This window comes from Pseudoroseicyclus sp. CXY001 (genome assembly GCF_041714655.1).
In the GTDB taxonomy this organism is placed as follows: Bacteria; Pseudomonadota; Alphaproteobacteria; order Rhodobacterales; family Rhodobacteraceae; genus Pseudoroseicyclus_A.
The window spans coordinates 2,581,620-2,692,012 of record NZ_CP168219.1; the positions used below are offsets into that span (position 1 = coordinate 2,581,620).

The following is a 110,393-nucleotide window of genomic DNA, read 5'->3' on the forward strand; positions in this document are numbered from 1 at the left end:
TGCCACCGGACCGCCAAATAGCATCCCGATATCGGAGCCCTGCACCGCCAGGGCCCGGAGCGGGTCGCCAGTGGCAATCGCCATGTCCCCGACCTGGCTAAGCTGCATCATCCCCATGCGGAAATCGAAGCCACGCCCGAGGCCCCTGGCAGCAGCGGCGGCGCGAGAAGACCCTGCCGTCACATCATCGAGCCTCAGCTTGGCGAGCGCGAGCGTCGCGTTGGCCTCCGCCTGAGAGACTTCGCCCAGCTCGACGGCCGCGCGAGTCGTCCGAACTGCATCGGCATACCGCTGCTGGGCGGCGAAGGTGGGATCAAGCGAAGCACGCAAGGAGGCGTACTCTCGCGCCTGGTTCTCGATGTTCTGAGTGAATACGGCCGCACTGTCCGCCGCCGATTTCGAAGCCTGCTCGACCTGGCCGTACTTCACGGCCGCGGTCGAGATCAGCTCATTGGCCTCGGCCTGCGACAGCCTCCCACGCGCGACCGCCTGCTCGAGCGACGTAACGGCGGCCTCATAACGCTTCGTCGAGGCGTAGGTCGGGTCGAGCGCCATCCGGAGCGCCTCGATTTCCGCTTCCTCCCGGTCCAGCGCCGCAGCAAGGACAGAAGCACTATCGGCCGCCGACTTCGAAGCCTGCTCGACCTGGCCGTACTTCACGGCCGCCGCGGAGATCAGTTCGTTCGCTTCTGCCTGCGAGACCCGGCCGCGTTGGACGGCAACGTCGATCTGGCCCAGTGCGTCCTCGTACCGTTTGAGGTTCGCGTTGGCTGGGATCAGAGACGCCTTAAGGGTATCGAAACTTGCCGACTCCTTGTTGAGCATGTCGACGAAGACAGACGCGCTCGAGGCGGCCGATTTTGAGCCGGCCTGGACCTCTTCGCTCAGGCGCCGCGCAGCGCCGGTGTTCTGGTCGAATTGGCGGAGAACGAGATCCCCACCCTCCGACACCCACCGAACCGCAAAGCGCTTCTCAGTCATTCGACAGAATCCTTCATGCGACGGAAGCCAGCGAGCGCGCCGTCTTCGATACGGGGGAGGAAGTGGCTGAGGGCGGCAAGGTCGATACCTCGGCCCTCGGCGAGCTTGAAGATGGCCGAGAAGTCGAGCCCATAGGCGCCCGCCATTGATGTGCGGACTTGCCCGCCGATGACGGGCAGCAGTCCTTCGATCATGCGCCCTTCGACGCTTTGCGCTGCCTGGGCGCGGAACGGGCACTCTTCGCACCGCGACGGGCAGCTCCGGCAGTATTCTTTCCCGCCCCCGAAGTGCCATTCCGCGAGGCGGTAGAGACGTTTCCCTCTTCGATGACCTGCAGATAGGGGCTGACATACTGCGTCACGAAGGACTGCCAGACGACGGCATCCTTCATGAGCTGGGGGATCAGGGCGGCATCGAACGGCTGCTCTTCCTCGCCGGCAAGATCGCCGATGCCCGACCAGCCACAGATCGTGCGTTCGGCCAGGAGGACGACCCAGGCAGCAGGACGGGTGCTCGGGCGCACAGAGTTGTCCGGGGCTTCCTTGGTCGAGGCCGCGTCGTCCATGGCCTGGATGACCATCTCGCGATCGAGCGGGATGCAGTGAAGGGCGGCGCCATGAAGCAACTCGACCCGCGCCTCGGTGTTGGTGAGGTTCAGCCGGAACATCAGTAGGACGCCTTCTCGTTGACGAGCGTGACCACCATCATCGGCTCGCCGTTGGTCTGCAGGGCGGAGGTGAAGTCGAAGGTGACGTCGACACCGTTCGGGCCCTGCACCTCGCGCTTCGGCACCGTCAGGTGGGAATTGGGGGCGGCGATCGTCAGCTTCTTGCCGGCGCTGATCTCCCAGTCGAAGGTGAGCGCCATGGCGGTGCCCGCGACGGCGAGATCGTACATCGCCGTGTCCGCGAACCGGGCGCGGACCTGACCCGTCAGGGCAGTCTTCCCCGGCGAGAAGTGATCCACCAGACCGTCGGCGCGGATCGCCTCCACCGCCTCGAGGTTCTTGGTGTACTTCACCGAGGCCGACAGAAGCTTCGCCGCGGACCCGTCACGGAGGATCGAGCCATTGGCATGCGAGAAGCGCTCGGTGGAAAGGGTTGCGAGCGTCCCGGCGTCGCTCGTCGCCTCGCTTGCGAACCCCTGCCCCATGAGGTCGAAGCTGCAGGTGAGCTTCTGACCGCGCCCGAAGGCCATGTCGATGTTCATGCCATTGGCGACGACGCCGGAATACATCGTGTAGAGCGGCACCTCGGGGTGCCCTTTCTCGATCGACGCGGAGAGAATGTCGCTGCTGCCGCTCTCGAAGACGTGCGTATAGGGGGCGCTGCCGGTCGTACCCGGATCGCCGAGAAGGAGCTTCAGCCAGAGGCCGAAGGACTCGACGCCGACCGGCACCACCATCCCGCCCTTGACTTCGATGACGTCGGCGGTGCTCTCGAGCGGGTCATTGCCCACGCCGAGCAGGTCATCGGGCACCCTGCCCTGCATCTCCCCGAGGGTGTTCTGCACGAAGGGGATGGTGAAAAACCCACTGGCCGGCGGAGTGCCGTAGGTGGATTCGAAGGCGAGCGCCGTTTCGGTCGTCGCTCCGCGAGCATCGGGCATCGTTTGTCTCCTTCAGGATCTCTGGTTGTGGTCGTGGGAGGGCAAGGGTCTGCCTCTCGTCATTCGGGCCAGTTGGCCGCGATATCCGCCGCGAGCTGTGACGCGACGACCTGGGCATCCTCGGCGAGGTTCAGGCGCTTCCTCAGCTGGACGCTCGGAACGAGGATAAAGATCGGAACGGTTTGGGCGCCGGTCAGGATGCCGTCCGTCTTGCGACGACGGCCCAGCTTGCGCTTCGCAATGCCGCTCTTCTTGAGGCGAGCATCATTCGCCACGAGCAAAGAGGCCCGGCCCGGGCGATAGACGAAGCGGAGGGGGACACGGTGCATGCGTTCCCACATCGCGGGCGTCATCCGCTTGCCACGCGACCCGAGGCCGGCGGCGTCGGTCGGAATGGCGAGCCAGGCGCCGCCGCTGGAAACGATCGTGCCCCCCTGCTCGTGGGCGGCGATGACCTTCGGTGATTTCACCCAGACCATCGCGGCGGCGTTCACGGAGATGTCGCCCCGGGGGTATGTCGCGCCCTGCACCGAGTTGGGCAGGCGTTCGCCCTTGAGGTTTTGGCGAATCTGGCCGCGCCAACGTTGGGTCAACCGCGCCTGAGCGGTCGCCATCGCATTGGTCACCGCCCGCTTGGCCCTGACCTTCTCGAGAGCGAAGCTGGCCACATACTCCCGCTCGTCGACCTCGAGCTTGAAGCCGATCACTTCGTGGCCGGTCCTTCGTCCTGAGCCTGGTGCTCGGCCTCGGCCACGCGCTCGGGAACCGGGCCGGAGCCGCTGGCACTGGCCGGCTGTGCCTCCGGCCGGGGCGCATGTTCGGCCCGCTGCTGGAACGCCTTGCCGGGCGCAACACCCACCGTCTGCGCCGGGGCGAGGTGCACCTCCTGCCCGGCAGGCAGATCGAAGACCCCACCGACTCGCCAGCGCGCGCCGGCCAGCTGACCCGCGAGGGCCCGGAACTGCACCATGTTGAGCTTGATCTTGGCCGGGCCCGAGACGAGGGCCCCTTTCTGGCCGGAGGTGAACTTCTTCATGGGGGGATCTCTCCTTATCCCAGCGGGTTGCTGGTCTTGTAGGTCACGAAAAGCACGATCACGGCCGCCTTGACCGGCTCATGCATCGCGAGATCATCGAGGTCGGCCGGAGGCGTCGCCTCTAGCCAGATACAGAGCCCGCCGAGCGTGCGGTTGGCGAGAACGGCGGCGCCGATGGCAACCTTCAGGGCATCGAATGTCGCATCCCGATCGGTGCCTGAGACGAGCACCTCGATGTCGATCTGGTGCTCGTATTCGTACTCGAGCGGCGACATGGTGACGTAAGGTTCGCCCGGGTCGGCCTCGCGGAGCGTTACATGACCCTGCGGGCCGATGCGGTCGGGCATCGAGGTATTGCGCTCGACGGTAGCCCCGAGCGGCGTCAGCGCCGCTGAGATGACCCCCTGAAGTGCCGCGAAAATCGTCTCAGCCGTGCTGGACATCAGACGGCCTCGATCCGGACCGGAGCCCGCCAGACCAGCCCCTCGGCATCCGAAAGCGGTGCACCAGCTATCACCAGCCGTTCATCACCAACCTCGAAGACGTCGTTGGTCCCGAGGGCGGGGACCGCCGCCTTCATCACTTCGATCTCGAAATCCCCGGTCACGATCTGCGTGCCAGCGAAGCCCCGCTCGATGTCCGGGCTGGAGCGGATGATGCGCACGGCGATACCCTCGCTCGAACCGCCGGCGTAGAAGGTGGCGTCGACCGCCATGTTCGGATCGGCGAACATGACGGCCGCAGCCCTTGCGAAAGCCGTCACGCCGATCAGGCCTCGTCGGTCACGGCGACAGCCGCGCCGAGGCCGCCGATGCCATTCAGCCGGACCAGCCCGAGGACCTCCTCGGCGCCGGAACCGCGGGCTTCCATGGCCACGCCGATCAGGCGGTTGTCCTCGGCCACCGTCGTGGCTTCCGCCGCGCTTTCGTCCCAGAAAATGGCGGCGCCGACGGTCCAGGCCTGCGACGCGGCCTTCGGCAGCTCGTAGACGCCAAGGAGGTTCAGCACACCCTCTTCGCCCGAGGCCACGTCATTGACCGCGACGCCGAAGATCGTGCCGACCACCACGCCATCGCCGGACGCGTAGGCAGCACCGGCCGTGAACGTCAGGGTCTCGCCCTGCGCCTTGAAGTTCTTCATGTCTGTCTCCAGGAAATCTGAGGGCTCTTCCGGCTCACGGGCACCTTGCCGGCCGGCAGAGGGTCGCCCGGCCCGCGAGGGGCCGGGCTTCGCGCGTCAGCCGGCTCAGGCGCCGGGGTTCTTGTAGAAGGTGCGGTAGTCGAGCGGCGCCACGCCGGCGTCGATCCGCACCTTCATTTCGACCCCATCGACGGTCCAACCCTGTTTCTCTTCGAGGTAGGGCTCGTCGGCGCCGTCGAGATAGGCCACCTCGATGGTGTCGAAGGCGTTGGGGTCGGCGGAGAGATACCAGGCCGTGGTCGAATTGGCGTCGAGCCGCCCGTCGACGACGATCTCCGCCATATTCGCGACCGGGTTGGTCGCCTGGCCCTTGCCGGAGGTGGGATCGACCGTCGAGGTCATCAGCTGGCGGGCGAGAGTTTCTTGCGCCGCCGGCACGATCAGGAAGCGCGGCGCGATGTTGAGCGTGGCGGCATCCTCCTTGGCGCTTTCCTTCTGCACCCGCATCGCCCCCCGGGCAGCGCCGAGGCTTGCCACCGACAGGGCGGCGGCGCTGTCGGCGAGGTTGTTGTGGTCCCCATGGAAGAGCGACTTGCCGTCGGCCATCGCCGGGTTGCCGGTCAGCACCGCATAGACGAGGTTGCCGATCGTGCGACGGGAGGCGCGACCCATCTTGCGGGGAGTATCCCCGATGACCATCAGGTCGTCGTTGATGATCGCCTGCCGCGTGATGGCGAAGATCTTGCCATAGGTCGCGAGCGCGATGCTCTCCGCCCGGTCGTCGGCGGTCCCGTACGTGTACTCGGCGCCATCGGGGATCTCCGGCAGCGAGCCGAAAAGGCCGAGGCCGACACGCTTCGACGGCTTGAAATCGGTGAGCGTGCCGGCCCGGGTCCAGAGCGGATAGGTCTCGGCGGCCTCTTCCCAGCCGACGAGGGCAGCCTTGTGAGCGACATCGGCCAGAACGTGGGCGAAGTCGGAAGTGGAGTGCATCCCCGACATGGTCAGAGCCCGGCCCACCATCTCGCGGCGGTCGCGGATGTTGCCGCGGAAGCCGGACATCTCGAGCGACTGGCGGGCCAGCTCCGCCATCGTCATCGACGTGAACTCGTTGCGCTCGCCGCCGGTCAGCCGCGCCTTGTGCATCAGCGCCAGGCGCGCGCCTTCGACGAAGCGCTCGCGGCCGTCGGCGGTGATGCGCGTGGTCGGGCGGCCATGCATCGGCGTGTCGGAATCGCCGGCGCCGGCCCAGGCGGCGGAGATCTGGTCGAGGGCCGACCCGAGCTCGGTGCCGTCGTCGATCAGCTTTTGGGCGACGCTCATGTCGATGCCCGCATGCTGGGCTGCGGCGTTGATGCGGCGGGCGCGCTCGCGCTCCTCGCGCAGGATCTCGGCGCGATCCATGGACGGCGCCGAGGCGGCACCGGGCTCGGCGGCGGCGGGCGGCGAGGTCATGGGCGACACGGCGGCGGCGGTCGTCGGCGTGGGCGCCCCGGCACCCGGGCCACCATTGGTGGGTTTCGGCATGGTCTTCTCCATCGTCATGCGGGGGGCTCCCGCGATCATGGCCATCACGGCCTTGCGGTCCCGGCTCTCGCCGAGATCTTCGGACGCCTCGCGGAGGGCGCGCGGCGCATTCTTGTAGAACCGGTAGTCGAAGCGGGCGGCGGTCGCGGCGCTCGTGTCGCCGTCGTAATCGTCGGCGAACCCCTGCTGCACCGCGTCGGGCCCATCGAGGACTGTTTCCACGCGCATGATCTCGCGCGCTTCATCGCGACCGATCTGCGCCTTCTTGGCGTAGATATCGGCGTAGGCGCGCGAGATGACGGCGAGCATGTCGGCGGTGTTCCGGTGCTCGTCTTCGGTGCCCCGGCCCTCAATGTACCACTGCGCCGGGTCGTGGATCAGCATCCAGGCACCGAGCCGCATCGTCACCCGGTCGCCGGCCATGGCGATCAGGCTGGCGGCCGACATGGCAACGCCATCGACGATGACGTGCACCTGATCCGGGTAGTCGACCAGCATCGTGTAGATGGCCTGCCCTTCATGGGCGAGCCCGCCGGCGGAGTTGATCCGCACCGTGAGCGGGCCGCTCCGGCCCTCCAGGTCGGCGCGGACGCTCGCTGCGGTAAAGTACTCCTCCTCCCAGAAGGAGAACCCCACCGTGCCGTAGAGGTGGATTTCATTCTCGGACATTGCTCGCTCCATCGCTGTTGTCGGCGGGTCTCTGCAGCACGCCGGAAATGGCGACCTTTCGCGGGTCGCTGTCGAAGATCAGGCCTTTGCCATCGGCAAGCTCGTTGTCGGCAATGACTTCTTCCATCACCCGCTCGGGATCGAAGCCGAGCTCACGGATCGCCGCTTGCCGACTGCCAAGGCCGGCGCGCAGCTTGTAGAGCTGGCCGCGAACCTCCTTCTCGGGGTCGATCAGAGCCGGGCGCGGCGGCACCCACGACAAGCTGACCGGCGGTTTGGATCCAATGCGCCGGGTCTGCAGCTGCCAGGCCTCGACGAACCACGCGCCGATCTGCTGCATCGCCGGCACCATCATGTGCCATTGCCACCCCGAGACGGCACGATTCATCTCGATCCGGCCCGCCTTGTACGATGTCCAGTTCGTGCGGTTGAGATCGCCGGAAAGCGCCTCGTAGGTAATGCCGAGCCCCGCCGCGACCATCTGGATCACGGCCGTCGTGAACTGGTCATACCCCCCGACGCCAGGCGGCTCGGCAAACTTGATGTCTTCGCCGGCGCCGAGGAGATCGATCCGGCCGGGCGAAAGCGTCTTCAAGCCCCCCGGGTTCTCCGTCGCCACCGGCTCATCGTCGGCCCTCGTGCGGAAAGCGACGAAGCACGCCGCGATCTTCTGCCGCATCAGCTGGGCATCCTGATGGTCGTCGAGATCCTGAAGGGTCAGCGCCACCGGCGCAAACCAGCTGACGCCCCGCATCTGCCCCGGCCTGTCTTGCCGGTAGATGTGGATGATCTCGCTCGCAGGCACCCGTCGCGAAACTTGCCGGAGCCCCCGCCATCCCCGCGCCCCGGGATGCTCGTCATAGAGCCAATAGGCGATGCGCCGCCCGATGGCGTCGAATTCGATGCCCTCGCGAATGGTCGTGCCAGCCTTCGTCGGCCCGTCGCGCGTCACGTCTAGAAAGTCGGGCTCGAGTACCTGAATCTGGAACGGCAGCGGCAGGCCATCCGTCGGCAGGCGACGGCGCCGGCGGAGAAGGACCTCGCCCGCGGCGACCACCGTATTGATTGCGAGCCGCTGCATGCCGTAGAGCGTCGTGCGCCCGTCGGCGTCGATGGCGTTCGTGTCGAGATGCGCTTCGATGAAGCTGAGCACCTCCCCGCGCAGCTTGTCATCCGCCGTCAGGATCTTCGGGATGATCCCGTCGGCGATGACGTTGTTGGCGATGACCTGCTGTCCGCGCGTCCCGAGAGGAGTATTGCGGATCATGTCGTAGGAGATCGCCGCAAGCCGGGTGCGCGCACCGCGCGCGGCCGCATCGGCATCGCCCCGCACAGGGCGCCAGGAACCGTTGCGGCTCTGCGTCTCGGCCGCCTCATAGCGCATGACCACATCCATCGCCCGCCGCGCACGAGCGCGGCGCAGCCCTTTCTCCGGCGCGACGCTGGCGATCACCCTGTCGAAGATGTTCATGCTGTCAGGCCCGGCGCTGGAAGTCCGGGTGCACATGCGTCGGTCGCGGGCGAACTGCGAGAGCAGCCTCGACAGTCCGCATCGCCGACTGGATCTCTGCCACGGTGCGATAGGTAACTTGCCGCCCATCCGAGAAGGTCACCGACTTCGTGGGGTCGACCAGCGCCCTGCGAAGCGTGGCCAGATCGTCGCTCGTGTAGCTCATAGCCAGTCGCTTCCCTTGTTTCCGAGCCAGTCATCGCCTGGTTCCCGTCTGTCGGCCTTCACCTTCCGGTCCTCGCCCGGCGCGCCTTTCGCAGGCGTCGAAGGTTGCCGGATAGGCGCGGCATGGTCAGACGCTGGATTGAGCGCCTGTTCGAAGAGATCGCCCTGCGATTCCGCCACCTGGCCGCCTCGCTCGTCCTCGAGCTTCGCCCATTGCGCCTCGGTCATGGACGCCCACCCCAGTCTCCGGGCGGCGGCCTCCGAGTAGAGCATCGTGTCGAGACCCTCATTGCGGCGCGAGGGCTCAGCCAACTCCCAGGCGCTGGTCACCACCCCTGAGCGCGCCCGCTTCAGCACGCGGACCTCCGCCGTGAGCTGCCGGAAGTACTCGTCGCCGAGACCGCGGGCGATGTGCACGAAGCCGCGGTCGAGCGGGTCTTCCTTGGCGAGCCAGGCGTAGAAATCCGCCTTCATCTGGCTGACGTTGACCATGAACGCCCGCTTCTGCCGGCGGCGGGCCGAGCCATCCTTGCGCCGCTCGAATTTCATGGGCATCAAGAGCGGCCCTGTCTGGGTCGAAGCACCCTTGACGATTATGACCTTGGTCCAAGGATGCCGCTTGGCGAAGCGCCACACCGCATCGTTGTATGTGCCGCCGTCGATCGCGAGCATGTCGAGCCCTTGGCGCCGACCGCCAGCGGTGCGCCAGCTCGCCTTCAGAAGCGCGTCGAGGGCATCCCAGCCCTCCTGATCGCCGATGAAATGCGGGATGACCCGATAGTCTACCACCCACCGCTGGGCATTCGGGCCATAGGCCACCACCTGGACCTCAAGACGGTCATCCTGGCAATCGACCCCGGCGACGAGGAGGACACCCCGAGCCGGCACAATGGCTTGCGGTAGCACATCCTCGGCGGAAAGGAGTGCCTCGGGTTTGCCCGCCTCCTCCACCCGGTCGCGCAGCTTCTCCCAGTCCGGACCCTTCGAGGCCTGCTCATAGGCGAGGCCGAGCACGTCATTGTGGAAGGTCTGCTCGGTCTCGGCCTCGACGGTCTGCCGGATGAGCCCTTCGCCGCTCTCGCTCACCTTCAGCCGCGTCCAACCCATGACCTGGGCATATTCAACCGCGATCGAAGCCCAGTCCCGCTGAGGCGCGTAGGCGCGCCAGATGTGGAAACCCGGGTGATCGCCGGAAGCGTGGGTCGATCGCCAGAAGCCGCCCGCCAGCATCGCCACCTTGTGCTCGTGCCCGATGACGCAGCCGCATGCGTCGCAGGTAAAATGGGCCGCCGCCAGCCGCTCCGGATCGAGGTTCTTGCGGAAATTGTCCCACGTCAGAGGCGCCGCGTTCCCGCAATGGGGGCACGGCACGTTGTAGAGCCTACGGTCAGACCTGAGCCAAGCCCGGGTGATCCTGCAGGTGCCGGCGACCTGCGGGGTCGAGTTCCGGAGGATCTTGGCGTCCTCGTAGGCACTCGCCCGGCTGACCGCCATCGCTTCCGGGTCACCCTTGCTCGTCATCTCGAACTTCGCGAGGTCGTCCAGCAAAACCAGCGGGCGCGAAGTGCCGGCGAGATCATCTGGAGAGCCGGCAGACGCAACCTTCAGCGACCCGTTGCGGTTCGCCGTCTCCTGGTTGAATTTGGCGTCCTTGTTGTCGCCGCCGCGACCGGTGCCGAAGGTCGCGAGCAGGCTCGGCGCCTGGCGCCGCATCGGCAGCCACTTGTTGTCCACCCATTCGGTCGCCGACGACATCGTCGGGTGCACCACCAAGCTGTCCACGGGACGATACTCGTGCCAGGCGCCAAGGGTCGGGTTGATGACGGACACCGTGCCGCCGATCTGCGCCGACTTTATGAACGTCACCTCGCGCGCCGGATGTTCGGGCGAGAGCACCTCGTGGATCTCCCGCAGGAACGGAAAGCGGTTGATCCGGAACGGGCCGGGCATCGGCGACCGCTCATCGAAGACGATGTTCTCCTCGCACCACCGCGTGATGTCTGGCGGCGGAGGCGGAGCCATGCCGGCGGCTAGGGCGGAAGCGACTGCAGCCTCCGCCGAGCTGAGAAAGCCCATCTAGCTGTCGGCCTGCCGCTCGTCGACGGTCATGCTGGCGGCATCCGCGGCGGCGGAGAGAATGCCCGCTCTGGCACCGCGATGCTCCCGCCAGGCTCCGAGCAAGATCGCCCTGGCCGCCTTGAAATCGACGCCGAGCTGGTCGGCGATGGCGCGCGCGGCCTCCCGAAGCATCGCTTCGAACTCGGCAACTTCCTTGCCGAGCTGGCGGGCTACCTGGCGCTCCACCTCTCGCTTGAGGAGGTAGGTACCCTCCTCAGCCAGATTTTCGCGGCGAAGCTTGCGCGCGCGCTCTTCGGTTTCCTGCGTCCGCGCGAGCTGATAGCGATCGCTGTCGGTCGGGCTCAGGGGGCCGTCCCGCGACGGCCCTGGAGGGACTTCCTTGCCTGGATTCCCGCGCCCTTCGGATGTGATCCGATCGAGCGCCACCTTCGTGCCCCGGCCATTGCCGAGCATCTGGCCCGCATCGAGCTTCTTCCCCAGCACCTTGGCGACCTTCCCCAGGTCATAGCGCCGAGACTGGCCCTCGCCGGTGTGGCAGCCGTCGAGAGTGCCAGCGCTGGTTAGCTGGCTGATGCGAGCCTTGCTCACTCCCAGCTCCTGCGCCACCTCCACCGCTCGCATGCTCGCCTGCATTGCCACCTCGTTTAGGCGACGCCCCCGTTCGCGCCACCGGGTTTAGACCATGGGTTTAGGCTTCGCTGGCCGTTAAGCCCTGCGAAACCACTGCGCCTAGCGCGCCCGTATGCATTTTCACCAAGGAAGGACCCGTTGGGACCCAGCTGAGGGCAAGCTCAAGGGGGTCGGCGGCGGCGCCAAACAGTTGCGCCCGGTCGGGACATCCCCCGCCGGGCGCAACTTTAGATCATGGCACAAGTGCTAGTCCCGAATGACAGCCCCTGTCAATAGGGGTTGTGCTAGAGGCCGTGGAGATCATCGAGGAGCGAGCCGAGCGCGGCACGCAGGCGGGCCGAGTTTGTAGCCCGGGCGGCCCATCCGTGGGCGGCGAGAATATCGCCCAAGCTCCGCCCGGCGATGAGAGCTTGCCATGCCAAGACGCGGCGCCGGATCGTCCGCCGACCAGGCATGGCCAGCGCGCCCTCGGCGAGGAGAGCCGGCCCATCCCCAATGGCACTCTCCATCCGGCGGAGCCGTCGGGCCGTCTCGATCATCGCGTCCGTTACACTGTCGCCGCTGCCCCCCGGCATCCCATCGAAGTTGGAGAGCTTGCCGCCCGATGCCGCCATCAGGTGGACAACATCCGCATAGGCCTCGGCCGCCAAGTGCTGGCCGACGGTGAAGGGCTTACCCTTCCCTCGCCCCCGACACGACAACGCTTCGATGGCGGAGAGCGGCGAGGTCACCCGTGCCGGCAGGCCGTCTGGCATCGGTTCATCGCGCACCCGAACGTTGCCATCTTGCGTGATGACGGCCTCTTCCGGTCGGAATGCCCGCAGCGGAGCGCGGGCCGGGGCGATATGCTCCCAGATTGCCGGCGAGCAGTCTGCCGGGGGGCGTGCCTCGCGGTGCATCCTCGCCAGCCGCGTCGTCTCCTCCGCGCGGCGCGCGTCAGCCGCCTGTCGCGCAGGTGGCCTTTCCATTGTGCCAGTGCGGGTGGCGCCTTCATCGGTGCTCTTGCTCATCATCTGCCTCAATATCTTGTTCTATTTTTGAGATCGGGCCCAACAGGTTGTTTTGCCGGGAGGAGAGACGGGAGGTCAGGGAGGACGCAGGGAGGACCGTTGAAGGATTTTTCCCCAACTCACCGCCCTTTAACCCTCTGTTGTTTCGTTGTTTTTCTACTTCGAAAGGGAAGACAGGGAGGTCAGGGAGGATAGGATGGGGGTAACGCATAAGACGGTATTCTCCCATTGCCCCCTTACCCCTCGTGCGCGCGCATGTAGCGAAACCCCGGCGCCGTCTTCCCTGTCCTCCCTGTCTTCCCGGCCTGCCAGCCAACCACCTGTAACCATTCGCCTTCCCCCGAACCCCCGATGCCGTGCCGACCTCCCGCCATGGGCGGTTGTCCTCCCTGACCTCCCGCTAGAAATCAGGATCGGGGTCCGGGGGCGGCGAGGCGGCACCGCCGCGAAGGCGGGCGAGCTGGTCACGCATGTCAGTCGTCAGCCGGATGCCGCGATAGCCGCTCACCGACACCTTTGAGTATTCGAAACTGGAGCCCCCACCGGGCGGGCGCCATCGGCCGGCCCTGTCCTTCAGCCCGTTCTCGATAGTGCGGGGCTTCCACTGTGTCGTGCCGTTGGCCTCGGCCCAGATATTGAAGGCGGCGACCAGGTCTTTCGTGGCCGTCCAATGGCCCACATCGCCGGTCACCTCGCAGCCGTCGGCGAGGAAGTTGCCGAGCGGGTCGCTCTCTTCCCGGTAGCTCTGCGTGGCATCTGAGACGGTGTCCGGCACTTGGAGCCCGCGCTCCAGAAAGTCGATCAGCCCGTCGATCAGCCAGTTGAGCATGCCTGATCGCTCGGCCTTCAGCTTGCGACCGAGATCCTGATCGCGCTCTGCTTCGGGGATCTGCACGTCGAAGGGCACAAGCAGCACCCGCCGCCAGATGCCGTCATCCGTTCCGCGGATCTCCGGCTTGTGGTTGCCGGAGAGGATCAGCTTGAAGACAGGGCGCACCTCGACGAAGTCGGAATGCAGAGCCCGCACGAGGATAGGCTCGCCGCCCGTCAGCTCCTTGATCGTGCCTTCTTTCAGCCGCTCGCCCTGCTCGGGCTCCGAAGCCCGCACCATGCGCGCGCCCATCAACGGGATGAGGTCTGGCGTGGCATCTGAGCCGCCGCGCTTCGACTGGCCGGTCAGACTCTCGATCTTCGCCGACGAGGCGTAGTCTCCCATCAGGTCAGCCATGGCGTCGACGAGCACCGATTTGCCGTTGGCCCCGTGGCCGTAGAAAAACCATATCCGCTGCATGGGCAAAGCGGTCATGGCAAGGCCGAAGGTGCGCTGCAGGAACCGGCGGATCACGCTGTCGGGCTGCACCCGCGTCAGGAATCTACCGAAGAGCGAGGAGCTGGCCTGAGGGTCGTACTCGACCTGCATCAGCTTGGTGAAGCGGTCGGCCTTGTCGTGCGGGGTCAGGGTGACGGATGCGACTGGAGACATACCCTCGTCCTCAACACCGCGCTCGACGGTAAAGCGCAGGGTGCCATTGAGGCAGTTCACCGCGAGAGGGTCGGCGTCCATTGTCTCGAGCGGACAGGAGAGCAGCACCTCGGCTTCCTTCAAAAGCTTGGTGATGCGGTCCGAATTGCCGGTTGTCTTCGCGAAGCCGCGCATTTCGCTCTTCAGCTTCGAGAGCCGCGTCTTGGCGCGGATCCCCGTTTCCAGGGTGGCCTCGGCCTTACGCAGCGCCTCAGCGCGATCTTCGCTCTCTTCCTCGGCGCGCAGGCGCTTGATCTCCTGCTCAGCCGAGGGGATCGCCGCGATAGCCTCATCCTCCCACCGCTCCAGGGCGATGTGCGGTATCTCTTCAGTGATCCGCGCAGATATGCCTTGCGCAAGCCGGCGGACAACGAGCCCATCGGGATCTTTCGCCCACCGTCGACCGTCCCAGGCGTGCCAGCCGACCCGCGGCACGTGCAGCACGTCCTCGCCATGATAGATGCGGAAGCGCCGGGCATTTCCCAGGTCGTTCAAAGGCTCGCGCGCCGCCCTCTCCGAAGGCGTCAGTCTTTCCTCTGCATCAGCCGAGGGTGGCTCGCCGTTCGGCGGACCATCGTCACCACAGGGGTGCGGGGTCTCGACGCCATCCATGTCGATATCTTCCGGATCGCCCAGGGCGGCGCGCACTTCGTCCCAGCGGTCGTCGCTCATGCTGCCGACCTTGTTCCAGCGCGCGCCAATCGGCGAGCAATGCGTGCAAGATCCATGGCGACGGTCGCGTACACCCCTCGGGGGTGCTTCGCGGCCAGGCTCTCGAAATGGGCACGCGCGAGGTCGAGCCGTTCGACGGGGTGCTCTTCGGTCCAGAGACCAAAGTTGAGGAGCAGCGTTGTCCTGTCGCCGCTCAGTGAGGCGCCGTAGGCATTCTTCGTTCGGGTCTTTTTCATGCTGCCCCCTCCATCACGATGTCATTGAGGTCCCTGCCCTCGCCGGCGTGCACGATCGAAATGCGCTCGAGCATCGGGTTGCGTGCCCGAGCTCGCCGGAGGCCGGCCATGAGCTGGGCGCGCGTCAGGCGGGGCTCGGAATCGCCATCCTGGATGAAGACCAGCCAGCGCACCCACGGCGGCGGCAGGAAGCCATCGACATCCTCGCCGTCGAGATCGGGGATCCCGCGATAGAGCATGCCCTTGCGGCGTGTGATGCGCCGGCCAGCCATATTGGTCAGGTCAACGCCGGCCCAGTGGGCTGCAGCCTGAAAGGTGCCTGCCTCGAGGGCGGTGGCGGTCGTCTCGATCCCTTCCCCCATCACCAGCGTGTCGAAGCCGCGGGCGTTGGGATGCGTCAGTCGGATCGCGCCGGCCTTCTTGTGGCCCCAGCTCTTCTTGGCAGACAGCACCTGTCGGTCAGGATCTCTGATCGTGGGATCGACGATCCGCGCCTTGCCCTTCGGGCGCGAGAGATCGAGCCACGTCCGATGGATGGCGCCGAGTGAGCCGTCGGGCTGCGCGATGGCGGCGAGCATCACCGGGCCCTCATGGATCGTCCGGGCATCCCGCCCCTGCCCGACCAGATAGGGCAACGAGGGGGCGAAGCGCAGGCAGGGCGGGGGTGCGGCAGCCATCGAGGCCAGACCACGGCAAGCCAGATAGTCGGCGACCGCCGACCCCTTCGCCGGCTTGCCGGCCGCCCACATCTCGCGGGCCATGGCAACGGCTTCGGCGCGGCGCCGGGCGGCCTCCTCTTCGCGCTCGCGCTTCGCCTGGGCGCGCTCACGAGCACGACGCTCTGCGACTTCGGGCGAGAGCTCGACCTCGGCCGAGCCCACGAGCCATGCGATGGCGGCCGGCAGATCGCAGCTCAGCACCAGCCGCACGAGCGCGATCCCGTCGCCGCCATCAGGGGTGCAGTGCCGGCAGAGCCAGACGTCTTTCGCGACGTTGAGCGCGAAGCGATCCGTGCCGCCACATGCCGGGCATGGCCCGACCCGCTCAGCGCCGGACTTGTGAAGCCCTTCCAGCGCCAGGCGCTCGGCGATCTCCGCGATCGAGAGCCCTCGGGCGGCTTCGAGCTGTGCATCGGTGACACGCGACATCAGCCCCCCTCGCCCGGCCAGCCGAGCGCGCGAAGCTGGTCCTCTGACCGCTCGGAGAAGAACTTCGCCAAAGCGCCGGCCGTATGCAGCGCCCGGAGCCCAGCCTTGCCTTCGCGGGCGAGCCGCAGAGCGGCGGCGACGTGGTAGGGCGGCGCGCCATTGCGCACGGCCTCGTTGTCGGCGAGCCAGACGAGGCGATCCATGACCAGACCGGCGGCATCGGAGTGCATCCGCTCGAGCATCAGCCACGCGAGCACGGTGGAGACCACGGCCCGGTCAAACGCCGCGGCGTCTTCGATGACGAAGGGGCGGACGCGCTCAGTCAAGGCCGCAGTCCTTTCTGGACTGCCAGCTATCCGGCAGGCGCTCGAGGACATCCTCTGCGCGCCGACCGGAGGCTGCGGCCTCCGGGGTCAGCGCATCCAGCAACGCCTCGCCGGAGGCCGACAGGGCGGAGAGGATCGCATCACGGAAGGCCTCTGCGGCGAGGATGTCGGCATGGCCTTCCGGATGAAGGGCGCGCGCGAAGAGGACCAATTCCGATGCCTCTGCCGGGCGCAGAAGACCCGCCTTCGCCTTGAGGGCGAGCGAGGTCGCCTTGAGCCCGAAGGCGATCGAGGGATTGAAGCCCGGATGGCCATCGTTGCGACGATGGTCGGCGCCACCGATGATCCGCTCCGGTGCCGGGCGCGGTGGTTCGGGCGGGGGCTCTCCCGGCCAACCTTTCGCCTTGGGGGCGACGCGTTGGGTCATCAGGCCTCCCCCTCTGCCTGGAGGTCGCCGATCGCCGCGGCGACAGCGTCCCGCAGGTCGATCAGCTCCTTGAGCTGGAGCGCCGCGTCACCGCCCTCGAGAAGGGCGACACTCGCCTCGCCGTGCTCCTTGATCAGTCGGGTCGCATGCTGGATCCCGGAAAGTCCGGGCGCCGAGGAGGTGACCTGGCCGAGCTCGCACACAAGGTCGGTCACCGCCGTCGATCCGGTGAGCGCCTGCAGAGCGAGCATGTCGTCGATCGTCCAGCGGCGGGTGCCGTGCATCTTCCGCGACAGGTCGCCGGCATCCCAGACAGCGGCGCTGCCGGTCTCGCTCCAGTAATCCGCCATCATCTTGGCAGCGGCATCCTGTTTGCCGAGGCGAAGCACGAGGCCGCGCAAGAGGGCGTGGATGGACTGGCGCGGGTCAGGCACGAGCAACCTCATTGGTTTGGTCATTGACCGGGGATGGGCGATGAAGGGGCCATGAGAGGAGCGCCCGAGAAATGGGGCCCGCCGGGGCCGAGCCTCCGGCGGGCGTTGCCGCGGTCAGGGTCTTGGTGCCTGTCGGCCAGCTGCCGCGGTTCTTGGGGCCCGCTGCGGGAGGAGGTGCAGCGGGCCCGCCTGCCCTCGCCGGGAGGAGGATGGCGGAGCAGGATCGGGAAAGGGGGGGTGAGAGACGGGAGGCAGCCCGTCGGGGGCGAGCGCCGAGCGAGGAGGTTCGCAAATCCGTGGGCCCGGGGCATGCTGCGGGCGCGCGCAAGGCGCCAGACATGAGGGAGACAGACATGCAGGATGACCGGTTTCTGGTCGGCCCCGACGGCCTCCTGCGGCGAGAGAGCGGCGCCGTTGCGACCGAATTTGCTGACGGCGTAGTCTGCGGCATTCTCGAATATGAGGAAGGCTCATTCATTGTGCTGCGCCTCTTTGAAAGAGGGACCGCAGCCAGCGGCGAATACGTGAACGCGGCCGACGCTCATCAGCTGGTTCTGAGTGAAGACAGCGCACGCCAGTTGGCGCGCCTGCTGATAGATCGCGCAGACGAGCTTCACGGTGTCGGCCATCCTCGTCATTAGGCCCGCTGATGGTGATGCTGCGAACACTGGGCATGACCGATTGCCCATCATCAGATCCGGGTTTCATGACGCGACCTCGTTGGCCGGCATGTAGTCGCGCGGGCGGCCGCTGGAGGGCGCGGCTCCCCCGGCGGAAGCATCGTTGCGCCAGGAATTGGCGGGGACGGCGCCGGCTGTCGCGTCTTCGATCCGAATAGCCAGATCCAGGCTCGGCAGCGAAGTCCCGGCGGAGAGTCTGGAAATAGTCGCTTGCGTCGTACCGCAGCGCTCCGCGAATGGAGTCTGACGGATGCAGTTCGCGGCCAGGTACTGAGCAAGTGCGTTCATGGGCGCTATGTATGCGCTACAGGTATATACGTGTCAAGTATCTACATGCGCACAGCGAATTTGATGGAGACGCAGCATCCTGCGATTGTCTGACCATGAGCAATATCGCCAACATCAGAAAGCTGAGAGGCCTAAAGCAGGCCGATCTCGCCGATCTTGTTGGCGTCACGCAGCCGCATATCTCCCGGATAGAAGGAGGAGACGACGGCATTCCGCTGCGGCTCTACCGGGATATCGCGACAGCGCTTGGCGTTGAGCTAGCGGACCTCTTCACAGAGGAACGCTCGACCACCGAGCGCCTCTTGCTCGATGCATTCAGGCGTCTCCCGAAGGATATGCAGGCTTCTTGGGGCGCGATGGCGCAAGCGGTTGTAGACCAGAATTCTCCAAAAACTTGAGAAACTGCGCCATTTGCGAAGGGGTAAACGCCGCAATCGTCTCCTCAAATTGCCTCTCGGTCATCAAGCGATTCTCAACCTCCATTGAGAGAACATAACGGGAACACTTTTCCACGTCACCCGGCTCTGAGCTAGCCGAGCGCCTGGCGGATTCCGGTTTGAACCTGAACACAGACTTCAGAACCAGCGCACTATATACCTGTAGCGCATATGCATACTTGACACGTATATACCTGAAGCGCATAAGTGGCTTCCATCGCTCACCCGATGGAGGCCCCGATGCAGCTCCCTCTCACCGAACCACGCGCGCTCTCCGACGCCGCGCAGATCCTCGATAATCTCGAGGTTTATGCCGAACGGCCGTCCCTGATCGAGCTGGCCCGGCTCGTCGCCAGGTCGCGCGAGGGTCTCGCCCTGCGCCAGGCTCACCGCGAACCTCAGGCCGGAAGTGGCACGCCGTGAAGGGCCGCCCGCTCCACGACCCGCGCCCCGTGATCGTCGTGTACGTCCCGGTGAGCACCACCGACCTCGTGGGCATACGCTGGATGCCTGTCACCCTTCCCGCGCCGCCGTGGCCGTTCGAGCCGCCGAAGGTGCCCGCATGACCGCCCTTCCTGTCGAACCGTCGCACCTCGCCCACAACCGGGCCTTCGCGGTCGACTGCCTGACGGGGGCAGAGGATCGGGCGAGCACCATGGTGCGCCTGACCATCTGCAACGGCGGCGCGATCACCCCTGCCTGCGATGGCTGGGGGCCGCACCAATGGGAGATTTCCCTTTTCGGCGTGATGGGCATCGGTCCGGACCAAGACGCCGCCGTCGCCAACTGGATCAAATGCGCCGCCCGCGCCATCCCCCCGACTTCGGAGCCGCCGCCCATGCCTGACGACAGTACCCTGCGCACGATCTGCGACCGCTTGGACGCGGCGAGACCGCTGGCGATGATCGATATCCTCCGGCAGGAGATCGAAGCCCGCGAGAGCACCTTTCAGGATCCGGCTGGCGATGCCATGCCCGCGGGGGTTCGGGCCTTCGTCGAGGTCCACCTCCTGGGCATCACCGGCCATGGCTGCACCCCGCGCGAAGCTGCGGAGCACTGGCGCTGCCGGGCCCGGACGGAGCTCGGCGGCTATGCCGCCCCCGCCGCCCCGGGCGACCTGGCGCGCCTGCGTGCGCAGTTGAGGTGGCTCGCTCGCACCCCCATCGTTTCGCTGAGGCAGGACGACGCCCGGCTGGCCTGGGCGCGGTTGGTGCTCGCGATCAGCTCCGACGCCGCCCTGCATGACCGGGCGCGGCGCGTCTTCCAGCAGCTCGGGGAGGCGGCATGATGCCCCGCAACCACCTCCAACCTCCCCCGCAGAAGCGAACCGGCGGCGCGACCGATGACGAAATGGGAATCTGCCAGTGCTCTACGCCGGAGATCTGCGGTCGCTTGGGCTGCCGTTTCGAAGCTGAGAAATCGCGCGGCCGCTTGGCGGCGGGCTATTGGATCGCATGGGCGGTTCCAGTCGGCCTCGTGACGCTGGCCGGCATTTTGCCGTTCCTTCGGGCCGTCCTTCGGGCCGTCCTCGGAGGCGAGGGATGACCCCCGACGGCACCGCCCTCCGCATCCTCATTGGCTGCGAGACGAGCGGCATCGCTCGCCGGGCTTTCTCCGCGCTCGGGCACGACGTTTGGTCGTGCGACCTCGAGTCGGCCGAGGACGGCAGCAACCGGCACATCCGCTGCGACATCCGCGACGGTATCCTCGGCTGGGGCTGGGACCTGCTCGCGGTCATGCATCCGCCGTGCACGCGCCTTTGCCGCTCCGGGCGCCGTTGGATGAGCGGACCGGGCAAATGGACGCCGCCCCGCCAGCTCCCCGCGGGTCGCAGCTGGGACGACATGCGCGCCGAATTCGAGGAGGGCATCAGCGTCTTCACTGCGTGCTGGGAATCGCCCATCAACCGCGTGGCCATCGAGAACCCCGAGATGAACGACCTCGCCCGCGACCGTATGCCGGCCGACCTGCCGCGTGCCCAGATGGTCCAGCCGTTCTGGTTTGGCGAACCCGCCTACAAGGCGACGGGCTGGTATCTCCGAGGGCTTCCCGAACTCGTCGAGACGGATCGCCTGCCCGAGCCGGCGCGCGACAGCGACGAATGGCGGCGATGGAGCGCCGTGCACCGGATGCCGCCCGGCCCGGATCGGACGCGCCTGCGCAGCCGGTCATACCCGGGGATGATGTGCGCGGCGGCGGAGCAATGGGGAGGTTGGGTCGTGCCGGAGATGGAGGCGGCGCGTGCCCTTTCCAGAATTCAGCCTTGCTCAGGCACACATATGAGGAGCGGAACCAATGCCCTCAGCAACCCCGTCTAAGGCCAGGTTGACCAATGCCCTCGCAGCTTGGGCGGAGGCCGGCCTCGAGGTCGGCGCGCTGCGGGTACTTGCAGACGGTTCCTTTCAAATCGAGACGCCCGCAGCAGACCAGCAATCTGCGAAACCAGTTCCCGAATCGGAAGAGGTCGCGCACCCTCGTCCGAAGAAGTGGAAAACCAGGTGAACGAGATGCGTGTCGACTTCCCCGGCCTGCTTATCGAACGGCACCGTAATGGCAGCCTCCGCTACCGGGTGCGGGTTGAGGGTCGGAAGGCCGAGCGCATCCGGATCCCGGTCTCACCGGATCACCCCGATTTCGCTAACTACTACTACGCCGGGCGCACAGGCGAAGTGTGGAAGCCGCCACGCCCGGAAGCTGTCGATCGATCTCTCGATTGGCTCTGCCAGAAGTATCTTGGACACCTCGAGGCAATGGTTGACGCCGGCCAGATGTCGGCTGCGACGCTCCGGCAGCGTCGGAGCGTCCTAACACGGCTCTGTGACCACACGGATGAAGATGGCGAACGCTATGGCGACTTCGACATGGATGCCCCCGCCGGCGCCTTTGTGCGGGTCCGCGACGCCTGGGCGCGAAGGCCCGGCGCGGCAGACAACCTGATCAAATCGGTGCGGGCGGTCTACAAGTGGGCAATGGAGCGCGACGAGATCGGCCACAACCCGGCCGCAGGCATCGGCCCGATTAACACCAGCCCGAAGGGTGGGGCCAAGCCTTGGACTGCCGCAGATCTCCGCAAGTTCAAGGAGCACCACCTGCCAGGCACGACTGCGCACCTCTGGCTCACGCTGCAAGCCTTCACCGCCTGCAGGATTGGCGATGCCATATGGCTTGGTCGAGAGCAGGAGGCTATGCGGAATGGCGAGGTCTGGCTGGAATGGCAGCCGCGAAAGAAGGGGAGCGCGTTTGTTTCGATACCAATGCTGCCGCCGCTCCTAGCAGCGACCCGGGCATCAAAGGTCGTGGGGCCAGCCTACTTACTCCGAAGCACCGGTGCGCCATTTACGTCGAGCGAGGCACTGAGAGTGCAAGTGCAGCGTTGGTGCACCTCGGCAGGAATCCCAGGACGTTCCTCGCACGGCGTAAGAAAAGCGGTCGCCGAGCTGATGGCTGAAGCTGGATGTTCGCAGCACCAGATCATGGCGGTGATGGCGCACACGCAAGCTAAGACGAGTGAAGTCTATACTAGAGGCGTGGCTCGGCGGCTACTGGCTGCAGATGGAGTGAAGGCGCTGGCAGGATTGGAGTGGTAAGACATCGACCTTCGGCCTCTCTTGCCCTTCAGACTGCTGCCTGGTGAATGAAGGTTGCAGCACGATGCTACCGCGCAAGGGGGGTGTTTGCCTCGATGGTTCGCAACCCTTCCCCAACGTTCGATCAGCAGCGTCGGCGCGCCCCTCACGACCCTGAGCGGACGTTCAATTCCTCTCTCTGACTCAGGCGTTCCCGGCCCGAAACCGCCGTTCGGCCCCCTGCTTGGTCGCAGTCGCTCCCGGCCCATCGCGGACCTTCGCCAAGTCGCAGAAGATTCATCGCAAGTCACCATAGCCGCCGTTCATTCGTCCCGCGGCGACGGTTTCTTTGAGCTTAAGGACCGACCCGCAGACGCGCGGCGACCACGATCGATGACCTTGATCCGAAGCGCTATTGCTCCCAGCTTCAAGCCGGCATTCGATGGCAGGCGAAGAGGGCCGGTAAGTCAAACTTGCACGACCGTCTGAGCCGCTACCAAGGCATCGATCGCGACCTGAACCTCCGCATATAGCTCAGTGTCCAGGTCTTCAGCATCTATTTCCACGATCAACGAATAGCGAACGGAGGGTAGACCCCCAGCCAATATTTTTTTCGACTTCCACCATCCGGTAACCGGGTGAACGGCCAAGAGATTACGTCGCGCGAGATCTGACGCCTTGCACTTCAGTTGATCAATATGAAGCGATCCGACATGGCGTCGATTGCTGCCGTAGTCCCAAAGATCTTCCTCGTCGCTTGCGGGACCATCCGGTTTCTCTGCCGCCTTGCTGATCCGAGCCAAGAATTGGGCTTCACCCTCGTCAGCACGATTGAGTTGGAACCGCAGATTATGTGAAGCGTAACGATACCGTACGCCGCGCGACGCTTCTGACGGGTTCGGGGCAATAAAGCTGCTGAGAGCCACACGTAATGTCACATCGGCACTCCCGAGCGCGCGCAAAGCCTCGACGGGCCATGGCAGGGCGAAGAGCTTCAGCTCATTGTGTACGTCGCCGCCTGTCTTTTCTGAGATCCCATATGGGGTAATCGTGTCTTCCACGATGAGGGTCAGCGCGTTTGACGCACTGCGGCGAGCGCGAGCCATGTCGGGAACACCAAACCCATATCTCTGGAAGAGCGGCGTGTAATGCCCCTTGTTCGCCTGCGCCGGCAGATGTGCTCGCATCTGCTGCGTCCATCGTGCCGAGGACACATAGAGACCGCGAACCGTCTCGGGCCAAAGCGTCGGATAATCCGACCAGAGCTCGGTCACATCTTTGGCCGCAAGCGCCGTCGCGGCGCTGGTGTCGGAGGTGAACGTGAAGGATCGAACCGGAAAATTATGATGTGTCGAAAGGAGAGACAGCCATCCGTGCCGCATCGGTGGCGGCATGGCACTTAGCGCCCAGTTCCCGCCCTCGAGGACAACATCCGGCTTGTTGGGCCAATGGGAGGACCACGACGCGGTTCGCGACGCCGGCGAAAGATCTCCGAACGGTGCGAGAGCTTCCGCCGGTTCGCCGTCTGGCAGAACGGTCTTCTCGGTATAGGCGCCGACAGACAGCGCGTTCCAAGCCTGGGCCGGCGACTCGATCTCGTTGTCCTCGTGATCGCATCGATCAAGATAGCTTCCTGCGCCAAAGGTGAAGTTGTCAGTATTCCCCGCCGAAACTAGCACCAGACGCCGCTGTCGGATCTCTCCTGACACGCCAGCCGCCAGCTGATCGACCTCCGTCGACCAGGAGGTCGGCGCGCCGTCATGCGGCGTGTCCTCACCGGTCGTCGTCGTCATTGTGAAAGTACGGCGGCGGGGGCCGACCAGCTCGACCGCATTTATCGCATGTCTTGTCACCGCGCCGAGGAGATGATGCGGGTTCACTCCTGCATCAGGCAGCAGCTTCACGGATTCCAGACGGTTCACGACTGAAACCGGGTTCGCCTGGTGCAGTTTAGGCGTCAGATCGCCAAAGAGCGCCAGGCCCCCCATCTCCGTGCCATGGCCCTTCACGTCCTCCAATCCCCAGGCCGGGTTGGCGGTATGTCTATCGCCCGGACTGAGCGCGGGCTGAAGGAGAGGATGCGCCCGACTGACGCCGGTATCCATAAGCGTAACGTAGCCAGGATCGGGATTGTCGGTATAGGTCGTCCGGCCCGCGAGCTCGTCGACCCACTGCGCCTGTTCGGCCACCGGCAAGCCGTCGAAGAAATCTGCGGTGATGGTCGGAGCGGCAAGGGCGCGCACGCCACCGAGTCGGCGGACGGCTTGGGCGAGCTGATTGCGATCGGCCTGCACGACCACGACGGTATCTTCGGGAAACTCCAGCCGATCCGCTCCCACCGTGACGCCATAGTTGGGCGCGGCCGCGACGAAGACTTCGGTCATTTGAGGCTCGAGCCAAACCTCCCAGACGGTCGCAATATCCGCCGCAGGAAATTTGCCTGCCGGGCTGCGCCAGAGGGCACGCAAGCCCGCTTCCGTGATGGCTGCGACGCTCTGCACCAGATCCGCATTCTTCGGACGGCCCGGGATGATTTCACCATCCTTTTCCCGTTCGGCTGTGTCCTCCGTCCGAAACTGCTCGACCTTCTTACGCAGGTTCTCGACACCCTTGGCTGTCGCAAAGACCGTCGCAAGCTCCTGGCCACCTCCGGGATCAGGGACCTCGGCGACACGAAGGAGCGTCAGGCCACTAGCGTCGAGGCTGTCCTTTTTCAGGCGCTCGTCGACACGCGAGCGTACTTCCAGATAGACGCCGGGAAGCTCAGCAGCTGGAATATCCGGCAGCGCATCGATGGACTGGAGCAGCGCTTGCGCGTGTGCGGCCCGATTGGGGACATCACTTGGTCCTTTGGGCCCGCCCCCGCCCTTTGCCCTGAACGGGCGCGGCTGTCCGAGATTGCGAAGGTGGAAGTGTCGAAGGTCTCGTGCCATTTTCATCGGTCCCTAGTTCTTGGAGCGACCGTCGGCGTTCGAGGGCATCAAGCAGATCCTGTGTCGCAATCTTGTCGATGTCGTTCAGCACAGCACGTCGGGCGGCATCTTCCGCCGCCGCCACTACATCGGCCGTCGATAGGCCCGTGGCCGCATCCGTCACCCGCTTCCATCCCATCCGAGCCAGCGAGAATCCGATCAGGCGGCGTTCGAGCGCCTGCCGGATGGCCGGGCCATCGGGCATTACATAAGGCAACACGAGGTCGAAGCGGCGCAGCACCGCGCGGTCAAGGATTCCCGGCAGGTTTGTGGTGGCGATAACGATGGAAGGCCCGGTATCCTCATCCAAGAACTGCAGGAATGAGTTTAGAACCCGCCGGGCCTCGCCGACATCGTTATCACCGCCCCGGGCAGCGGCCAAAGCGTCGATTTCGTCGAAGAGATAGATACCGCGCGTCGTCTTGACGGCATCGAAGATCATCTTCAGCTTCTGCGCGGTTTCGCCCATGAACTTCGTGATCAGCCCATGCAGCATGACCGAGAACAGGGGGTACTGCAGCTCGCCGGCGAGTGCTGACGCACTCAGGGTCTTGCCGGTTCCGGGAGGGCCGGAGAGGAGAACGCGCCGTCGTGGCTTGAGTCCTTTTGCCTCGAGCTTTTCGCGCATGCGCGTCTCAACGACGAGATGCGCGAGCTCGCTCTCGATCCTGTCCGGCAAGATGACATCGACCAGACGCTCGGTCGGATAGGACGCGGCAAGGAACCCTGCCAGATCGCCGCGCGGTTTTGCGATAGGGGTGATTGCAGGGGTCCGCTTCGCCGGTGGTCTTTGCCCCGCTTCGGCCCATTGTCGCAACTGTTCCGCCAGCCGGGTGTGCCCCTTCTGCTCTTCGGCCGCAGAAAGTTGCATCGCCAGATCGTAAAAACGATCGGCGTCTCCTTCCGCGTGGCTCTTGATGAGGCCGATGAGTTGTTGGGCGGATGCCAAGGTCTAACTACTCACAATGAAAATTTTTCGCCCTGATGACTTCATTCCTTAAGACCAAAACGTCTCCCCCTCCAGAAAATTCCCGAAGGCCGCGCCTCAAGTGCGTCGGAAGGAACACACGCTTCAGCCACTCCTGCTTGATAGTTAGGTTTCCAACTGAGTTGCGACCAGGTGGGCTGTACATGCCTGCTTCCCAGTACTGTGGCCAACGACCATTTGCCACTCTGCCGCGACGTTTGCAGCCAGTGCAGGGAACGTCCGCTCTCCGCCGTTTCTAGACGCTCGTAGGTGCCGCAGCGAAGGACCGCTCTCCTCCTTTCACGTTCCTTCGACTGAGCAAGGTTCCAGAGCTGAGAGGCCGTTCGTCATAGTCGCCTCCATGCCGGCGGCGAACAGCCGCAACGATCACAGAGCGAGCCGCCGCCGCACCAAAGTGTCCCGCACTACAGCTCTGCGGGACACTTTGGCCAAGGAATGAACGCGATTTGCGCGACGTCCTATTCCAGGGTCGCCCACCACTCCCCCCCTTTTGTCGGCAGACTTCAGTGAGCTGGTGTCCCGCAGCCGCGGAACGCGGGCGCCGGGAAAGCCGCGCAAACCACTTGCGCACAGGCCGTTCCCGCACAAGCGGTCCGCTCGGCGCCCCGGCTGCAACGGATCAAGACCCGCCCCTAGGCCGCCCCGCAGGTCACCGAGTTGCCCGCGTGGCCACGATCACCCGCCCTGGCCCGTTCTCGGCGACACCCCATCGGCGCCGAATTCCCTCAGCAGGCAGGGAACATAAGACACCTCGCCGGCCGGAGCCTCCTCGCCGACCATGCCGAGGACGCGGGAGAGCATGGCTTCGACGTCCTGTTCCACCATGCCGACATTGCCGGGCAGGTAGCCGCCGAACGGGTCCCAGTCGAAGCAGCCGTAGCGGACGAGGTCCATCGCGGGGCCGAGCTCGCCGAGCCAGCGGACGACGCCTTCGAGGGCGATCGTGGAATTCACGAAGAGACCCGTGGGTCCGGTCGGCCGGAAACCCGACAAGGCGGCGGCGGCCTTGTCGGCCGAATAGCCGGTGGCGAGGACATGGGCCTCCGGCACCTCGATCCCCCGCGCCCGGTGCTCCTCCAGGAAGCCCTCGAGCCGGCGGGCAGAGTTGTGGTCCGACAGGCGGCCGCCCACGAACCGCAGGGCGCCCGACGTGCCGAATTCGGCGGCGCAGCGGTCGAGGATCAGGGCCGTCAGCACGCGCGCGCCGGCCCGGTTGTCCGATACGACCGACGGCGCGGCCGTGCCGGGCAGATCGAGGTTGAGCGACTGCACCCCCGCCGCCGAGCAGAAGGCGCTGATGCGATCGGGGTCGGTCGCCCCGGTGGAGATCACGCAATCGGCCTGCCAGGAGACGAGCTCCTTGGCCGCCTCGAATTCGAGCTCCGGGTCACGCTGGGTGCAGGTGACGACGGGAAACAGGCCGCGGGCGCGCGCCATCTCCTCGAAGCGCTCGGCGATCTGGCCGAAGTAGCGGTTGTCGTATTTGGGGACGATCATGCCAATGACGTTGGATTTCTCGCGGCGCAGCAGACTGGCCTGCGCATTGACCGCATAGCCCTGCGCCTCGGCCACCTGCGTCACCCGCTCGGCCAGCTTCACGCTGATTCGCCGCTTCTTCCAGGTGCCGTTGAGGACGGAACTCACCGCACTGGGAGACGCATCGGCGAGCTGCGCGATGTCGTAGATCGTCGTGCGCCGCGGCGTTTTTTTCATGTCCCGTCCGTTCCTTGAGCGGTGCTTCCTCGCCCGGCACCGCAAACCATCTTGACCACGTTCCATCGATGGAGCAAAGATGCGCAATCGATTGTGCAAAAAAGCGCATCGATTGCGCACGAGGAGGTGCGCAGGGAGGACACGCTCTGGCGGCATCCAGGCTGGCCTATCGGCCGGGGCCTGCCGCGCCCCCTCCCTGTGGTCTGCCCCGGCGCCCAACAGTGGAGGAGAGACACCTTATGACTTCCCGATCCCTCGCAGCCGCCACGCTGCTGGCGACCCTGCTCGGCTCTGCCGCGACCGCGCAGACGGTCGCCTTCCTGATGCCCGACCAGGCCTCTACCCGTTACGAAGAGCACGACTGGCCCGGCTTCGAGGCCGCCATGGGCGAGCTCTGCCCGGACTGCACGCTGATCTACCAGAACGGCAATGCGGACGTCGCGCTCCAGCAGCAGCAGTTCAACTCTGTCATCGCCCAGGGCGCCGAGGTGGTCGTGCTCGACCCCGTCGACAGCGCCGCCGCCGCCGCGCTGGTCGAGATCGCGCACAGCCAGGGCGTGAAGGTCATCGCCTACGACCGGCCGATCCCCGACAGCCCGGCCGACTTCTACGTCTCCTTCGACAACGAAGGCATCGGCTATGCCATTGCGCAGAGCCTCGTCGAGCACCTGCAGGCCGAGGGCGTGCCCGAAGGTGCCGGCGTGCTGCAGATCAACGGCTCGCCCACCGACGCGGCCGCGGGCCTGATCCGCGACGGCATCGACCGGGCGCTCGACGCCTCCCCCTACGAGACGCTGAGCGAATTCGACACGCCCGACTGGGCCCCGCCGCGGGCGCAGGAATGGACGGCCGGCCAGATCACCCGCTTCGGCAGCGACATCATGGGCATCGTCGCGGCCAATGACGGCACCGGCGGCGGCGCCATCGCGGCGCTGAAGGCAGCGGGCACCGATCCGCTGCCGCCCGTCACCGGCAACGACGCCACGATCGCGGCGCTGCAGCTCATCATCGCGGGCGACCAGTACAACACGATCTCCAAGCCGTCCGAGATCGTGGCCGCCGCGGCTGCCGAGGTCGCCGTGCAACTCCTCAACGGCGAGACCCCCGAGGCCTCGACGACGCTCTACGACACGCCCAGCCAGCTCTTCGTGCCGGCGGTCGTGACGCAGGAGAACATCAAGGCCGAGATCTTCGACGCGGGCATCCAGACCGCCGCCGAGGTCTGCACCGCCGAATATGCGGAGGCCTGCGCCGAGCTCGGAATCGAGTAAGGTCAGGTCAGGCGGGCGCGGCGCACCTCCCGGCGCCGCGCCCGGAATTCAAAGGGGGCCGCAGGAGGACACCCATGACCACATCGCAACGGCCGGGCGAGCTGCTGCTCCGCCTGCGCGGCGTGACCAAGCAGTTCGGCGCCGTGACCGCGCTCGAGAACATCGAGCTCGACATCCACGCGGGCGAGGTCGTCGCCCTTGTCGGCGACAACGGCGCGGGCAAGTCCACGCTGGTGAAGGTGCTGGCCGGCGTGCATCAGCCGACGGCGGGTCAGATCGAGTTCCTCGGCAAGCCGGTCACGCTCGACAGCCCCGGCAAGGCCCTGGAGATGGGCATCGCGACCGTGTTCCAGGATCTCGCGCTCTGCGAGAATCTCGACGTGGTCGCCAATCTCTTCCTCGGGCACGAGATGAACCCCTGGGCGCTCGACGAGGTGCAGATGGAGGTCCGCGCCTGGACGCTCCTGCGCGAGCTCGCCGCCCGCATCCCGTCCGTCCGCGAGCCCATTGCCTCGCTCTCCGGCGGGCAGCGGCAGACCGTCGCCATCGCGCGGTCGCTGCTGCTGGATCCCAAGATCATCATGCTGGACGAGCCGACTGCCGCGCTCGGCGTCGCGCAGACCGCGGAGGTGCTGAACCTCATCGAGCGCGTCCGCGACCGGGGGCACGGCGTGATCCTCATCTCCCACAACATGGAGGACGTGCGCGCCGTGGCCGACAGGATCGTCGTGCTGCGCCTCGGACAGAACAACGGCGTCTTCACGGCCGAGACCTCCCATGAGGAGCTGGTCGCCGCCATCACCGGGGCGAACGAGAATTCCGTCTCGCGCCGCGCCGCCCGCAAATCCGAACCGACCGAGGTGGTCCAATGAGCCCGTCCGACGCCAACCAGCCCCGCCTCGACCGCGCCGATACGCGCGTCCGCCATGATGCCGGCCTGGCAGGTGCGGTGCGGGCCTTCATCGACCGGGTGCGCTCCGGCGACCTGGGGATGCTCCCGGTCTTCGTCGGGCTCCTGCTGATCTCCATCGTGTTCAGCACGCTGAACCCGGTCTTTCTCGCCCCCAACAACCTCGTGAACCTGCTGTTCGATGCCGCGGCGGTGGGCTTCATCGCCCTCGGCGTGGTCTGCGTGCTGCTTCTGGGCGAGATCGACCTCTCGATCGGCTCCATGTCCGGCCTCGCCTCCGCCATCACCGGGGTGCTCTGGGTCGGCGTGGGCCTGCCGCTGCCGCTGGTGATCCTCGCCGTCATCGCAACCGGCGCCATCGTCGGCCTCATTTACGGCGTCCTGCGCAACCAGTTCGAGATGCCGAGTTTCGTCGCCACGCTGGCGGGGCTGCTCGCGCTCCTCGGCCTGCAGCTCTACCTTCTGGGACCGACCGGCTCGATCAACATGCCGTTCACCTCCTCGCTAGTGCGGTTCGGGCAGATCCTCATCATGCCGATGTGGCTGTCCTATCTCGTGGCTCTCCTGCCGGGCGCGCTGATCCTGTGGAGCGCGCGCCGCACCAATGCACAGCGCGAGGCCGCGAACCTCTCTTCCGGCGGCATGAGCGTGCCGCTGGCAAAGGCGCTGATCCTGACGGCGGCGCTGCTCTTCGCGGTCTATTACCTCGAGCTCGGCCGGGGCGTGCCGTGGATGTTCGGCGTCTTCGTCGCCTTCGTGGCCGGGCTGGACTACGCCCTGACCCGCACGAAATGGGGCCGGTCGATCTTCGCCGTCGGCGGCAATGCCGAGGCGGCGCGCCGCTCGGGCATCAACGTCCGCCGGATCCGCCTGTCCGCCTTCGTGGTCTGCTCCTCCTTCGCGGCCCTGGGCGGCATCTTCGCTGCCGCCCGGCTCGCCTCTGCCAGCCAGCAGGCCGGCACGGGGGACGTGAACCTGAATGCCATCGCCGCGGCGGTGATCGGGGGGACCTCTCTCTTCGGCGGGCGCGGCTCGGCCTGGTCGGCGCTTCTGGGGGTGCTCGTCATCATGGCGATCTCCAACGGCCTGACCCTGCTCAACCTGTCGTCGTCGCTGCGCTACATGATCACCGGCGCAGTTCTGGCCATCGCGGTGATCGTCGACAGCCTCGCCCGGCGCTCCCGCGCCAGCCACGGCCGCGCCTGAGGAGGGCAATCATGACCGGACGACTGGACGGAAAGACCGCGGCGATCACCGGCGCGGCGTCGGGGATCGGGCTCGAATGCGCCCGCATCCTGATCGAGGAAGGGGCAAGCGTCGTGCTGATCGACCGGGCGGAAGACCGGCTCGGGACGCTCTGCGCAGAACTCGGGGAAAGAGCGCATCCGCTGGTCGTGGACCTGCTCGACGGCCCGCAGGTGGACCGCATCGCAGAGCGCTGCGAGGCGCTGGTCGGCCCGCTCGACATCTTCCACGCCAATGCCGGCGCCTATGTCGGCGGCGCGGCGGCCGAGGGCGACCCGGACCAGTGGGACCGGATGCTGAACCTCAACGTCAACGCCGCGTTCCGGTCGGTCCGGGCGGTGCTGCCGGGGATGGTCCAGCGCAAGTCGGGTGATGTGATCTTCACCTCCTCAGTTGCCGGCGTCGTCCCTGTGGTCTGGGAGCCGATCTACACCGCGTCGAAATTCGCGGTGCAGGCCTTCCTTCATGCGACCCGCCGCCAGGTCGCCCCCGCCGGGGTGCGCATGGGCGCCGTCCTGCCCGGGCCGGTGGTCACGGCGCTGCTTGACGACTGGCCGAAGGAGAAGATGGAAGAAGCACTCGCCAACGGCTCGCTCATGCAGCCGCGAGAGGTGGCCGAGGCCGTGCTCTTCATGCTCACCCGCCCCAAGGGCGTGGTGATCCGCGACATGGTGATCCTGCCCAACAGCGTGGACCTCTGAGGATGGCGCTGATCGGCATCGACGTCGGCTCGGGCAGTGCCCGCGCGGGGGTCTTCGACGAGGGCGGGACGCTCCTCGGCACCGCCAGCCACCCCATCGCCCTGTACCGCGACGGGCTGCGGGTGGAGCAGTCGAGCGACCATATCTGGGCGGCCGTCTGCACCAGCGTGAAGGGCGCGATGGCCGAGGCCGGCCTCACGGCGGGCAAGATTGCCGGCATCGGTTTCGACGCCACCTGCTCGCTCGTGGTGCTGGGGCCGGACGGCACCCCCCTGCCCGTCGGCGACGCGCCCGAGCGCAACATCATGGTCTGGATGGACCACCGCGCGCTGGAGCAGGCGGAGCGGATCAACGCCATGGGCCACCGGGTGCTCGACTATGTCGGCGGCCGCATCTCGCCCGAGATGGAAACCCCCAAGCTCCTCTGGCTCAAGGAGAACGCGCCGCAGGTCTATGCCGACGCCTGGCAGTTCATGGACCTGACGGACTTCCTGACCTGGCGCGCGACGGGCGACCTCGCCCGGTCGATCTGCACCGTGACCTGCAAATGGACCTATCTCGGCCATGACGGCGGCTGGGACGACAGCTACTTCCGCCAGATCGGCCTCGGGGACCTTGCGGACGACGGGTTCCGGCGGATCGGGGCGCACGTGGTCGATGCCGGCGCGGCGCTCGGCTCCGGCCTCACGGCCGAGGCGGCGGCGGAGCTCGGCCTCTCGCCCGGCACGCCGGTCGGGGCGGGCCTGATCGATGCCCATGCGGGCGGCGTGGGCACCGTCGGCGCCACCGAGGGCGGCGGGGCGGAAGCGAATCTCGCCTATGTCTTCGGCACATCCTCCTGCACCATGACCTCCACCAGCGAGCCGGTTTTCGTGCCCGGCGTCTGGGGGCCCTATTACTCGGCGATGGTCCCGCGGCTCTGGCTCAACGAAGGCGGCCAGTCCGCCGCCGGGGCGGCGGTGGACCAGCTCATCGATTTCCACCCCGCCGCTCCCGCCGCGCTGGATGCGGCACGGGCCGCGCAACTGTCCCTGCCCGCCTGGCTTGCCCGGCGCGCCGAGGCGATGGCCCCGGACGGAGACGTGACCGAGCTCTTGCGCGGCCTTCACGTCGTGCCCGAGGTGCTCGGCAACCGCGCCCCCCATGCCGACCCCCATACCCGGGCGGTGATCGCCGGCCTCGGGATGGAGCGCGACGAGGATCACCTCGTCCGCCTCTACCTCGCCTGCATCAGCAGCATCGGCTACGGGCTGCGCCAGATCGTCGAGGCGCAGACTGAGGCGGGAGCGGGCGCGGAGAGGATCGTCCTGAGCGGCGGCGCCGGCCGGAGCCCGCTGATCCGGCGGCTGCTCGCCGACGCCGTGGGATTGCCTCTGGCCATCCCCGAGACGGCGGAACCCGTGCTTCTCGGCAGCGCCATCCTCGGCGCCGTCGCCGGGGGCGTTCACGGCGACATCCCGGCCGGCATGGCCGCAATGAGTCGCCTCTTGGCCATCATCGAGCCCGACCCGAAGGCCCGTGACCAGCATCTCGAGCGTTACCGCGTCTTCGAGGCCCTGCAGACCACCGCCCGGGCCTCGCGGGCCGTCTAGCCGGCAGAGGCTCGGGGCCTCGCAGCGGGCGCGCCGCCTGGAGCGCCCGCGACGCGCCCCACCCCGTCAGGCCCGGGACGTCACATTGGTCAGATAGCCCCGGACGGCCCTCTCCACCCGCTCCGCCAGCCCGTCCTGCGGCAGCAGCCCGTCGCCCGCGGCGTTGACGATCGTCCGGGCGATGAGGACCGCAGTCAGCAGGTCCGTCCTCTCGACCGGCGCGAAGCGGCGCCCGAGAAGGTCGGATGACAGCGCGGCGATCTCCTCGGCCATGGCGGCGGCCTCGGGGCCGAGAGGGAAGGCCTGCTCGATATGCTCGAGCGCCGAGGCCAGCTTCGGCCGGTCGAATTGATGGCGGATGGAGGCGGCGATCATCTCTCCGAGCGCCGCGTCGCCCTCCGCCTCGATGCCGCGCAGCTCCGACAGGAGCGCGCCGCGTTCGCGCCGGATGAGGCTCACCAGGATCGCGTGCTTGTCGGGGAAGTACTGGTAGAGCGTCCCGATGCCTACCCCGGCGCGCTCGGCGATCCGGTTGGTGGTGAGCGCCTCCGGCCCCTGCTCTTCCAGAATGCGAGCCGCGGCCTCGACAATGGCGGCGCAGGTCGCGATGGCGCGCGCCTGTTTCGGTATTTTCTTGGGCTCCGGCGCGGCGGGCGTCATGGCCTCTCCATGCGAGTAGCGAAGTCGAGCAATTGCTCGGATATTGCGGGCATTCCCCTCCGCTTCAAGCTGAAAGTGCCCAGACATGACCGAGACCATCCTCCGCCCCCAGCCCCTCACCCTGTTTCTCCTCGTGCGCGCGCTGCCGTCCTGGCTGGCCCTGCCGAGGGCCCGGCGCCGCGAGATCGCCGCTGCCGCCGCGCCGTCGGGCGGCGAGACGATCCGCCAGTTCGATTGCGAGGCCTTCACCGCCATGTGCTCCGACATCTGGATGGTCACGGCCGCCTCGGCCGAGGCGCTCAACACGGGGATGGAGCGGCTGCGCGACACGCCGCTCTTCACCCATCCGCATTTCGAATTCGTCGCGATCCTGCCCGCCATCGAGGACGGCTGGCAGGCCTTCGAGGCCGGGGAGGCGGCGCATGTCTGAGCCGCGCCCTATCGTCGTCACCGGCGCCAGCCGGGGCATCGGGCTGGAACTGGCGCGACAGCTCGTGGCCCGCGGCCAGCCCGTCATCGGCATCGCGCGGCAGGTGCCCGGGCCGGACGCGCCGGGCCTCCGCTTCCTCCGCTGCGACCTGTCCGACCGTCAGGCGACGGCCGCGCTGGCCGAAACGCTCGCCGGGCTGTCGCCGCGCGGGTTGATCAACAATGCGGCGGTGCAGACGGAATGCGATCCGCTGCGCCTGTCGCCCGAGCGGCGGGCCGCCCATATCGGCGCGGAGCTGGAGGTGAACCTCGCCGCCCCGCTGATCCTGGCCACGACGCTCCTGCCGGTCATCGGCGATGCGCCGGATGGCTTCGTCTGCAACGTCAATTCCTGCCTTTCCCTCGCCCCCAAGACGCGCGCGCTGGCCTATTGCGCGGCCAAGGCCGGGCTTGGCAACGCCACCCATGCGCTGCGCGCGCGTGCGCGGGAATGGCCGGATCTTCTCGTCAGCGAGGCCCTCTTGCCGCTGGTCGCGACCGACATGACGGCGGGCCGCGGCCGCGGCAAGATCAGTGCCGAGGCGGCGGCAGAGGGCATCCTGCGCGGCATCGACCGGCGGCGGGAGACGATCCGCATCGGCGGCGCGAGGGCGCTGCATGGCATCTGGCGCCTGTCGCCGGGCGTGGCGCGCCGGATGCTAAGCGGCCCCGGGCCGGGGCCGGCACAAGGGCGGAGGGGCGGCGCATGAGAACCCCGGCCATCATCCTGGCGCTGCTCGTCCTGCCCTGGCTGGCGGCTCTGCTGCTCTGGCCGAGCGATGCGGCCCGCGCCGAGCTCTTCGGCCTCGCCGGGCTGGTCCTCGCCTTCGCCTTCTTCTCGCTCGGCCATTTCGCCATGACGGGGCAAATGGTCGAGATGCTGCCCCGCTGGGTGCCGCTGCGGCGGCCCATCGTCCTCGCAACAGGCGTGATGGAGGCCGGCATCGCCCTCGCGCTGATGCTGCCCGCCTCGCGGGTCGCGGCGGGCTGGGCCTCGATCGCGGTGCTGATCGGGTTCTTTCCCGTGAATGTCTACGCGAGCCTGACCCGCCGCGGCGGCGGCGGCCACGAATGGGGGCCGGTCTACCTGCTCCTGCGGCTTCCGCTGCAACTGCTGCTCGTCGCGTGGTGCATCCTCTTCGCGCTCTGACGCGGGACGGCCTCCCTCGCCGGAATCGCTCGAGCCTGCCCGGCGGGTCGCCGCCCGCCGGGCGCTCCGGTCGAAACCGGCGCCTTCCGCTAGGCGGAGGCGCCGTCCTCCGTGCCCGCCCCGGCCCAGTCCATCGTCTTGAAGTTCTCCCGGAAGGCGAAGCGCTCAAGATGGCTGTCGACGATGCTGCGGGCCGTGACGAGCCCCGCGGCATCCTGCGCGTTGACGGTCACGACCAGCTCGTCCTCCGTCGCCGCAAGAACGACGGGCCCCGGCGGCAGCGACACTTCGCCCCGGGTCGCATCGAAGCGCACCTCTCTCTTGTGGCCGAAGTGCTTGCAAAGCTGCTGCAGGTAGCTGCTGGCCCGCGACGTTCTGAACCGGCCCTCATCCGAAACAGTCTCTTGCATCCCGATAACTCCTGAGTATTTCTGTCAGTTGTTGATTCTGACTAAAACAGTCGGATAAGTAAAGCGCCACCGGCGCACCAACTGGAAGTGAGACCCATGAGATCAATTGCCCTCGTCGCCGCCCTCAGCTTCGCCGGAGCCGCACAGGCCCAGACGGTCACGGTCGAGACCTACTCCGGCCCCGTGGAGGTTCCCGCGGCGCCCGAGACCGTCGTCGTCCTCGATCTCGCCGGCGTCGATGCGCTGCAGGCCCTCGGGGTGCCGATCGCCGGCGTGCCGGACATCCAGCCGCCCGCCTATCTCGCCGATGTCATGGCCGAGGCCGAGATCGTGGGCACGCTCTTCGAGCCCGATTTCGAGGCCCTGGCCGTGATGGCGCCGGACCTCATCATCGCCGGCGGTCGCTCGCAGACCCAGGTTGAGCCGCTCTCGGCCATCGCGCCCACCATCGACATGACCATCTGGGAAGACGTGATCGGCCAGGGCCGCGCGCGCGTCGAAGCCTATGGCGACATCTTCGGGAAAGAGGCCGAGGCCGACGCCCTGCTCGCCGATCTCGACGCCGCCATCGAGGGCGCCCAGTCCGCCGCCGAGGGCATGGGGGACGCGCTGATCCTGCTCACCAACGGCGGCAAGGTCTCGGCCTATGGCGATGACAGCCGCTTCGGCTGGATCCACACCGATCTCGGCCTGCCGGAGGCCTTCGCCGAACTCGACGCCGAGACCCATGGCGAAAGCGTCTCGTTCGAATTCATCGCCGAGGTCGATCCCGACATCATCCTCGTCATCGACCGGGGCGCCGCCATCGGCCAGGACGGCGAAGCCGCCGCGGTGACGCTGGACAACCCGCTCGTGGCCGGAACGACCGCGGCCGAGACGGGCCGGATCATCTATCTCGACAGCGCGGCGCTCTACCTCGTCGGCGGCGGCATCCAGTCGCTGATGCTGACCATCGAAGAGATCACGGACGCGCTGCAGAACGCCCGCTCCTGATCCATGCGCCGCATGACGTTCCTTGCGGCCCTGACGCTCGCGCTGTTGATCGGCGCGAGCGTTCTGGTTGGCGCCGCGAGCCTCACCTCCGGCGACATCGACGCCGGGCTCCTCCTCGCCGTCAGCCGCCTGCCCCGCACCTTCGCGTCTTTGCTTGCCGGGGCCGGCCTGGCACTGGCGGGGATCGTCGTGCAGATGGCGGTGCAGAACCGTCTGGTCGAGCCGGGCCTCGTCGGCACGCCGGAATCGGCGATGCTGGGCCTTTTGGCGGTGACGCTGATCGCCCCCGGTGCGGCGCTGATCGTCAAGATGTCCGTCGCCGCCCTGGCCGCGCTTCTGGGGACGCTGCTCTTCCTCGTGCTCGCGCGACACGTGCCGCGGCGCGACCCCGTGCTCCTGCCGCTCGTCGGGCTGATCTATGGCGGGATCATCGGCTCCGTCGTCCTTGGCATCGCCTGGGTCACCGATCTCGTGCAATATGTGGGCGTCTGGCAATCGGGCGAGTTTTCGGGCGTCCTTCGGGGGCGCTACGAGCTCCTTTGGATCGTCGCCGTCATCGCAATCCTTCTGTATCTCGTCGCCGACCGGATCACGCTTCTCGGCCTCGGCGAGGATGCGGCGCGGAGCCTCGGGCTCAACTACCGGCAGACGCTGCTCGCCGGGCTCTTGCTCGTCGCCATCACCACCGCCGTGGTGGTGGTGAGCGTCGGCACGATCCCCTTCGTCGGGCTCGTGGTGCCGAACATCGTCTCGCGCCTCCGGGGCGACAATCTGCGGCGGAACCTGCCCGTCGTGGCCTGGGCCGGGGCGGCCATGGTGCTGGCCTGTGACATCCTCGGCCGCGTGGTGCGCTGGCCCTACGAGATCCCCGCCGGCACGATCTTCGCTATCCTCGGCGCGGGGCTGTTCCTCTGGCTCCTGCATGCGCCGCCGCGCCGGGCCCGGGCCGATGCCTGAACGCCGGCTTCTCCTTCTCGCCCTCGGGCTCGTCCTCCTCTGCGCCGTCTATCTCGGCTGGGGCCTCCGCGCGCCCTATGGCTTCATCCTGTCGCTGAGGGTGACGAAGCTCGCCGCGCTGGTCGTCACCGGGCTGGCCGTCGGCGCCGCCACGATCCTCTTCCAGACCGTCGCGGCCAACCGCCTGCTGACGCCGGGGATCGTCGGCTTCGATTCGCTCTTCGTCTTTATCCAGACGACCCTGGTCCTGACGCTCGGGGCGGCCGGCTTTGCCAGTCTTCCGGGGCTCGCGCAATTCGCGGCGGAGACGGCCTGCCTGATGATCGCAGGGCTCGTCATCTTCGGCACGCTCTTCCTGCGGGGCAGCGGCGACCTGCTGCGCATGATCCTGACCGGGGTCATCCTCGGGGTGTTCCTGCGCGGCCTGTCGAGCTTCGCTGGGCGGCTCCTCGAGCCCTCGGAATTCGCCATCGTCCAGCAGGCGAGCGTCGCCTCGTTCGGGGCCGTCGACCGGACGGAGCTCGCCGTGGCGGCCTGCGTGCTCGTGCTGGCGCTCGCGGCGGCGCTTCGCCTCGCGCCGGCGCTCGACGCCGCGGCGCTCGGTCGGATGACGGCGCGGGGGATCGGCCTCGATCATGACAGGGTGGCGATGGCCGCCCTGGCGCTGGTGACGCTTTGCGTGGCGCTCACCACGGCGCTGGTCGGGCCCGTGGCCTTCCTCGGGCTCCTCGCCGCGAGCCTCGCCCATGCCGCGCTCGGCACCTGGCGGCACCGGCTCCTGATCCCCGCCTCCGGGCTGATCGGCGCGATGATCCTCGTCGCCGGGCAGACGGTGTTCGAGCGGGTCCTCGGCCTGCAATCCGCGCTGGCCATCGTCGTGGAATTCGCCGGCGGCCTCCTGTTTCTCACCCTCGTCCTCAGAAGGCCCGCACGATGATCGAGACGGAAACCCTCGGCGTCGCCCTCGGCGGCAGAACCATCCTCGACGGGCTGAACCTCCGCTTCGGGCAGGGCGGCATCACCGCGCTCGTCGGCCCGAACGGCGCGGGCAAGTCGACGCTGCTCCATGCGCTCGCCGGGCTCCTGCGCCCCGCCCGTGGCCGGGTGACCGTGGAGGGGCTCGACATGGCGCGCGCCGCGCCGATCGACCGGGCCAAGGCCGTGGCGCTCCTCACCCAGTCCGAACGGGTGACCGCGCGGCTGACGGTGGCCGATCTCGTGGGCTTCGGCCGCTGGCCGCATCACAAGGGCCGGCCCGGCGCCGAGGACCACCGCCAGGTGGCGGAGGCGATGGAGCTCTTCGATCTGACGGCGCTCTCCGGCCAGCTCCTCGATTCGCTCTCCGGCGGGCAGCGCCAGCGCGCCTTCACGGCGATGGCCTATGCGCAGGAGACGCCCTGGATGCTCCTCGACGAGCCGCTCTCGGCGCTCGACCCCCGCTACAGCCGCGACCTGATGGAGCGGCTGCAGGGGCTGACCCGGCCCGGCCCCGGCGCGCGGAGCGTCATCATCGTGCTGCACGATCTCAGCGCCGCCGCGCGCTATGCCGACCGGGTGGTGGCGCTGAAGGGGGGCCGGCTCGTCACCTCCGGCCCGGCCTCGCTCAAGCTGACCGGCGAGATGCTGAGCGGTCTCTTCGGCACCGGTCTGGCGGTGGAGACGGTGCGCGGGCGGCGGCTGGTCGCCCCGGTGTGACCGGGGCCGGCCAGCCGGCCGGCGCGCGAAGGAGATCGCCGACCCCGCTTTGAGGGTTGCAATCCGGCTGTGGTCTGACCCAAATTCCATCAGGGTAAACTGAAGCGGAGGGGCCGCACATGGCGGGCAAGTTCGAACTCTACAAGGACAAGGCGGGCGAATACCGCTTTCGGCTGAAGGCCGGCAATGGCGAGACCATCCTCGTCGGCGAGGGCTATACCGCAAAGGCGAGCGCCGAGAACGGCATCGAGTCCGTCCGCAAGAATGCCCCGAACGATGACCGCTACGAGCGCAAGGACAGCGGCTCCGGCAAACCGATGTTCAATCTCAAGGCCTCCAACGGCCAGGTGATCGGCACGAGCGAGACCTATTCGAGCGCCTCGGCGCGCGACAACGGTATCGAGTCGGTCAAGAAAAACGCCCCGGACGCGGCGCTGGACGACCAGACCTGACAGGCCGCCCCGGGCGCCCCGCTGATGGGAGCCGGAAACCACGTGGTTTCCGGCCACGGTGCCCGCACGGGCATCGCCAGTGCCGCGCGGCGCCGCGCCTGATCGCCCGCCTCTGCCTGCCATGCGGCGGGAAAAAACCATAAGCTCGCCCGAAAGACCGGGCATGGGCAGAGAATGACGCGCGAAACCCGAGGCCAGCCGTTCAACATCCTGATCGTCGCCCAGGCCGGCCGGCTGGAGGCGGAGGCGCTGCTGTTCGCCGCCTCGCTCCGCGCCAATTCTCCCGCCTTCGAGGGGCGCCTGATCGTCGCCGAGCCGGAGCGCGGCGGGCTCTGGCGGAGCGAGACGGCGCTCTCTGCGGAAGGCGGCGCCGAACTCGAGCGGCTCGGCGCCGAGATCCGCCCCTTCACGGCGCGGCTTTTCGGCGAGGCCTATCCGCAAGGCAACAAGATCGAGGCGCTCCAGCTCCTGCCCGAGGGCGAGCCCTTCTTCTTCTTCGACAGCGACACGCTGGTTATGGGCGAGCTCGCGGGCCTCTCCGCCCACCGCCCCGCCGCCTCGATGCGGCGGACGGGCACCTGGCCGGTGGAGGAGCTCTACTGGCCCGGCTACACCGCCATCTGGCGCTCGCTCTACGACCGGTTCGGGCTCGATTTCGAGAGCTCGCTCGACCTCTCCCAGCCCGACGAGCATTGGGAGCGCTACCTCTATTTCAACGCCGGCTGGTTCTGCGGGCCCGATCCGGCGCCCTTCCACAAGCGCTTCTCTGAGTGGGCCGTCAGCGTCCGAGACGCGCCCCCGAAGGAGCTGGAGATCCAGCCGCTGACGCCCTGGCTCGACCAGATCGTCCTGCCGCTGGTGATCCATTCGCTCGGCGGCGGCCGCCCGGGGGCCGAGCTCTCGGGCCTCGACGGCGCCCTCACCTGCCACTACCGGCTCTTCCCGCTCCTTTATGCGCGCGAGAGCGACGAGGTCGTGCGGGTGCTGGAGGAGGTGGCCGCGCCGAACCGGCTGAAAAAGCTCCTCAAACGCCATCCCCCGGTCCACCGCATGGTGTACCGGGGTCAGGGCGCCGAGGTGCGGGCGATGTTCGACCGCGCCGCGCTGCCGCGCGACGAGGCCGATCTGCGCAAGGCGATCCGCGAGGCGGGGTTCTGGCTGCGCTGAGGCCTCAGTCGGCCGCGTCGTCCGCAATCTCCCACGAGATGCTGACGCTGGCCGAGACGGTGAGCTCGCCCGCGGCGATCGGCATCGAGCCGCCGGCATCCATCATCCGCATCTCCTGCGCCGCCATCGGCGGCAGCGAGGCACCGCCCTCGGTGAGGGCCGCGATGGGGCCCAATGTCAGCCCGGCGGCATCGGCATAGACCTGCGCCTTCTCCAGCGCATCGGCGACCGCCGCGCGGCGGGCCTCCTCCAGCGCCGCGGCACTGTCGGAGAGGCCGAAGCTGATGCCCTGGAGCTGGTTGGCCCCGGCGCTGACCACCGCGTCGATCAGCGCCCCGGCGCCATCCAGATCGGTGATCTTCACCGTCAGCGTCGAGCCGGCGACGAAGCCTGTCTGCTCCGGCGGGCTGACATCGTAGTTAAGCTCGGCATCGAGGCGGAGGCCGGAGGTCTGGATATCCGCCGGCGGCACGCCGAGGGCGCCGAGCTCCTGGATGACCGGCTGCAGCGCGTCCGAGACGGCCGCAAGCGCCGCCGCAGCCGTATCCGCGCGGCGCTCGACGCCCATCGTGATCGTGGCCATGTCAGGCTTGGCGGCAGCCTCGCCGAGGCCCGAGATGGTGATGAGACCGCCCTCGGCAAGGGCGGGCGCGGCCGCCAGAGGGGCGACGGCAAGGGTGGCGGCGAGAAGGGCGGGGGTGAAACGCATCGTTAACTCCGTTGGTTGATGCTTCATCTGTGATCTATGACGCAGCCGGCAAGCCCGGCCTTGGCGGCAGGGCGCAAGTTTTCGTGTAAGCCCTTCGGCGGGGCGAATCTTTGCCCCGGGCGGAAAGTTGCTCTATGGTCGGCGAGCGCCCGCGGCGCCCTTTCCGCCCCGCGCCCCTGGATGATAATGACCCACCGATGAAGCCCGCATTCGCACTCTCGCTTTCGGTGGAGGGAATCCGCCTGCTGCACCGCCCCGATGGGGCGGACGGCGCCTGGCAGCTCGTCGGCGAGGTGAAGCTCGACACCAGCGATCTCGCCGCCGACCTCGCGGCGCTGCGCGACACCGCGCTCAAGCTCGCGCCAGAAGAGGGGCTGGCGACGAAGATACTCATCCCCAACGAGCAGATCCGCTACATCGCGCTCGATACGCCGCGCGCCAGTGCGGAGGATGTCGAAGCGGCGCTCGACGGGGCGACGCCCTATGCCGTCGAGGATCTCGCCTATGCCTATTCGCGCGGCGGCGGGCGCACCTATATCGCCGCCGTGGCCCGCGAGACGCTGGACGAGGCGGAGGGCTTCGCGGTGGAGCATCGCTTCGCCCCGGTCGCCTTCGTCGCGGCGCCCGAGCCCTTCACCTTCAACGGCGAGCCTTTTTTCGGGGCCACCGCCTCGGCGGCCATGGCCCTGCCGGCCGGCGAGATGCCGGAGGCGGACGACACGGCGATCGACCCGCGCGACCTCCGCCGCCCCCGCGCCCGCCTGCCCTGGGAGAAGGGCTCGATCGGCCGGGCCGCGCCGGTCATCACCGCAACGCCCGAGGCGGCGTCGGAGGCCGTGAGCCCGCTGCTCACGCCGCCCGAGCCGCCGCCCGCCGACCTCGGCGAGGTGGAGGCCCCCGCGGTTGAGCCGGCCCCCGCCCCGGCGGAGGAGGCCGCGCCCGCAGAGCCGCCGGCCGACATCAGCCCGGAACCTGCCCCCGCACCTACGTCGGCCGGCGAGGTCGGCTTCGCCAGTCGCCGGCGGCGCCCCGCTGCGCCGGAGCCGGCTCCCGAGCCCTCCCCCGAGCCCGAAGGCCTCGCGCCGCAGCCGCCGGAGCCGGAAGCCCCTACCGAAGCGCGTGAGCCTTCCCCGGTGGAGGAGCCCTCGCCGGAACCCGACGCTCTGCCCGAGCCGGCCGCGAAGGAGATCCCGGCGCCGCCGCCGAAGTCCGAGCCGGTCTTCGCCTCGCGGGGCCGCAGCCCCATTGAGGCGCCCGTTCCTGCCGGGCCCGCCTCTGCCGGGATCGATCCGGCGCCGCCCGCGGCGCTCGGCCCGGCGAAGGCGCCCGCCATGGCGGGCCGCCCCGGCCCGCCGCCCATGGCCGCGACCAAGCCGGGCCCCAAGCTCGCGGCAGACCCGACGCGGGCCCCCGCCGGCGTCAAGCCCGCCGCGCGCAAGCTGCCGCCGCCGCGCCCCAACGGCGGCCCGGTGTCGCCCGTCGCACCCGCTGCCGCGTCGCCTGCCGCGCCCGTTGCAGCGGCGCCCGCCCCTGCCCCGGCCGCCCCCGCCCCGGTGCTCGCGCCGCTGTCGGCCGAGGGGCTCGCCCCCGTCATCACCGGCGTCTCGCCCGAGGCCCGCGCGCCGGAGGAGATCCGCGCCGATGTCTCGCCGACGGAGGCCGAGGCGCTCCGCCCCGGCGCCGCCGCGGCCGAGCCCGGGCTCTTCGCCGCGCGCACCGTTGCCGCGCCCCGGAATGCGCCCGCGCTGACGCCGCCCGGCGCCGCGCCTGCCCGGCCCCGGGCTCCCGCCCCGGCCCCGCTCGCGGGCGCCCCGGCGGAATCGGGCGCCGCCGCGCCCCTCGCCTTCGAGAGCCCGGCGCCCGCCCCGCGCGGCGCCCGGGCCCTCGCCGCCCGCCTCCTCCCGGCCCGCGCCAAGCAGGCGCCCGCAGCAGCGGCCAGCGCCGCACCGGCGCCCGCCATGCCGAGCCGCGCCGCACCGACCCGTACCGCCGCCAAGCCGGAGGACCCGGAGGAGCGCGCCCGGATGACCGTCTTCGGCGCCCGCGACACGGCAGCGCGCGGCAAGCCCCGTTACCTCGGGCTGATCCTGACGGTGCTCCTCATCCTCGTCATGCTGGCCGTCGCCGCCTTCGCCGCGCCCCGCGTCGTGGCCGCGCTCTTCGGCCCGTCAGAGGAGCCGGAGACCGAGTTCGCCGCCCTGCCGGAGGACGAGGCCGGGACCGAGCTCGACAGCGCCATTGCCGCCACCTCGTCGCTCATCTCCGGCGCCGCCGCGCCCGAGGAGGCGCCGACCTTCGCCGAGACCGGAGAAGCGCTCCTGCCGCCCGAGGCGGACGAGGCAGACGAGATGGACGAGGCCGGCACGGCGCCCCCCGTCGCCGCCCGGGGCGCCGTGCCGAGCCCGGCGGAGGCGGAGCGCTTCTATGCCGCGACGGGCGTCTGGCTCCGCGCTCCGCGCCTGCCGCTTCAGCCCCGCACCGCCGATCTCGACGCGCTGACCGTCAGCCTTGCGGAGCCGGCGCCGGCCGAGCTTTCGGCGCCCCGCCTCGCGGCGATGGGCCCGGATGCCGGGCTCGGGATCCAGCCCCTGCCGCCGCCGCCCGGCGCCGAATTCCCCCGCGATGCCCGCGGCTTCTTCCTCGCGACGGAGGAGGGCACGGTCACGCCGCAGGGGCTCGTCATCTACGCAGGCCGGCCGGATATCCTGCCCCCGACCCGCCCGGGAACGGAGGCGCCGGACGAGCCGGTCTTCCCGACCTCCTATGCGCCGCTCTCGCCGCCCGAGAAACGCCTGCAGGCGCGGCCGGAAAGCGTCGCGGCCGCCGCGGCAGCGGCAGCAGCCGCCCAAGTGGAGGCCGAGGAGCCGGAGGCCGACCCTGCCGCCTTGCCCGCAGATGAAACGCCGGGCGAGACCCCCGACGAGATCGCCCCCGACGAGCCTGTGGTCACCGCGCTCGGTAGCGACGCCTCCCCCGGCGGCGTCGGCCTCGATGCGCTCACGGCGCCGGGCGAGCCTGAGGCGGGCTCCGAAGAGACCGCCCCCGAAGAGACCGCCGCCGATATCCTCGCGCCCTGGACGGGCCCCGGCCCCACGCTCCGCCCGGAAGACGCCGCCGGCGCCCTCGCGTTGCTCGCCCCCGATGCCGCAGAAGCAACCGGCGACGTGACGGGCGAGGCCACGGGCGACGAGACGGCCGACGAGACGGGCGAGGCAGAGGCCGCCGCCCCGGGCGACGACGAGCAGGGCGCCGCGCCCGCCACGCCCGAGGCCCGGCCCGGCGAGCCGCCCCCTGCGATTCTCGCCGCCTGGGAGGGCCCCGCGCCGGCCACCCGCCCCGCCAGCCTCGCCCCCGCCGATTTCCCCCAGATCCTCGCGGCCTGGGAAGGCCCCCGGCCCGGCAACCGCCCCGAGGGGCTCGCGCCCGCGAGCGAAGAGGAGCTGGCGGAGGAAGAGGGCTCCGGCCCGCCCGAAGGCGCCAGCCTCGCCACGGCGCTGCTTGAGATCACCGCCGGCTCGACCGATCCGCTGGCGACCGCCACCGCCTCCGCCGTCGCGCAGGCCCGCCGCCCCGGCGCGCGGCCGCGCAACTTCGCCCAGGTCGTTGCCCAGCAGCGCGCCCGCGGCCTCTCGCCCACCCCGGCCCCGGCGGCTGCGCCGGCCTCCGCCCCGGCCGTTGCCGCTGCCGCCCAGCCCACCGGCCCCGTGCCGCAATCGGTGGCCAGCGCCGCGACGGTTTCCGACGCGATCAACCTGCGGCAGATCAACCTGATCGGCATCTACGGCCGGCCCGGGGACCGCCGCGCGCTCGTCCGCCTCGCCAACGGCCGCTATCTGCGCGTCGGCGTCGGTGACCAGCTCGACGGCGGCCAGGTGACGGTGATCGGCGACAGTGCGCTCAACTACGTGAAGCGCGGCCGCACGCTGTCGCTCCAGGTCGCCGAGGGCTGACCCCCCCCGGCCGGAGCCACCCCGCCCCCGCCGGGTCGCTTGCTTCTGAGGCAGAGCCCCCCGAAAGCCGCCGCTTCCATCCCGTCCGGCCCCTCTCCCCTGTTGCCGACGCCCCGAAGCGCGGGCAACATCACCGGCATGGATTCCCTCCTCCTTCAGGCCGTCATCTATCTCGCCGCCGCGGTCATCGCGGTGCCGCTCTCGGCGCGGCTCGGGCTTGGCTCCGTCCTCGGCTATCTGGCCGCCGGCATCCTGATCGGCCCGGTCTTCGGCCTCGTCGGATCGGAGAGCGAAGACCTCCGCCACGTCGCCGAATTCGGCGTCGTCATGATGCTCTTCCTCATCGGGCTCGAGCTGGAGCCCAAGGCGCTCTGGGACATGCGGCACAAGCTGATCGGCTTCGGCGGTCTGCAGGTCGGGCTCACCGCCGGCGCCGTGGCCCTGGCGATGATCTGGGGCGGCGGCCTGCCCTGGCAGCAGGGGCTCGCCATCGGCTTCATCCTCGCGCTTTCCTCCACCGCCATCGTCCTGCAGACGCTCGACGAGAAACGGCTGATGCAGACCGCGGGGGGCCGAAACGTCTTCTCCGTCCTCCTCACGCAGGACATCGCGGTCATCCCGCTCCTCGCGCTCCTGCCGCTCCTTGCCTTCGGCTCCGGCGGGCGGGTGGCGCTGGCGCCGGACGGATCGCTCCAGCATGTCGAGGCCGAGGAGGCGCATGCCACCGCGCATTTCCTAGAGAACATGCCCGGCTGGGGAGTGACGCTCGTCACGCTCGGCATCATCGGCGCCATCCTGCTCGCCGGCATCTACGGGGCCCGCCCCGTCTTCCGCTACATCCACCAGGCCCGCCTGCCGGAGATGTATACCGCCCTCGCGCTCCTCATCGTCGTCGGCATCGCCGTGCTCATGGGGGCCGTCGGGCTCTCCCCCGCGCTCGGCACATTCATGGCCGGGGTCGTCCTCGCCTCTTCGGAATTCCGCCACGAGCTCGAGAGCGACATCGAGCCCTTCAAGGGGCTGCTCCTCGGGCTCTTCTTCATCACCGTGGGCGCCGGTTTCTCGGTCAATGCCTTCCTGAACGAGCCGCTCCTGCTCCTGGGCCTGACCTTCGGGCTGATGGCGCTCAAGGGCGCCGTTCTCTACATCCTCGCCCGGATCTTCCGGCTGGAGAGCCGCGACCGCTGGCTCTTCACCCTGTCGCTGGCACAGGCGGGGGAGTTCGGCTTCGTCCTCGCCTCGTTCAGCCTGGCGCAGAACGTGCTGCCGCCGATCTACGAGCAGCGGCTCAACATGGTCATCGCGCTGTCGATGCTGATGACGCCGCTCCTCTTCATCCTCTACGAGCGCCTCGCGAGGCGCGGCCCCGGCGAGGCGGCGGGCGAGCCCGACGAGGTGGAGGATCAGGGCCCCGTCATCATCGCCGGCATCGGCCGCTTCGGGCAGGTGGTGAACCGCCTCGTGCGTTCCGCCGGCTTCGAGACCGTGGTGCTCGACAACAACATGGCGGCCATCGAGACGATGCGCACCTTCGGGATGCGCACCTGGTTCGGCGACCCGACGCAGCCCTCGGTGCTGAATGCCGCCGGGCTCATGCATGCCAAGGTGCTGGTGGTGGCGCTGGACGACCGCGCCTCGGCGCTCCGCCTCGTGCGCCACGCGCGGCGCCAGCGGCCGGACCTGCACATCGTCGTGCGCGCCTATGACCGGGTGCATGCCTACCAGCTCTACCACGCCGGCGCGAACGACATCGTGCGCGAGCTCTTCGATTCCTCGCTCCGGGCCGGGCGCTATGTGCTCGAGCAGATGGGCCTGTCGGACTGGGAGGCCTCGGAGGCCGAGATGACTTTTTACCACCACGACCGGCACAACCTCCGCGAACTGGCGGAGCTGTGGAAGCCCGGCGTGCCGGTGGCCAACAATCCCGACTACGTCACCCGCGCCCGCGAGCTGGATACCGAGATGGAGACATCGCTCATGTCGGGCATCGCCGCCAACAAGCAGGCCGAGGCGCCGCCGATGGGCTACCGATCGAAGGTCGGCGAGCGCGACCGGCGGGGCTAGAGCCCCACCCGCTAGAGTTCGACGGGTCGGCCCACCTGCACCGCCCGGCCCTGAAGCACGAGCGTCGCGGAGGCGATGCGGCCGGCGGCCAGAAGCGCCTCGGCCCGCGCCCGGCCTGATGCCAGCGCCGTGGTCCGCGCCGCCTCCGTCAGCTCGGGCACGGCGCGGGTCACGAGACGCCCCTGCAAGGGGGCGGTGAGGATCCCCTCGGCCTCCACGATCACCGCATCGGCGATCTCTACCGCCGCCGCCTCGGCCGCCGCCGCGCTTGCGGCCAGCACCGTCACCGCATCGGCGATGCCCGCCGAGCCCGCCCGCCCGCGCCAGCCGGCGGAGGCCATGCCCCCGACCCCGGCCCGCGCCGAGATCATCGCATCCTCGGCGATGCCGGGCACCTTGATGACCAGCCGCGGCCCCGGCGTCAGATAGAGCGCCTTCACCGCGCCCACGATCACCACCGCTTTGGTGAGCCCCGCCCCGGGGAGCCTTGCGGCGAGCGCGTCTGCCAGCGGCCCGTCACCGGCCTCCCCAGCCTCCGCGAAGGTCGCCTCGACCCGCGCGAAGGCCTCCGCCAGCGCCGCCTCCGGCCCGGAGGCCTCCACCACCGCCTCGCGCGGCCCGTCCTTCAGGAAGAGCCGCCGGCCCTCGCGTGCGCTCTGCAGCACCGCCGGTCAGCCCGGCAGGCGCGCCGCCACATGTGCGGCCGCCGCTTCCACCGCCTCGGCGATGCTCATGAGCGAGGTGTCGAGTTCCAGCGCGTCGGGCGCCGCCACCAGCGGCGAGGTGGCGCGCTCCATGTCGCGCCGGTCGCGGGCATGGACGTCGTCCAGCACATCCGCGAGGCTCTGCCCCGCGCCATCGCCGCCCAGCTCCCGCCAGCGGCGCTCGGCCCGGACCTCGGCGCTGGCGGTGACGAAGAGCTTCACCTCCGCCTCCGGGCAGATCACCGTGCCGATGTCGCGCCCGTCGATCACCGCGCCGCCGTCCCGCCGCGCGAAGCCGCGCTGGAAGTCGATGAGCGCCTCCCGCACCGCCGGGATCGCCGCCACCCGGCTCGCCTCGGCGGAGACCGCCGCCGTCCGCAGCCCGGCCTCCGAAAGGTCGGAGGGGTCGAGCCCCTTCGCCGCCGCCTCCGCCGCCTCGCCCGACAGCGCGCGGCGCGCCACGGCGCGGTAGAGGAGGCCGGAATCGAGATGGGCGAGGCCGAAACGCCGGGCGATGTCGCGCGCGATCGTGCCCTTGCCGGCGGCTGCCGGCCCGTCGATGGCCACCGTGAAGATCATGCCGCCCTGCTGCACCGCGAGGGGCGGCTTGTCAATTCGCCCGCGCCCGCGCCCGGCCCCGCCGCCCGCTCACCGCGAGGAGCAGCACCGCCACCGCCAGAAGTGCGAATTTCGCCATCGTCACCTGCGCCGTGAAGCGCACGGCCGGCTCCGTCACCGGCGCGCCCGCGGCGAAGGCGCGGATCAGCCAGTTCTCGCCGAGGTCGGCCCCCATATAGGCGAGCGCCGCCAGCGCCGCGGCCCACGCGAGCGCCCCGCGGTTCCACCGGAAGGCGAGGAGCGCGAGGAAGAGCCCGAGGCAGATGGGGAAGATCGTGTCGAGCAGGGCGACGGCCAGGGGCCAGATGTCGGTCACGCCCGCCAACCCGGCGAGGTAACCCTCGATCTCGGCCACGCCATAGCCCGTGACCATCAGGTCGGGCGGCGCGGCCCCGGCCGGGCCGAGCACCAGCGCGCCGATGGCGATGAGCCCCAGGTAGTTGATGAGCGCCACAAAGCCGAGCGCCCGCGTGAGCCTCCGTGCCATGGACCTGTCCCCCTCGGGGGTAATCCTGCCCCGGCGTCAATCGCCCTGTCCAGCCGGAAGGGCGCCGGGGGCGGCGGCGGCAGACCCGCTGCCTCCCTTTTCCGCAGGGGCGGGCTCAGGCGTCGGCCGGCTCCGCCTCGCGGGCGATATCGGCGCCAAGCCCCGCCATCAGCGGCTCGAAGATGGGGAAGGAGGTGGCGATCGGCCCTCCGTCATCGAGCCGCATGGGCTTTTCGGTCGCGAGGCCCATCACCATGAAGGCCATGGCGATCCGGTGATCGAGCCGGCTCTGCACGGTCACGCCGCCCGTGACGCCGCCCATGCCGCGGCCATGGACGATCCACCAGTCCTCGCCCTCCTCGACCTCGACGCCGGCGGCGCGGAGGCCCACGGCCATCGCGTCGATCCGGTCGCTTTCCTTCACCCGCAGCTCCTTGACGCCCCGCATCACCGTTTTCCCCTCGGCGAAGGCGGCGACGACGGAGAGCACCGGATATTCGTCGATCATCGAGGCGGCCCGCTCCGGCGGCACCTCGATGCCGCGCATGGCGGGCGAGAAGCGGGCACGGAGGTCGGCGACGGGCTCGCCGCCCTCCTCCCGTTCGTTCTCGAAGGCGAGGTCGGCCCCCATCTCGCGGAGCGTCGTGTAGAGCCCGGCCCGCGTCGGGTTGAGCCCGATGCCGGGGATGAGCACGTCCGATCCCTCGGCGAGGAGCCCAGCGCAGACCGGGAAGGCGGCGGAGGACGGGTCGCGCGGCACGGCGATGGTCTGGGGGCGAAGCTCCGGCTGGCCGGTCAGCGTGATGATCCGGCCCTCGGCGCTCTCCTCGACCGAGAGTTCCGCGCCGAAGCCGCGCAGCATCCGCTCGGTATGGTCGCGCGTCGCCTCGGGCTCCACCACAACCGTCTCGCCCGGGGCGTTCAGCCCGGCGAGGAGCACGGCGGATTTCACCTGCGCGGAGGCGACCGGCAGCGTGTAGCGCACCGGCCCGGGGCTCCGCGCGCCCTTCAGCACCAGCGGCAGCCGGCCACCGGCGCGGCCATGCGCCTCGGCCCCGAAGAGCGCCAGCGGCTCGGTGATCCTCCCCATCGGGCGGGAGCGGAGCGAGGCATCGCCGGTGAAGGTCGCGGCAATCGGCGTCGTCGCCATGGCGCCCATGACGAGGCGGACGCCCGTGCCGGAATTGCCGTAGTCGATGACATCCGCCGGCTCGCCGAAGCCGCCGACGCCCACGCCATGGACGGACCAGGCGCCCGGCCCGTGCCGCGTCACCTCGGCACCGAAGGCGCGCATCGCGGCGGCAGTGTCGAGCACGTCCTGCCCTTCGAGAAGGCCGGTGACCTTCGTCTCGCCGACGGAGAGCGCGCCGAGGATCAGCGAGCGATGCGAGATCGACTTGTCGCCGGGCACCTCGGCCGTGCCGGAGAGCGGCTTGCCCTTCCGGGAGATCATCGGGATCGGGTCACCATGGGCGGACATCGGGGGCCTCCTTTGCCCGGCGGTTCTAGACCGGCCGGCGGGGGAGGTCCAAAAATTTTTCCTCGAAAAATTTTGGCCGAAAATTCTTCTAAAGAAGAATTCTGGTCTCCGCCCCCCCGGGGGCCGTCAGTCCAGCCCAGTGACCTCGAACTCCCCGCCGACACCCTTGGCGGCTTCCGCCCAGGGCGTCGCCTCGCTCCGCGCCTGATGGGCGGAGAAGGCGGCGGCGTCGGTGAAGACCTCCTTCACCTGCCAGACCAGAGGGTCGTCGGTCGGCGTCACCTCGAAATGGAGACAGCCCGGCTCGGCGCGGGAGAGGCGGATATGCTCCGGCAGCGCGGCTCGCACCAGGGCAGCCTCCGCCTCGCCCGCACAGATCAGCCGGCCTTGCAGCCGCACCGGCGCCGCGCCCCTGAGGAACGTCATGTAATGCGGCGGCCGGCCCTCGCGGAGCGCCTTCTGCTCGTAGCGGGTCGAGAGCCAGTCGTCCCAGGGGCTGCCGATCGGGTGATCCACCCGGGTGAAGCCGACCTTCGGCACCTCCGCCAGCGTCTGGGTCACATAGCTCGGGATATCCGTCGCCACACGGAACTCGGCCCCCGGCGCCATCGCCCGGTGGAGGAGCGCCAGATAGCCCTCCGTCACGAAGCGGCGCCGGTGGTGGCGGCGCTTCGGCCAGGGGTCGGGATAGTTGAGGAAGGCCTTCGAGACGCTCCCCTCCGGCAGCACGTCGAGGAGGTCGCGCACGTCGCCGGGATGGATGGTGAGGTTCTCCACCCCCGCCGCCCGGATCTTGCCGAGGAGCATGGCAATGCCGTTGACGAAGGGCTCGGCGCCGAGGATCTGCACCTCGGGATAGCGTGCCGCCATGTGCACCAGATGCTCGCCGCCGCCGAAGCCGATCTCGAGCCAGACAGGTCTGTCTGCGAAGAGCCCGGCGAGGTCGAGCGGCGTGCGGGAAGGGTTCTCCTCACGGGTCACGCCTCGGAGGGTCAGCTCATCGAGGTCGCGGGACAGCGCCTCCTTCTGCGAGGCGCGGAGCGTCTTGCCGTGGATGCGGCCGTAGAAGTTGCGCCAGGGCTCCCCGTCGGGGCCTTTCTCGCGCGCGTCGGAACTGTCATCTTTGTCGGCCATGGCCCGGCCCTCTAGCAAGGGCCGGGCGGCCGGGCAATGAGGGGCCCGCCCTGGCGGGCCCTTTCCCGTCAGGCGCGCCCGTAGGCCTCGGCGATGGCGACCTGCAGGGAATCGGCGGGCGTCCGGTCTGTCCAGCTCACGAGCTGGAAGGCCGGATAGAACCGCTCGCAGCTCATGACGGCGGCGCCGATCATCGTGTCGATCTGCTCGGCGCTGGCCACTTGATCGCCGGCGAGGACCAGCCCGTAGCGCCAGACCATCAGGTTCTGCTCGGCCCACCAGGCGAATCCGCCGGCCCAGCACATGTCGTTGACGCGGTTGAGAAGATCGTACATCGCCGGAAGCCGCGCCTCGGGCGGCTCCATCTCGAAGGTGCAGATCAGCCTGAGCGTCTGGTCATAGGCCGACCAGGCGAGGGTGATCGAATAGGTGCGCCACTGGCCCTCGACGGCCATGGCGATCTGATCGTCGGCGATCCTGTCGAACTCCCAGTCATGGTGCTCGGCAAGGTGTTCGACGACGTCGATCGGGTCGATCTCGTCTGCCTCGAAATACTGCTCGGAAAGCGTCATGGCGGCCTCATCTGGTTTTCTAGCGCAGGGGCGGCCAGCCGCCTCTAGCGCTATGTGCCTGCTCTACGGGAGGTGAGAGAGCTCCCCTCCCATACGAGATATGGTTGCAGGGGGCTCCGGCGGCTGTCCAGCAATTTCGTGGGGATATCTCGGATATTTTGGGGAGGATGCGAAATGAGGCACCGGATGCTGTGGGTAACCACAAGCATCCCGGCGGCACGCTTGACCCTGCGCGGCCCCGATGCAGGATCGCGGCCGAATCCCGACCTTGAGGAGACCCCCATGACTGCCCCCCTGAACCTCGATCTTCTGAAAGAGCTCTGCGAGACCCCGGGCGTCCCCGGCCATGAAGAACGGGTGCGCGACCTCATCGCCCGCGAGGCGGAGGGGCTCTTCGACAAGATCACCACCGATCCGATGGGCTCGCTCCATTGCGTCCGCAAGGCGGCGGCCGAGGGCGCGCCGAAGGTCATGCTCCTCTGCCACATGGACGAGATCGGGTTCCTGGTGAACCACGTCTCCGACAAGGGCTTCCTCTATGTGCAGCCCGTCGGCGGCTTCGATCCGCGCAACCTCTTCTCCCGCCGCGTGCTCGTCTGCACGGCGGAGGGCGATCTCAAGGCGGTGATGAACCCCGGCGGCAAGCCGGTGCACATCGCCTCCGCCGAAGACCGCAAGAAAATCCCCGAAATCAGCGAGTTCTTCATCGACACCGGCCTCGGCGCGGCGGCGAAGGACAAGGTGCAGGTCGGCGATTACGTGGTGATGGACGAGCCCTTCCTCGAGCTCGGCGACAAGGTCGTCTCGAAGGCGCTCGACAACCGCATCGCCTGCTGGCTGGGGCTGGAGGCGATCCGGGCGCTCGGCGACGCGGGCCGCGGGGCGGAGGTGCATGTCGTCTTCACGGTGCAGGAGGAGGTCGGACTCCGCGGTGCGCGGACGGCGGCGTTCCGCGTGCAGCCCGACATCGGGCTCGGCATCGACACGACGCTCGCCTGCGACACGCCCGGCGTGCCGGACCAGGACCGGACGACCGAGCAGGGCCGCGGCTTCGGCCTGCATCTGCGCGATTCGAGCTTCATCGCCGACAAGGCGCTGGTGGGCGAGATCGAAGCGGTGGCCAAGGCGAAGGACATCCCCTTCCAGCGCACCATGCTTCGCGCCGGCGGCCAGGACGGCGCCGCCGCCCAGCAGTCCGCGGCGGGCGCCCGGGCGGTGGGGATCGTGGTGGGGACGCGCTACATCCACACGGTGACCGAGATGGCCGACAAGGCCGACCTCGCAGCGGCCCGCGACGTGCTCGCGGCGTATCTCGAGTCGCTCTGACGACAGCGCCGCCCCGGGGCGGCCACTAGAGCCGCGTCAGCACCACGCCGCCGGCGATTAGGCCGGCGGCCACCCAGCGCCACGGGCCGACCGGCTCGCGCAGGACGAAGGCGGCGATCAGCGTCGCGAAGAGGATCGACGATTCGCGCAAGGCCGCGACGAGCGCCAGCGGCGCCTGGGTGAAGGCCCAGACGGCGATCCAGTAGGCGCCGAGCGACATGGCCCCCGCCGGCACCCCGGTGCGCCAGGCTCGCACCAGTCCCCGAAAGGCGGCGCGGCCGCAGGTGAGCCCGGCGGCGGCGGCCATCAACACCGTGTCGACAAGCACCATCCAGAGCACGAAGCCCGAGGCGGTGCCGGCCAGCCGTGCCCCCACCCCGTCGGCCAGCGTGTAGCTGGCGGTGAAGCCGGCGGTGGCCAGCGCGTAGAAAAGCGCCCGCCCCCTGAGCGGCGCGCTCGCCCCCCGGAGCGCCATCAGCAGCACCCCGGCGGATATCGCGGTGATGGCGGCAAGTTCGGTGATCCCGAAGCTGGCGCCGAGCCAGAGGGCAGAGACGACCATCACGATGAGCGGCGCCGTGCCGCGCGCCATCGGGTAGGCCATGCTCAGATCGGCATGGGCATAGGCCTGCGCCAGCATCAGCTTGTAGCCGGCGTGGAGCGCACCGCCCGCCAGCACCCAGGGCCACGCCTGGGCGGCCGGGAGGGGGACAATGAAGAGCAGCGGCAGCGCGATGGCCCCCTGCACCAGCGCCAGAAGCAGCATCGGAGCCGGGCCGCCGGCCGCGCGCTTGATGACGGCGTTCCAGCCGGCATGGAGGAGCGCCGCGGCCAGCACGGCGAAGAAGACATGCGGCGCCATGTCAGCGGGTGGTCCGGGGGAGGTCATGTGCCATGCCGCTCTCCTCCCCCATTGCGGGGCCGAGGAAAAACGAGGATATCTTCAGGCATCTGTGAGGAAATCGCACATGAAGCGCGGCGCCCTGCCCCTCAATGCCCTCCGCGCCTTCGAGGCGACCATGCGCCACGGGCAAATGGGGCTTGCGGCGGCGGAGCTGGGCGTGACGCACAGCGCCGTCTCCCGGCAGGTGCGCGGGCTGGAGGGGGTGCTGGGGGTCCGCCTCTTCGACGGGCCGCGCAACCGGCTGGTGCCGTCAGAGGCGGCGCGGGCGCTCCACCCGGCCCTCAAGGAGAGCTTCGACCGGATCGAGGCGGCGGTGGCGCGCATGATGCGGGCAGAGCGGCAAGCGCTGGATGTCTCCTGTACCTCGACGCTGGCGATGCGCTGGCTGATCCCCCGGCTCTTCGGCTTCCAGGTGGCGCATCCCGAGATCGAGATCCGGCTGACGGCGGCGGACGGTCCGGTGGATTTTGCCACGGCCCCCTTCGACCTCGCCATCCGCGTCGGCCCCGGCCCCTGGCACGGCGCCGAGGTGACGGAGCTCTTCGCCGATTGCTCCGGCCCCGTGGCCCGGCCCGACCTCGTGGAGGGGGCGAACACGCCAGCGCAGCTTCTCGCCCTGCCCCGCCTGCACACCAGGACCCGGCCCAGCGCCTGGAGCGAGTGGTGCCGGGCGCGCGCCTGGCCGAAGCCGGGCCCCGAGGGGCGGCACTTCGAGCATTTCTATTTCATGCTGGAAGGGGCGCGCGCCGGCCTTGGCGTGGCCATCGCGCCGGAGGTGCTGGTCTGCGAGGATCTGGCGTCAGGCCAGCTCGCCGCCCCGTTCGGCTTTGCCGACACCGGGCGCCGCTACGTGGTGCTGAGCCGGCCCGGCGCGCCGCGGGCGGCGGCCATCTTCACCGGCTGGCTGGCGGCGGGCGCGGGCGCGCCCTGAGCCGCCTTATTCGCCGGCGTGCTTGCCCTCGAGCGCCGCGACGCGGGCCTTGAGCGCCTCGTTCTCCTCGCGGGCCTTCTGCGCCATGGCGCGGACGGCCTCGAACTCCTCGCGGGTCACGAAGTCGCGGTCGGCCAGCCAGCGGTCGACGAGGCCATTGAAGGCCGTCTCCGCCTCCGTCCGCGCGCCCTGCGCGACGCCCATGGCGTTCGACATCAGCTCCGAGAGGTCGTCGAAAATCTTGTTGCGGGTCTGCATCTTTGCCCTCCATCTGTCCCCCCTCATATGGTCCGGCCCCAGCGCTGCCGCAAGGGCGGGCGATTGACAGAGGCCCGGCGGCGTTGGAGGAAGGCCGCATGAACGGCATCCCCTTCCCCGACATCTCGCCCGATGTCTTCTCGATCGAGCTCTTCGGGATGACCCTGGCGCTCCGCTGGTACGCGCTCGCCTATATCGTCGGCATCCTGATCGGCTGGCGGATCCTCGTCGCCGCGCTTCGCCGCCCCCGGCTCTGGTCCGGCCCGCCGCCCATGCAGCCGGCAGAGACCGAATCGCTCCTCACCGCCGTCGTCCTCGGCGTCATCGCGGGCGGGCGGCTCGGCTTCGTGCTCTTCTACCAGCCCGCCTATTACCTCTCCAACCCGCTGGAGATCATCCGCATCTGGGATGGCGGCATGTCCTTCCACGGCGGTTTCCTCGGCGTGGTCATCGCCGTCTCGATCTTCGCGCGGCAGCACAGGGTGCCGCTCTCGGCGCTGGCGGACCTCGTGGCGATGACGGCGCCGGTGGCGATCTTCCTCGTCCGCTGCGCCAATTTCGTGAACAACGAGCTCTGGGGCCGGCCGACGGATCTGCCCTGGGGCGTGGTCTTCCCCGGCGAGGCGGCGCAGGATTGCGGCTCGACGCTGCTTCTCTGCGCCCGCCACCCCTCGCAGCTCTACGAGGCGGGGCTCGAGGGGCTCGTGATGGGCACGATCCTCATGCTCGCCGGCTTCCGCTGGGGCGCCTTGAAGCGCCCCTGGACGATTTTCGCGATGTTCCTCGTCATCTACGGCACCTCGCGGTTCCTCCTCGAATTCGTCCGCCAGCCGGATGCGCAATTCGTCTCGGAGGGCAATCCGCTCGGCCTCGCGCTCCATTGGGGCGGCTACGGGCTGACGATGGGCCAGCTCCTGTCGCTGCCAATGGTGCTCTTCGGGATCTGGCTCTTCGGCTTCGCGCGGGCCCGGGCGCGGCGCCGGGCCGCCCCGTGACGCCGCTCGCCGAGCGCCTGGTCGCCCGGATCGCCCAGACCGGCCCCATGACCATCTCCGACTACATGGCGGAGTCGCTCTTTCACCCCGAGCATGGCTATTACGCCACCCGCCCCGGCATCGGCCGGGGCGATTTCACCACCGCGCCCGAGGTCAGCCAGATGTTCGGCGAGCTCCTCGGCCTGACGCTCGCCGCCACCTGGGCCGCGCAGGGGCGGCCGGGGCGCATCGTCCTCGCCGAGCTCGGCCCGGGGCGGGGGGTGCTGATGGAGGATGCGCTGCGTGCCACCCGCGCCGTGCCGGGCTTCCATGCGGCGGCGGAGGTGCATCTGGTCGAGGCCTCGCCGGTCCTGCGAGAGGAGCAGGCGCGGCGCCTGCCCGGCGTCACGCATCATGCGCAGGTCGCCTCGCTCCCCGAGGGGCCGCTCTTCGTGATCGCCAACGAGTTCTTCGACGTGCTGCCGATACGCCAGTTCCTCCGCCGGGGGGAGGGCTGGGCGGAGCGGGTGGTGGGCGTCCGCGACGACGCGCTGACCTTCGGGCTGACGGAGCCGGGGCCCGTCGGCGCCCTCGCCCACCGGCTCGGCGACACGGAAGAGAACCAGATGGTCGAGCTCTGCCCCGCCGCTCCCGGCATCGCCGCCGAACTGGGCCGGCGGATCGCGGAGCATGGCGGCGCCGCGCTGATCCTCGATTACGGCGATTGGCATTCCCGGGGCGACACCTTCCAGGCGATCGAGGCCGGCGCCAGGGCCGACCCGCTCGCCAATCCCGGCCAGGCCGACCTGACGGCGCATGTGGATTTCGAACCCATCGCCGCGGCCGCCGCCCCGGCCCGGGCCACGCGGCTCGAGACGCAAGGGGCGTTCCTCGAGCGGCTCGGCATCACCGAGCGCGCCCGGGCACTCGTTGCCGCCGGCGGCGATGCGGCGGAGATCGCCGCCGCCCATCGCCGGCTCGTCCACCCGGACGAGATGGGCGGGCTCTTCAAGGTGCTCGGCCTCTACCCGGACGGCGCCGCGCCGCCGCCCGGGCTGGAGGCCTGAGGTCAGAGCTTCACTGACCGCAGCCGCAACGCATTGCCGATCACCGAGACGGAGGAGAGGCTCATCGCCGCCGCCGCGATCACGGGCGAGAGCACGATCCCGAAGAACGGATAGAGCAGCCCGGCCGCCAGCGGCACGCCCGCGGCATTGTAGACGAAGGCGAAGGCGAGGTTCTGGCGGATGTTGCGCATCGCCGCCTCCGCCAGCCGCCGGGCGCGCAGGATGCCGGCGAGGTCGCCCTTCACCAGCGTGATCCCGGCGCTTTCGACGGCGACATCGGCGCCGGTGCCCATGGCGATGCCGACATCGGCCGCCGCCAGCGCCGGCGCATCGTTCACCCCGTCACCGGCCATGGCGACCGAGAGCCCCTCGCCTTGCAGCCGCGCGATCAGCGCCGCCTTGTCCTCCGGGCTCGCCTCGGCGGCGATCTCGTCGATGCCGAGCCGCTTGGCCACCGCCTCTGCCGTGGCGCGGGCGTCGCCCGTCGCCATGACGAGGCGCAGGCCCTCGGCCCGGAGCGCCGCCAGCGCCTCGGCGGCGCCCTCCTTCACCCGGTCGGCGACGGCGATGAGGCCGAGCGCCCGGCCGTCGGCGGCGATGTAGATTGCCGTCTTGCCCTCGGCCTGCAGCCGGGCTGCGGTCTCGGTGAGCCCGCCCGGCTCGACCCCCTCGCCCTTGAGGAGCGCCGCATTGCCGAGGGCCACCCGGCGGCCGGCGATGGTCGCGGTGACGCCCTGGCCGGTGACGGCGGCGAAATCCTCCGCCGGCGGCAGGGAGAGGCCCTGAGCTTCCGCCCCGGCGAGGATCGCCGCGGCCAGCGGATGCTCCGAGCCGCGCTCCAGCGCCGCGGCGAGAGTGAGGAGGTCGGCCTCCGCCTCGCCCTCCACCGGCACCACGTCGGTGAGGCTCGGGCGGCCCTCGGTGAGCGTGCCGGTCTTGTCGAAGACGAGCGCGCCGGTGGCGGCGAAGCGCTCCAGCGCCTCGGCATCGCGGATCAGCACCCCGGCATGGGCACCCCGCCCTGTTGCCACCATGATCGACATCGGCGTCGCGAGGCCGAGCGCGCAGGGGCAGGCGATGATGAGCACGCTGACCGCGGCGACCACGGCGTGGGAGAGCCCCGGTTCCGGCCCGAAGACCATCCAGAGGAGGAAGGCGAGCAGCGCGATGCCCACCACGGCGGGCACGAAGTAGCCGGCCACCCGGTCGGCCAGCGCCTGGATGGGGGCGCGGCTCCGCTGCGCCTTGGCCACCATCTCGACGATCCGCTGCAGCGTGCTGTCGGCACCGACGGCGCCCACGCGCATCAGGAAGCTGCCGGAGCCGTTGCTCGTGCCGCCGGTGACGGCGGTGCCGGGGGCCTTCTCCACCGGAATCGGCTCGCCGGTCAGCATGCTCTCATCGACGCTGGAGCTGCCTTCCGTCACCTCGCCATCCGCCGGCACCGTCTCGCCGGGGCGGACGCGGAGGATGTCTCCGGTCTTGAGCGAATCGAGCGGCACGTCGCGCTCGCCCTCCTCCGTCACCCGCCGTGCGGTCTTGGGGGCGAGCGACATCAGCGCACGGATCGCGTCGCCCGTCCGCTCGCGGGCCGAGAGCTCCATGATCTGGCCGACGAGGACGAGAACGAGGATCACCGCCGCCGCCTCGAAATAGACGGGCACCATGCCGCCCGGCCCCCGCATCGCCTCGGGGAAGGCGCCGGGCGCGAGAAGCGCGACGATGGAGAAGATCCAGGCCGCCGCGGTGCCGAGGCCGATCAGCGTCCACATGTTGGGGCTGCGGTTGGTCACCGAATTCCAGGCGCGGCGGAAGAACGGCCGGCAGATCCAGAGCACCGGCGTCGCCAAAGCTGCCTGCACCCAGCCGAAGGCGCGATGGCCGATCCAGTCGGCGAAGGGAAGGCCGAGATGGCTGCCCATTTCGAGCACGAAGACCGCTGCCGCGAGCGGCGCCGCGATCCAGAGCCGGCGGCGGAAATCGGCGAGTTCGGGATTCGGGCCCGCATCGGCCGAGGGCATCATCGGCTCCAGCGCCATGCCGCAGATCGGGCAGTCGCCGGGATGGTCCTGCACGATCTCGGGGTCCATCGGGCAGGTGTAGAGCGCGCCTTCGGGCGCGGGGGCCGGCGCCGGGCGGCCCGAGGCGAAGGCCTCCGGCTCGGCCGTGAAGCGCTCTTCGCAGCGCGCCGAGCAGAAATAGTGCTTCTGGCCCTCGTGCTTGACCATGTGCCGGGCGGTGGCGCGGTCGACGCTCATGCCGCAGACCGGGTCCTCGGCGGAGAGATACTCCTCCGGCGCCGCGACGAACTTGTCCCGGCAGCCCGCGCAGCAGAAGTGGAAGACGCGGCCCCCGTGTTCGGCCTGGGGTTTTCCGGCGTCGGGATCGACGGTCATCCCGCAAACGGGGTCGCGGGTGACGGGCGGCAGCGAATCGGGGCTCATGCGGCACCTTCTGGTCAGATCGGGCAGGACCCGTTAGATAGGGCTTCCAGTCACTGGAAGGTCAAGGAGGCACGGCCATGAATATCGGCGAAGTGGCGGAGGCGAGCGGCCTCCCGGCCAAGACGATCCGTTATTACGAGGATATCGGCCTGATCCGCCCGGCGCGGGGCGGCAACGGCTACCGCGTTTTCTCCGACGCGGATCGGCACAAACTGATCTTCCTGACCCGGGCGCGCGGGCTGGGCTTTTCGGTCGCCGAATGCCGGACGCTCCTGTCGCTCTACGAGGACAAGTCGCGGGCCAGCTCCGATGTGCGCGAGCTGGCCGAGGGCGCGCTGACCCGGATCGAGGCGAAGATGGCCGAGCTTCAGCAGATGCGCGGCGCGCTGAGTGAGCTCGTCCACCGTTGCCACGGCGACACGCGGCCCGACTGCCCGATTCTCGAGGGTCTCGCCAGCGCCTAGACCCGATTGCGCAGCCAGGCCGCGGCCGTGATGGCGAGGCCCAGCGCCGCCACCTTGTAGACGGGCGTCACGCCGAGGAGGAAGCTGACGTTCAACGACAGCGTGAATGCCGGATCGGCATCGAGAAGCCACCAGGGCATCAGGGCTTCGGCCGCCAGCGTCACCGCCGCCGCGACGGCGGTGAGGGCGAGCAGCGCCCCCGGTGCGGTGCCGCGCCGCCGCGCCTCCAGCCAGCGCCAGCCCATGAGCCAGGCGAAGCAGCCCAGCACGAGGAAGGGCATCCCGGCGAAGGAGCCGGGCGAGAGCAGGAAGTGGATCACCGCCAGCGTGGTGACCGGATAGGTCCACCAATGCAGCCGCCGCCAGCCCGCCCCCATGGCGCGCACGGCGGCATCGAAGCTGGTGGCGCCGAGCGCGATCAGGCCGATGAGCGCCAGCGTGGCGAGGATCAGCGACAGGCGGGTCACCACCTCGGTGCCGATCTCCGCCCAGTTCCAGAAGCGCAGCCAGAAATAGATGACCAGATGGGCGATGGTGTAGAGCAGCGCCGCGACACCGATCATCCGCCGAACCTGCAGGAGCCGGCCCCAGCGCAGGATTCGCCGGGCGGGCGTGACGGCGAGGCTCGCGAGCAGCACCCAGATCGCCCAGACGCCGGACCAGTAGGTCAGGTCGGCCTGCGGCACCATCCAGATGCCCTTGTTCCATTCCAGCAGCATCCAGCCCGCCGGGTAGAGCAGCGCCAGGAAGACTGCGAGCTTCAGCGGCGACAGGCGCCCGTCGGCGCCGGTCCAGGGCATCCACCGCAAGGCGGTGGCTCGGCTCGGATTGCTGTGCATGGGCCTCCCCCCGCGACACATCTGTCGAGCGGCAAGGATGCAGGTTCCAGCGGCGGGAAGGTCAAGCCTGTCCTTGAGGAAGGCGGCAGCCCCCCGAGGGGGAGCCGGCAAAGACTGGTGCGGTCGAGAAGACTCGAACTTCCACGGGAGTTACCCCACAGCGACCTCAACGCTGCGCGTCTACCAATTCCGCCACGACCGCACTGTCTTGGCTGGTGCGCGGCTCTCTATCTAAGGGCGCGGGGGATGTGAAGAGGGAAAGCGGCGGCGCGGGGAGATTTCGCCATGGCGCCCGGCACAGCCCTGCCGGTGCCCTGCCCGGGCACGGCGCCAACCCCGGCCCAGCGCCCCTGTTGCGCCCTCACCACTCCGTGACCTGACGTTGCGGAATGCATCGAACGTTGCTTGCGGCGCGGGCCAATGTCTATGTCTGTGAACATCTCGATCCCAGACAGGTCTCGCCCATTGACGGTTCCCACCCCCCGCGCCCTTCCGTTGCGCCTTGCGCTTCGTGAAACGAAGGATGCGGTCTTTTCAATGCGGTCGCTGAGCGTCGTGACGGCGCTGGCGGTGATCTTCACGATCGTCGCGCCCTTCGAGACGGATGTCCTGCTCCAGCCGCCGGCGCGGTTCGGATACTGGCTCGTCGTCGTCATGCTCTCGGCCGTCGCGGGCAAGCTGGCGCATGCCTATGTCCATTGCCGCGCCCCCGATCTGCCGCCGGCCCGGCTCGCGCTGGCAACGGCGATCCTGACGACCCTGATGGTCTTCGGCGGCGTGGTCTTTCTCAACGGAATCTATTTCGACATCTGGCCCGGCGCGCCGGATTACGAGCGCGTGCTGCTCGTCAATGTCGGCGGGGTGACCTTCCTCCTCAGCCTCGCGCTCAGCTATGTGGAGGAGACGCGCCACCAGCCCCCGCCAGCTGAAGCCCCGCCGGCGCCGCCCCGGCTTCTCGACCGGCTTACGCCCGAGGCGCAGGGCGAGCTCGTTTCCATCTCGGTGAAGGATCACTATGTGGTGGTCACCACGACCCGCGGCTGCGAGCAGATACTCATGCGCCTTCGCGATGCCATCAGCGAGACCGGCGACACGCCGGGCCTCCAGATCCACCGCTCCCACTGGGTGGCCCTGCCCCAGGTGCAGGCCGTCCGCCGCGAGGGCGCGCGCGGCGTCGTCATCCTGCGCGACGGCCGCGAGCTGCCGGTGAGCCGCACCTATCTGCCCGATCTGCGCAAATCCGGCCTCCTGTCGTCGCCCCATGGTTGAGTGGCGCACGAGCGAGGGCCTCGTGCCCTACGAGATGGCGCTGGCCGAGATGGAGGCGCGAGCGACCGCCATCGCCGAGGGCCGCGCGGAAGAGCTCGTCTGGCTCCTCGAGCATCCGCCCCTTTACACCGCCGGCACCTCGGCGCGGGCGGAGGACCTGCTCGACGCGCGTTTCCCCGTCTTCGAGGCGCGGCGCGGCGGGCAATACACCTATCACGGGCCAGGCCAGCGGGTCGCCTATGTGATGCTCGACGTCGGCCGCCGCGGCCGTGACGTCCGCGCCTTCGTCGAGGCGCTGGAGGCCTGGATCATCGGGGCGCTCGCCGCCTTCAACGTCACGGGCGAGGTCCGCCCGGGCCGCGTCGGCGTCTGGGTCCCCCGGCCGGACAAGCCGCCCCTGCCGGACGGCTCCCCGAGGGAGGACAAGATCGCCGCCATCGGCATCCGTCTGCGCAAATGGGTATCGTTCCACGGGATCTCGATCAACGTGGAGCCCGACCTCGGCCATTTCAGCGGCATCGTGCCCTGCGGCATCTCGGGCCATGGCGTCACCAGCCTCGTCGATCTCGGCCTGCCGGTGACGATGGCCGACCTCGACCTGGCACTCCGCACAAGTTTCGCCGCGGTGTTCGAGGAGGGGCCGGCGGCCCTGCGGGAGGCCGAGGGAAAGGCGGCGGACTAGCGGCCGGACGGCCCCGCGAGGGTCGCTCAAGCCCGCCCGCGAGGGCCGCTCGAGCCGCCGTTTCCCGCTGCGCGCCGCCGCCCGGGGTCCGCCCGTTTCCCCGCGGCCGAACGGACCGGCGAAATCTTGCCCTTCCGCGCCCCACGGACTAGAAGCCCCAAAAGAGAGTCCGGCGCGGCGCCCGTGCCATCCCATGTATTCGCAGGAGCACCCCCATGGCAGATGCGGCCATCCACGGATCGGAGCACCACGACGAGCGGGGGTTCTTCACCCGCTGGTTCATGTCCACCAACCACAAGGACATCGGGATCCTCTATCTTGTGGTCTCCGGCGTCGTCGGCTTCATCGCCGTGCTCTTCACCGTCTACATGCGGCTCGAGCTGATGCACCCGGGCGTCCAGTTCATGTGCATGGAAGGCATGCGGATCTTCTCCGCCGCCGATCCGGGCACCTGTACGCCGAACGGCCACCTGTGGAACGTCATGATCACCTATCACGGCGTCTTGATGATGTTCTTCGTCGTCATCCCGGCGCTCTTCGGCGGCTTCGGCAACTACCTGATGCCGCTGCAGATCGGCGCGCCGGACATGGCCTTCCCGCGCATGAACAACCTCTCGTTCTGGATGTATGTGGCGGGCGTCTCGCTCGGCATCGCCTCGCTCTTCGCCCCCGGCGGCGACGGGCAGCTCGGCTCGGGCGTCGGCTGGGTGCTCTACCCGCCGCTCTCCACCAGCGAGCCCGGCATGTCGATGGACCTCGCGATCTTCGCCGTGCACCTCTCCGGCGCCTCGTCGATCCTCGGCGCCATCAACATGATCACCACCTTCCTCAACATGCGCGCCCCCGGCATGACGCTGCACAAGGTGCCGCTCTTCGCCTGGTCGATCTTCGTCACCGCCTGGCTGATCCTTCTGGCCCTGCCCGTGCTCGCCGGCGCCATCACCATGCTGCTGACGGACCGCAACTTCGGCACCACCTTCTTCCAGCCCTCGGGCGGCGGTGACCCGATCCTCTACCAGCACATCCTGTGGTTCTTCGGCCATCCGGAGGTCTACATCATCGTGGTGCCCGGCTTCGGCATCATCTCCCACGTGATCGCCACCTTCAGCCGCAAGCCGATCTTCGGTTACCTGCCGATGGTCTACGCCATGGTCGCCATCGGCGTGCTCGGCTTCGTCGTCTGGGCGCACCACATGTACACGGTCGGCATGAGCCTGACGCAGCAGAGCTACTTCATGCTCGCCACCATGGTCATCGCCGTGCCGACGGGCGTGAAGGTCTTCAGCTGGATCGCCACGATGTGGGGCGGCTCGGTGGAGTTCAAGACGCCGATGCTCTGGGCCTTCGGCTTCCTCTTCCTCTTCACCGTGGGCGGCGTCACCGGCGTCGTGCTCTCCCAGGCCGGCATCGACCGCGCCTATCACGACACCTACTACGTCGTCGCACACTTCCACTACGTGATGAGCCTCGGCGCCGTCTTCGCCATCTTCGCGGGCATGTATTTCTACTTTCCGAAGTTCACCGGCAAGATGTACCCCGAATGGGCCGGCAAGCTGCACTTCTGGGCCATGTTCATCGGCGCGAACCTGACCTTCTTCCCGCAGCACTTCCTCGGCCGTCAGGGCATGCCGCGCCGCTACATCGACTATCCCGAGGCCTTCGCCTTCTGGAACCAGATCTCGTCGATCGGCGCCTTCATCGCCTTCGCCTCCTTCGTGTTCTTCATCGTGGTGACCTTCTGGGTGCTCTTCGCCGGCAAGCGCATCACCGTGAACAACCCCTGGAACGAATGGGCCGACACGCTGGAATGGACCCTGCCCTGCCCGCCGCCGGAGCATACGTTCGAGACGCTCCCCAAGCAGTCGGACTGGGACAAGAGCCACGCGCATTAAGTGCCCTACGCCTGGGTAAGGGATTTCGAGGCGGCCCCGGATGCATCATCCGGGGCCGTTTCGCATCAAAGCCACGCGCAGGGCGACCCGCCCTGCTGCGAGCTCACGCTCTGGCCGAACAATTCGCTCGCCCCCTCCGGCTTCGTCACCTTCATCGTCGCGACCACCGCGCTGATGACGCTGCCGCTGATGGCGCTGCTCGGCACGCCGGTGCTCTGGGTGCTGCTGGCCTTCCTGCTCGCGGCCCTCGCCGGCATCTGGTGGGCGCTGCGCGCGAATGCCGCCACGCGCGAGCGGCTGAGCGAGCATCTGCGGATCTGGGAGGACAAGCTGCACCTCACCCGGCGCGACCCGTCGGGCGTCGAGCTGAGCTTCGAGGCGAATCCCTACTGGGTCGAGGTCAAGCTCCACAAGGCGGGCGGCCCGAGCGAGGATTACCTGACGCTGAAGGGGGCCGGCCGTGTGGTGGAGCTCGGCGCCTTCCTCGCGCCGGAGGAGCGGCGGCAGCTCGCGGGGGATCTGGAGCTGCGGCTCGCACGCGTGCGCCACGGGGCGCGGCCGGCGGGGCGTCAGCCGCCGCCGGAAGGGTGAGGGCTCAGCCGAGCCGCGCCTTCACCATGGCACCGACCTTGCCGAAATCCATGCGGCCGGCATAGCGGCCCTTCAGCTCGGCCATGACCTTGCCCATGTCGCGGATGCTGTCGGCGCCGACCTCGGCGATCGCGGCATCCACGGCGTCTTCCGTCTCGGCCTCGCCGAGCGGCTTCGGCAGGAACTCCTCGATCACCTTGACCTCGGCCTCTTCCTTGCCGGCCAGCTCGACACGGCCGGCCTCGGCATAGGCCCGGGCGCTCTCGTGGCGCTGCTTGACCATCTTGCCGAGGATGCTGGTCACTTCGGCATCGGAGACACCGCCGTCCTCGCCCTCGCCGCGGGCCGCGATGTCGCGGTCCTTGATCGCGGCGTTGATGAGGCGGAGCGTCGAGAGGCGATCCGCCTCCTTCGCCCGCATGGCATCCTTGAGCGCCACATTGATGCGGCTGCGCAAATCCATATGGTTCGGTTCCCTCTGGGCCCCCTGCGGGGCGACAAGAGGCCCTTGTAACGATTTAGCAGCACGCCCACAACCGTGCCGCTCCGTCACGTCAACTTGCGCACCGCCCGGGTCAGCCCCCGTGCGCCCCCGTGCGGCCCCGCCCCGGCCCCCGCCAGCTTGACGCCCCCCGGGCCCGCTTCTAGATAGCCCGGAACACCCGACATGCCGCCGCCAAGGAGCGCCCCGATGCAAAACGCCGCCCCGGCCAGACCGACCGCCTGCCTGGCTCTCGCCGACGGGACGATCTTCTACGGCCGCGGCTTCGGGGCGACGGGCAAGGCGGTGGCGGAGCTGTGCTTCAACACGGCCATGACCGGCTATCAGGAGATCATGACCGATCCCTCCTACGCCGGGCAGATCGTCACCTTCACCTTCCCCCATGTCGGCAATGTCGGCACCAATCCCGACGATGACGAAACGGCGGAGCCGGCCGCCGCCGGGCTGGTGGTGAAGTGGGACCCGACCGAACCCTCCAACTGGCGCGCCGCGCAGGATCTGGAGGGCTGGCTCGCCTCCCGCGGCCGCATCGGCATCGGCGGCGTCGACACCCGCCGTCTGACCCGGGCGATCCGCCAGCAGGGCTCGCCCCATGCCGCATTGGCCCATGACCCGGAGGGGAATTTCGACATCGCCGCCCTGGTGGCGGAGGCGCGGGGCTTCCCCGGCCTCGTCGGGCTCGACCTCGCGAAGGAGGTCTCCACCCGCCAGAGCTACCGCTGGGACGAGATGCGCTGGGCCTGGCCCGCCGGCTACGCGCGGCTCGAGGCGCCCAAGCACCGCGTCGTCGCCATCGACTACGGCGCCAAGCGCAACATCCTGCGCTCGCTCGCCTCGGCCGGCTGCGACGTGACCGTGCTGCCGGCGACCGCCACGGCGGAGGATGTGCTGGCCCACGAGCCCGACGGCGTGTTCCTGTCGAACGGCCCGGGCGATCCGGCGGCGACCGGCGTCTATGCCGTGCCCGCGATCCGCGACCTGGTGGAGAAGACCGAGCTGCCGCTCTTCGGCATCTGCCTCGGCCACCAGATGCTGGCCCTCGCGCTCGGCGCCCGCACGGTCAAGATGAACCACGGTCACCACGGCGCCAACCATCCGGTGAAAGACATGGAGACGGGCAAGGTCGAGATAACCTCGATGAACCACGGCTTCACCGTCGACAGCCAGACCCTGCCCGTCGGCGTGAAGGAGACGCATGTGAGCCTCTTCGACGGCTCCAACTGCGGCATCCGCATCGAGGGGCGCCCGGTCTATTCCGTGCAGTACCACCCCGAGGCCTCCCCCGGCCCGATGGACAGCTACTACCTCTTCGAACGCTTCGCCGCCGCCATGGCCGAGCGGAAGGGCGCCGCCGTCGCCGGCTGAGCCGGCGGGAATTGGTTAATTTAACAATGCGTTAAGCATGCGGCGCCTAGGCTGGGTCACAGCCTGGGGAGGCCCATGCAACCCGAATCGACCCTTCTCTGGCGTGTCGAGCGCCCGGAGGTCCGCCCGCCCGCGCCCGAACGGCCCGACCCGCGCGGGCCCTGGCGGGTCGACCCCGTCGCCCAGCCTGCCGATCCCGCGCTGATTGCCCGGCTCGGCGGAGAGACCTGCATCGCCGACCAGGTTCTGCCATGGCGGCGCTGCGGCGGGGCGGTGCTGCTGCTCGCTGCCGAGGCCGGGGCGATCCGCCACCGGCTTCCGGCCTATGAGGCGGTGCTCGGCCCCGTGCGTCTGGCGGTGGCGGCGCCGGACAGGCTGCGGGCCGCACTGATGCGCGATGCGGGCAGCGGCGTCGCGGCGCGGGCGGAGATGCAGCTGCCGGAGGACCTGTCCTGCCGCGGGCTCGGCCGCCGCTCGGCGGAGGATCAGGCCCGGCTGGTGGCGCTCTGGCTTCTGCTGCCTCTTGCCGCGCTCCTCGCCGCGCCGCTCGCCGTCACGCTGGGGCTCTGCCTCTTCGCCAGCCTCGTCGGGCTCGCCTTCACCGGCCTCCGCCTCGCGGCGCTGATCCTCGGGCGGGCCGTCACGGCGCCCGCCGCCCAGGCTGGTGCGCTCCCCGAGCTCCTGCCCCGCATCTCGCTTTTCGTGCCGCTTTTCCGTGAGCGCGAGATCGCCTCCGCCCTCCTCCGCCGCCTCGGCGCGCTCGACTATCCGACCGACCGGCTGGACCTTTGCCTGATCCTCGAGGCGGACGACCCGCAGACCGAAGCCGCCATCGCCCGCGCCACCCTGCCCCCCCATGCCCGCGTCATACGCGTGCCGGAGGGGGGCCTGCGGACCAAGCCCCGGGCGATGAACTACGCGCTAACGCTGGCGCGCGGCCGCATCGTCGGCATCTACGACGCCGAGGATGCGCCGGCCCCCGACCAGCTCCGCCGCGTCGCCGCCCGCTTCGCCACCGCGCCGCCCCGGGTCGCCTGCCTGCAGGGCGCGCTCGATTTCTACAATCCGGGCGCCAACTGGGTCACCCGCTGCTTCACGCTCGAATATGCCGCCTGGTTCCGCGTCGTCCTGCCCGGGCTCGCGGCCATGGGCCTGCCCGTCCCCCTGGGCGGCACGACGCTGTTCCTGCGGCGCGACATCCTCGCCCGGCTCGGCGGCTGGGATGCGCATAACGTCACCGAGGACGCCGACCTCGGCCTGCGGCTCCACCGCGCCGGCTACCGCACCGAGCTGATCGATACCGTGACGAAGGAAGAGGCGACAGGCCTGCCCCGCCCCTGGATCAGGCAGCGCTCGCGCTGGCTGAAGGGCTATGCGATGACCTGGGCCGCCCATATGCGCGCGCCGGCGGCGCTCTGGCGCGACGTCGGCACGGCCGGCTTCTGGGCGGTGCAGCTCATCTTCCTAGGCACGCTGCTGCAATTCCTGCTGGCGCCGCTGGTGTGGAGCTACTGGCTTCTCGCCCTCGGCCTGCCGCATCCGCTGGCGGCCCTGCCGGGCTGGGCACTGGTGACGCTACTGGCGACGCAAGGCGCGGCGCTGGTGGTGAGCCTTCTCACCTTCGCCATCGCCGCCGCCCGCTCGGGCCGGCCCTGGCTCGCGTTCGCCTATCCGCTCCTCTGGATCTACTTCCCCATGGCCACGCTGGCGCTGCTCAAGGCGCTCTACGAGATCGTCGTGACGCCCTTCTACTGGGACAAGACCGCCCATGGCGTGATGGCGGAGGAGCCGCCCCCGCCTAGGGCCGCGCCGCCTCCACATCCCGCGCGTCGAGCTTGAGCCGGGTAATGAAGGCGCGCGAGATATGCTCGCGGAGCGCCTTGCAGGCGCCGTCGCCATCGCCCGCCTCGATGGCGGTCACGATGGTCTCGTGTTCGTCCAGCGTCCGCGCGCCCCGGCCCTCGGCGGCGATGGAGGTGCTGGCGAGGAGCGCCATCGAGCGGTGCACGAGGTCGAGCTGCCGCACGAGGAAGCGGTTGTGCGACGCCAGGTGGATCTGCTTGTGAAACCGCCGGTTGGCCCGCGCCATGGCGTCGGGGTCGCCCACCAGCGCCCGGTCGGCCTCCAGCATGTCGCGCAAAACGCGGATCTCCTCCGGCGTGGCATTGCGCGCCGCGAGCCGCGCGGCCAGCCCCTCGAGCTCGCCGCGCACGACGTAGAGCTCGGCGAGCTGGTTGTGATCGAGGCTCGCCACGATCATCGAGCGCCCGTCCCGCGTGAGGATCGCCTGGGTCTCCAGCCGCTGCAGCGCCTCGCGGATCGGCGTGCGGCTGACGCCGAAGCGCTCCGCCAGCTCGCTCTCCACCAGCCGGTCGCCCGGGCGGTACTGGCCGGCGTCGATGGCGTCGAGGATCAGCCGATAGGCATCTTTCTGGGGGGTCTTCTGGGTGGACATGGGCGCTCCCGAGGGGTGGCGGCGAGCCTAGGCCCCCCACACCGGCCGATCAAGCGGCCTTGCGCCGGCCGCCCCGGCGCGGCAGGGGAGGGGCATGTCCGGCTTCGATCATGTCCGCGTCTGGGTCTTCGACCTCGACAACACGCTCTACCCGCCCGCCGTCCGCCTCTTCGACCAGATCGAGGCGCGGATGCGCGCCTGGGTCGCGCGTGAGCTGGGCGTGAGCGAGGCGGAGGCCGACGCGCTCCGCTCCGCCTACTGGCGCGACCACGGCACGACGCTCGCGGGGCTGATGGCGATGCACGACATCGCGCCGGGGCCCTTCCTCGCCGATGTGCACGACATCGACTTCTCCGTCCTGCCGGAGGATCCGGCGCTGGCCGACGCCCTCGCCGCCCTGCCCGGCCGGCGGATCGTCTACACGAACGGCGACCGGCCCTATGCCGAGAAGGTGCTGGCGGCGCGGGGGCTCACCGGGCTCTTCGACGCGGTCTACGGCATCGAACATGCCGGCTACCGCGCCAAACCGGCGCAGGCGGCCTTCGAGGCGGTCTTCGCCCTCGACGGCCTCGCGCCCGCGGAGGGCGCCATGTTCGAGGACGACCCGCGCAACCTCGCCGTGCCCCATGCGCTGGGGATGCGAACGGTGCATGTGGCCCCCGAGCCCCTGCCGCAGGACCATATCCACCACCACACCGACGACCTCGCGGCCTTCCTCTCCCGGCTCGTCTGAGCGCGGGCCTAAGGCTTCGGGCAGGCCGCCTCGGCGCGGGGCCCGAAGACCGCCTCCGGCGTGCCGCCCGGCGGGAAGGCGGCATAGGCGGCCCGCGCCCGGCTCATGTCGACGGACCCGGCCGAGGCCTGATCGATGAAGGTGCAGCGGATCGGCGTGCCGTCCGGCAGCGTCGAGGCATAGGCCACCCCGAAACCGGGGCGAGAGATCATGGCCCCCGCGATCACCGCCTGGGTCTCGGTGATCTCCAGCGGCGTGAGCGAGCCGGGGCCCGTCGTGCAGGCGGCGAGGCAAAGCGGCAGGGCAAGAAGGCGTTTCATGGCAATCTCCATACGAAATGACCCGGCCATGCGACCCCGGACCCTGCCGTTGGGTCAAGACCTCCGGGCCGGGCCCGCCCCCTCGCGCCCGCCCGCGCCCGGGCGTAGAAGGGCGCATGGACAGCGACCTCCTCATCGCCGGCGGCGGCATCGCCGGGCTCACGTCCGCGGCCACCTTCGGCGCGGCGGGCTATTCCGTCACCCTCGTCGACCCCGCCCCGGCCGACGCCCCGATCGATCACCGCTCGACCGCTTTCCTGCAGCCGGCCCGGGCGCTTCTGGAGGAGGCGGGCATCTGGGCCCATCTCGCGCCCCATGCGACACCGCTGCGCATCATGCGCCTGGTGGATGCCGGCGGCCCCACGCCCGAGCCGCGCGTCGTCGCCGATTTCGACAGCCGCGAGGCGGGCGACGGCACCGAGCCCTTCGGCTGGAACATCCCCAATGCCCTCATCCGCGAGGCGCTGACGGCGCGGCTCGCCGAGCTGCCCGTGACGCTCCGCCAGGGCACCGGTTTCGCCGGCGTCACCCCGCGCGACGCCGAGGCGCTCGTGCGGCTGACGGATGGCAGCCGCCTCGCCACGCGGCTCCTCGTCGGCGCCGACGGGCGCGGCTCCGCCGTGCGCCAGGCCTATGGCATCGGGGTGGAGACCTTTCGCTACGGCCAGAAGGCGCTGGTCTTCACGGTCACGCACGAGCGCCCGCATGAGGAGGTCTCGACCGAGGTCCACCGGACGGGAGGCCCCTTCACGCTGGTCCCCCTGCCCGATATCGCGGGCCGCCCCGCCTCCGCCGTCGTCTGGATGGAGCGGGGGGAGGAGGTCCTCCGCCTCGCCGCCCTGCCGGAGGAGGCTTTCGCCGCCGCCGCCACCGAGCGCTCCGCCGGTGTGCTCGGGCCGCTCACGCTCGCCTCCCCCCGGCAGGCCTGGCCGATCATCGCCCAGCGCGCCACGGCGCTGACGGAGAAGCGCATGGCGCTGATCGCCGAGGCCGCCCATGTCGTGCCGCCGATCGGCGCGCAGGGGCTCAACATGTCGCTGGCCGACCTCCGCGCCCTCCTCGATCTGGCAACCCCCGAAAGCCTCGGCACGCCGCAGATGCTGGCCGCCTATGCCCACCGCCGCGCCCCCGACATCCGCACCCGCATCGCCGGCATCGACGCGCTCAACCGCGCCGCCATCGCCGGCCTGCCGCCCCTGCGCGATCTCCGCGCCGCCGCCTTGCAGGTGCTCCACGGGGCGGCGCCGGTCCGCCACGGCCTCATGCGGCTCGGCCTCGGCGCCTCCTGACCGCCTCCTTCATCTGGCCAAAAATACCTCGGAGGTGTGGAGGCAGAGCCTCCGCCCGGCCCGGCACGGGCCGGCCCCCCCGAATCGTCAGATCGGCCCCGGCCGCCGCTCCTCGCTCAACAGCACATTCGCCTCCAGAGCCCCCACCCCCGGCAGCGTCATGATCCGCCGCCGCAGCACCCGCTCGAAATCGGCGAGGTCGCGCGCCACGACGCGGAGACGGAAGTCGTAGAGCCCGAGCACATGCTCGACGAGCTGCACCTCGCGGATCGCCCCCACGGCGCGCTCGAAATCGGCGAGGTTGACCTGGCTCTTCGCGGCGAGCTTCACGCCGAGGAAGACCGTCACGCCGAAGCCCAGCGCCGCCGGATCGAGCCTCAGACGCCGCCCGGCGATCACCCCCGCCTCCTTCAGCCGCTTCACGCGCCGCCATGTGGCGGGCTGGCTCAGCCCCAGCCGCCGGCCGAGCTCCGCGGTCGGCAGGGAAGCATCGGCGACCAGAAGGCGCAGGAGCTGCCGGTCGGTCTCGTCGAGCTCGATCATAAGGGCAGCGCCTCGTCGCGCTTCACCTCGGTCAGCGTCATCAGGCTCTCGATATCGGCGATATGGGGCAGCGTGAGGATGCGCCGCCGGTAGATGTCCTGGTAATGGCCGAGGTCGCGGGCGATGACATGCAGCCGCACGTCGACGCGGCCGAGGAAGGTCTGGATCTCCGTCACCTCGGGGATCGCCCTAGCCCCCTGGAGGAAATCTTCGAACGCCCGGGGGGCGGTCTTGTCGAGCGTGATGCGCAGGCTCACGGCGACGGCATAGCCCAGCGCCCGCCAGTCGATCACCGCCTCCTGCCCCCGGAGCACCCCCGCCTCCTCCATCTTCGCCACGCGCCGCCCGGCCTTCAGCGCCGAGATCCCGGCGCGCTCGGCGAGCTCGGCCAGAGGCAGCTCCGGCTCGGCCTGCCAGAGGCGGAGGAGCCGCCTGTCCACATCGTCGAGCATGATATCTCCGGTTTTTCGCCAATCCGCGCATGATCGCATCCCGCGAGGCGCAAAATACCGCCAGCCTCCCTCTCGAAGCAAGGGGCGGGAGCGGCTACACCCGCCCGGCAAATCCAAGGAGGACCCGATGCGCGTCTATTACGATCGCGACTGCGATGTGAATCTCATCAAGGACATGAAGGTGGCCATTCTCGGCTACGGCTCGCAGGGCCATGCCCATGCGCTGAACCTTCGCGATTCCGGCGCCAAGAACGTCGCCATCGCGCTCCGCGAGGGCTCGCCCTCCAAGGCGAAGGCCGAGGCCGAAGGGCTGCAGGTCATGGGCATCGCCGAAGCCGCCGCCTGGTGCGACCTCATCATGTTCACCATGCCCGACGAGCTGCAGGCCGCGACCTACAAGAAGCATGTGCATGACAACCTCAAGGAAGGCGCCGCCATCGCCTTCGCGCACGGGCTGAACGTCCACTTCGGCCTCATCGAGCCGAAGAAGGGCGTCGACGTCATCATGATGGCGCCCAAAGGGCCCGGCCACACGGTGCGCGGCGAATACGTCAAGGGCGGCGGCGTGCCCTGCCTCGTCGCCGTCGATCAGGACGCGACCGGCCGCGCCATGGAGATCGGCCTCTCCTATTGCTCCGCCATCGGCGGCGGCCGCTCTGGGATCATCGAGACCAACTTCCGCCAGGAATGCGAAACCGACCTCTTCGGCGAGCAGGCCGTGCTCTGCGGCGGCCTCGTCGAGCTGATCCGCATGGGCTTCGAGACGCTGGTCGAGGCCGGCTACGAGCCTGAGATGGCCTATTTCGAGTGCCTGCACGAGGTGAAGCTGATCGTCGACCTCATCTACGAGGGCGGCATCGCCAACATGAACTACTCGATCTCGAACACCGCCGAGTACGGCGAGTATGTCTCCGGCCCGCGCATCCTCCCCTATGAGGAGACCAAGAAGCGCATGAAGGAGGTCCTGACGGACATCCAGACCGGCAAGTTCGTCCGCGATTTCATGCAGGAGAACGCCGTCGGCCAGCCGATGTTCAAGGCGACCCGGCGTCTCAACGACGAGCACCAGATCGAGCAGGTCGGCGAGAAGCTCCGCGGCATGATGCCGTGGATCGGCAAGGGCAAGCTGGTCGACAAGGCCCGGAACTGAGCTGAACCGCGGGGCCGGGGGGAGACCCCCGGCCCTGTCACGTTCCGGGGAGCGGCGCGACACATGGGCGACCGGCGCGCGGCGCGGGCGTATCCTGCCGCCACATAACGCCTGAACCCCGGAGGACCACATGACCAGACTGCTCCTAGCCGCTGCCGCCGGCCTCGCCCTGACCGGCAGCCTCGCCCTCGCCGCGCCGGAGGGCGTCGGCCCCACCGATGCCGGCGTCCTCGCCGATGCCGACGGCATGACGCTCTACACCTTCGACAACGACAGCGAGGGCACATCCGTCTGCTACGACGATTGCGCCGTGAACTGGCCGCCGTTCCTCGCCGCCGAGGGCGCCGAGGAAGGCGACGGCTACACGCTCGTCACCCGTGACGACGGCTCCCTGCAATGGGCGCTGGACGGCATGCCGCTCTACTACTGGATCGGCGACACCGCCCCCGGCGACACCAACGGCGACGGCGTCGGCGGCGTCTGGCACGTCATCCAGTGACGCGGCCCCGATGACCAGACGGCCCGGCAGCGATGCCGGGCCGTTTGCCTTTCCAACATCTTGCGCATATATTTGCGCATGAAGCGCAACAGCCGCCTCATCGTGAAACGGCTCGAGGCCGAAGGGTTCGAGCTCGTCTCGGTGCGCGGCTCGCATCACAAGTATCGCAAGGGCGCGCGGACGGTCATCGTCCCGCATCCGAAGAAGGACCTGCCGGTCGGCACGGCACGCGCCATCGCACGGGCAGCGGGATGGGAGACAGGATGAAGCATTTCATTGCCGTCGTGCATCAGGAGGGGGACAGCGCCTACGGCCTGCATTTCCCCGATCTGCCCGGCTGTGTCTCCGCCGCCGACAGGGTGGACGATCTCCTTCCCAAGGCAATCGAGGCGCTGCAGCTCTGGTTCGAGGACATGCCGCCTGTGTCCCCCGGGAGCATGGCCGACGTGCGGCGCGCGGCGGCGGAGGACATTGCCGCGGGCGCGGTCCTCATCGCCGTGCCGCTGATCCAGTCGGAGGCGAGGCCCGTCCGCGCCAATATCAGCCTCGACCGGGGCATGCTGGCCGCCATCGACGAGGCGGCAAGGGCGCGGGGGCTGACGCGGTCGTCCTTCATCGCCGAAGCGGCGCGGAAGGAGATCGAGGGCCGGCACTGAGGCGCCTCCGGATCTGACGCGCCCCGCCCGTAGGCCGGGCTTCAGCCCGGCCCCCCTCACGCCCGAAGCGCCCCCACGATCTCGCGTCTCAGCGCCCCCCAGGCGGGGAGGAGCGCCATCAGCGCCGTGAGGCTCACGAAGCCCGCCGCCATCTTCACCTCCGGCCAGCCAAGGGTGGCGGTGACGAGCACGTCCGTCCGCGCGGTGACCACTGCCGAGAGCCCCGCCGCCGCGCCGTAGCCGAGGGCGAGGCCGAGGAGGGTGCCGACCGACAGGAGCCCCATCGCGTAGCTCCAGACCACCGCCGCGACGAAGCGGGGCGGCGCGCCCAGGGCGCGGAGCAAAGCCAGCGCCCGGGCGAAGAGGCGGACGAGGATGGCCAGCGCCAACAGCACCGAGAGCGTCACCAGCACCTGCGCCGCCGTTGCCATGAGGCTCAGCGCCTCGCGCACGTCGCCGAGCCGCGCCTGAAGCCCCGCCAGCACGGCGCCGGGGAGGAAGGCCATCAGGTCGTCGCGGCCGTAGCGCGAAAGGAGCTGATAGGTGCCGCCCAGCGTCTGGGCCCGGACCAGCATCGCCGGGGTGCCGGGGAAATAGGCCGCATCGAACGGCGGGCCGATCTGCTCCTCCGCCTCCAGCGCATGGCCGTTGGCGAGGCCGTGGACCTCCCAGACCGCCTCGATGGGCACGATCACCGCCCGGTCCCAGGGGGAGCCGGTGGGCGCCATCCGGCCGACCACCTCGTAATGGTGGCCCTCGTGGGCATGTTCGTCGGCGGCATCGCCGGCGCCATGGGCCGGCTCGATCTCGTCGCCGAGCGCGAAGGGCGCGAAGGCGCCGATCACGGCCTCCTCATGGGCGGCGAAGCTGCGGCCCTCGGCGAGCTCGGGGGAGAGATGGGCGACGAAGGCGGCGACCGTGCCGACCACCGGCGCCGACCCGGCGCTGTCGCCGAAGGCGAGCGGCGCGGCGAGGGCGACATCGGGGTCGCCCGAGACCTCCGCGAAGGTGGGCCCGTCGATCAGCGGCATGTCCGAGGCCTGCAGATAGACCGCCGCCATCATCGCCGTCAGCTCGCTGCCGGGCGCGGCGAGGATGAGGTCGAACGGGTCGGCGGCGCGGGCGGTGCCGGCGCGCAGGCCCCTTTCGGCGGCGAGAAGCCCGGCGCCGATGGCGATGGCGGCGGCGATCAGCGCCACGAAGGCGAGGTTCGCCGGCAGGAAGCGCCGGCCCATGTCGCGGATGAGTGCCCCGGGGGCGAACCCCCGGAGGAGGATCACGGCGAGGATCAGCGCCGGGAGGAGAAGGGCGAGGGTAAGGAGCAGGTCCTCCGCCCAGAGCGGCAGCGACAGCCAGAGGTTACGCATGGGCGGGCACCTCGGCGAGGGGGCGGGCGGGCTCTGCCGCCGGGGCGCCGTCGCGGATCTCCAGCCGCCGGCCGAGCGCGGCGGTGAGGGCGGCATCATGGGTGACGGCGACGAGGGTCCGCGTGCCGGCGAGCCCGGCGAGGTCGGCGATCAGCCGGTCGGCGGCGGCGCGGTCGAGGCTGGCCGTCGGCTCGTCGGCGAGGAGCACCTCGGGATCGGCCGCCAGCGCCCGCGCGATGGAGACGCGCTGCCGCTCGCCGCCCGAGAGCGTCGCGGCGCGCTGGTGGAGCCTGTTGCCGAGCCCGAGCCGCTCCAGCCAGCCCTCGGCCCCGGCGCGGAGCGCCGCCCGCTCGGAGGGCGGCGCATAGGCGGCACTGAGCGCGGCATTGTCGAGCGCCGTCATCTCGTCGAAGAGCTGATGGTCCTGAAAGACCAGCCCGACCCGCCGGCGGCGCCAGCGGGCGCGGGCGGGGGCGTTCATCGCCGTGATCTCGTCGCCGCCCCAGACGATCCGGCCGGCGCTGGCGGGGATCAGCCCGGCGAGCGCGTAAAGGAGCGTCGACTTGCCGGCGCCGGAGGGGCCGTTCACGGCGAGGGCCTCGCCCGGGGCGAGCGCGAGGGCGGGGAGCGTCAGCAGGCGGCGCCCGCCGGCCTCGATGGCGAGGCCGTGGAGCGCCAGTGCGGCGCCGTTCGGGAATGTCATCGCTCAGACCCGGTCGAAGCGCGCTTCGGTCAGGCGCAGCCGGCTGACGAAGCCGGTGTCCGGCTCGGTCTCGGGGCCGAGCTCGAGGATGCCGGTGGTCAGGAGCTTCACGTTGAAGGGCTGGACGTCGTAGATCCGCCGCGTGTGGATGGCGGCGATGTCATCGGGCCATTCCGCCTCGGTCTCGCAGAAGGGGCAGACGGTCAGCGGCCGGCGGGTGAGGACGAAGAAGGTGCTGTCGGCCTTGAGCGGCGGCGCCATGTAGCCTTCGAGCGTGACCTCGCGCCCTTCGAGCGAGAGGGCGAGCTCGGTGAAGGTCATATCGCGGTTGTAGAGATCGCGCAGGAGGATGGCCTCGGCGGCGAGCGCCGGCCGGGCGGCGACTGCAGCGGCGGCGGCGGCGGACGTGGAAAGGAAGCGGCGTCGGTTCATGTCGGATGCTCCGGCTGCGGCGAGTCGCTGGCGGGCTCACCCTCAGGTCAAGGGAAACGGCGGGCCGCCGGAGAAGGCAGCCCGCCGCAGGATCAGGCGAGGGTCACTCGGCAGAGATCGCGTGGTTGATCACGTGGAAGATCTCGTTCTGCTCCATCGTGCCGTTGACGAGATGCGCCCAGGGGCCGTTGGCCCAGATGGCGACGTCTTCACCGGAATGCGTCTCGGAGCCCATCGGCACGAGCGCCTGCTGGAGGTAGTCGAGGTCGGTGGCTTCTTCCTCGGTCAGGTCGGGGCGGGCGCCGGACCAGGTGCCGTCTTCCTGCTCGGTGATGACCGAGCCGGCGCCGTTCAGGTAGCCGGCGACGGTGTAGGGCTTGCCGTCGGCCGCGAGGAGCGGCTCGGTGCCTTCCACGCCCTGGGTGTTCACGTCGAGGCAGAGGCCGAGGATGTCGGAGCCGCGGCCGCAATAGCCGTTGAAGGCGATGGCATGCTCGTGGTCGGCGGTGACGATGATCAGCGTCTCGGACGCGTCGGTCATGTCGATGGCCATCTGCACGGCCTCGGCGAAGGCGACACCGTCCGCCACGGCGCGGGCAAGGTTGCCGCCGTGGTTGGCGTGGTCGACCCGGCCGCCCTCGACCTCGAGGTAGAAGCCGCCCTCGTTCTGGGAGAGCGTCTCGATGGCGAAGGCGGTCATCTCGGCGATCGACGGCTCGTCGGAGCGGTCGGCCTCGTATTCCATGTGGGAATTCTCGAAGAAGCCGAGGATCGGGCCGGTCTCGAGCGAGGGCGTCAGGCCTTCGAGCGTCTCGGCGTTCCAGGCGAACTGGCCGCCCATCTCGGTGATTTCCGAGATCATGTCACGGCCATCGGCGCGGACACCGGTGTAGCCCTCGTCGAGGGTCACGTCGGCGGAGACGAAGTAGCGACCGCCGCCACCGAGGGCGAGGTCGAGCGTGCCGGCCTTCATGGCCTCGATCATCTGGGCGGCGATGTCGACCTGACCGCAGCCTTCCGGGATCGCGGTGTCGTCTTCCCAGTTCCGGTTCACGGTGCGGGCATAGACGGCAGCCGGGGTGGCGTGGGTGAGACGCGCGGTGGAGATGATGCCGACGGACTTGCCCATGTCGGTCGCGATCTCGGAGAGCAGCGTCAGCGGCGCGGCGTCGAGCCCGCCCTGGCAATCGTCGACCATGACGTCGCCGGTGACGTTGATCATCTCGTTGCGCTGCTTGATGCCGGTGTTCATGGCGCCGGCGGTCGGGGCGCTGTCGGGGGTCTGGCCGTTGATCGTGTAGGTCTTGACGAGGGCCGAGTTCGGGAAGGCTTCATAGGGCAGGACGTAATCGTCGCCGAGCCCGCCCGCCTGCTGGCCGGCGAAGAGCCGGACGGCATAATTCGTGCCGACGCCCATGCCGTCGGCGACGAACAGGATCACGTTGCGCGCGGTGCCGGTGTTCGGCGTGGCGGCGGCACGGGCCTCGACGGCGGCGGCGCCGTTGGTGAACCACTCGGAATCGGCCTGGACGATGTCCTGGGCGAAGGCCGGCGCGGCCAGCGCAACGAGCGCGACACTCGCCTTGAGCGAAGTTTTCATGGATGTGCTCCCCTGGGGTTTGCTTCGTGCGGCGAGGCTTAGGAGCGGCGGGACTCCGCGGCATGACAGGGAGGTAAACGTTTCATGACTTGGCGCCGGGGAAGCGGCGGGGGGCCGTAAGGGGAGGCGCCCGGGGGATTGCATCCCCCGAACCCCCTGCCCTCACGGGGGCTTGAGGGCCGCCGGCCCCCGTTTCCGGTAGGGGCCAGCCCCCACGCCCCCGAGGTATTTGGAAAGGGGCAGGAGCAAGAGCGCATCTGCCTCTGCCCCTTTTCAAATACCCTTCGCGGGTCGCCATTGGTTCGAGCCCCAATGGCGACGAGGGGCAGACGGCCCCTCGCGCCCGCCCTCTCCTCCGGCGCCGGCCATTGCGGCAGAAACCCGTGCCGCTATAGTGCCGCCTCCTGACGAGAGGGGGCGAGGCATGGCCGAGGTCGGCATCATCATGGGCAGCCAGTCGGACTGGGCCACAATGAGGGCCGCGGCCGAGGTGCTGGACGAGCTCGGTATCGCCCATGAGGCGCGCATCGTCTCCGCCCACCGGACGCCTGACCGGCTCTGGACCTACGGCAAGGAGGCGGCGGGGCGCGGGATCAAGGTGATCATCGCCGGCGCCGGCGGCGCGGCGCATCTGCCGGGGATGATGGCCTCGAAGACCCGCCTGCCGGTCATCGGCGTCCCCGTCCAGACCAAGGCGCTCGGCGGCGTCGATTCGCTCTATTCCATCGTGCAGATGCCGCGCGGTTTCCCCGTTGCCACCATGGCCATCGGCGGCGCGATGAACGCCGGGTTGATGGCGGCGGCGATCCTTGCGATCTCCGATGCCGCCCTCGCCGCGCGGCTGGAGGCCTGGCGCGAGGCGCTGGCCGCCTCGATCCCCGAGGTGCCGCAGGATGACTGAGCCGGCGCGCCGCATCGGCATCCTCGGCGGCGGGCAGCTCGGGCGGATGCTCGCCATGGCCGCCGGCAAGATCGGCCTCGCGCCGGCGGTGCTCGACCCGGCCGGGGACGCCCCCGCCGGCCAGGTCGCCCCGCTCACCGCGGCGCGCTGGGACGATGCCGAGGCGCTGGCCCGCTTCGCCCGCTCGGTCGACGTGGTGACCTACGAGTTCGAGAACATCCCCGAGGCGGCGCTCGACGCCATCGAGGCCATCGTGCCGATCCACCCGCCCCGCCGGGCGCTCGCCGTCAGCCAGGACCGGCTGGTGGAGAAGGACTTCCTCTCCGGCCTCGGCCTCACTACCGCCCCCTATGCCAAGGTGGACCATGAGGAGGAGCTCTCGCTCGCCCTCGCCACCATCGGCACCCCGGCGATCCTCAAGACCCGCCGGCTCGGCTATGACGGCAAGGGCCAGGCGCGGATCATGAGCCCGGGGGATGCGGAGGCGGCGCTCGCCGCGATGGCCGGCGCTCCGGCGGTCCTCGAGGGCTTCGTCGATTTCTCCGCCGAGATCAGCGTCATCGCGGCCCGGGGGCAGGACGGCCAGGTGGCCGCCTTCGACCCCGGCGAGAACCGGCACGAGGATGGCATCCTCCGCACCACCCGCGTCCCCGCGACTATCCCCGCGACGCTCGCCGCCGATGCGGTGCTGCTGGCGGGCCGCATCCTCAATGCGCTCGACTATGTGGGCGTCCTCGGGGTGGAGCTCTTCGTCACCCCTGGCCGGCTCGTCGTCAACGAGATCGCGCCCCGGGTGCACAATTCGGGCCACTGGACGCAAGCCGGCTGCCTTGTCGACCAGTTCGAGCAGCATATCCGCGCCGTGGCCGGGCTGCCTCTGGGCGACGGCGCCCGGCACAGCGATGTGGAGATGGAGAACCTCATCGGCGAGGACGTCGCCAAGGTCCCCCGCCTCCTCGCGGAGGGCGCGGACCTGCATCTCTACGGCAAGGCCGAGACCCGGCCCGGCCGGAAGATGGGGCACGTCAACCGGCTGATCCGCTATCCGTGAGGTCGGAGCGAGGGGCTGCCTGCCCCTCGTCGCCATCGGGGCTCGAACCAATGGCGCCAGCAATGGCGACCCCCGGAGGGTATTTGAGAAGGGGCAGAGGCAGCAGGAGCCCTTGGTCCTGCCCCTTTCCAAATACCTCGGGGGGTGTGGGGGCCCCCGGGGCCCCCACGACGGCGGGGGATTCGGGGGGCTGGCAAGCCCCCCACGCCTACCCCTCCGGCTCCGCCTTGCCGATCCCGAAAAGCCCCGTCAGCCCGCGGCTCACCAGATTGGTCACCGAGGGCTTCTTCAGCGCCACGAAGGGCAGCGGCCGGCAGATCTCCATCGCTGCCACGCCCACGCGGGCGGTGAGGGCACCGTTGACGATGCCCTCGCCGAAGCGGCGGGAGACGCGCGTCAGGATCGAGCCGCCGGCGACGGAATGGATGAGGTCGTCCCCTACCGCCACGGCGCCGGTCGCCACCAGATGGGTCAGCACCGCCCGCACCAGCCGCCAGGCGCCGAGCGTGCCGGCGCGGCCGCCGTAGATCTCGCCGATCCGCCGGATCATCCGCATGTTGGCGGCGAGCGCCGTGAAGACATCCGCCAGCGCCAGCGGCACCAGCGCCGTCGCCATGGCCACGGCGCGGGCCGAGGCTTCGATCTCGCGGCGGGCCTGCATGTCGAGCGGCTCGAGAAGCGAGCGCTCGGCGAGGGCGAGAAGCGCGCCCGCGTCCATCACCTCGTCCTCGGCATCCTTCAAGCGTTCGAGGCCCCAGGTGAGCTCCCCCCTGCCCCGGTAGAGGCGGGCCATGCCCTCCGCCACCGCCCGCGCCTCGGTCAGCGTCGCGGCCTTGGCGGCGGCGGTCTGCAGCGTCTCAAGCCGGCCGAGCCGGGCAAAGGCGGCGAGCTCGCGAAGGGCGATGAGCGCGAGGATCAGCACCGTCCCCAGCAGAAGCACCGTGGCGATGAGGCCGAGGAGCGGGTGGGAGGCGATGAGCGCGTCGATGGCGGCCCAGGCAGCCAGCGTCAGCGCGAAGAGCACGAGCGAGCCGAAGAAGCCCCAGAAGAGCCGGGCGAGCGGCGAGCGGCGGCGGGCGGCCATGGCGGCCGCCTTCTGCATCGCGGCGCCCTGCGGCAGCGCGTCGGGGACGGGCGGCGCCACGTCGGGCCGCGCGGCCTCGGTCTCGTCGAGCTCGATGGTGAAGGGGCCGCGGCTCATGGGGCCCCCCTTGTGCGGCTGCGCGTCACAACTTGTCTCCGAACAGGAACTCGGCGGCCGAATCGAGCCGGATATGCGGCGGGCCCTCGCCCGGCTTCAGCGTCACGCGGGCGGGGAGGAACTTCGCGGCGGCATAGCCGTCATCCGCCCAGGCCTCCTCCCCCGCCCGGGCGGGGTGGAGGAGATGGCCGGGATCGCTCGGCAGGGCGCCGGGGTGAAAGGCCACCTGCCGGTCGCCCGCCGTCCGCCCCTTCACGACGGCCATCTCCCGGCCGCCATGCATCACCTTGTCCTCGACCGTGCAGCGCAGGCTCGCGACCGACATCGCCGCCGTGGTCGCCCCGGCGAAATCCGCCCGGTCCTTCGCTTCGCGGAGGAGCGCGGCGGCGATATTGGCGAGCGCCGGATGCTGCTCGTGGTGGAGGTGGTCGGCCTTGGTGGCCGCGAAGAGGATCTTCTCGACCCGCTTGCCGCCGAGGAGCCGGCCGAGCCAGGAGGCGCGCCCCGGGCGGAAGGCGGTGAGGATGTCGGCCATGGCGAGGCGGAGATCCTCCACCGCGCGGGGGCCAGAATGGAGCGCGCCCAGCACGTCGATCAGCACGACCTGCCGGTCGATCCGCGAGAAATGATCGCGGAAGAAGGGTTTGACGACATGGCGCTTGTAGCTCTCGAAGCGCCGCTCGAACTCATGGGCGAGCGAGCCGCGGGGCGCCTCGCCGGGGGGGAGCGGCGCGAAGGTCAGGACGGGCGAGCCCTCCATGTCCCCCGGCAGGAGGAACCGGCCGGGCCCGAGATCGGCGAAGCCCTCCTTGCGGGCGGCCTGCAGGTAGTCGGTGAAAGCGCCGGCGAGCGCCTTGGCCTTCGGCTCCTCGAGCCGCTCGGCGGGCTCGGCCTCGGAAAGGGCCTTGAGCCAGGGCGCCGCCACGGGGCGGGCCGCGGCGCGGGAGAGGACCTCGGCCGACCAGTCGGCATAGGATTTCTCCATGAGCCCAAGGTCAAGGAGCCACTCGCCGGGATAATCGACGATATCGAGATGCACGGTCTGCGGCCCCGCGAGGCGCGAGAAGAAGCCGGCGGGCTCGATGCGGAAAGAGAGGCGCAACTGGCTGATCCGCCGCGTTCCCTCCGGCCAGGTGGGGCTCGCGCCCGTCAACCGCGCCCGGTGCTCTTCGTAATCGAAGCGGGGCAGCGTGTCGTCGGGCTGCGGCTGCAGCCAGACGGAGCGGACCTCGCCGGAGGCGGCGGCGCGCAGCGCCGGCATCCGGCCCCGGTCGAGAAGATTGGCGACGAGCGAGGTGATGAAGACGGTCTTGCCCGCCTCGCTGAGGCCCGTCACCCCGAGCCGCACGACCGGGTCCGAGAACGGCGCCGTCAGCCGTTCCGTCGCCCCTTCGACGCCGCGCAGGAGCCCCTCCGCCATGTTCGAGATGACCAATGGGGCCCCCTTCCTCGCTTGCAGGGCAATGTAGGGGCGCCACAAGCCCTTGTGTAGGGATTGATTTTGGCGCGAGCCCGGGCGAGGGAGGCGAATGCCCCGCTACGCCCTTCGCATCGAGTATCACGGCGCCCCCTTCGCCGGCTGGCAGCGCCAGTCGGACCAGCCCTCCGTGCAGGGCGCACTGGAGGCGGCACTGGCGAAGCTGGAGACAGGCGAACATGGCGTCGCGGCCGCGGGGCGCACGGATGCGGGCGTCCATGCGCGCGGCCAGGTGGCGCAGTGCGACATGGCGAAGGACTGGGAGCCCTTCCGCCTGTCGGAGGCGCTGAACCACCACCTCCGCCCCGATCCGGTGGCGGTGACGGCCTGCGCGCGTGTGGCGGAGGACTGGCACGCGCGGTTCGGCGCCATCGAGCGGCGCTACACCTACCGCATCCTCACCCGCCGGGCGCCGGCGGTGCTCGAGGCGGGGCAGGTCTGGCGCGTGCCGGGGCCGCTCGATGCCGGCGCCATGGCGGAAGGAGCGGCCCACTTGCTCGGCAAGCACGATTTCACCACCTTCCGCTCGTCGATGTGCCAGGCCAAGAGCCCGGTGAAGACGCTGGACCAATGCGAGGTCGAGGAGGTTGAGACCGAAGCCGGGGTGGAGATCCGCCTGCATCTGCGCGCCCGGTCGTTCCTGCACAATCAGGTTCGCTCCATCGCCGGCACGCTGGAGCGCGTCGGCTGGGGCGCCTGGCCGCCGGAGCGGGTGCGGGAGGCGCTGGAGGCCGCCGACCGCGCCGCCTGCGGGCCGGTCGCGCCGCCCGAGGGGCTCTGCATGACGGGCGTGAGCTATAAGGTCGATCCCTTCGGCTAGGCCCGGAATGTGCCAGCCGCCGGGGTGGCCGGTGGGCCTGTCTGCCCCCGTCGCCCCTGGCCGCTCCCACGAGGATTTGCGGGAGCACGGACGGGCAGCCGAAGGCGGGCGGCAGCGAAAATTTTTTTCGGCGGAACCCCGCCGTGGCAAAGAGTTGACTGGTCGCCGCCGGGGGGAACGTTAAACTCGACGGGACTGGAAGTTCGGGGGGCGCGATGAGCAGGCAGCGGATTTGGGGCAAGGGGCTGCGGCAGGGCGCGGCGACGGGTCTGGTGCTGGCGCTTCTCGGCGGCGCGGTGGCGGCGCAGGAGATCGAGCTGATCCTCCCCGACGGCACCGATGACCTCCGCACCAGCATCGAGAATGCCTCGCTGCTCTTCGCGCTCGAAAGCGCCGACATCCCCGAAAGCGGCCCGCCCTCGCCGGCGGATTACGTCGCCGCCGCCCGCGCCGATTACCGGCGCATCCTCACCGGGCTCTATGCCGAGGGGCATTACGGCGGCGCCATCTCGATCACCGTCGACGGGCGGGAGGCGGCAGGAATCCAGCCGCTGGAGGCCCCCGGCCGTGTGGAGCGCATCACCATCACCGTCAGCCCGGGGCCGGCCTTCACCTTCGGCCGGGCCGAGGTGGTGCCGCTGGCGCAAGGCACCGAGATGCCGGACGAATTCGCCGCCGGCGAGCCCGCCTATTCCGGCGTGATCGAGGAGGCCGTCGGCGCCGCGGTGGATGGCTGGCGCGAGGTGGGCCATGCCAAGGCCGAGCCCGGCGCGCAGGAGATCACCGCGATCCATCCCGAGACCCGGCTCGACGTCGCCGTTGCCATCCAGCCCGGGCCGCGGCTGAGCTTCGGGCAACTCCTCGTCTCCGGCAACGAGGCGGTGCGCACCGAGCGCATCATGGCTATCGCCAACCTGCCGTCGGGGCGCACCTTCTCGCCCGATGCGCTGACCCGCGCCACGCGGCGGCTGCAGCGCTCCGGCGCCTTCTCGACCGTCGCCATCCGCGAGACGGATGCCTACAACGCCGACGGCACGCTCGACATCTTGGTCGAGCTGGTCGAGGCGCCGCCGCGGCACCTGAGCTTCGGGGCCGAGCTCTCCTCCGTCGAGGGGGTGACGCTCAGCGCCTCCTGGCTGCATCGCAACCTCCTCGGGGGCGCCGAGAGCCTGGAGCTCTCCGCCGAGGTCAACGGCATCACCGGCACCTCCGGCGATGCCGATTACATCCTCTCCGTCGCCTTCGACCGGCAGGCGACCTTCCGGAACGACATCGACTTCTCGGCCGAGGTCACGCTCCAGCGCCTGCAGGAGCCGGAATATGCGCTCGACAGCTTCACGATCGAGACGGGCCTCACCCGCGAGGTGCTGATCGAGGATCTCATCATCACCGCCGGCCCGGGCTACACCTACGCCCGCGAGCGCACGCCCTTCCGCACCCGGGAATACCAGCTCCTGACGCTGCCGACCGGCGCGGAGTTCGACCGGCGGAACGACCCGCAGAACGCCACCGGCGGCTATTACGTCGATGTCGAGCTGACGCCCTTCTACGGGCTCGAGGGCATCGGCTCCGGCGGGCGGGCCTATATCGACGGGCGCTATTACCGCAGCTTCGGCGAGCGCTTCGTCCTCGCCATGCGCGGCCAGGCAGGCGCCGTGCTCGGCGTCGGGCCGGAGGAGGCGCCGGCCGATTACCTCTTCTATTCCGGCGGCGGCGGCACCGTCAGGGGCCAGCCCTACCAGGCGCTCGGCATCGAGATCACCGAGGATTTCGGCCAGGGGCCGGTCACGGTGGAGGTCGGCGGCGCGCTGTTCCTCGGGCTGCAATCCGAGGCGCGCTTCGCCATCAACGACAGCTTCGGCGCCGTCGCCTTCGTCGATGCCGGGCTCGTCGGGCCCGATCCCGGCGATCCTTCGGTCAACGACTGGCACGCCGGCGCCGGGCTCGGCATCCGCTACAACACTCCCATCGGGCCCATCCGGCTCGACCTCGCCACCCCCGTCACCGGCCCCCGGGCCTTCGAGCGGGTCGACGTCTATGTCGGGATCGGACAGAGCTTCTGATGCGCAAATTCCTTCGCCTCCTCGCCACTCTCACGCTTCTCGCCGCCCCGCTCTCCGCGCCGCCGGCGCTGGCGCAGGACAGCGGCATGAGCCTTCTGGAGGAGGCGGCCAATGCCACGTCGGATCAGGATTTCATCACACGGCTCATCACCGGGGCGCTGAGTGACACCGGGCGCAGCGTGGTGATCGAGGGGTTCGACGGCGCGCTGTCGTCGCGGGCGACCATCGAGCGGATCGTCATTTCCGATGCCGAGGGCGTCTGGCTGGTGCTATCCGGCGTCGTGCTCGACTGGGATCGCTCGGCGCTTTTGCGCAAGCGCATCGAGGTGGGCGAGATGAGCGCGGAGGTCATCCGCCTCGTCCGCCCGCCCGTCGCCAGCGCCGATGCGCCCGCACCGGAGTCCACGCCCTTCCGCCTGCCCGACCTGCCGGTCTCGGTCGAGATCGAGACGATCTCCGCCGGGGAGGTGGTGCTGGGCGAGGCCGTGCTCGGCGAGGAGGCCTCCTTCTCGCTCGACGGCACGCTCAGCCTGGTGGACGGCGAGGGCGAGGCGCGGATCCTCGCCAACCGGCTGGGTGGCGAGGGCGGCTTCGCCATCCGGGGCTCCTATTCCAACGAGACGCGCGTCCTGGGGCTCACCGTATCGCTGGAGGAGGGCGAGGGCGGCATCGTGGCGGGCCTGCTGAACCTGCCGGGCGACCCCGCGCTGCAGCTTGAGCTGACCGGCACCGGCCCGCTCGACGATTACAGCGCCGACCTGACGCTCGCCACCGACGGCGAGCCGCGGGTCACCGGCACCTTCGGGCTCGTAACGGTCGACGGCGCCAGCCAGCTCCGCGCCGATGTCTCGGGCGACGTGACGGCGCTGGTGCCGCCGCAATATGTGCCCTTCTTCGGGCCCGACAGCCGCATTGCCCTGCAAGGCCGCCGCGAGGCCGACGGGGCGCTGATTCTCGACAGCCTGACGGCGGAGGCGGAGACGCTCGACCTCACGGCCTCGGGCGCGCTTCAGCCTGACGGCTGGCCGGTGCTCCTCCATATCGACGGCAGCTTCGGCGCGGCTGATGGCGGCATGATGCTCCTGCCCTTCAGCGGCGGCGGCATCGAGGCGCGGCGCGCCGAGATCGCGCTCGACTACGACCAGGCGGAGGGCGACGCCTTCACGCTCGCCTTCACCGCCGAGGATTACACGCAGGCCGGCATCGACATCGGGGCGCTGCGGCTCGAGGGCTCCGGCGCCATCTCACCCGCGGCCGAGACCTTCTCGGCCGAGTTGCGCTACGGCGCCGAGGGGCTCGTCTTCGCCGATGCCGCCCTGTCGGAGGCCGTGGGGCCGGAGATCTCGGGCGAGATCGCGCTCGCGCAGCCGGCCGAGGGGCCGCTGGAAATCTCGCGCCTGACGCTGACCGGCCCGGGGCTGGAGCTGTCGGGCAGCGCCGCCGTCGACACCGCCTCCGAGCGGCTGCAATCGCGGCTCGACCTCGCGCTCGAGGCGGGCGACCTGTCGCGCTTCGCCGCCCTCGCCGGCACCGACCTCACCGGCGCCGCGGCGCTCGAGCTCGGTGCCGACATCGCGCTTCTCGACCGGGCCGGGCGCATCACGCTCGAGGGCACCACCGAGGGGCTCGGCATCGGCGTGCCGGAGCTCGACGGGCTCTTCTCGGGCGATGCGCGGCTCCAGCTCACCGCCGCCCGCGACGGATCGGGCACGCGCATCGAGGCGCTCAATCTGCGCAGCGACGGCGTTGTGCTGGTGGCGGAGGCGAACATCTCCTCCGCCTCGGCGACGGGGGATTTCTCGCTGACCCTGCCCGACCTCAGCCGCGCCCTGCCGGAGCTGAGCGGACCCGGCACCTTCAGCGGCACGGCGCGCTGGGGCGCCGCCTCCGGCGCCGAGATCAGTGCCGATCTGGCGGCCGATATCGTCAGCGCCGATATCGACGTCGTGCAGGACAGCGAGGGCTGGCGCGGCACGATCCTCGCCGCCGTGGCGGACCTCGCGCCCTTCTCCGACCTCGCCGGCCGGCCGCTGACCGGGGCGATCGACCTCGACATCGAGGGCCGGGCCGCCTCCGACTTCAGCACCTATGAGGGCCGGCTCGACGGCACGACGGAGGATCTCTCCATCGGCATCGCCGCGCTCGACCCGCTGCTCGCCGGCACCGGCCGCCTCGCCGCCCGGGTGACGGGCCGCGAGGGAGAGATCACCTTCGAGACGCTCTCGGCCCTGACGGACGAGCTGGCGCTCCAGGCCTCCGGCACGCTCGCCGGTGAGGACCTCGATGCGGAGTTCTCCGCCCGGCTCGACGACCTCGGCCTTCTGGCGCCCGGCCTCGACGGGCCGGCGACGGCAGAGGGCGAGGCGCGGCTCGCCGGCGGCGGCATTGACGTCACGGCCGACATCACCGCGCCCGGCGGGCTCGGCGGCGACCTGAGGCTCCTCCGCGAGGGGGAGAGCGGGCCGCTCTCCGTCGATGCGCGGCTCGCGGTGCCCGACCTCGCGCCCTTCTCCGATCTCGCCGGCCTGCCGCTCGGCGGCGCCGCCGAGATCACCGCCACGGGCGCCCTGCCCGAGGGCGGCGAGCGGCTGGAGATCGCGGTCAGCGGCACCACGCAGGACATCGCCATCGGCATCCCGCAGGTCGATGCGCTCCTCGCCGGGCCGGGTCGCATCGCCGCGACCATCGTGCGCGAAGGCGACGCCCTCTCCGCCGAGGGGATCGACATCGCCACGGAGACGGTGGCACTCACCGGCAGCGCCGCTCGTGCCGGGGACGGCGCGCTCTCGGCCGATCTGTCCGCCACGCTCCAGCCCGGGGCGCTGCCCGGCTCCAACGGCGGCGGGGAGCCTCTGGTGGTTGGCCTGCAGGGCGGGCTCGCGGCCGACCGGGCGCTCGACCTCACCGTCTCGGCCCGCGCCGGCTCCAACCGGCTCCGCGCCACGGCTGCGGGGCCCTTTGTGGCGGGCGACTGGCAGCTCGACACCAGCCTGACGCTGGACGCCCCCGAGCTCGCCGCCCTCGCCGGGCCCTTCGGCCTGCCCTTCTCGGGCCGGGTCACGCTCGATGCCTCGGGGAGCGTGCAGCCGAATGCCCTGACCTTCGCGCAGGAGGTCAATGCCAGCGCCTCGAACCTCGGCCTCGGCAGCCCGCTGGTGAACAGCATCTTCGCCGGCACCGGCACGCTCACGGCCTCGGTGGCGCGCGGGGCCGACGGGCTCATCACCTCCGACGGGGTGGCGCTGCGCTTCCCCAACCTCACCGTCAACGGTGCGGTGCGGCAGGAGGGCGACGGCGGCTCCGCCGATTTCGACGCCCGCCTTGCCGATATCGGCCTCCTAGCGCCCGGCTTCTCCGGCCCGCTCAGCGCCACCGGCGCGGCGGAGCTTTCGGGCGGCGCCTGGACGATCAGTGCCGATGTCGACGGGCCGGGCGGGCTCGGCGCCCGCATCGCCGGCAGCTACGGGCCGGCGGGCGCCGTCGATGTCTCCGCCACCGGGCAATTGCCGCTCGGGCTCGCCAATGCCTTCATCGAGCCGCGCCGGCTCGACGGGACGGCCAGCTTCGACCTCGCCCTCACCGGCACCTCGCTCGATGCGCTCTCCGGCACGGTCACGCTGAACGGCGCGCGGCTGTCGCTGCCCACCTTCACGCTGGCGGTGGAAGGGATTTCCGGCACCGTCTCACTCGGCGGCGGTCGGGCCGATCTGGCGCTCGCGGGGGGGATCTCCACCGGCGGGACGCTGGAAATCGGCGGCTCGGTCGGGCTCTCGGGCGGCTTCGATGCGGCCATCCGCGCGACGGCGAATGATCTGATCCTGCGCGACCCGGCGCTCTACGAGGCGCGGCTCAGCGCCGCCATCTCCATCGACGGCCCGCTCACGGGCGGGGCGCGCATCACCGGCCGGGCCGATCTGGCGGAGGCGGAGATCCGCGTCCCCTCCTCGCCCATCGGCCCGCTTGGCGACCTGCCGACCGTGCGCCACATCAATGCGCCGGCGACCGTGGCGACGACGCTGGACCGCGCCGAGCTGACCCTCGCGGGGACGGAGACGGGCGGCGAGGGCGGCGCCGGCGGCGGGGCGGCCTACGGGCTCGACATCACGCTGAGCGCCCCGAGCCGCATCTTCGTGCGCGGCCGCGGGCTCGATGCCGAACTCGGCGGCGAGCTGCGGCTGACCGGCACGACGGCCAACATCATCCCGACCGGGGCGTTCGAGCTGCAGCGCGGGCGGCTCGACCTCCTCGGCCAGCGCTTCGACCTCGACGAGGGCTCGGTGACGCTGCAGGGCAATTTCGACCCCTATCTCCGCCTCGTGGCGCGGACGGAGGCCCCGAACGGCACGGTCGTGACCATCACGGTCGAAGGCCCGGCGCTGGAGCCTGATGTGACCTTCGATTCCGAGCCGAGCCTGCCGCAGGACGAGGTGCTCTCGCAGCTTCTCTTCGGCACCTCGATCGCCGACATCTCGCCGCTCCAGGCTGTGCAGCTCGCCTCGGCGGTCTCGACGCTGGCCGGGCGCGGCGGCGTCGGCGTGCTCGGGCGGCTGCGGATGGGTCTGGGGCTCGACGACCTCGACGTGCAGACCGACGAGGAGGGCAACACCGCCATCCAGGCCGGCAAGTACATCTCCGAGAACATCTATGCCGACATCACGCTCGGCGACGAGACGGCGGTGACGCTGAACCTCGACGTGACGGACAACGTCACGGTGCGGGGCGGCGTCTCGTCGGACGGGGAATCCCGGCTCGGGGTGTTCTACGAGCTCGATTACTGACGGAAGGCGCCGGGTGAGGGTGCAGGAGCGAGGGGCTGCCTGCCCCTCGCGCTCCCCGGAGGGTATTTGAAAAGGGGCAGAAGGCAGGTGCGCCCTGCCCTCTGCCCCTGTTCAGATCCTCCGGTGCCGGTCAGGAGGCGCGCAGCGCCTCGGTGCCGAGAACGGGATCGTGCTCGGCGGCGTAGTGCCCTGGCGCGATCTCGACGAGCTGCGGGCGGTATTGCTCCGCCTCGGGATCGTCCACCAGCTTCGACTTCATGAAGCGCAGCTGCGCGCGCGTGTCGAGCGGGCTCGGCAGGTCGCCCTCGAGCCGGACGCGCTCGCGCGAGCGTTCGGTCCTCGGGTCAGGGCGCGGCACCGCGGCGAGGAGTGCCTTGGTATAGGGATGCGCCGGGTTCTTGTAGATGTCCGGCCCGTCCGCCAGCTCCACCACGCGGCCGAGATAGAGCACCATGATCCGGTGGCTGACCTCGCGCACGACCGAGAGGTCGTGGCTGATGAAGATCATCGCCAGGCCCATCGACTTCTGCAGTTCGATCAGCAGGTCCACCACCCGCGCCTGCACGGAGACGTCGAGCGCCGAGACTGCCTCGTCGCAGACCACCAGCTTCGGCTCGGTGATCATCGCCCGCGCGATGCCGACCCGCTGGTTCTGGCCGCCCGACATCTCGTGCGGGTAGCGGTTGATCATGTTGCGCTCGAGGCCGACGCGCTCGAGCATCGCGCGCACCTTCTCGTCCCGCTCCTTGCGGGAGAGGTTGGGCCGGTGCACCTGCAGCGGCTCGGCGATCGAGGCGCCGACGGTCATGCGGGGGTCTAGGCTGGCCAACGGATCCTGAAAGACGATCTGCAGCTCCTCGCGGAGCTTGCGCATCGCCTTCTTGTCGCCCGCCGTCACGTCGCGGCCGAGCCAGACGACATCGCCATCGGTCGGCGGGATGAGCTGCAGGACGCCGCGCGCCAGCGTGGACTTGCCGCAGCCGGATTCGCCGACGACGCCCAAGGTCTGCCCGGGCCGCAGGTCGAAGGACACGCCGTCGACGGCGCGGAGCTGGCGCGTGCGCTTGAAGAGCCCCTTGCGGTCGATCTGCACGGGGAAGTGCACCTTCATGTCGCGGACCTTCAGGATCGGCTCCTCCCCCTCGCCCGCATCGGCGATGATGGAGGGGCGGTCGCCCCGGTCGGTGCGCTCCAGATGCGGCACGGCCTCCAGCAGCATCTGCGTATAGGGGTGCTTCGGCGCGTAGAAGATCTCGTCCGCCGTGCCGCGCTCGACCACCTCGCCATGGCGCATGACGATGATGTTGTCGGCCATGCGCGCCACCACGCCCATGTCATGGGTGATGAGGGCGATGCCGGTGTTCATCTCGCGCTTGAGGTCGTCCATCACGTCGAGCACCTGCGCCTGGACGGTCACGTCCAGCGCCGTCGTCGGCTCGTCGGCGATGAGCAGCTTCGGCCGGCAGAGGAGCGCCATGGCAATCATGATGCGCTGCCGCATGCCGCCGGAAAACTCGTGCGGATACATGTTGAGCCGCGCCTTGGCGGCCGGGATGCGCACGAGGTCGAGAAGCCGCACGGCCTCGGCCAGCGCCTCCTTCTTCGACTTGCCCTCGTGATGCTGCAGCACCTCCGCCATCTGGTCGGAGATGCGCATGTAGGGATTGAGCGAGGTCATTGGGTCCTGGAAGATCATGGCGATCTCCCGGGCGCGGATCTTGTTCATCTCGGCAAGCGGCATGCCGATCAGCTCGCGGCCGTTGTACTTGGCCGAGCCGGAGGCATAGCCGTTCTGGGCGAGAAGGCCGACGGCCGCGAAGGCCGTCTGGCTTTTGCCCGAGCCGCTTTCGCCGACGATGGCCAGCGTCTCGCCCCGGTCGAGCGTGAAGTCGATGCCCTTCACGGCGCTGACCACGCCGTCATTGGTTCGGAAATCGACCTTGAGGTTGTTGATCTCGAGCAGCGCCATGTCAGCGGTCCTTCGGGTCGAGCGCGTCGCGCAGGCCGTCACCGACGAAGTAGAAGGCCGTGAGGATGAGAACGAAGAAGGCGAGCGGGAAGTAGAGCATCCACAGCGTGCCGTAGTTCATGTTCTTGGCGCCGAAGTTGATGAGCGCGCCGAGCGAGGTGTTCGGCTCCTGCACACCGAGGCCGAGGAACGAGATGAAGCTCTCGGCGAGGATCATGCCGGGCACCAGCAGCGTCGCATAGACGATGACGATGCCGAGGAGGTTCGGCACGATGTGGCGCAGGATGATGACGATGCCCGGCACGCCGGTGGCATGGGCGGCCTCGACGAACTCCTTGTTCTTGATCGAGAGCGTCTGCCCCCGCGCGATCCGCGCCATGTCGAGCCACGAGATCAGGCCGATGCCGACGAAGAGCATCCCGATGGAGCGGCCGAAGATCACCAGAAGGATGATGAGGACGAACATGAAGGGGATGGCCATCAGGATGTCGACGGTGCGCATCATCAGGCTGTCGGTCTTGCCGCCGGCATAGCCGGCGACGGCGCCGTAGAGCGTGCCGACGATGACGGCGACGAGCGCGCCGAGAACGCCGACCATCAGCGAGATGCGCGTGCCCTGCACGGTGCGGGCGTAGAGGTCGCGGGCATCCTGGTCGACACCGAAGTAATGGCCGTTCTCGAAGCTTGGCGCGCCCTTCTGGGTGATGCTGCCGAGGATGCTCCAGTCGATCGTCTCGCCTTCCCACGTCGTCAGATACTGGCCGAAGAGCGCGAAGAGCAGCACGAGGATCAGCACGATCATCGAGACGACGGCGGCCTTGTTCTGCAAAAAGCGGTGACGGGCGTCGGCCCAGAGCGAGCGGCCGGCGATGTCGGTCGGCGGGGCGCTCTCGGCGCTTTGGTCCACTGCGGTCATGGCGCCCTCCGTCAGTAGCGGATTTTCGGGTCGATCCACGCGTAGAGGATGTCGACCACGAGGTTGAACAGGATGGTGAGCACACCGACGAGAATGGTGATCCCCATGATCACCGAATAATCGCGGTTGAAGGCCGAGTTCACGAAGAACTGCCCGATGCCGCCGGTGGAGAAATAGACGTCGATGATGACCGAGCCGGTGATCATGCCGACGAAGGCGGGGCCGAGATAGCTGAGCACAGGCATGAGCGTCGGCTTCAGCGCGTGCTTCCAGATGATCCGGCGGGTCGGCAGGCCCTTGGCGCGGGCCGTGCGGATGAAGCCGGTGTTGAGGACCTCCAGCATCGACGAGCGCGTCAGGCGGGCGATGGAGGCGAAATACGAGGTCGAGAGCGCGATCACCGGCATGATGATGTATTCGATCTGCCCACCGTTCCACCCGCCGCCCGGCAGCCAGCCGAGCCAGAGCGTGAAGATCAGAAGGAGGATCGGCGCGAGGACGAAGTTCGGCAGCACGCTCGCGCCGATGGCGACGCCGACGGCAGCGTAATCGACGGTCGAGTTGTGACGGATCGCGGCGATGGCGCCTAAAGTCACGCCCAACACGACCGCCACCACGAACGACCAGAAGCCGTAGGTCAGCGTCACAGGGAAGCCGTGGGCGATGATGTCCGAGACCGACTGATCCTTGTATTTGAACGAGGGACCGAAGTCGAAATGCAGGACGATGTTCTTGATATAGTTGAAAACCTGCATCGGGTAGGACTGATCCAACCCGTAGCGTGCCTCGATGTTCGCCAGCGTCTGCGCCGGCAGGGGACGTTCGGAATTGAACGGCCCGCCGGGGGCGGTGAACATCAGCACGAAACTGATGATGACCAGAAGAAGAATGGTCGGAATGGCGACGGCTAGGCGTCGCAGAATGAAGGAGAGCATGGCGGCGACCCCGGAAATGGCGGCGCACGCCCCGCTCCGTTCTGGAGCGGGGCGTGCCCTGTTGTCATGTCAGAGTGTCACTCGGACGAGGCCAGCGAGAAGTCCTTGACGTAGAAGTTGCCCTGGACGTTGTCGTAGGGCCAGCCCTCGATGTCGGGGTTCAGCATGAACACCGACGTGTAGTGATAGAGCGGGATCACCGGCATGTCCTCGGCGACGATCTCCTCGATCTGGGTGTAGAGCGGCTGCGGGTCTTCAGCCGTCTTCGCCTCGTCGAGCAGGGCATCGACATCCGCGTTCACATAGGCGGCGTCGTTGTAGCCCGAGTTGGAGTCCATCAGGTCGAGGAAGGTCGAGGCCTCGTTGTAGTCCCCGCACCAGCCGGCGCGCGAGATGTCGAAGTTGCCGTTGCCGCGCTCTTCGAGGAACGTCTGCCATTCCATGTTGGCGAGCGTGGCTTCGATGCCGAGGTTCTGCGCCCACATCTGCGAGACAGCGACGGCGATCGACCGGTGGCCTTCGGAGGTGTTGTAGAGGATCTCGACCGAAAGCGGCTCGCCGCCTTCACCGTAGCCGGCACCGGCCAGAAGCTCCTTGGCCATCTCGTTGCGCTCTTCCTGCGTCATCGACGCGAAGGGCACTTCGGGGACCGTGAAGCCGGCGGTGGCGCCGGGCGTGAAGGTGTAGGCCGGGATCTGGCCGGCCTGCAGCACGTTCTCGACCAGGATGTCGCGGTCGATCGCGAGGCTCAGCGCCTTGCGGACATCGGCGTTCTGCGCCCATTCAGGCCCGGTGTCGCGCAGGTTGTAGTTGTAGTAGTAGGTGCAGAGCGACGGCACGGAAACCGCCTGATCCGGGTATTCTTCGGACAGAGCCGGGAACTGGCCGGTCGGCACTTCGGTGCGGTCGAGCTCACCGGCGAGGTAGCGGGTGAGCGCCACGTTCTCGTCGTTGATGATGAGGAACGTCACCGTTTCGATCTCGGTGTTGGCGTTGTCCCAGTAGTTCTCGTTGCGCTCGGCGACGAGACGCTCCTGCGGGACGCGCTCGGTCAGCACATAGGCGCCGTTCGAGACCATGTTGCCCGGCTGCACCCAGTCGGAGCCGAACTCTTCGACGACATGCTGCGGTACCGGGAAGGTCGTGGTGTGCGTGACCATCTGCGGGAAGTAGGGCAGCGGCTGCGTCAGGTGCACGACGAAGGTGTGGTCATCCGGGGCTTCGACGCCCAGCTCGGACGGCTCGACCTCGCCGGCGATGACGGCCGAGGCGTTCTCGATCGACATCAGCTCGATGTACCAGGCGTAGGGGGAGGCCGTTTCCGGGTTGGCGGCGCGCTGCCAGGAATAGACGAAGTCCGACGCCTTCACCGGCTCGCCATCGGACCAGACGGCCTCGGGGCGCAGCGTGAAGGTATAGGTCAGGCCGTCGTCCGACATCTCGTAGCCGGTGGCGACGCCGGGAATCACTTCGCCGGCCGCATCCTGGTTCATCAGGCCTTCGAAGAGCTGACGAGCGATGTCCGACCCGCCGACGTCCTCGATGAGGCTCGGGTCGATCGACGGGCTTTCGTCGAGCATGCGCATGGTGAAGCTGGAGCCGTCCTGGGCGATGCCGGCGGTGCCGACGAGGCCGAGGACGAGGGCTGCGGTGCCGCCCTTGAGAATGGTTTTGACTGTCATTGAAGTCTCCCTGTCAAATGAAGCGCGCGGAGCTTGTCCCGTCTCCTACGCGTCGTGAATGACTGCCGCGCGGGGAGCCGCGCGCCATGACCCCGATCCTTTGGCCTGCCGAAGAAAAGTGCAAGAGCCTTTGAAAATGACATGACGGCAAAGTCTGACCTGCACGTGAGCTTTGCCGGTTTGCTGCGCTTTTGCAGGAACACTCGTCAGTCTGACGAGGCAACCTTCGATATGTCGGTCAGTTTTCGCGCAGTACCGCCCCGGGATTGAGCAGCCCCCGCGGGTCGAGCGCCCGTTTGAGCGTCGACATCGCGGCAAGTTTACCCGGATCGCCATAACGCGCCAGGTCGTCGCGTTTCAGCCGGCCGATGCCGTGCTCGGCGCTGATCGTGCCGCCGCGGGCGACGGTCAGATCGTGAACGATCCGCGAGAGCTCGGGCGCGACATCGCGATAGGCATCGCGGGATTTTCCTTTTGGCGGGAATAGGTTGTAGTGAAGATTGCCGTCGCCCAGATGGCCGAAGCAATTGACGCGCAGATCCGGCGCGACCTCCGCCAGGCGGCCGGGAACCTCGGCGAGAAAGCCCGGCAGCTCGCTCAGCGGCAGCGCGATGTCATGGCTGGCGATGGCGCCGATGCGCCGGTTCGCCTCGGGGATGGATTCGCGCAAGGACCAGAGCGCCTGCCGCTGCGCCTCCGACGAGGCGATGATTCCGTCGGTGACGAGCCCCTCCGCCTCCGCCGCCTCGTAGAGCCCGGCGAGCAGCGTCTCGGCATCGCCGCCGACCGGCAGGCCCACCTCGGCGAGCACCATCCACTCCGGCGTCTCGGCGAAGGGATGCGTCACGTCGAAGCCCGTCTCCTCCAGGAAATCCGGCCCCTGCCGGTGGATCAGCTCGAAGGCGGAAAGCGCCTCGCCCGAGCGCGACTGTGCCAGCGCCAGGAGCTTCAGCGCCGCCTCGGGCGACGGTACCGCCAGCGCCGCGGTGCCGATCTCGGCCGGGCGCGGCACGAGCTTCAGCGCCGCGGCGGTGATGATAGCGAGCGTGCCCTCTGACCCGATGATGAGATCGCGCAGGTCGTAGCCGGTGTTGTCCTTCCTCAGCCGCGTGAGGGCATTCAGCACCGTGCCGTCCGCCATCACCGCCTCGATGCCGAGGCAGAGGGCGCGGGCATTGCCCCAGCGCAGGACGTTGATTCCCCCCGCGTTGGTCGCGAGGAGCCCGCCGATCCGCGCCGAGCCCTCCGAGGCGAGCGAAAGCGGAAAGAGCCGCCCCTCCGCCTCCGCCGCCGCCTGCACCTCGGCCAAGACGCAGCCGGCCTCGGCAATGAGCACGTTCTCGGCCGGGTAGACGGCCCGGATCGCCTGCATCCGCTCCAGCGACAGGACGAGCGGCACCGGCCCCTCTGGCATGATCTGCCCGCCGACGAGCCCCGTGCCGCCGCCATAGGGCACGATGCCGACGCCCGCCTCGGCGCACAGGCGCACCACCTCCGCCACCTCCTCCGTCGAGCGAGGCGCCACCACGGGGCCCCGCCCCCGCCAGCGGCCGCGCGGATCCTCGTGATAGGGGCCCGTGTCGGCGCGAACCGCATCGGGGCCGAGACGGTCGGTGATCCGCGCGATCAGCGCATCGGAGGCATCGGTCAACATGGGCGGGAGCCAAGCACCGCCGGCGCCCGGGGGCAAGCCGGTCGGAACGGGCGGGGGGCAGATTTAGAGCGGAGAGTTCCGGGGCGAGAGCCGTCCCCGAAGACTGTCCGGCTCAGCCGGCGCCGGTCTTGCCGCGCCGGTCGCTACGCAGGTTGGCGTAGAGCACGTGGTTCCGCCAGCGGCCGTTGATCTGCAGATAGCTCTGCGCCACACCCTCGTATTTGTAGCCGCAGCTTTCGAGGAGCCCGCGCGAGGGCGCGTTCTCCGGCAGGCAGCCCGCCTCGATGCGGCTGAGATCGAGGACGGAGAACGCGTGGTGCACGAGCGCCCGGATCGCCTCGCGCATGTAGCCCTGCCGCTGGTAGGGCTCGCCGATCCAGTAGCCGGTCGTACCGGCCTGCGCCGGGCCCCGGCGGATGTTGTCGAGCGTGATGGCGCCGAGGAGCGCGTCATCCTCGCGCCGGATCAGGAAGAGCGGCAGGGCCGAACCCTGATTGATCGAGCGCTGCGCCCAGTAGACGCGGTTCGTGAAGCTCTTGCGGGTCAGGTGATCCGCGGCCCAGGTCGGTTCCCAGGGCTTGAGGAACGCCGCACTTTCGGCCCTCAGACTCGTCCAGGCGCGGAAATCGGCATGGGCGGGAGGGCGCAGGGTCAGGCGCTCGGTCTCGAGCCGCACCCGGCGGCGGGGGCCGAGCATCAGAGGGCAAGACGCCGGCGGAGCGTCTCCATCTCCGGCGCCTTCCCCGCGGGGCCGTAGAGCGCCATGGCCATGCCGGCCTGGCCGAGCCGGCCGCCCTCGGCCTTCACATCGGCCAGTGTCACATCGGCGATGCGCGCCTCGGCCTCTTCCAGCGTCGGCACCCGGCCCCAGATCTGCAGCATCCGCGCCAGACGCTCGGCGCGGTTCGACGGGCTTTCCAGCCCCATCATCATGCCGGCGAGGATCTGCGCCTTGGCGCGCGCCACTTCCGCCTCGCTCATGTCATCGGCCGAGCGGCGGATTTCCTCCACCGTCAGCTCGGCGAGCTGGGCGATCTCCTCCTCCGAGGTCCCGGCATAGATCGTCAGCATCCCGGTGTCGGCATAGGCGCCGGCCTGGGCGAAGATCGTGTAGCAGAGCCCCTTTTCCTCGCGCACCTTCTGGAAGAGGCGCGAGGACATACCGCCGCCCAGCGCCATCGAATAGACCTGCGCCGCGAAGACCTTGGGGTCGCGGTAATGCGGCCCCTCGATCCCCAGCGTGAAATGCACCTGCTCGAGCCTCTTGAGCTCGCGCCGCTCGCCAGAGACGAAGCTGGCGGGCGCCGCCGCCTCCTGCCCGCCATCGGCCGGCAGGTCGCCGAAGAGCGCCTCCGCCTGGGCGACGATGGCGTCGTGATCGACGGCGCCGGCGGCGCAGAGGAGCATCTCCTCCGGGCGATAATGCTCGGCCACGAAGCGGCGGAGGTCGGCCTTCGAGAAGGCCGAGACCCGCTCGGCGGGCCCGAGGATCGAGCGGCCGATGGACTGGCCCGGATAGGCAACCTCCTGCAGCCAGTCGAAGATGATGTCGTCGGGCGTGTCGAGCGCCTGGCCGATCTCCTGCAGGATCACGTGGCGCTCGGTCTCGACCTCGGCATCGTCGAAGGCGGGGTTACGCAGGATATCGGCGATCACGTCCAGCGCCAGCGGCACGTCGGCCTCCAGCACGCGGGCGTAATAGGCGGTCATCTCGCGGCCCGTATAGGCGTTGATATAGCCGCCCACGTCCTCGATCGCCTCGGCGATGGCGAGCGCGCTGCGGGTCTTGGTGCCCTTGAACGCCATGTGCTCGAGGAAATGCGCGATGCCGTTCTGCTCTTCGCGTTCATGCCGGCCGCCGGCCTGCACCCAGATGCCGATGGCGGCGGAGCGCATGGAGGGCATCTTTTCGGTGGCGACGCGCAGGCCGTTGGAAAGCGTATGAACCTGGACTGTCACGAGCGGCGTCTCTCCCGGATGAAGGCTTTGAGGGTGCCGAGGTCGTCCGCCATCGGCGTCACCGTTTCCGGCCGGTCATACAGGTCCGCCATCTGGCTGGGAAGGGGCGGGCGGAGGCCGATGGCCTTCTCCACCGCGTCGGGGAACTTGGCCGGATGGGCGGTGGCGAGGGTGATCATGGGGTTCCGCCCGAGGTGATCCTCGGCGACGTGATAGGCCACGGCCGAATGCGGGCAGAGCACCTCGCCGGTGAGGAGCTGCGCCCGGAAGATCGCCTGCAGCGTCTCGTCTTCGCTGGCGCGGCCCGAGGCGAAGCGCTCCTTGAGGAAGCCCCAGGCCCCCTGCCCCAGCGCATAGCCGCCCTCGTTGGCGAGCCCCTCCATGGCCGCGGTGACGGCGGTGCCGTCGCCGTCATAGGCCTCGAAGAGCACGCGCTCGAAATTCGACGACACCTGGATGTCCATCGAGGGCGAATGCGAGGGCACCACGCCCTCGCGCCGCTGCTCGCCGGTGGCGAGGGTGCGGTGGAGGATGTCGTTCTGGTTTGTGGCGATGACGAGCTTGCCGACGGGCAGCCCCATGCGCCGGGCGATATGGCCCGCGAAGATATCGCCGAAATTCCCGGTGGGGACGGTGAAGTCCACCGCGCGATGGGGCGCGCCGAGCGTCGTGGCGGAGGTGAAGTAATAGACGACCTGCGCGAGGACCCGCGCCCAGTTGATCGAGTTCACCCCGGCGAGGCCCACCTCGTCGCGGAAGGCGTGGTCGTTGAAAAGGTCCTTCAGCCGGCCCTGACAGGTGTCGAAATCGCCTTCGAGCGCGATGGCATGGACGTTGTCGGCCCCGGCGGTGGTCATCTGCCGGCGTTGCACCTCTGACACCCGGCCCTCGGGGAAGAGGATGAACACATCGACATTGGCGAGGCCCTTGAAGGCCTCGATGGCCGCCGAGCCGGTATCGCCGGAGGTGGCGCCGACGATGGTGATCCTTTTACCCGAGCGCGCCAGCGAGGCCTGCATGAGCTGGCCGATGAGCTGCATGGCGAAGTCCTTGAAGGCCAGCGTCGGCCCGTGGAACAGCTCGAGGAGGAAGTGTTTCGGCCCGAGCTGCTTCACCGGCGCGCGGGCGGCATGGGCGAATTCGCCATAGGCCGCCGCGATGAGCCGGATGAGCTCGCCCTTGGTGAAGGCGTCGCCCACGAAGGGAGAGATGACCCTCAGCGCCACCTCCTCATAGGGCTGGCCAGCGAGCGCCGCGATCTCGCTCTCGCTGAACTGGGGCACCTCTTCGGGCACGTAGAGGCCGCCGTCGCGGGCGAGGCCGGTCAGCATCGTCTCCTCGAAGCCGAGGGCGGGGGCGCGGCCGCGGGTAGAGATGTAGCGCATGGGGCGTCAGTCCTTGGATCGAAGGGTGCGGCGGATGAGATACACGCTCATGCCCGCCCAGACGAGGGCAATCCCGAACCACTGGATCGCATAGCCCAGATGGTTGTTGGCAATCCCCTCGGTCGTGACCGGCAGAGGGGCGACGAAGGTGAGGGGCGGCGCGACCTCGCGCGCGACGACGAAGACCGGCCCGGTGCCGAGCACTTCTGCCATGCCCTCGGGGCTGCGGGCGGCCCAGGGGTTCTGGACCATGGGCGCCGGCGTGCCCTTGCCGACCGGCGTGTCGAGATTGCCGGCGATGGTCAGCGGCCCCTCCGGCAGCGCCGCGGCGGCGCCCATGGGCGCGAGGCCGAGGTCGACCATGATGCGGCGGCCCTCCTCCGTCTGCACCGCGACGACAAGATCCTCCTCGCTGCCGGAATAGATGAAGCGCAGCGGGTCGCCCTCGATCCGGCCGGTGAGTGTGACGGGGGTATAGTCGGGGGCGCCCAGCGCCGCCTCAAGCGCCAGCGGCTCCGCGGCGATGCGGGCCTCGATCTCGGCGAGGATGGCCTCCTTCCACTCCAGGCGGCGCAGCTGCCAGAGCCCGAGCGAGACCAGGACGGCACAGCCGACGATACCGAAGATCAGCGGAACGAGGATGCGGCGCATCGGCCCTCCCGGAAAAAGCGAGGGGCGCGCGAAGGCCCTGCCCCCGCGCGCCCCGCTAGCTGTCAGGCCGGTGTCAGCCGCCCCAGATGTAGACGGCGCAGAACAGGAACAGCCAGACCACATCGACGAAGTGCCAGTACCATTCGGCCGCCTCGAAGCCGACATGGTTCTCCGGCGTGAAATGGCCGCGATAGGCGCGGAACAGGCAGACGGCGAGGAAGATCGTGCCGATCACCACGTGGAAGCCGTGGAAGCCCGTCGCCATGAAGAAGGTCGCCCCGTAGATATTGCCGGAGAAGCCGAAGGCGGCGTGGCTGTATTCGTAGATCTGGAAGGCGGTGAAGAGCATGCCGAGAAGCACGGCGAGCCAGAGCCCGGCCTTCAGGTCCTTGCGGTTGTTCTCATGCGTCAGCGCATGGTGGGCCCAGGTGGCCGCGGCGCCGGAGCACAGGAGCACGAGCGTGTTGATCAGCGGCAGGTGCCAGGGGTCGAAGGTCTCGATCCCCGCCGGCGGCCACTGGCCATCGACCATCGGGCTCTCGGGGCCCATCGGGTAGAGGGCGTTCTTGAAGAAGACCCAGAACCAGGCCGAGAAGAACATGACCTCGGACATGATGAAGAGGATGAAGCCGTAGCGCAGGCCGATGCGCACGACGGGCGTGTAATCCACCCCGCTCTCGCCCTCGGCCACCGTGTCGGACCACCAGGCATACATGGTGTAGAGCACACCCACGAAGCCGATGAGGAACATGTAGGGGCCCGAGTCATGCATCCACAGGACGGCGCCGAAGAGCATGACGAAGGCCGAGACCGCCCCGGTCAGCGGCCAGATGGACGGGTTCAGGATGTGGTAATCATGGTTCTTGGCATGGGCCATTGTCGCCGTCCCTCGGGTGGTTCTTCAATAGGTGTCTATGGCGCCTTCAAGAGGGGCTGTCAAAGCCCCCGGCTGGGCTTGCGGGGCCAGGGAGGCATACTCCTCCGGCAGGTCGATCTCGTAGAAGGTATAGCCTAGGGTGATCGTCGTCGTGCCGCTCGCGTCGCGGTCGCGGGTGATCTCCGGGTCGACGAAGAACGACACGGGCATCATCACCGTCTCGCCCGGCTGGAGCACCTGCTCGGTGAAGCAGAAGCACTCGATCTTGTCGAAATAGCCGCCCGCCTCGTAGGGCGTGACGTTGTAGGCCGCCTGGCCGGCCACCGGCCGGTCGGTCGGGTTCGACGCCTCGAAGAAGGCCAGGGCCGTCTCGCCGATGCGCACTTCCATCTCCCGCTGGGCGGGGCGGAAGGTCCAGGGCATGTCGCGGTCGAGCGAGGCGTCGAAGCGGATGGTCATGGTGCGGTCGAGGATCTCGTCCGAGCCGGCGGTTGCCACGCCGGTCTCGCCGCCGAAGCCGGTGACGCGGCAGAACCACGAGTAGAACGGGACGGCGGCGAAGGAAAAGCCGACCATGACGATGGCGACGCCGACGAGGCTGAGGGCCATCTTTCCGGGGGTCATCTTCATTGGCGCGCGCCCTCCTCCTCCTGTGGGACCAGCGCCGGATTGGCGACATGGTCGAAGCTCTCGAAGGCCCGGGCATCGCCGAGCCGCGTCACCTTCACCACGGTCAGCCCGAAGACCAGCCCGACGAAGGCGATGAGGATGATGAGCAGCCCCCAGTTCCGCCCGGAGCGGCGGCGGTGAAGCTCGTGTTCGACGCGGATGGCCATCAGGACCCCCAGAAGGCGCTGAGCGCCGATTGTGCAAGAAGGGCGCCGAAATGGCCGAAGAGATACCAGAGCGACACCATGAAGACCCGCTTCTCGGTGGCGTAGCTGTCCGCCTCCGCCTCCGCCTCGCTCCGGCGCGCGATGGCGAGGACGCCGAGCGCGAACCAGATGTCGAGCGCCAGCGCCGCGGCGAGGTAGATCCAGCCGCCGATGGAGGTGAAGCCAATCCCGAGCGAGACGGCGACGAGCGGCAGCGTATAGGCGAGGATCTGGCGGCGGGTGGCGGCGCGGCCATGCGTCTCGGTCAGCATCGGCACGCCGGCATCGCCGTAGTCGGACTTCACGAAGAGCGCCAGCGCCCAGAAATGCGGCGGCGTCCACATGAAGATGAGAAGGAACATCAGCACCGATTCGAGGCTCACCCCGCCCGTCACCACCGCCCAGCCGATCATCGGCGGGAAGGCCCCGGCGGCGCCGCCGATGACGATGTTCTGCGGCGTGCGCCGCTTCAGGATCATCGAATAGATGACCGCATAGAAGAAGATCGTGAAGGCGAGGAGCCCCGCGGCCAGCAGGTTCGTCGCCAGCCAGAGCAGCACCACGGCGAAGCCCGAGAGCGCCAGCCCGAGGCCCAGCGCCTCTTCCCGGCGGACGCGGCCGCCCGGGATGGGGCGCGAGCGGGTGCGGCGCATCTTGATGTCGATGTCGCTGTCCCACCACATGTTCAGCGCGCCCGAGGCGCCAGCGCCGACCGCGATGCACAGGACCGCCACGAAGGCGATGTAGGGATGCACGCCGCCCGGCGCGACAAGCAGCCCGACCAGCGCCGTGAAGACGACGAGCGACATCACCCGCGGCTTCAGCAGCTGGAAGTAGTCGCCGAGCCCGGCTTCCGCCGGGACGGCAGCACCCTCGGTGAGGCTGGCATCCTGCATGTCGTCTCTACCCTTGTCGGCGCCGCGGAGGGCCGCGGCGCTCCCGCCGGTCCTCAGACCGGGAACTCGTCCTGCGCCATGGCGAGCCAGGCGTCATACGTCTGCCGGTCGACGACCTTCACGACGATCGGCATATAGGCGTGATCCTTGCCGCAGAGCTCGGAGCACTGGCCGAAATACACGCCGGGGCGCTCGGCCCGGAACCACAATTGCGCGAGCCGGCCGGGCACCGCGTCCTGCTTCACGCCGAAGGCCGGCATGGCCCAGGAGTGGATCACGTCGGCGCCGGTGACGGTCATCACCACGGTGGCGCCGAGCGGCACGACGACGGCATTGTCGGCCGCGAGGCGGAAGTCATCGTCGGAATAGCCGTAGGAGGCGAGATCGGCCGAGACCTCCTCCGTCAGCGCGCCATTGCCGGAGCCGATCATGAAGGCGTCGAAATAGACGCCGTCGTCGACATATTCATAGCCCCAGTACCACTGGTAGCCGGTGACCTTGATGTGGATGTCGCCGTCCGGGATCGTTTGCTGCTTGAAGAGCACCGGCAGCGAGAAGGAGCCGATGAAGACGAGGATGACGATGGGCACGATCGTCCAGGCCACCTCGAGCGGCGAGTTATGCGTGAAGCGCTTCGGCTCGGGGTGCATCCGGCGGTTGTAGCGGACGATCACGAAGGCCAGGAGCAGCAGCACGAAGACCACGATGCCGGAGATGATCCACAGCAGCATCGTGTCGAGCCAGTGAATGTCGCGGGCGAGCTCGGTCGCGGCCGGCTGGAAGCCGATGGCGCGGTCTTCGGGGTGCCCGACGACGGGCAGGCCGGAGAGCAGCTCCTGCATCTCGGCGCTCTGCGCGGCGGCCTGGCCGGCCACGACAAGGCCGGTGACGGCGGTGGCGAAAGCGGCGAGCCCGCGACGGATGAGACTGGAACCTTGCATCTTGTCCCCTGGGGTTCTGGCGCTCGCGCGCGGGTGGTGATGCGCTGCCGGCGGGCCCTCCGGGGGTCGGCCGATTGCGGTTTGGCGCTCTATACCCATATCCTTGCGGTCAGAACAAGAAGGGCGACCGGCAATTATGCCGCCCCAGAAGATGCCGCCCGGCCCGGCCCCGGGCCCCGATGAGGAGAGCCCCATGTCCGACGCCCCCTTCCGCCCCTTCGAGACGCTGATCGGCGAGGCCGAGGCGCTCGCCCGCCTGCGCGAGGCCGTGGCCGGCGCCGATGATGGCGAGCTCTTCCTCGAGCGCCGCTCCACCGAGGCGCTCGGCTTCGACGACGGGCGCCTCAAGACGGCGAATTTCGATGCGACGGAGGGGTTCGGCCTGCGCGCCGTGCGCGGCGACGTGGCGGGATATGCCCATTCGACCGAGATCTCCGAGCGGGCGCTGGCCCGGGCCGTCGCCACGGCGCGGCTGGCCGTGGGCGACGGCGGCGGCACCATGGCGCCGCCCCCCGCCGCCACCAACCGCAAGCTCTACGGCGACGAGAACCCGATCACCGGCGCGAGCTTCGGGCTGAAGGTCGACCTCCTCCGCGAGATCGACGCCTATGCCCGCGAGCGTGATTCCCGCGTCGTGCAGGTCTCCGCCTCCATGGCCGCCAGCCATCAGGAGGTGGTGATCCTGCGGCCCGAGGGCCATGCGGTCTCCGACATCCGGCCCATGGCGCGGCTGAACGTGCAGGTGATCGTGGAAGAGAACGGCCGCCGCGAGAGCGGCCATTCGGGCGGCGGCGGGCGGCACGGGATCCAGCTCCTGATGGCGCCGGACGCCTGGAAGCCGCATGTCGACGAGGCGCTCCGCATCGCGCTCGTCAACCTCGGGGCCGAGGCGGCGCCGGCGGGCGTCCTCGACGTGCTCCTCGGGCCGGGCTGGCCGGGGATCCTCCTCCACGAGGCCGTCGGCCACGGGCTGGAGGGCGATTTCAACCGCAAGGGCTCCTCCGCCTTCGCCGGGCTCATGGGGCAGGAGGTCGCCGCGAAGGGCGTGACCGTGCTCGACGACGGCACCATCGAGGGCCGCCGCGGCTCGCTGACCGTCGATGACGAGGGCACGCCCTCGGGCAAGAACGTCCTCATCGAGGACGGACGGCTCGTCGGCTACATGCAGGATCGCCAGAACGCCCGGCTGATGGGCGTGGCGCCGACCGGCAACGGCCGCCGCGAGAGCTTCGCCCACATCCCCATGCCGCGGATGACCAACACCTACATGCTCGCCGGCGATTCGGAGCCCGGGGCGCTGCTCGGCGACCTGAAAGACGGCATCTGGGCGGTGGGATTCGGCGGCGGACAGGTGGACATCACCTCCGGCAAGTTCGTCTTTTCCTGCACCGAGGCCTATCGGGTGAAGAACGGCAAGAAGGGCGCCGCCATCAAGGGCGCGACGCTGATCGGCGACGGCGCGACGGCCCTGAAGCAGATTCGCGGCATCGGCAACGACCTCGCGCTCGACCCCGGCATCGGCAATTGCGGCAAGGCCGGGCAATGGGTGCCGGTGGGCGTCGGCCAGCCGTCCCTGCTGATCGGGGGGTTGACGGTGGGGGGCTAGCGTCCGGCACGAAAAGCTCAGATAGATTTTTATCCAAGAGGTCTTTGATGCATTTGAGTTATCCTCACTGGCTCGCGCAGGCAGTTCCTTCCCGAAGCACTGCTCAGACCAAGCTCAGCGACCTGCGAAGAGTCGAGGCGCACTACGGCGACCTGGACGAGCACTTCGACAAGGACGAGTTGCAAGGCATCGCTGACGAGCTCACCTACAGTGCCGACGATGCGAGGCTCGGTCGACCGAACCCCTCACGGTTGGAGATCAATGGCGACCTCCGTAGCAGTCTCTCCTCCTACAAATCTGCCGTTACAAAATACATTCGCTTCCGACAGGAAGTAGAGATCGAGAGTGCCAGGGGCACCTTGGTAGAAGAGGGTCTGGCCTCTCCTGATCGGGCAATGGAGCCGGGGCAGACCTTTTCCCTCGAGCGCGACCTGCAGGCGGCGCTTCGGCGAGACATCACCCAGCTCGAACCCGGGCTGACCATCATCGACGGCGGGGCGGAACGGAGTGTTGCGTCAGGCCGCATCGACATTCTCGCCCAAGATACGGAAGGCCGCACAGTGGTGATCGAACTCAAGGCGGTGAAGGCGACGCGCGACTCGCTGGCGCAGCTTATGGCCTACATGGGCGATCTGGTCGACGACGAGAATCACAGCAACATTCGCGGATTTCTCGTCGCGCCGGACTTCGATGCAAAGACCATCTCCGCCAGTCGCGTTGTCCCGACAATAGCACTGCGCGCCTACAGCTTTTCGTTCAAGTTCACCGAGATAGGGACGCCGGCCCTCCCGTCTTGAAGCGACAAGGGCGCCGGACGATGAAGTTCAGACGCCCCGAGATCTGAGAAAAACAATTTGATTCAATTCATCACTCGTTAACCTCGTGACCCTAATCCT

General features: G+C 69.4%; 109 protein-coding genes, 1 tRNA gene and 1 pseudogene (1 of these 111 only partly in view). 46 read left to right on the forward strand and 65 right to left on the reverse strand.

Features of this window, described 5'->3' with window-relative positions; translation table 11 throughout:
- The 21 genes from ACAZ03_RS12590 to ACAZ03_RS12690 form a co-directional block, all read right to left on the reverse strand.
- On the reverse strand, positions 1–981 hold the start of the coding sequence (locus tag ACAZ03_RS12590; RefSeq protein ID WP_373354068.1) for a hypothetical protein. Its footprint begins 3,021 nt before the window's first position; 981 of the gene's 4,002 nt are visible here — the first part of the coding sequence; the start codon lies at positions 979–981; the stop codon falls past the left edge of the window.
- Positions 978–1,175, reverse strand: a complete 198-nt coding sequence (locus ACAZ03_RS12595) for a hypothetical protein (protein WP_373354069.1) — start codon at positions 1,173–1,175, stop codon at positions 978–980. Before ACAZ03_RS12595 ends, ACAZ03_RS12590 begins: the two co-directional genes overlap by 4 nt.
- Complete coding sequence (locus tag ACAZ03_RS12600) at positions 1,172–1,648, reverse strand: hypothetical protein (protein ID WP_373354071.1); 477 nt, start codon at positions 1,646–1,648, stop codon at positions 1,172–1,174. The genes ACAZ03_RS12595 and ACAZ03_RS12600 overlap by 4 nt, the downstream gene beginning before the upstream one ends.
- On the reverse strand, positions 1,648–2,589 hold the full coding sequence (locus tag ACAZ03_RS12605; protein ID WP_373354073.1) for a phage tail tube protein: 942 nt from the start codon (positions 2,587–2,589) through the stop codon (positions 1,648–1,650). Before ACAZ03_RS12605 ends, ACAZ03_RS12600 begins: the two co-directional genes overlap by 1 nt.
- Positions 2,590–2,648: 59 nt before the next feature.
- The gene (locus tag ACAZ03_RS12610) at positions 2,649–3,296 is read right to left on the reverse strand and encodes a DUF6441 family protein (RefSeq protein WP_373354074.1); all 648 of its coding nucleotides are present in this window, start codon (positions 3,294–3,296) and stop codon (positions 2,649–2,651) included.
- Entirely contained in the window at positions 3,293–3,625 is a 333-nt protein-coding gene (locus ACAZ03_RS12615; protein ID WP_373354076.1) for a hypothetical protein, read from the reverse strand. The genes ACAZ03_RS12610 and ACAZ03_RS12615 overlap by 4 nt, the downstream gene beginning before the upstream one ends.
- Positions 3,626–3,639: 14 nt before the next feature.
- The gene (locus tag ACAZ03_RS12620; RefSeq protein ID WP_373354077.1) at positions 3,640–4,068 is read right to left on the reverse strand and encodes an acyl-CoA transferase; all 429 of its coding nucleotides are present in this window, start codon (positions 4,066–4,068) and stop codon (positions 3,640–3,642) included.
- Positions 4,068–4,358 (reverse strand): hypothetical protein, encoded by a 291-nt coding sequence (locus ACAZ03_RS12625; protein WP_373354078.1) that lies wholly within the window; start codon positions 4,356–4,358, stop codon positions 4,068–4,070. Before ACAZ03_RS12625 ends, ACAZ03_RS12620 begins: the two co-directional genes overlap by 1 nt.
- A gap of 35 nt (positions 4,359–4,393) precedes the next feature.
- Entirely contained in the window at positions 4,394–4,765 is a 372-nt protein-coding gene (locus tag ACAZ03_RS12630; RefSeq protein ID WP_373354079.1) for a DUF2190 family protein, read from the reverse strand.
- 105 nt (positions 4,766–4,870) lie between these two features.
- The gene (locus tag ACAZ03_RS12635) at positions 4,871–6,961 is read right to left on the reverse strand and encodes a ClpP-like prohead protease/major capsid protein fusion protein (protein WP_373354081.1); all 2,091 of its coding nucleotides are present in this window, start codon (positions 6,959–6,961) and stop codon (positions 4,871–4,873) included.
- Entirely contained in the window at positions 6,948–8,432 is a 1,485-nt protein-coding gene (locus tag ACAZ03_RS12640; protein ID WP_373354083.1) for a phage portal protein, read from the reverse strand. Before ACAZ03_RS12640 ends, ACAZ03_RS12635 begins: the two co-directional genes overlap by 14 nt.
- Before the next feature lie 4 nt (positions 8,433–8,436).
- Positions 8,437–8,637, reverse strand: coding sequence for a phage head-tail joining protein (locus ACAZ03_RS12645; RefSeq protein WP_373354084.1), 201 nt, complete (start codon positions 8,635–8,637; stop codon positions 8,437–8,439).
- Positions 8,634–10,712: a phage terminase large subunit family protein gene (locus ACAZ03_RS12650; protein ID WP_373354086.1), complete on the reverse strand. Its 2,079-nt coding sequence runs from the start codon at positions 10,710–10,712 to the stop codon at positions 8,634–8,636. Before ACAZ03_RS12650 ends, ACAZ03_RS12645 begins: the two co-directional genes overlap by 4 nt.
- Entirely contained in the window at positions 10,713–11,348 is a 636-nt protein-coding gene (locus ACAZ03_RS12655) for a hypothetical protein (protein ID WP_373354087.1), read from the reverse strand. It abuts the gene before it with no gap.
- 281 nt (positions 11,349–11,629) lie between these two features.
- Positions 11,630–12,355, reverse strand: a complete 726-nt coding sequence (locus tag ACAZ03_RS12660) for a hypothetical protein (RefSeq protein WP_373354089.1) — start codon at positions 12,353–12,355, stop codon at positions 11,630–11,632.
- Positions 12,356–12,755: 400 nt separating this feature from the next.
- Positions 12,756–14,549 (reverse strand): phage/plasmid primase, P4 family, encoded by a 1,794-nt coding sequence (locus tag ACAZ03_RS12665; protein WP_373354091.1) that lies wholly within the window; start codon positions 14,547–14,549, stop codon positions 12,756–12,758.
- Positions 14,546–14,785 carry a hypothetical protein gene (locus tag ACAZ03_RS12670; RefSeq protein WP_373354092.1) on the reverse strand — a complete coding sequence of 80 codons (240 nt, stop codon included), beginning with the start codon at positions 14,783–14,785 and terminating at the stop codon, positions 14,546–14,548. The genes ACAZ03_RS12665 and ACAZ03_RS12670 overlap by 4 nt, the downstream gene beginning before the upstream one ends.
- A complete protein-coding gene (locus ACAZ03_RS12675) occupies positions 14,782–15,933 on the reverse strand; it encodes a primase-helicase zinc-binding domain-containing protein (protein WP_373354093.1) in 1,152 nt (383 codons plus the stop codon). Before ACAZ03_RS12675 ends, ACAZ03_RS12670 begins: the two co-directional genes overlap by 4 nt.
- On the reverse strand, positions 15,933–16,259 hold the full coding sequence (locus tag ACAZ03_RS12680; protein WP_373354095.1) for a hypothetical protein: 327 nt from the start codon (positions 16,257–16,259) through the stop codon (positions 15,933–15,935). The genes ACAZ03_RS12675 and ACAZ03_RS12680 overlap by 1 nt, the downstream gene beginning before the upstream one ends.
- The gene (locus tag ACAZ03_RS12685) at positions 16,252–16,686 is read right to left on the reverse strand and encodes a hypothetical protein (protein ID WP_373354097.1); all 435 of its coding nucleotides are present in this window, start codon (positions 16,684–16,686) and stop codon (positions 16,252–16,254) included. The genes ACAZ03_RS12680 and ACAZ03_RS12685 overlap by 8 nt, the downstream gene beginning before the upstream one ends.
- A complete protein-coding gene (locus tag ACAZ03_RS12690) occupies positions 16,686–17,120 on the reverse strand; it encodes a hypothetical protein (protein WP_373354098.1) in 435 nt (144 codons plus the stop codon). The genes ACAZ03_RS12685 and ACAZ03_RS12690 overlap by 1 nt, the downstream gene beginning before the upstream one ends.
- 338 nt (positions 17,121–17,458) lie before the next feature.
- Here ACAZ03_RS12690 and ACAZ03_RS12695 point away from each other — a divergent pair, with 338 nt between their 5' ends.
- Complete coding sequence (locus tag ACAZ03_RS12695) at positions 17,459–17,761, forward strand: hypothetical protein (protein WP_373354100.1); 303 nt, start codon at positions 17,459–17,461, stop codon at positions 17,759–17,761.
- Positions 17,762–17,824: 63 nt separating this feature from the next.
- On the opposite strand, the gene ACAZ03_RS12700 is transcribed toward ACAZ03_RS12695, so the two are convergent.
- Complete coding sequence (locus ACAZ03_RS12700) at positions 17,825–18,088, reverse strand: helix-turn-helix domain-containing protein (protein WP_373354101.1); 264 nt, start codon at positions 18,086–18,088, stop codon at positions 17,825–17,827.
- A gap of 95 nt (positions 18,089–18,183) precedes the next feature.
- On the opposite strand from ACAZ03_RS12700, the gene ACAZ03_RS12705 reads away from it, so the two are divergent.
- The 5 genes from ACAZ03_RS12705 to xerC all read left to right on the forward strand — a co-directional run bounded on the left by ACAZ03_RS12705 (position 18,184) and on the right by xerC (position 22,112).
- The gene (locus tag ACAZ03_RS12705; RefSeq protein ID WP_373354103.1) at positions 18,184–18,486 is read left to right on the forward strand and encodes a helix-turn-helix domain-containing protein; all 303 of its coding nucleotides are present in this window, start codon (positions 18,184–18,186) and stop codon (positions 18,484–18,486) included.
- A gap of 279 nt (positions 18,487–18,765) precedes the next feature.
- Positions 18,766–18,948: a hypothetical protein gene (locus ACAZ03_RS12710; protein WP_373354105.1), complete on the forward strand. Its 183-nt coding sequence runs from the start codon at positions 18,766–18,768 to the stop codon at positions 18,946–18,948.
- Between the two features lie 139 nt (positions 18,949–19,087).
- Positions 19,088–19,813, forward strand: a complete 726-nt coding sequence (locus tag ACAZ03_RS12715) for a hypothetical protein (protein ID WP_373354107.1) — start codon at positions 19,088–19,090, stop codon at positions 19,811–19,813.
- Between the two features lie 253 nt (positions 19,814–20,066).
- Positions 20,067–20,843, forward strand: a complete 777-nt coding sequence (locus tag ACAZ03_RS12720) for a hypothetical protein (RefSeq protein ID WP_373354108.1) — start codon at positions 20,067–20,069, stop codon at positions 20,841–20,843.
- Between the two features lie 189 nt (positions 20,844–21,032).
- Entirely contained in the window at positions 21,033–22,112 is a 1,080-nt protein-coding gene (gene xerC / locus ACAZ03_RS12725; protein ID WP_373354110.1) for a tyrosine recombinase XerC, read from the forward strand.
- A gap of 446 nt (positions 22,113–22,558) precedes the next feature.
- Here xerC and ACAZ03_RS12730 read toward each other — a convergent pair whose 3' ends face one another.
- The 3 genes from ACAZ03_RS12730 to ACAZ03_RS12740 form a co-directional block, all read right to left on the reverse strand.
- The gene (locus tag ACAZ03_RS12730) at positions 22,559–25,024 is read right to left on the reverse strand and encodes a S8 family peptidase (RefSeq protein WP_373354111.1); all 2,466 of its coding nucleotides are present in this window, start codon (positions 25,022–25,024) and stop codon (positions 22,559–22,561) included.
- Positions 24,930–26,012, reverse strand: coding sequence for an AAA family ATPase (locus ACAZ03_RS12735; protein WP_373354113.1), 1,083 nt, complete (start codon positions 26,010–26,012; stop codon positions 24,930–24,932). Before ACAZ03_RS12735 ends, ACAZ03_RS12730 begins: the two co-directional genes overlap by 95 nt.
- A 714-nt stretch (positions 26,013–26,726) precedes the next feature.
- A complete protein-coding gene (locus ACAZ03_RS12740; protein ID WP_373354115.1) occupies positions 26,727–27,764 on the reverse strand; it encodes a substrate-binding domain-containing protein in 1,038 nt (345 codons plus the stop codon).
- A 239-nt stretch (positions 27,765–28,003) separates the two neighbouring features.
- Between ACAZ03_RS12740 and ACAZ03_RS12745 the strand changes: the two genes are divergently transcribed.
- The 5 genes from ACAZ03_RS12745 (at position 28,004) to ACAZ03_RS12765 (ending at position 33,483) form a co-directional block, all read left to right on the forward strand.
- On the forward strand, positions 28,004–29,035 hold the full coding sequence (locus ACAZ03_RS12745; protein ID WP_373354117.1) for a sugar ABC transporter substrate-binding protein: 1,032 nt from the start codon (positions 28,004–28,006) through the stop codon (positions 29,033–29,035).
- A gap of 74 nt (positions 29,036–29,109) precedes the next feature.
- Entirely contained in the window at positions 29,110–29,907 is a 798-nt protein-coding gene (locus ACAZ03_RS12750; protein WP_373354119.1) for an ATP-binding cassette domain-containing protein, read from the forward strand.
- On the forward strand, positions 29,904–31,151 hold the full coding sequence (locus ACAZ03_RS12755) for a sugar ABC transporter permease (RefSeq protein ID WP_373354121.1): 1,248 nt from the start codon (positions 29,904–29,906) through the stop codon (positions 31,149–31,151). The genes ACAZ03_RS12750 and ACAZ03_RS12755 overlap by 4 nt, the downstream gene beginning before the upstream one ends.
- Before the next feature lie 11 nt (positions 31,152–31,162).
- Positions 31,163–31,891: an SDR family oxidoreductase gene (locus ACAZ03_RS12760; protein ID WP_373354123.1), complete on the forward strand. Its 729-nt coding sequence runs from the start codon at positions 31,163–31,165 to the stop codon at positions 31,889–31,891.
- Between the two features lie 2 nt (positions 31,892–31,893).
- Positions 31,894–33,483, forward strand: a complete 1,590-nt coding sequence (locus tag ACAZ03_RS12765) for an FGGY-family carbohydrate kinase (protein ID WP_373354124.1) — start codon at positions 31,894–31,896, stop codon at positions 33,481–33,483.
- A gap of 66 nt (positions 33,484–33,549) precedes the next feature.
- On the opposite strand, the gene ACAZ03_RS12770 is transcribed toward ACAZ03_RS12765, so the two are convergent.
- A complete protein-coding gene (locus ACAZ03_RS12770) occupies positions 33,550–34,143 on the reverse strand; it encodes a TetR/AcrR family transcriptional regulator (protein WP_373354125.1) in 594 nt (197 codons plus the stop codon).
- 85 nt (positions 34,144–34,228) lie between these two features.
- Between ACAZ03_RS12770 and ACAZ03_RS12775 the strand changes: the two genes are divergently transcribed.
- From ACAZ03_RS12775 to ACAZ03_RS12785, 3 genes are read left to right on the forward strand one after another with little or no spacing between them, the layout of a single operon-like run.
- Positions 34,229–34,573 carry a darcynin family protein gene (locus tag ACAZ03_RS12775; protein WP_373354127.1) on the forward strand — a complete coding sequence of 115 codons (345 nt, stop codon included), beginning with the start codon at positions 34,229–34,231 and terminating at the stop codon, positions 34,571–34,573.
- On the forward strand, positions 34,566–35,321 hold the full coding sequence (locus tag ACAZ03_RS12780) for an SDR family NAD(P)-dependent oxidoreductase (protein WP_373354128.1): 756 nt from the start codon (positions 34,566–34,568) through the stop codon (positions 35,319–35,321). The genes ACAZ03_RS12775 and ACAZ03_RS12780 overlap by 8 nt, the downstream gene beginning before the upstream one ends.
- Complete coding sequence (locus ACAZ03_RS12785; RefSeq protein WP_373354129.1) at positions 35,318–35,761, forward strand: hypothetical protein; 444 nt, start codon at positions 35,318–35,320, stop codon at positions 35,759–35,761. Before ACAZ03_RS12780 ends, ACAZ03_RS12785 begins: the two co-directional genes overlap by 4 nt.
- Before the next feature lie 89 nt (positions 35,762–35,850).
- Here the strand turns inward: ACAZ03_RS12785 and ACAZ03_RS12790 are convergent, their stop codons facing one another.
- On the reverse strand, positions 35,851–36,171 hold the full coding sequence (locus ACAZ03_RS12790; RefSeq protein WP_373354131.1) for a DUF2218 domain-containing protein: 321 nt from the start codon (positions 36,169–36,171) through the stop codon (positions 35,851–35,853).
- A 96-nt stretch (positions 36,172–36,267) separates the two neighbouring features.
- Between ACAZ03_RS12790 and ACAZ03_RS12795 the strand changes: the two genes are divergently transcribed.
- From ACAZ03_RS12795 to ACAZ03_RS12820, 6 genes are all read left to right on the forward strand, one after another.
- Positions 36,268–37,164, forward strand: coding sequence for a siderophore ABC transporter substrate-binding protein (locus tag ACAZ03_RS12795; protein WP_373354132.1), 897 nt, complete (start codon positions 36,268–36,270; stop codon positions 37,162–37,164).
- A 3-nt stretch (positions 37,165–37,167) separates the two neighbouring features.
- Positions 37,168–38,121, forward strand: a complete 954-nt coding sequence (locus ACAZ03_RS12800; RefSeq protein ID WP_373354134.1) for an iron chelate uptake ABC transporter family permease subunit — start codon at positions 37,168–37,170, stop codon at positions 38,119–38,121.
- Complete coding sequence (locus tag ACAZ03_RS12805) at positions 38,114–39,058, forward strand: iron chelate uptake ABC transporter family permease subunit (protein ID WP_373354135.1); 945 nt, start codon at positions 38,114–38,116, stop codon at positions 39,056–39,058. Before ACAZ03_RS12800 ends, ACAZ03_RS12805 begins: the two co-directional genes overlap by 8 nt.
- Complete coding sequence (locus ACAZ03_RS12810) at positions 39,055–39,816, forward strand: ATP-binding cassette domain-containing protein (protein WP_373354136.1); 762 nt, start codon at positions 39,055–39,057, stop codon at positions 39,814–39,816. The genes ACAZ03_RS12805 and ACAZ03_RS12810 overlap by 4 nt, the downstream gene beginning before the upstream one ends.
- Positions 39,817–39,935: 119 nt before the next feature.
- Complete coding sequence (locus ACAZ03_RS12815) at positions 39,936–40,268, forward strand: YegP family protein (RefSeq protein WP_373354137.1); 333 nt, start codon at positions 39,936–39,938, stop codon at positions 40,266–40,268.
- Between the two features lie 174 nt (positions 40,269–40,442).
- Complete coding sequence (locus ACAZ03_RS12820) at positions 40,443–41,435, forward strand: hypothetical protein (RefSeq protein WP_373354139.1); 993 nt, start codon at positions 40,443–40,445, stop codon at positions 41,433–41,435.
- 4 nt (positions 41,436–41,439) lie between these two features.
- Here the strand turns inward: ACAZ03_RS12820 and ACAZ03_RS12825 are convergent, their stop codons facing one another.
- On the reverse strand, positions 41,440–42,144 hold the full coding sequence (locus tag ACAZ03_RS12825; protein WP_373354140.1) for an SIMPL domain-containing protein: 705 nt from the start codon (positions 42,142–42,144) through the stop codon (positions 41,440–41,442).
- Positions 42,145–42,341: 197 nt separating this feature from the next.
- Between ACAZ03_RS12825 and ACAZ03_RS12830 the strand changes: the two genes are divergently transcribed.
- Both ACAZ03_RS12830 and ACAZ03_RS12835 read left to right on the forward strand, forming a co-directional pair.
- Positions 42,342–46,094: a hypothetical protein gene (locus ACAZ03_RS12830; RefSeq protein ID WP_373354142.1), complete on the forward strand. Its 3,753-nt coding sequence runs from the start codon at positions 42,342–42,344 to the stop codon at positions 46,092–46,094.
- A gap of 138 nt (positions 46,095–46,232) precedes the next feature.
- A complete protein-coding gene (locus tag ACAZ03_RS12835) occupies positions 46,233–48,158 on the forward strand; it encodes a monovalent cation:proton antiporter-2 (CPA2) family protein (RefSeq protein WP_373354144.1) in 1,926 nt (641 codons plus the stop codon).
- Between the two features lie 11 nt (positions 48,159–48,169).
- On the opposite strand, the gene ACAZ03_RS12840 is transcribed toward ACAZ03_RS12835, so the two are convergent.
- The 7 genes and pseudogenes from ACAZ03_RS12840 to ACAZ03_RS12870 all read right to left on the reverse strand — a co-directional run bounded on the left by ACAZ03_RS12840 (position 48,170) and on the right by ACAZ03_RS12870 (position 53,153).
- The gene (locus ACAZ03_RS12840; protein WP_373354146.1) at positions 48,170–48,823 is read right to left on the reverse strand and encodes a hypothetical protein; all 654 of its coding nucleotides are present in this window, start codon (positions 48,821–48,823) and stop codon (positions 48,170–48,172) included.
- Positions 48,824–48,829: 6 nt separating this feature from the next.
- A complete protein-coding gene (locus ACAZ03_RS12845; protein WP_373354148.1) occupies positions 48,830–49,441 on the reverse strand; it encodes a d(CMP) kinase in 612 nt (203 codons plus the stop codon).
- A gap of 31 nt (positions 49,442–49,472) precedes the next feature.
- A complete protein-coding gene (locus ACAZ03_RS12850) occupies positions 49,473–49,967 on the reverse strand; it encodes a hypothetical protein (RefSeq protein WP_373354149.1) in 495 nt (164 codons plus the stop codon).
- Positions 49,968–50,082: 115 nt separating this feature from the next.
- The gene (gene aroA / locus ACAZ03_RS12855) at positions 50,083–51,447 is read right to left on the reverse strand and encodes a 3-phosphoshikimate 1-carboxyvinyltransferase (protein ID WP_373354151.1); all 1,365 of its coding nucleotides are present in this window, start codon (positions 51,445–51,447) and stop codon (positions 50,083–50,085) included.
- A gap of 126 nt (positions 51,448–51,573) precedes the next feature.
- Complete coding sequence (locus ACAZ03_RS12860) at positions 51,574–51,873, reverse strand: putative quinol monooxygenase (RefSeq protein ID WP_373357081.1); 300 nt, start codon at positions 51,871–51,873, stop codon at positions 51,574–51,576.
- A pseudogene (locus ACAZ03_RS12865) lies at positions 51,859–52,581 on the reverse strand (tRNA (guanine(46)-N(7))-methyltransferase TrmB); the annotation flags it as partial. The gene ACAZ03_RS12860 and the pseudogene ACAZ03_RS12865, both read right to left, overlap by 15 nt.
- 68 nt (positions 52,582–52,649) lie before the next feature.
- Complete coding sequence (locus tag ACAZ03_RS12870) at positions 52,650–53,153, reverse strand: YbjN domain-containing protein (RefSeq protein WP_373354153.1); 504 nt, start codon at positions 53,151–53,153, stop codon at positions 52,650–52,652.
- A 294-nt stretch (positions 53,154–53,447) separates the two neighbouring features.
- Here ACAZ03_RS12870 and ACAZ03_RS12875 point away from each other — a divergent pair, with 294 nt between their 5' ends.
- Complete coding sequence (locus tag ACAZ03_RS12875) at positions 53,448–54,479, forward strand: M42 family metallopeptidase (protein ID WP_373357082.1); 1,032 nt, start codon at positions 53,448–53,450, stop codon at positions 54,477–54,479.
- Between the two features lie 25 nt (positions 54,480–54,504).
- Here the strand turns inward: ACAZ03_RS12875 and ACAZ03_RS12880 are convergent, their stop codons facing one another.
- Positions 54,505–55,341 (reverse strand): EamA family transporter, encoded by an 837-nt coding sequence (locus ACAZ03_RS12880; protein WP_373354155.1) that lies wholly within the window; start codon positions 55,339–55,341, stop codon positions 54,505–54,507.
- A gap of 106 nt (positions 55,342–55,447) precedes the next feature.
- Here ACAZ03_RS12880 and ACAZ03_RS12885 point away from each other — a divergent pair, with 106 nt between their 5' ends.
- Positions 55,448–56,314, forward strand: a complete 867-nt coding sequence (locus tag ACAZ03_RS12885; RefSeq protein ID WP_373354156.1) for a LysR substrate-binding domain-containing protein — start codon at positions 55,448–55,450, stop codon at positions 56,312–56,314.
- A gap of 6 nt (positions 56,315–56,320) precedes the next feature.
- Here ACAZ03_RS12885 and ACAZ03_RS12890 read toward each other — a convergent pair whose 3' ends face one another.
- Positions 56,321–56,572 carry an accessory factor UbiK family protein gene (locus ACAZ03_RS12890; protein WP_373354158.1) on the reverse strand — a complete coding sequence of 84 codons (252 nt, stop codon included), beginning with the start codon at positions 56,570–56,572 and terminating at the stop codon, positions 56,321–56,323.
- 98 nt (positions 56,573–56,670) lie between these two features.
- On the opposite strand from ACAZ03_RS12890, the gene lgt reads away from it, so the two are divergent.
- Together lgt and ACAZ03_RS12900 are read left to right on the forward strand one after the other, a co-directional pair.
- The gene (lgt, locus tag ACAZ03_RS12895) at positions 56,671–57,567 is read left to right on the forward strand and encodes a prolipoprotein diacylglyceryl transferase (protein WP_373354159.1); all 897 of its coding nucleotides are present in this window, start codon (positions 56,671–56,673) and stop codon (positions 57,565–57,567) included.
- Complete coding sequence (locus ACAZ03_RS12900) at positions 57,564–58,613, forward strand: class I SAM-dependent methyltransferase (protein WP_373354161.1); 1,050 nt, start codon at positions 57,564–57,566, stop codon at positions 58,611–58,613. The genes lgt and ACAZ03_RS12900 overlap by 4 nt, the downstream gene beginning before the upstream one ends.
- Positions 58,614–58,615: 2 nt before the next feature.
- On the opposite strand, the gene ACAZ03_RS12905 is transcribed toward ACAZ03_RS12900, so the two are convergent.
- Positions 58,616–61,057, reverse strand: a complete 2,442-nt coding sequence (locus tag ACAZ03_RS12905; protein WP_373354162.1) for a heavy metal translocating P-type ATPase — start codon at positions 61,055–61,057, stop codon at positions 58,616–58,618.
- Between the two features lie 77 nt (positions 61,058–61,134).
- On the opposite strand from ACAZ03_RS12905, the gene cueR reads away from it, so the two are divergent.
- Positions 61,135–61,521 carry a Cu(I)-responsive transcriptional regulator gene (gene cueR, locus ACAZ03_RS12910; RefSeq protein WP_373354164.1) on the forward strand — a complete coding sequence of 129 codons (387 nt, stop codon included), beginning with the start codon at positions 61,135–61,137 and terminating at the stop codon, positions 61,519–61,521.
- Here the strand turns inward: cueR and ACAZ03_RS12915 are convergent.
- Together ACAZ03_RS12915 and ACAZ03_RS12920 are read right to left on the reverse strand one after the other, a co-directional pair.
- The gene (locus ACAZ03_RS12915; RefSeq protein WP_373354165.1) at positions 61,518–62,360 is read right to left on the reverse strand and encodes a sulfite oxidase heme-binding subunit YedZ; all 843 of its coding nucleotides are present in this window, start codon (positions 62,358–62,360) and stop codon (positions 61,518–61,520) included. The two genes, cueR and ACAZ03_RS12915, sit on opposite strands and share 4 nt — an antisense overlap.
- A gap of 115 nt (positions 62,361–62,475) precedes the next feature.
- Positions 62,476–62,562 (reverse strand) — tRNA-Leu (locus ACAZ03_RS12920).
- Positions 62,563–62,897: 335 nt separating this feature from the next.
- Between ACAZ03_RS12920 and ACAZ03_RS12925 the strand changes: the two genes are divergently transcribed.
- The 4 genes from ACAZ03_RS12925 (at position 62,898) to ACAZ03_RS12940 (ending at position 66,794) form a co-directional block, all read left to right on the forward strand.
- Complete coding sequence (locus ACAZ03_RS12925) at positions 62,898–63,629, forward strand: LytTR family DNA-binding domain-containing protein (protein ID WP_373354166.1); 732 nt, start codon at positions 62,898–62,900, stop codon at positions 63,627–63,629.
- Entirely contained in the window at positions 63,622–64,311 is a 690-nt protein-coding gene (gene lipB, locus ACAZ03_RS12930; protein ID WP_373354168.1) for a lipoyl(octanoyl) transferase LipB, read from the forward strand. The genes ACAZ03_RS12925 and lipB overlap by 8 nt, the downstream gene beginning before the upstream one ends.
- A gap of 215 nt (positions 64,312–64,526) precedes the next feature.
- A complete protein-coding gene (gene ctaD / locus ACAZ03_RS12935; protein WP_373354170.1) occupies positions 64,527–66,203 on the forward strand; it encodes a cytochrome c oxidase subunit I in 1,677 nt (558 codons plus the stop codon).
- A complete protein-coding gene (locus ACAZ03_RS12940; protein WP_373354171.1) occupies positions 66,204–66,794 on the forward strand; it encodes a DUF2244 domain-containing protein in 591 nt (196 codons plus the stop codon).
- Positions 66,795–66,798: 4 nt separating this feature from the next.
- Here the strand turns inward: ACAZ03_RS12940 and ACAZ03_RS12945 are convergent, their stop codons facing one another.
- On the reverse strand, positions 66,799–67,257 hold the full coding sequence (locus tag ACAZ03_RS12945; RefSeq protein ID WP_373354172.1) for a GatB/YqeY domain-containing protein: 459 nt from the start codon (positions 67,255–67,257) through the stop codon (positions 66,799–66,801).
- 228 nt (positions 67,258–67,485) lie between these two features.
- On the opposite strand from ACAZ03_RS12945, the gene carA reads away from it, so the two are divergent.
- Positions 67,486–68,661: a glutamine-hydrolyzing carbamoyl-phosphate synthase small subunit gene (gene carA / locus ACAZ03_RS12950; protein ID WP_373354174.1), complete on the forward strand. Its 1,176-nt coding sequence runs from the start codon at positions 67,486–67,488 to the stop codon at positions 68,659–68,661.
- A 75-nt stretch (positions 68,662–68,736) separates the two neighbouring features.
- Positions 68,737–70,500 carry a glycosyltransferase family 2 protein gene (locus tag ACAZ03_RS12955; protein ID WP_373354175.1) on the forward strand — a complete coding sequence of 588 codons (1,764 nt, stop codon included), beginning with the start codon at positions 68,737–68,739 and terminating at the stop codon, positions 70,498–70,500.
- On the opposite strand, the gene ACAZ03_RS12960 is transcribed toward ACAZ03_RS12955, so the two are convergent.
- Positions 70,460–71,116, reverse strand: coding sequence for a GntR family transcriptional regulator (locus ACAZ03_RS12960; RefSeq protein WP_373354176.1), 657 nt, complete (start codon positions 71,114–71,116; stop codon positions 70,460–70,462). The genes ACAZ03_RS12955 and ACAZ03_RS12960 overlap by 41 nt on opposite strands.
- Positions 71,117–71,210: 94 nt before the next feature.
- Between ACAZ03_RS12960 and ACAZ03_RS12965 the strand changes: the two genes are divergently transcribed.
- Positions 71,211–71,849, forward strand: coding sequence for a pyrimidine 5'-nucleotidase (locus ACAZ03_RS12965; RefSeq protein ID WP_373354178.1), 639 nt, complete (start codon positions 71,211–71,213; stop codon positions 71,847–71,849).
- Between the two features lie 8 nt (positions 71,850–71,857).
- Here ACAZ03_RS12965 and ACAZ03_RS12970 read toward each other — a convergent pair whose 3' ends face one another.
- Positions 71,858–72,169 (reverse strand): hypothetical protein, encoded by a 312-nt coding sequence (locus tag ACAZ03_RS12970; protein ID WP_373354179.1) that lies wholly within the window; start codon positions 72,167–72,169, stop codon positions 71,858–71,860.
- 116 nt (positions 72,170–72,285) lie between these two features.
- Here ACAZ03_RS12970 and ACAZ03_RS12975 point away from each other — a divergent pair, with 116 nt between their 5' ends.
- Entirely contained in the window at positions 72,286–73,458 is a 1,173-nt protein-coding gene (locus ACAZ03_RS12975; RefSeq protein ID WP_373354181.1) for an FAD-dependent monooxygenase, read from the forward strand.
- An 87-nt stretch (positions 73,459–73,545) separates the two neighbouring features.
- Here ACAZ03_RS12975 and ACAZ03_RS12980 read toward each other — a convergent pair whose 3' ends face one another.
- Positions 73,546–74,001, reverse strand: coding sequence for an Lrp/AsnC family transcriptional regulator (locus ACAZ03_RS12980; protein WP_373354183.1), 456 nt, complete (start codon positions 73,999–74,001; stop codon positions 73,546–73,548).
- A complete protein-coding gene (locus ACAZ03_RS12985) occupies positions 73,998–74,453 on the reverse strand; it encodes an Lrp/AsnC family transcriptional regulator (RefSeq protein ID WP_373354185.1) in 456 nt (151 codons plus the stop codon). The genes ACAZ03_RS12980 and ACAZ03_RS12985 overlap by 4 nt, the downstream gene beginning before the upstream one ends.
- A gap of 127 nt (positions 74,454–74,580) precedes the next feature.
- Here ACAZ03_RS12985 and ilvC point away from each other — a divergent pair, with 127 nt between their 5' ends.
- The 4 genes from ilvC to ACAZ03_RS13005 all read left to right on the forward strand — a co-directional run bounded on the left by ilvC (position 74,581) and on the right by ACAZ03_RS13005 (position 76,758).
- Positions 74,581–75,603, forward strand: coding sequence for a ketol-acid reductoisomerase (gene ilvC / locus ACAZ03_RS12990; RefSeq protein WP_373354187.1), 1,023 nt, complete (start codon positions 74,581–74,583; stop codon positions 75,601–75,603).
- Positions 75,604–75,733: 130 nt separating this feature from the next.
- Entirely contained in the window at positions 75,734–76,102 is a 369-nt protein-coding gene (locus ACAZ03_RS12995; RefSeq protein ID WP_373354189.1) for a hypothetical protein, read from the forward strand.
- A gap of 78 nt (positions 76,103–76,180) precedes the next feature.
- Positions 76,181–76,369 (forward strand): type II toxin-antitoxin system HicA family toxin, encoded by a 189-nt coding sequence (locus ACAZ03_RS13000; protein WP_373354191.1) that lies wholly within the window; start codon positions 76,181–76,183, stop codon positions 76,367–76,369.
- Positions 76,366–76,758, forward strand: a complete 393-nt coding sequence (locus tag ACAZ03_RS13005; protein ID WP_373354193.1) for a type II toxin-antitoxin system HicB family antitoxin — start codon at positions 76,366–76,368, stop codon at positions 76,756–76,758. The genes ACAZ03_RS13000 and ACAZ03_RS13005 overlap by 4 nt, the downstream gene beginning before the upstream one ends.
- A gap of 56 nt (positions 76,759–76,814) precedes the next feature.
- On the opposite strand, the gene ACAZ03_RS13010 is transcribed toward ACAZ03_RS13005, so the two are convergent.
- The 4 genes from ACAZ03_RS13010 to ACAZ03_RS13025 all read right to left on the reverse strand — a co-directional run bounded on the left by ACAZ03_RS13010 (position 76,815) and on the right by ACAZ03_RS13025 (position 80,860).
- Complete coding sequence (locus tag ACAZ03_RS13010; protein WP_373354195.1) at positions 76,815–78,125, reverse strand: ABC transporter permease; 1,311 nt, start codon at positions 78,123–78,125, stop codon at positions 76,815–76,817.
- Positions 78,118–78,828 (reverse strand): ABC transporter ATP-binding protein, encoded by a 711-nt coding sequence (locus ACAZ03_RS13015; protein WP_373354197.1) that lies wholly within the window; start codon positions 78,826–78,828, stop codon positions 78,118–78,120. Before ACAZ03_RS13015 ends, ACAZ03_RS13010 begins: the two co-directional genes overlap by 8 nt.
- A 3-nt stretch (positions 78,829–78,831) precedes the next feature.
- Positions 78,832–79,260 (reverse strand): hypothetical protein, encoded by a 429-nt coding sequence (locus ACAZ03_RS13020; RefSeq protein WP_373354199.1) that lies wholly within the window; start codon positions 79,258–79,260, stop codon positions 78,832–78,834.
- A 103-nt stretch (positions 79,261–79,363) separates the two neighbouring features.
- Entirely contained in the window at positions 79,364–80,860 is a 1,497-nt protein-coding gene (locus ACAZ03_RS13025) for an alkaline phosphatase (protein WP_373354201.1), read from the reverse strand.
- Positions 80,861–81,284: 424 nt separating this feature from the next.
- Between ACAZ03_RS13025 and purE the strand changes: the two genes are divergently transcribed.
- Positions 81,285–81,761, forward strand: coding sequence for a 5-(carboxyamino)imidazole ribonucleotide mutase (gene purE / locus ACAZ03_RS13030; RefSeq protein ID WP_373354203.1), 477 nt, complete (start codon positions 81,285–81,287; stop codon positions 81,759–81,761).
- Positions 81,754–82,812, forward strand: coding sequence for a 5-(carboxyamino)imidazole ribonucleotide synthase (locus ACAZ03_RS13035; RefSeq protein ID WP_373354204.1), 1,059 nt, complete (start codon positions 81,754–81,756; stop codon positions 82,810–82,812). Before purE ends, ACAZ03_RS13035 begins: the two co-directional genes overlap by 8 nt.
- Before the next feature lie 208 nt (positions 82,813–83,020).
- Here ACAZ03_RS13035 and ACAZ03_RS13040 read toward each other — a convergent pair whose 3' ends face one another.
- Positions 83,021–84,013: a YcjF family protein gene (locus ACAZ03_RS13040; protein WP_373354206.1), complete on the reverse strand. Its 993-nt coding sequence runs from the start codon at positions 84,011–84,013 to the stop codon at positions 83,021–83,023.
- A gap of 25 nt (positions 84,014–84,038) precedes the next feature.
- Positions 84,039–85,448, reverse strand: a complete 1,410-nt coding sequence (locus tag ACAZ03_RS13045; RefSeq protein ID WP_373354208.1) for a YcjX family protein — start codon at positions 85,446–85,448, stop codon at positions 84,039–84,041.
- Between the two features lie 94 nt (positions 85,449–85,542).
- On the opposite strand from ACAZ03_RS13045, the gene truA reads away from it, so the two are divergent.
- The 3 genes from truA (at position 85,543) to ACAZ03_RS13060 (ending at position 93,151) form a co-directional block, all read left to right on the forward strand.
- A complete protein-coding gene (gene truA / locus ACAZ03_RS13050) occupies positions 85,543–86,310 on the forward strand; it encodes a tRNA pseudouridine(38-40) synthase TruA (protein ID WP_373354210.1) in 768 nt (255 codons plus the stop codon).
- Between the two features lie 215 nt (positions 86,311–86,525).
- Positions 86,526–88,373, forward strand: coding sequence for an autotransporter assembly complex family protein (locus ACAZ03_RS13055; protein ID WP_373354211.1), 1,848 nt, complete (start codon positions 86,526–86,528; stop codon positions 88,371–88,373).
- Positions 88,373–93,151: a translocation/assembly module TamB domain-containing protein gene (locus ACAZ03_RS13060; RefSeq protein ID WP_373354213.1), complete on the forward strand. Its 4,779-nt coding sequence runs from the start codon at positions 88,373–88,375 to the stop codon at positions 93,149–93,151. The genes ACAZ03_RS13055 and ACAZ03_RS13060 overlap by 1 nt, the downstream gene beginning before the upstream one ends.
- 130 nt (positions 93,152–93,281) lie before the next feature.
- On the opposite strand, the gene ACAZ03_RS13065 is transcribed toward ACAZ03_RS13060, so the two are convergent.
- The 14 genes from ACAZ03_RS13065 to coxB form a co-directional block, all read right to left on the reverse strand.
- Entirely contained in the window at positions 93,282–95,120 is a 1,839-nt protein-coding gene (locus ACAZ03_RS13065; protein ID WP_373354215.1) for a dipeptide ABC transporter ATP-binding protein, read from the reverse strand.
- Between the two features lies 1 nt (position 95,121).
- On the reverse strand, positions 95,122–96,036 hold the full coding sequence (locus ACAZ03_RS13070; protein ID WP_373354216.1) for an ABC transporter permease subunit: 915 nt from the start codon (positions 96,034–96,036) through the stop codon (positions 95,122–95,124).
- A gap of 11 nt (positions 96,037–96,047) precedes the next feature.
- Positions 96,048–96,971 carry an oligopeptide ABC transporter permease OppB gene (gene oppB, locus ACAZ03_RS13075; protein WP_373354218.1) on the reverse strand — a complete coding sequence of 308 codons (924 nt, stop codon included), beginning with the start codon at positions 96,969–96,971 and terminating at the stop codon, positions 96,048–96,050.
- Between the two features lie 77 nt (positions 96,972–97,048).
- Positions 97,049–98,653 carry a peptide ABC transporter substrate-binding protein gene (locus tag ACAZ03_RS13080; RefSeq protein WP_373354220.1) on the reverse strand — a complete coding sequence of 535 codons (1,605 nt, stop codon included), beginning with the start codon at positions 98,651–98,653 and terminating at the stop codon, positions 97,049–97,051.
- Positions 98,654–98,891: 238 nt separating this feature from the next.
- Positions 98,892–100,307 (reverse strand): FAD-binding oxidoreductase, encoded by a 1,416-nt coding sequence (locus ACAZ03_RS13085; RefSeq protein ID WP_373354222.1) that lies wholly within the window; start codon positions 100,305–100,307, stop codon positions 98,892–98,894.
- A 112-nt stretch (positions 100,308–100,419) separates the two neighbouring features.
- Entirely contained in the window at positions 100,420–101,004 is a 585-nt protein-coding gene (locus ACAZ03_RS13090) for a GNAT family N-acetyltransferase (RefSeq protein ID WP_373354224.1), read from the reverse strand.
- Positions 101,004–102,266 carry a M16 family metallopeptidase gene (locus tag ACAZ03_RS13095; protein ID WP_373354226.1) on the reverse strand — a complete coding sequence of 421 codons (1,263 nt, stop codon included), beginning with the start codon at positions 102,264–102,266 and terminating at the stop codon, positions 101,004–101,006. Before ACAZ03_RS13095 ends, ACAZ03_RS13090 begins: the two co-directional genes overlap by 1 nt.
- The gene (gene thrC, locus ACAZ03_RS13100; RefSeq protein ID WP_373354227.1) at positions 102,263–103,651 is read right to left on the reverse strand and encodes a threonine synthase; all 1,389 of its coding nucleotides are present in this window, start codon (positions 103,649–103,651) and stop codon (positions 102,263–102,265) included. Before thrC ends, ACAZ03_RS13095 begins: the two co-directional genes overlap by 4 nt.
- A 6-nt stretch (positions 103,652–103,657) precedes the next feature.
- Positions 103,658–104,302 carry an SURF1 family protein gene (locus ACAZ03_RS13105; protein ID WP_373354229.1) on the reverse strand — a complete coding sequence of 215 codons (645 nt, stop codon included), beginning with the start codon at positions 104,300–104,302 and terminating at the stop codon, positions 103,658–103,660.
- Positions 104,303–104,375: 73 nt separating this feature from the next.
- Positions 104,376–105,179 (reverse strand): cytochrome c oxidase subunit 3, encoded by an 804-nt coding sequence (locus tag ACAZ03_RS13110; RefSeq protein WP_373354231.1) that lies wholly within the window; start codon positions 105,177–105,179, stop codon positions 104,376–104,378.
- 24 nt (positions 105,180–105,203) lie between these two features.
- A complete protein-coding gene (locus ACAZ03_RS13115) occupies positions 105,204–105,809 on the reverse strand; it encodes a cytochrome c oxidase assembly protein (RefSeq protein WP_373354233.1) in 606 nt (201 codons plus the stop codon).
- Positions 105,806–106,015, reverse strand: coding sequence for a hypothetical protein (locus tag ACAZ03_RS13120; protein ID WP_373354234.1), 210 nt, complete (start codon positions 106,013–106,015; stop codon positions 105,806–105,808). Before ACAZ03_RS13120 ends, ACAZ03_RS13115 begins: the two co-directional genes overlap by 4 nt.
- On the reverse strand, positions 106,015–106,950 hold the full coding sequence (locus ACAZ03_RS13125; protein ID WP_373354236.1) for a heme o synthase: 936 nt from the start codon (positions 106,948–106,950) through the stop codon (positions 106,015–106,017). The genes ACAZ03_RS13120 and ACAZ03_RS13125 overlap by 1 nt, the downstream gene beginning before the upstream one ends.
- Positions 106,951–107,003: 53 nt before the next feature.
- On the reverse strand, positions 107,004–107,891 hold the full coding sequence (gene coxB, locus ACAZ03_RS13130; RefSeq protein ID WP_373354237.1) for a cytochrome c oxidase subunit II: 888 nt from the start codon (positions 107,889–107,891) through the stop codon (positions 107,004–107,006).
- 193 nt (positions 107,892–108,084) lie between these two features.
- Between coxB and tldD the strand changes: the two genes are divergently transcribed.
- Positions 108,085–109,497, forward strand: a complete 1,413-nt coding sequence (gene tldD / locus ACAZ03_RS13135; RefSeq protein WP_373354239.1) for a metalloprotease TldD — start codon at positions 108,085–108,087, stop codon at positions 109,495–109,497.
- Positions 109,498–109,544: 47 nt separating this feature from the next.
- Positions 109,545–110,294, forward strand: coding sequence for an endonuclease NucS domain-containing protein (locus ACAZ03_RS13140; RefSeq protein WP_373354241.1), 750 nt, complete (start codon positions 109,545–109,547; stop codon positions 110,292–110,294).
- The last annotated feature ends 99 nt before the right edge of the window (positions 110,295–110,393 follow it).

Bases quoted from the DNA above. Each gene is read 5' to 3' on its own strand.
- lgt (WP_373354159.1), top strand. From the start codon at position 56,671: ATGAACGGCATCCCCTTCCCCGACATCTCGCCCGATGTCTTCTCGATC.
- ACAZ03_RS12715 (WP_373354107.1), top strand. From the start codon at position 19,088: ATGACCGCCCTTCCTGTCGAACCGTCGCACCTCGCCCACAACCGGGCC.
- ctaD (WP_373354170.1), top strand. From the start codon at position 64,527: ATGGCAGATGCGGCCATCCACGGATCGGAGCACCACGACGAGCGGGGG.
- ACAZ03_RS13015 (WP_373354197.1), bottom strand. From the start codon at position 78,828: ATGACATTCCCGAACGGCGCCGCACTGGCGCTCCACGGCCTCGCCATC.
- ACAZ03_RS12645 (WP_373354084.1), bottom strand. From the start codon at position 8,637: ATGAGCTACACGAGCGACGATCTGGCCACGCTTCGCAGGGCGCTGGTC.
- ACAZ03_RS12820 (WP_373354139.1), top strand. From the start codon at position 40,443: ATGACGCGCGAAACCCGAGGCCAGCCGTTCAACATCCTGATCGTCGCC.
- ACAZ03_RS12915 (WP_373354165.1), bottom strand. From the start codon at position 62,360: ATGCACAGCAATCCGAGCCGAGCCACCGCCTTGCGGTGGATGCCCTGG.
- aroA (WP_373354151.1), bottom strand. From the start codon at position 51,447: ATGTCCGCCCATGGTGACCCGATCCCGATGATCTCCCGGAAGGGCAAG.
- ACAZ03_RS13070 (WP_373354216.1), bottom strand. From the start codon at position 96,036: ATGACCGCAGTGGACCAAAGCGCCGAGAGCGCCCCGCCGACCGACATC.
- ACAZ03_RS12925 (WP_373354166.1), top strand. From the start codon at position 62,898: ATGCGGTCGCTGAGCGTCGTGACGGCGCTGGCGGTGATCTTCACGATC.
- oppB (WP_373354218.1), bottom strand. From the start codon at position 96,971: ATGCTCTCCTTCATTCTGCGACGCCTAGCCGTCGCCATTCCGACCATT.
- ACAZ03_RS12635 (WP_373354081.1), bottom strand. From the start codon at position 6,961: ATGTCCGAGAATGAAATCCACCTCTACGGCACGGTGGGGTTCTCCTTC.
- ACAZ03_RS12750 (WP_373354119.1), top strand. From the start codon at position 29,110: ATGACCACATCGCAACGGCCGGGCGAGCTGCTGCTCCGCCTGCGCGGC.
- ACAZ03_RS12955 (WP_373354175.1), top strand. From the start codon at position 68,737: ATGCAACCCGAATCGACCCTTCTCTGGCGTGTCGAGCGCCCGGAGGTC.
- ACAZ03_RS12815 (WP_373354137.1), top strand. From the start codon at position 39,936: ATGGCGGGCAAGTTCGAACTCTACAAGGACAAGGCGGGCGAATACCGC.
- ACAZ03_RS12890 (WP_373354158.1), bottom strand. From the start codon at position 56,572: ATGCAGACCCGCAACAAGATTTTCGACGACCTCTCGGAGCTGATGTCG.
- ACAZ03_RS12695 (WP_373354100.1), top strand. From the start codon at position 17,459: ATGAGGGAGACAGACATGCAGGATGACCGGTTTCTGGTCGGCCCCGAC.
- ACAZ03_RS12975 (WP_373354181.1), top strand. From the start codon at position 72,286: ATGGACAGCGACCTCCTCATCGCCGGCGGCGGCATCGCCGGGCTCACG.
- ACAZ03_RS12605 (WP_373354073.1), bottom strand. From the start codon at position 2,589: ATGCCCGATGCTCGCGGAGCGACGACCGAAACGGCGCTCGCCTTCGAA.
- lipB (WP_373354168.1), top strand. From the start codon at position 63,622: ATGGTTGAGTGGCGCACGAGCGAGGGCCTCGTGCCCTACGAGATGGCG.
- ACAZ03_RS12850 (WP_373354149.1), bottom strand. From the start codon at position 49,967: ATGGCACGGAGGCTCACGCGGGCGCTCGGCTTTGTGGCGCTCATCAAC.
- ACAZ03_RS13005 (WP_373354193.1), top strand. From the start codon at position 76,366: ATGAAGCATTTCATTGCCGTCGTGCATCAGGAGGGGGACAGCGCCTAC.
- ACAZ03_RS12905 (WP_373354162.1), bottom strand. From the start codon at position 61,057: ATGAGCCCCGATTCGCTGCCGCCCGTCACCCGCGACCCCGTTTGCGGG.
- ACAZ03_RS12670 (WP_373354092.1), bottom strand. From the start codon at position 14,785: ATGAAAAAGACCCGAACGAAGAATGCCTACGGCGCCTCACTGAGCGGC.
- ACAZ03_RS13110 (WP_373354231.1), bottom strand. From the start codon at position 105,179: ATGGCCCATGCCAAGAACCATGATTACCACATCCTGAACCCGTCCATC.
- ACAZ03_RS12625 (WP_373354078.1), bottom strand. From the start codon at position 4,358: ATGTTCGCCGATCCGAACATGGCGGTCGACGCCACCTTCTACGCCGGC.
- ACAZ03_RS12775 (WP_373354127.1), top strand. From the start codon at position 34,229: ATGACCGAGACCATCCTCCGCCCCCAGCCCCTCACCCTGTTTCTCCTC.
- ACAZ03_RS13025 (WP_373354201.1), bottom strand. From the start codon at position 80,860: ATGAAAACTTCGCTCAAGGCGAGTGTCGCGCTCGTTGCGCTGGCCGCG.
- ACAZ03_RS13140 (WP_373354241.1), top strand. From the start codon at position 109,545: ATGCATTTGAGTTATCCTCACTGGCTCGCGCAGGCAGTTCCTTCCCGA.
- ACAZ03_RS12620 (WP_373354077.1), bottom strand. From the start codon at position 4,068: ATGTCCAGCACGGCTGAGACGATTTTCGCGGCACTTCAGGGGGTCATC.
- ACAZ03_RS12830 (WP_373354142.1), top strand. From the start codon at position 42,342: ATGAAGCCCGCATTCGCACTCTCGCTTTCGGTGGAGGGAATCCGCCTG.
- tldD (WP_373354239.1), top strand. From the start codon at position 108,085: ATGTCCGACGCCCCCTTCCGCCCCTTCGAGACGCTGATCGGCGAGGCC.
- ACAZ03_RS12685 (WP_373354097.1), bottom strand. From the start codon at position 16,686: ATGACCCAACGCGTCGCCCCCAAGGCGAAAGGTTGGCCGGGAGAGCCC.
- ACAZ03_RS12660 (WP_373354089.1), bottom strand. From the start codon at position 12,355: ATGAGCAAGAGCACCGATGAAGGCGCCACCCGCACTGGCACAATGGAA.
- ACAZ03_RS13040 (WP_373354206.1), bottom strand. From the start codon at position 84,013: ATGAGCCGCGGCCCCTTCACCATCGAGCTCGACGAGACCGAGGCCGCG.
- ACAZ03_RS13000 (WP_373354191.1), top strand. From the start codon at position 76,181: ATGAAGCGCAACAGCCGCCTCATCGTGAAACGGCTCGAGGCCGAAGGG.
- ACAZ03_RS12720 (WP_373354108.1), top strand. From the start codon at position 20,067: ATGACCCCCGACGGCACCGCCCTCCGCATCCTCATTGGCTGCGAGACG.
- ACAZ03_RS12760 (WP_373354123.1), top strand. From the start codon at position 31,163: ATGACCGGACGACTGGACGGAAAGACCGCGGCGATCACCGGCGCGGCG.
- ACAZ03_RS12710 (WP_373354105.1), top strand. From the start codon at position 18,766: ATGCAGCTCCCTCTCACCGAACCACGCGCGCTCTCCGACGCCGCGCAG.
- carA (WP_373354174.1), top strand. From the start codon at position 67,486: ATGCAAAACGCCGCCCCGGCCAGACCGACCGCCTGCCTGGCTCTCGCC.
- ACAZ03_RS12630 (WP_373354079.1), bottom strand. From the start codon at position 4,765: ATGAAGAACTTCAAGGCGCAGGGCGAGACCCTGACGTTCACGGCCGGT.
- ACAZ03_RS12800 (WP_373354134.1), top strand. From the start codon at position 37,168: ATGCGCCGCATGACGTTCCTTGCGGCCCTGACGCTCGCGCTGTTGATC.
- ACAZ03_RS12795 (WP_373354132.1), top strand. From the start codon at position 36,268: ATGAGATCAATTGCCCTCGTCGCCGCCCTCAGCTTCGCCGGAGCCGCA.
- ACAZ03_RS13060 (WP_373354213.1), top strand. From the start codon at position 88,373: ATGCGCAAATTCCTTCGCCTCCTCGCCACTCTCACGCTTCTCGCCGCC.
- ACAZ03_RS12960 (WP_373354176.1), bottom strand. From the start codon at position 71,116: ATGTCCACCCAGAAGACCCCCCAGAAAGATGCCTATCGGCTGATCCTC.
- ACAZ03_RS12810 (WP_373354136.1), top strand. From the start codon at position 39,055: ATGATCGAGACGGAAACCCTCGGCGTCGCCCTCGGCGGCAGAACCATC.
- ACAZ03_RS13035 (WP_373354204.1), top strand. From the start codon at position 81,754: ATGACTGAGCCGGCGCGCCGCATCGGCATCCTCGGCGGCGGGCAGCTC.
- ACAZ03_RS13105 (WP_373354229.1), bottom strand. From the start codon at position 104,302: ATGCGCCGCATCCTCGTTCCGCTGATCTTCGGTATCGTCGGCTGTGCC.
- ACAZ03_RS12745 (WP_373354117.1), top strand. From the start codon at position 28,004: ATGACTTCCCGATCCCTCGCAGCCGCCACGCTGCTGGCGACCCTGCTC.
- ACAZ03_RS12880 (WP_373354155.1), bottom strand. From the start codon at position 55,341: ATGGCGCCGCATGTCTTCTTCGCCGTGCTGGCCGCGGCGCTCCTCCAT.
- ACAZ03_RS12755 (WP_373354121.1), top strand. From the start codon at position 29,904: ATGAGCCCGTCCGACGCCAACCAGCCCCGCCTCGACCGCGCCGATACG.
- ACAZ03_RS12945 (WP_373354172.1), bottom strand. From the start codon at position 67,257: ATGGATTTGCGCAGCCGCATCAATGTGGCGCTCAAGGATGCCATGCGG.
- ACAZ03_RS12805 (WP_373354135.1), top strand. From the start codon at position 38,114: ATGCCTGAACGCCGGCTTCTCCTTCTCGCCCTCGGGCTCGTCCTCCTC.
- ACAZ03_RS12700 (WP_373354101.1), bottom strand. From the start codon at position 18,088: ATGAACGCACTTGCTCAGTACCTGGCCGCGAACTGCATCCGTCAGACT.
- ACAZ03_RS13055 (WP_373354211.1), top strand. From the start codon at position 86,526: ATGAGCAGGCAGCGGATTTGGGGCAAGGGGCTGCGGCAGGGCGCGGCG.
- coxB (WP_373354237.1), bottom strand. From the start codon at position 107,891: ATGCAAGGTTCCAGTCTCATCCGTCGCGGGCTCGCCGCTTTCGCCACC.
- ACAZ03_RS12665 (WP_373354091.1), bottom strand. From the start codon at position 14,549: ATGAGCGACGACCGCTGGGACGAAGTGCGCGCCGCCCTGGGCGATCCG.
- ACAZ03_RS12845 (WP_373354148.1), bottom strand. From the start codon at position 49,441: ATGATCTTCACGGTGGCCATCGACGGGCCGGCAGCCGCCGGCAAGGGC.
- ACAZ03_RS12770 (WP_373354125.1), bottom strand. From the start codon at position 34,143: ATGACGCCCGCCGCGCCGGAGCCCAAGAAAATACCGAAACAGGCGCGC.
- ACAZ03_RS12730 (WP_373354111.1), bottom strand. From the start codon at position 25,024: ATGGCACGAGACCTTCGACACTTCCACCTTCGCAATCTCGGACAGCCG.
- ACAZ03_RS13120 (WP_373354234.1), bottom strand. From the start codon at position 106,015: ATGGCCATCCGCGTCGAACACGAGCTTCACCGCCGCCGCTCCGGGCGG.
- ACAZ03_RS12790 (WP_373354131.1), bottom strand. From the start codon at position 36,171: ATGCAAGAGACTGTTTCGGATGAGGGCCGGTTCAGAACGTCGCGGGCC.
- cueR (WP_373354164.1), top strand. From the start codon at position 61,135: ATGAATATCGGCGAAGTGGCGGAGGCGAGCGGCCTCCCGGCCAAGACG.
- ACAZ03_RS12995 (WP_373354189.1), top strand. From the start codon at position 75,734: ATGACCAGACTGCTCCTAGCCGCTGCCGCCGGCCTCGCCCTGACCGGC.
- ilvC (WP_373354187.1), top strand. From the start codon at position 74,581: ATGCGCGTCTATTACGATCGCGACTGCGATGTGAATCTCATCAAGGAC.
- ACAZ03_RS12980 (WP_373354183.1), bottom strand. From the start codon at position 74,001: ATGATCGAGCTCGACGAGACCGACCGGCAGCTCCTGCGCCTTCTGGTC.
- ACAZ03_RS12870 (WP_373354153.1), bottom strand. From the start codon at position 53,153: ATGACGCTTTCCGAGCAGTATTTCGAGGCAGACGAGATCGACCCGATC.
- ACAZ03_RS12595 (WP_373354069.1), bottom strand. From the start codon at position 1,175: ATGATCGAAGGACTGCTGCCCGTCATCGGCGGGCAAGTCCGCACATCA.
- ACAZ03_RS12640 (WP_373354083.1), bottom strand. From the start codon at position 8,432: ATGAACATCTTCGACAGGGTGATCGCCAGCGTCGCGCCGGAGAAAGGG.
- ACAZ03_RS13010 (WP_373354195.1), bottom strand. From the start codon at position 78,125: ATGCGTAACCTCTGGCTGTCGCTGCCGCTCTGGGCGGAGGACCTGCTC.
- ACAZ03_RS13090 (WP_373354224.1), bottom strand. From the start codon at position 101,004: ATGCTCGGCCCCCGCCGCCGGGTGCGGCTCGAGACCGAGCGCCTGACC.
- ACAZ03_RS12740 (WP_373354115.1), bottom strand. From the start codon at position 27,764: ATGAAAAAAACGCCGCGGCGCACGACGATCTACGACATCGCGCAGCTC.
- ACAZ03_RS12600 (WP_373354071.1), bottom strand. From the start codon at position 1,648: ATGTTCCGGCTGAACCTCACCAACACCGAGGCGCGGGTCGAGTTGCTT.
- ACAZ03_RS12675 (WP_373354093.1), bottom strand. From the start codon at position 15,933: ATGTCGCGTGTCACCGATGCACAGCTCGAAGCCGCCCGAGGGCTCTCG.
- xerC (WP_373354110.1), top strand. From the start codon at position 21,033: ATGCGTGTCGACTTCCCCGGCCTGCTTATCGAACGGCACCGTAATGGC.
- ACAZ03_RS12650 (WP_373354086.1), bottom strand. From the start codon at position 10,712: ATGGGCTTTCTCAGCTCGGCGGAGGCTGCAGTCGCTTCCGCCCTAGCC.
- purE (WP_373354203.1), top strand. From the start codon at position 81,285: ATGGCCGAGGTCGGCATCATCATGGGCAGCCAGTCGGACTGGGCCACA.
- ACAZ03_RS13080 (WP_373354220.1), bottom strand. From the start codon at position 98,653: ATGACAGTCAAAACCATTCTCAAGGGCGGCACCGCAGCCCTCGTCCTC.
- ACAZ03_RS12985 (WP_373354185.1), bottom strand. From the start codon at position 74,453: ATGCTCGACGATGTGGACAGGCGGCTCCTCCGCCTCTGGCAGGCCGAG.
- ACAZ03_RS12885 (WP_373354156.1), top strand. From the start codon at position 55,448: ATGAAGCGCGGCGCCCTGCCCCTCAATGCCCTCCGCGCCTTCGAGGCG.
- ACAZ03_RS13125 (WP_373354236.1), bottom strand. From the start codon at position 106,950: ATGCAGGATGCCAGCCTCACCGAGGGTGCTGCCGTCCCGGCGGAAGCC.
- ACAZ03_RS12705 (WP_373354103.1), top strand. From the start codon at position 18,184: ATGAGCAATATCGCCAACATCAGAAAGCTGAGAGGCCTAAAGCAGGCC.
- ACAZ03_RS12785 (WP_373354129.1), top strand. From the start codon at position 35,318: ATGAGAACCCCGGCCATCATCCTGGCGCTGCTCGTCCTGCCCTGGCTG.
- ACAZ03_RS13115 (WP_373354233.1), bottom strand. From the start codon at position 105,809: ATGAAGATGACCCCCGGAAAGATGGCCCTCAGCCTCGTCGGCGTCGCC.
- thrC (WP_373354227.1), bottom strand. From the start codon at position 103,651: ATGCGCTACATCTCTACCCGCGGCCGCGCCCCCGCCCTCGGCTTCGAG.
- ACAZ03_RS12860 (WP_373357081.1), bottom strand. From the start codon at position 51,873: ATGACGTTCCTCAGGGGCGCGGCGCCGGTGCGGCTGCAAGGCCGGCTG.
- ACAZ03_RS12970 (WP_373354179.1), bottom strand. From the start codon at position 72,169: ATGAAACGCCTTCTTGCCCTGCCGCTTTGCCTCGCCGCCTGCACGACG.
- ACAZ03_RS12965 (WP_373354178.1), top strand. From the start codon at position 71,211: ATGTCCGGCTTCGATCATGTCCGCGTCTGGGTCTTCGACCTCGACAAC.
- ACAZ03_RS12780 (WP_373354128.1), top strand. From the start codon at position 34,566: ATGTCTGAGCCGCGCCCTATCGTCGTCACCGGCGCCAGCCGGGGCATC.
- ACAZ03_RS12655 (WP_373354087.1), bottom strand. From the start codon at position 11,348: ATGCAGGCGAGCATGCGAGCGGTGGAGGTGGCGCAGGAGCTGGGAGTG.
- ACAZ03_RS13085 (WP_373354222.1), bottom strand. From the start codon at position 100,307: ATGTTGACCGATGCCTCCGATGCGCTGATCGCGCGGATCACCGACCGT.
- truA (WP_373354210.1), top strand. From the start codon at position 85,543: ATGCCCCGCTACGCCCTTCGCATCGAGTATCACGGCGCCCCCTTCGCC.
- ACAZ03_RS12835 (WP_373354144.1), top strand. From the start codon at position 46,233: ATGGATTCCCTCCTCCTTCAGGCCGTCATCTATCTCGCCGCCGCGGTC.
- ACAZ03_RS13020 (WP_373354199.1), bottom strand. From the start codon at position 79,260: ATGAACCGACGCCGCTTCCTTTCCACGTCCGCCGCCGCCGCCGCTGCA.
- ACAZ03_RS12825 (WP_373354140.1), bottom strand. From the start codon at position 42,144: ATGCGTTTCACCCCCGCCCTTCTCGCCGCCACCCTTGCCGTCGCCCCT.
- ACAZ03_RS12615 (WP_373354076.1), bottom strand. From the start codon at position 3,625: ATGAAGAAGTTCACCTCCGGCCAGAAAGGGGCCCTCGTCTCGGGCCCG.
- ACAZ03_RS12765 (WP_373354124.1), top strand. From the start codon at position 31,894: ATGGCGCTGATCGGCATCGACGTCGGCTCGGGCAGTGCCCGCGCGGGG.
- ACAZ03_RS13065 (WP_373354215.1), bottom strand. From the start codon at position 95,120: ATGGCGCTGCTCGAGATCAACAACCTCAAGGTCGATTTCCGAACCAAT.